The organism is Collinsella sp. LCP19S3_A7 (assembly GCF_052121995.1).
In the GTDB taxonomy this organism is placed as follows: domain Bacteria; phylum Actinomycetota; class Coriobacteriia; order Coriobacteriales; family Coriobacteriaceae; genus Collinsella.
The window spans coordinates 1-115343 of sequence record NZ_JBQKDE010000006.1 but is presented as its reverse complement, the minus strand read 5'-3'; the positions used below and the strand labels follow the sequence as shown (position 1 = coordinate 115343).

Genomic DNA, 115343 nt, shown 5'->3' with positions numbered 1-115343 from the left:
TTCAAGGGGGATATCTTCGGTCATGGACGTTCCTCTGTTACAGCAAATTAAGTTCAGTATTAGATTACTGTAACCTTTCCACGGCATTTCGAGAAACAAAGCGCCCGATACGCAAAGCTAAAGGTCTGCGAATCTTGTATTACGAACATCTGTGCGTGTCGAGTGCGCTAAACTCATCGGCAGTATGATTCGATGCAATAGGAGGCAAGGAGCTTCCATGTCTGATTCTTCTATCGTTATTCGCGGCGCTCGTGAGCACAACCTCCGTGATATCGATGTTTCCATTCCGCGTGACCAACTCGTGGTCATTACCGGTCTTTCTGGCTCGGGCAAGAGCTCGCTGGCATTTGACACTATCTATGCCGAGGGCCAGCGTCGATACGTCGAGAGCCTTTCGAGCTATGCGCGCCAGTTCTTGGGCCAGATGGACAAACCCGACTTGGATTCAATCGACGGCCTTTCGCCGGCGGTGTCGATCGACCAAAAGACGACGTCTAAAAACCCTCGCTCGACGGTTGGCACCGTAACCGAGATTTATGACTATCTGCGCCTGCTGTTCGCCCGTGTGGGCACCCCGCACTGTCCCGAATGCGGCCGCGTCATTGAGCGCCAGACGACCGACCAGGTTGCCGACAAGGTCTTGGCGGCGGGGGAGGGTCGCCGCGCGTTTGTGCTGGCACCGGTGGTGCGCGGGCGAAAAGGCGAGTACACCAAACTGTTTGAGGACCTTCGCGCCGAGGGCTTTAGCCGCGTGCGTGTCGACGGTGAAGTGCGCTCGCTCGACGATCCAATCGATCTGGACAAGAAGTTCAAGCACGATATCGAGGTCGTGGTCGATCGCATCGTGATCCGTGAGAACTCTCTGGGCCGTATCGCCGAGTCCGTTGAGCAGGCGACCGCGCTGGCTCACGGCAATGTAAATGTGTACATGCTGCCCGATCGTGATGCTCCCGAGGGGACCGAGGGCGAGCTGCTGGAGTATTCGTTGGCCTTGGCGTGCCCGGAGCATGGACACTCCATCGACGATCTTCAGCCGCGTGATTTTTCGTTTAACGCTCCCTATGGCGCATGTCCTGAGTGCGACGGCCTGGGCTTTAAGAAAACCGTTGATGCCGAGGCGCTGATCGAGGACCCCTCGAAGTCCATTGCCGACGGAGTCTTTGGTAGCCTGTTTGGCAATTCGAACTACTACCCGCAGATTTTTGCTGCGGTCTGTAAACACTTTAAGGTAAGCGCCGATACGCCGTGGGAGGACTTGCCCCCTCGCGTGCGTCGTGCATTCTTGGATGGCCTGGGCGATACGAAGATCTCGGTTGACTACCAAAAGCTCGACGGACGTCGTAGCCAGTGGGATACCAAGTTTTCGGGCGTTCGCAACATCCTGTACGAACGCTATACCGAGACGACGAACGAGAACACCAAGGCGCGCTTGGAGAAGTACATTCGCGAGGAACCGTGCTCGAGCTGCCACGGCGCTCGTTTGCGCCCTGAGATGCTCGCCGTCACCGTGGGCGGCAAGTCCATTTACGAGGTTTGTTGCCTGTCGTGCCGTGAGTCGCTCGAGTTTTTTGAGGGCCTGGAGCTCACCGAGCGCCAACAGTTTATCGGCGGGCGCATCGTCAAGGAAATCCTGGAGCGCTTGCGTTTTCTGGTCGATGTTGGACTCGACTATCTGACGCTCGATCGTGCCTCGGCGACGCTTTCTGGTGGCGAGGCGCAGCGTATTCGCCTGGCAACGCAGATCGGCGCGGGTCTCATGGGCGTGCTCTATATTCTAGACGAGCCATCGATCGGCCTTCATCAGCGCGATAACGAGCGCCTGATCAAGACCCTTGAGCGTCTGCGCGATATCGGCAATACCGTCATCGTCGTCGAACACGACGAGGACACGATCCGTGCCGCCGACTACGTGATCGACATGGGGCCCGGCGCCGGCGTCAACGGCGGACACGTAGTCGCGGTGGGAACGCCTGCCGATATCATGGCGTGTCCTGAGTCGATGACGGGCGCTTATCTGACCGGCAAACGAATGATCCGGGTGCCTGATGAACGGCGCAAGCCCGGTCGCGGCTGCCTTAAAATTACGGGCGCTCGAGCTAACAACCTCAAAAACGTTACTGCCAAGATCGAGTTTGGTACGCTTACGGTTGTTACCGGCGTGTCGGGATCGGGCAAGAGCTCCCTGGTTACCGACACCATTGCGCCTGCCCTTACGAATGCTATTCACCGTTCGACGCGCCCTGTGGGTCCGTATAAGAAAATCGAGGGCATCGAGTGTATCGATAAGGTTATCGATATCGACCAGTCGCCGATTGGCCGCACACCGCGTTCCAACCCTGCTACCTATATTGGCCTGTGGGATGATCTTCGCGCGCTGTTTGCGAGTACGCCGGAGTCGAAGGCGCGCGGCTACTCGCCGGGTCGTTTCTCCTTTAATGTGAGTGGCGGGCGCTGTGAGGCGTGCAAGGGCGACGGACAGATCAAGATCGAGATGCACTTCCTTCCCGATATCTACGTTCCCTGCGAAGTTTGCGGCGGTAAACGCTACAACCGTGAGACACTCGAGGTCACCTACCGTGGCAAGACCATCTCGGACGTGCTCGACATGAGCGTCACCGAGGCGCTGGCGTTCTTTGGGAATATCCCGCAGATTAAGCGCAAGCTTCAGACTTTGTATGACGTTGGCTTGGGCTATGTGAGTTTGGGGCAGCCTGCCACGACGCTTTCGGGCGGCGAGGCGCAGCGTGTGAAACTCGCCAAGGAGCTTCATCGACGCCAGACGGGCAAGACGTTCTATATTTTGGACGAGCCGACGACTGGCCTTCATTTTGAGGACGTCCGCCAGCTGCTCGATGTGCTGCAGCGCTTGGTCGATGCGGGCAACACGGTGCTGGTGATTGAACACAACCTTGATGTCATCAAGGTTGCCGACCGCCTGATCGATATGGGTCCCGAGGGCGGCAATGGCGGCGGAACCGTCGTGGTCTCGGGTACGCCGGAGCAGGTCGCGGCATGTTCGCAGAGTTACACGGGCAAGTTCTTGGCACCGCTGCTCAAGCGCGACCGCGAGCGTCAGGCACAACTCGACGCCCAGTAAAGAGACGCCGTCGTACGAGAAGCGCCACCGATTCCTTTCGATTCGGTGGCGCTTCTGTGTGTCGAGATGACGTATGCGGCTAAATTGGACATATACTTAGGCGTTACGTTCGAATGCGAGGGAAGGGACATGCCATGGCAAAGGCTGCAAAGACGCCGAAAACCAATGCGATGCGCGAGCTGGAAAACGCCGGCATCTCCTATATTCTCCATACGTATGAAGACGATGGCGATGAGTCGGTGGGTTTAGGCGTTGCAATTTTGGAACAACTTGGCGAGGAACCTGGCCAGGGGTTTAAGACCTTGGTTTGCGTGACGCCGTCCAACGAACACGTTGTGTGCTGTATTCCCGTTGCCGACGAGCTTGACCTAAAGGCCGCAGCGCGCGCCGCTGGTGAAAAGTCGCTGACCATGATGCATGTCAAGGACTTGCTTGCCGCGACGGGGTATGTCCGGGGCGGCTGCAGTCCAGTCGGCATGAAAAAACGCTTTCGGACGCTGATCGATGAGACATGCGTCCTTTGGGATACCATTTTTATCTCAGGCGGTAAGCGTGGCTATCAACTTGAGCTTGCCCCCGACGACTTAGTTGCATTTTGCGGGGCGACGGTTGCCCCGATCACGAGAGAGGACTGAGCGATGCCGCAGGAAGAATCGAAGCGCGGAGCTCACTTTGCAAAGGGTTCGGCTTCTCAGACGCCCGCGCCTGAGGCTTCTTCGGTCGATGACCAGATTCGAAACGCTTGGTCCGTTGCTGCAGATCCAGGGGAGACGGCTGTGTATTTGCGTGCCGCCGGTGCCGGTACGGTGCCTCCCCGTACAATTCTCTCTTCGGCTCGTCCCGATGAGACGGCGGTGTTTTTGGCCGCGGCTCAATCCCGTGCCGGACGGATGCCTGACGCCGGGGCGTCTCGTGCGCCGCGTCCCGATGAGACGGCGGTGTTTTTGATGGCGGCTCAGGGAAAGGGCGCACTGCAGGGTGTCCCAGCCGATCGTCCCGCGAGGCCTGCAACCGACGGTGATGGCGAGCGGTTGCTTTTGGATGACGAGTGGTCACCGCTCGGCTCGACCGATCCGGTCGAGGGCGTTGCTGTTGAGGACGATGATTGGGATCTATTGTCGTTTTCTGGTCGAACCGCTGCCGCCAGGGAAGTTGACACGGTGTTTGGTAATAATGCCGTAGCTAACGATGACGCTTCGTTTGACAACGATGTCACGCCTGTTGACGGAGCTTTTTCTGCCGATGATGCCGTTTTGGTCGACGACCCCTTCGCGATAATCGATGAGCCTGATATCGAGGTTGATTCTCGACAACACACTGAAGTCAGCCCCCAATCACAGGACGACGTAGATGATATGGGCTCGTCGGACTACTCTACGGTTGGCCGTTCTGCCGGCCTCATGACTGCACTGACCATTGTGTCGCGCGTCACCGGGTTTATCCGTACTTGGGCTATGGCTGCCGCCATCGGCATGTCGCTGCTCTCGTCTTCCTATCAGGTCGCCAACAACCTGCCCAATATGCTCTATGAGCTCGTGATGGGCGGTATGTTGGTTACCGCCTTTTTGCCGGTGTACATGGGCGTGCGTCGTGAGCAGGGTCGCGACGCCTCAAACGAATACGTAGGTAATCTGCTCGGCATCCTGCTTTTGCTGCTGGGCGGCATTTCGGTGTTGGGCACCGTGTTTGCTCCGGGCTTTATCTGGACGCAGTCGTTCCTTTCGGGCGATGGCGGAAGCATGGATACCGCTGCATTCATGTTCCGTTTCTTTGCCATTCAGATTTTGTTCTACGGCTTGGGCTCGGTGTTCTCGGGCGTTCTTAACGCGCATCGTGACTACTTTTGGTCGACGTTCGCCCCGGTACTCAACAATGTGATTGTCATTGCGAGTTTTATGGGCTTCGCTCCCGTATCTGCCTGCTTTGGTGAGCAGGCGGGCGTCGTTTTGATTTCGCTCGGCACGACGCTTGGCGTTTTTGTCCAGATGGCGTGCCAGATTCCCGCACTCGGTAAGCATGGTGTCCGGCCTCATATTCATATCGACTTTAAGGATCCTGCACTGCGACAGACGCTCGCGCTCGGCGTCCCGACGTTGCTCGCTACGGTATGCATGTTCGTGTCGACTTCCATTACCAACGCAGCCGCGCTGGTGGTGCAGCCCGAGACCGGTCCTTCTGTAATTGCCTATGCGCGCCTTTGGTACACACTGCCTTATGCCTTGATAGCCGCCTCGCTCTCGACGGCGCTTTATACCGAGCTTTCGCACGATGCCCAGGAGAAGGATTATGACAGCGTGCGCGCTGGTATCTCGCGCGGCGTGGCCCAGATGCTCTTCTTCCTGATTCCTTTCGCGCTATATCTCATTGTGTTTGCCCGTCCGCTCAACATGATTTATTGCGCCGGCAAGTTCGACGATTCGGGTGTGGCGCTTGTGTCCGAGTTTCTGGTTTATCTGGCGCTCTCCCTGCCGCTCTACGGCGTGGTCGTGTTGATGCAGAAGAGCTTCTCGGCGTTGCTCGACATGAAGCCCTATAGCCGCTATTGCCTATACTCTGCCATCGGCCAGGCTGGTTCGGTTCTGCTGTTTGGTGTGGTGCTGGGCTATGGCATGCCTGCCATTGCGATGTCGTATGTTGTCGACTATGTGATTCTGGTCGGCTGTTCGCTGTGGTGGCTGCGTCGTCGTCTGCAGGGTCTTCAGGTTAAATCTATTCTGCACGGCTGCTTCTATGGCCTTTTGCTCGGCGGCCTGGGTGCCGCAGCGGGTGCCGGCGTTTTGTGGGCGCTCGAGAGTTTTGTCGGAGCGCTTGGCGGATCGATTCTTATTACCTTGGGCTATGTTTGCATCGCGGGCATGGTTTCACTTGCCGTGACTTTTGGCCTTGCCGTCCTTCTAAAGATGCCTGAGGTCTCCGCGCTTCTTCGCCGCAGGTAGGCAGTCGTGGCAGGTCATGACAACATTCCAACGCTTGCCGAACAGGTTTCGCATGTGCCCATGCAGCCTGGCTGCTACCTTTGGAAAGATGCCAAGGGCGATGTCATTTACGTTGGCAAGGCTAAAAATCTGCGCTCGCGCATGCGTCAATATGTGACGCTGCAGGACGAGCGCCAAAAGATTCCACTGATGATGCAGCTGGTTGCAAGCTTTGACTATATCGTTGTCGAGAACGAGCACGAGGCGCTGGTGCTCGAGCGCAACCTGATCGGTCAATATCATCCGTACTTTAATGTCGACCTTAAGGACGATAAGAGCTATCCCTTTATCGCTATCACCAAGAGCGATCTGTTCCCAGCTATTAAATATACTCGTGAGCGTCATAAGCCGGGAACGCGTTATTTTGGTCCCTATACCGACAGCCGCGCGGCGCGCGAGACCATTGATACGCTGCGCAAGGTAATCCCGATCTGCTCGGCTTCTTGTGCGGAATGGCGTCGATGCCGCCGTATCGTCGAGTCCCACAAGGGCGAAGAAGATATCGTCAATATGATTTGCGCTCAAAACGGGCGTCCCTGCTTTGACTTCCATGTTGGCCGCGGTCCGGGGGCATGCGTCGGTGCGATCTCTCCAGCCGACTATGCTAAAAACGTTAAACGCGTCGAGCGATTTTTGTCGGGCCATCGTAAAGATGTCGTTGATGAGCTTACATCCGAGATGACGGACGCCGCCGAAGCGCTCGATTTTGAGCGGGCGGCGCGCGTCAAGCGTCGCTTGGAAGTTATTAGGGGCCTGGACGACCGACAGCAGGTCGTTTTTCCGTCGAGTGTCGATCTCGATGTGATTGGTTTCTATCGAGAAGAGACCATTTCGGCCGCCTGCGTGTTTGTTGTGCGCGAGGGGCGAACGGTTCGAACCTGTGAGTTCATTCTCGATAAGGGCCTGGATGTCGATGAAGAGGAGCTTCAGTCGGGCTTTCTCAAGCGCTATTACGACGAGACGGCTGATATTCCAGCCGAGGTGAACCTTTCCGTCGAGCTTGAGGATGCGGAGGCGCTAGGGGAATGGCTTTCGGACAAGCGCGAGCGTTCCTGTCATCTCCATAGGCCTCAGCGCGGCGAAAAACACCGGTTGCTCGATATGGCATCTAAAAATGCGCGTCATGCCCTCATGCGTTATATGATGCGCACGGGATACGCCGACGATCGCACCAATCGAGCGCTCCTGGAGCTTGAGAGCGCCTTGGCGCTACCTGCGCCGCCAATGCGAATCGAGTGCTTCGATATCTCTACGCTTCATGGCACCTTTACGGTCGCCTCGATGGTGGTGTTTACCAACGGCCACGCCGACAAGAGCCAGTACCGCCGCTTTAAAATCCAGGCCGAATTGGACGAGGCGAACGACTTCGTTTCGATGTCCGAGGTTTTGGGGCGTCGCTATGCTCCCGAGCGGATGACCGACGAACGTTTTGGCTCGCGCCCCGATTTGCTCGTTGTCGACGGCGGCAAGCCGCAATTGACGGCTGCAATTAAGCAACTTGAGGCCCTTGGGCTCGATATACCAGTTTGTGGTTTGGCAAAGGCCGATGAGGAGGTTTTCGTGCCTTGGGACGAGACTCCTGTCGTACTTCCGACCGGGTCTGCGTCGCTCTATCTCATCAAGCAGGTGCGCGACGAATCGCACCGTTTTGCCATCACGTTCCATCGCGAATTGCGCGATAAAGCCATGACGGTTTCGGTACTCGATGACGTTCCAGGCGTGGGACCCACTAGAAAACGTGCAATTATGCGCCATTTTGGCTCGATGAAGCGGTTGCGCGCGGCGAGTGAGCAAGAGATCGCGGAAGTTCGCGGCATACCTGCCGATGTTGCCAAGGCGGTCCACGAGGCGCTCGTTGCATGGAATGCCGAGCGCGCCGAGGCCGCGGCTGGCCATTCCGATAGCTAAACACGAGCATAAACAACTGATATACATGATTGCGCGATTTTCAACCATTTATTTCGCCATGATTGCCTGCTGGTTTCGGGTTTTATTAACGCTAAAACGTTTGACTAACCCAAGCGAAAACCCTGCTATCCTGCGGATTGACGAAGACTGATATCTCACCTCGCCGATACATACTGTCTGCTGTATCGTTTGTCAACGAATTCGGTGAACGGTAGTAAATACCGTTCAAGCGTATGTATGTATCGGTCGCCGAGCGCGGCACCTCAGTTGGGTTTGTCGGTAGGTAAGGTATATATCGTCCGCAAGTTGCGCGGGGGCAAGTTTAGGTGCCCCCGGGTAAGATTCTCTATTGATAGGAGAAGACATGGCCATCATCAATAAGGGTATGTCCAGGCGTTCGTTCCTTGGCCTCACCGGCAGCGTCGCTGCTGTCGCCGGCTTTGGTCTCACTGGCTGCGGTGGCAGCTCTAGCGACGAGGGTTCCGCTCCCGCCGATTCCGCCAACCGTGGCGGCGGCGTGATCACCGCCGGTTCCGCTTACGCTCCGTCCAGCTTCGACCCCGCCAGCACCGGCTCCGCCGTGGGCCTGGGCGCTAACTGGCACGTCGTCGAGGGCCTCTACGGCATCGATTACCACGACTACAGCACTTTCAACGAGCTCGCCACCGATGATCCCAAGTCCGTGGACGACACCACCTTCGAGGTCACCATCCGCAAGGGCGCCAAATTCTCCGATGGCACCGAGGTTACCGCTGACGACGTCGTCGCCTCCTACACCGCTTGCGCCGCTTCTGCCACCTACGCTCCGTTCTTCCAGCCTTTCGAGTCCATCGAGGCCAAGGACGCCAGCACCGTGACGGTCAAGACCAAGGTCCCCAACTTCTCCCTGCTCAAGGATCGTCTGGCCATCATTCGCGTTACTCCTGCCGCTCAGAGCGAGGAGGATCGCGCCAAGCAGCCGATCGGCTCCGGCCCCTGGATGTACGATTCTATCTCCGATACCGAGATCACCCTGGTTCCCAACCCCGAGTACAACGGTGAGTATGCTGCCGAGGATAAGAAGATCCAGTACAGCATCCTGACCGACCCCACCGCTCGCGTCACCGCTCAGCAGGAAGGCTCCACGCTCGTCATGGAGCTCGTTACCGCTGATGCCGTCGACCAGCTCGAGGGCGCCGGCTGCAAGATCGACAACGTCCAGGGCTTCGGCACCCGCTTCATCATGTTCAACGTCGCCAAGGAGCCTTGGAACGACGTCAAGGTCCGTCAGGCTGTCATGTATGCGCTCGACACCGAGAAGATGATCAGCAACACCTTCGCCGGCCTTGCTACCGCTGCCAGCTGCTACCTGCCCAAGAGCTTCACCAACTATCATGAGGCCTCCACGGTGTACAAGACCGACGCCAAGAAGGCCAAGAAGCTTATCGAGGAGTCCGGTATCACCCCGGGCGCCATTACCCTGCGCACCACCGATAACGAGCAGATCAAGGGTATGGCTGCCCAGGTCAAGAACGACCTCGACGCTCTCGGCTTCGATGTGACCATCCAGACCGATACTTCGCCGGCCACCTATGCTGCCATCGACGGCGGCGAGGCCTACGATATCCTCCTTGCCCCTGGCGATCCTTCCTGCTTCGGCGCAGACCCCGACCTGCTGCTCAACTGGTGGTACGGCGACAACGTCTGGATGCAGACCCGTTGCCCGTGGAAGGAGTCCGCTGAGTGGCAGAAGCTCCACGGCCTTATGGACGAGGCTCTTGCCGCCGAGGGCGACGAGCAGCAGAAGAAGTGGAACGAGTGCTTCGACATCATCGCCGACAACGCCGTTCTGTACCCCGTTGTCCACGTTAAGACCGTCTCCGCTTCCTGGAACGACCCGTCCACTGCGCCCAACGGCGAGGCCCTCGATGGCTTCAAGGGCATCGGCACGACGAGCATGTCCTTTAAGGGCGTCGCGACCGTCAAGGCGTAAGACTCGCTTGAGTCTATATGCAGGATGTCGGCCGTTGGGACCGTATCCTCATAGTTGAAACAAAGACCCGGGCGGCAACGATGTCGCTCGGGTCTTGTAATGAGTGTCCGTACTCATATACCAGTTGGTCCTACCGACAAAAGAAAGGGGAGAGAACGTGAACAACTTTCTACGTTTGATTGGAAGGCGTCTCGTGGCGCTGCCGATCATGGCATTGGGCGTCACCGTCCTGGTGTTCTTCCTTATGTCGTTCTCCAAGACCGACCCCGCCTACACGGCGTTGGGTGACGGTGCCTCGCCCGAGGCGGTTGCCGAGTACCATGAGAAGTATGGTCTGGACGACCCCTGGCCCGTGCGCTACGTGCGCTATATGGGCAATTTGATTCATGGCGACATGGGCACCTATGGTGCTGCTCGCAACTCCGTTGCCAAGCGCATCTCCACGGCCCTACCCGTCACGATGCAGCTGACCTTCATCGGTCTTGCCATCGGTGCGGTCGTATCGTTTTTGCTCGGCGTCATCGCGGCACTGTATCGCGATAAATGGCCGGACCAAGTGATCCGCGTCTTTTCCATCGCCGGCTTGGCAACCCCGTCGTTCTGGCTTGCCGTTCTGTTGATCCTGCTGTTCTCTTCCTACCTTAAGGTACTCCCGGCATCGGGTGCCCTGCCGCACTTCACCACGAATCCGGCTGGCTATCTGGGACGCATGATCATGCCCGCCATCGCCTTGGCATTTCCGCTGACGGGTCAGATGACTCGTATCGTGCGTACCGCCATGGTCGAGGAGCTCGACAAGGACTATGTCCGTATGGCTCGCGGCGCCGGCGTTCCCGAGAAGGTCGTCGTCGGCATCAACGTTCTTCGCAACGCGCTAATCACCCCGGTCACCACCCTCGGTCTTAAGATTGGCTATCTCATGGGCGGCGCCGTCGTCATCGAGGTCATCTTCAACCTCCCCGGCATGGGTACTGCGATCCTGCAGGGCGTTCAGGGCAACGAGGCGAACCTGGTTCAGGGCGTCGTCATCGTCGTTGCTCTTGCCTTCATCATCATCAACATCGTGGTTGACATGCTCTACCTGCTCATCAACCCGCGCATCAGGACGGTGTAGATTATGGTAAAGATTCGAGAGAAGCAAACCGAGCAGCTCGAGAAGGCTGCCTCCAAGGGGCTCAAGCTCGGTGGCTGGAAGAAGATGACGCTGTCTTCTAAGATTGCCGCCATCGTGCTGGTGCTGGTCGCCCTGACTGCGATTCTTGCCCCCCTGCTTGCCCCCTATAGCCCGGTCGAGATCTTTACGGCTCGCCAGGCTCCCGGCAACGGGTTTATCTTCGGAACCGACGACAAGGGCCGTGACATCCTTTCGCGTATGCTCTACGGTGGTCGTTACTCGCTGATCATCGGCTTTGGTGCTACCGCTATGGCTCTGGTCTGTGGCTCCGTTGTCGGTGCTCTTGCTGCGGTTTCGCGCAAGGCCGTCTCCGAGACGATTATGCGCATCCTGGACATCATCATGTCTGTCCCGGGTATCGCCCTCGCAGCCGTCTTCGTTTCCATCCTGGGCAACTCCGTGCCGTCGATTATCTTTGCGATCGGCTTTATGTACACCCCGCAGATCGCCCGTATCGTGCGTGCCAACATCGTATCCGAGTACGGTGAGGACTATGTCCGCGCGGTCATCGTCTCCGGCGCCAAGGCTCCGTGGATTCTGATCAAGCACGTTCTTCGTAACTGCATTGCCCCGATCATGGTCTTCACCGTTACCCTGGTCGCCGACGCAATCATCTTCGAGGCTTCGCTGACCTTTATCGGCGCTGGAATCCAGGAGCCCACTGCTACGTGGGGCAACATCCTCGCCGACGCCCGCGGTGGCGTGCTCGCCGGTCGTTGGTGGCAGGCGCTGTTCCCGGGTCTGGCCATCATGATCACCTGCCTGGCGCTCAACATCCTCTCCGAGGGCATTACCGACGCTATGGCCGCTGCTCCTTCCGCCGCCCTGGATCCGACCGATTCCTCCAAGCGCCGCGAGGCCGACCTGCTGGTCTCCGACCCCGTTCGCGCCTACAAGGAGCAGGCCCAGTCCCTGTCCGCCCGTCTTGGCGCCCTGCGCGATGTCGAGCTCAAGCGTAACGACCGCCATGTGCCCGATGAGTCCGTTGAGCCGATTCTTTCGGTCCGCGATTTCTGCATCCAGTTTGAGCACCACGGTGATATCAACGTGGTCGACCATGTCAACTTTGACGTCCGTCCCGGCCAGACCATGGGCCTGGTAGGCGAGTCCGGCTGCGGTAAGTCCATCACCACGCTGGCCATCATGGGCCTGACCGATGAGGACGAGCATCTTTCCGGCGAGGTCCTCTGGGAGGGTCGTGACCTGCTCAAGATGAGCAAGAAGGAGTGGTTCGGCCTGCGCGGTACCGATATCGCCATGGTCTATCAGGACGCCCTGTCCTCGCTCAACCCCTCTATGCTTATCTCCGCCCAGATGAAGCAGCTCACCAAGCGCGGCGGCACCCGCAGCGCCGAGGAGCTCCTGGAGCTCGTCGGCCTCGATCCCAAGCGCACGCTCGAGAGCTATCCGCACGAGCTTTCCGGTGGACAGCGTCAGCGCGTTCTGATCGCTATGGCCCTTACCCGCGACCCCAAGCTGGTCATCTGCGACGAGCCCACGACCGCTCTGGACGTTACCGTCCAAAAGCAGGTCATTAAGCTGCTCAACGATCTTCAGGCCAAGCTCGGCTTTGCCATGATCTTCGTTTCGCATGACCTGGCGTTGGTCGCCGAGGTCGCCCATAACATCACGGTTATGTACGCCGGTCAGGTTATCGAGCAGGCGCCCACCAAGGAGCTGCTCACCAACCCGATTCACGAGTACACCCGCGGTCTTCTGGGTTCCGTTCTGTCCATCGAGAGCGGTTCGGGCCGCCTGCACCAGGTGCCCGGCGCCGTCCCCAGCCCGCGCGATTTCCCCAAGGGCGATCGCTTCGCGCCCCGCTCAAGCCATCCGCACATCGGCCTGGACACCCGTCCGGTCTTCAAGCGCGTGCCCGGCACCGAGCACTTCTATTCCGAGCTCCCCGATGAGGTGCTCAAGGCAAATGGTTTGACCCCTCATGCGGAGGTGATGTAGATGAGCGAGACTGCGGTCAACGGCGTCGAGCCGATTATCTTCCTTGACGATGTCCACGTCACCTTTAGGACCCGTACCGGTTCGATCCTGCACCCCAATCTGGTTCATGCCGTCCAAGGCGTGACCATTAAGCTCATGCCCGGTCAGACGATCGGCATCGTCGGCGAGTCCGGTTGCGGCAAGTCCACCACTGCTAATGTCATGTGCGGCCTGCAGGCCCCCACGAGTGGCAAGGTCTACTTTAAGGGCAAGGACGTCACCAAGCGTACTGCCGAGGATCGTCGTCACATGGGCCGCGTCATCTCGGTCGTGTTCCAGAACCCCGCGACGGCACTCAACCCTCGCATGGTCGTTCGTGAGCAGCTGCTCGATCCCATGCGCGTCCACAACCTGGGTACCGAGGCCGAGCAGGAGAAGCGCGTTAAGGAACTCCTGGAGCTCACCGGTCTGCCCAGCTCTGCCGCCGAGGTTCTTCCCGGCCAGCTTTCGGGCGGTCAGCGCCAGCGCGTGGCAATTGCCCGTGCCCTGTCGTTGAACCCTGACGCCATCATCGCCGACGAGCCCACCTCGGCTCTGGACGTTTCGGTCCGCGCGCAGATCCTCAACCTGTTGACCGATCTTAAGAAGGAGCTCGGCCTGGCCATGGTGTTCATTAGCCATGACATCCAGACGGTCCGCTACATCTCTGACGACATCATCGTCATGAACGGCGGCAAGATCGTCGAGCAGGGCGAGGCCAAGCAGGTCTTCCAGAACCCGCAGGACCCCTACACCAAGATGCTGCTCGGTGCTGCGCCGTCGCTGCTGCACCCCAAGCTTGGCGAGTAGGTTCGCTTTCCCTCCTGTGCGCCCGGCTCCCTTGCCGGGCGCACCCTCGTTGCGATTTCGAAAGGTTGGGTTCACGAGCCATGCCAAGCGCTCAGGAGCTACAACAGCAATTTGGTGGTTATCGGGGCGCCATGCCTCGTCCATCAGATTTCGATCTCTTTTGGAACGACCGCATGGCCGAGGCTGACGCCGTCGAGATCGACTATTCGGTCGAGGCGGCATCGATTGCCGATGCCGCGACCTGCCAGTTTTTTGACCTCTGGTATACCGGCATGTGTGGCGCCCGCCTGCATGCCAAGTATCTCAAGCCGGTTTCGGACGAGTCCGTGCCGCTGGTGCTACAGTTCCACGGCTATCCGGGCGCAAGCCGCAGCTGGTTCGAGCAGGCGTCGTTTGCGGGTATGGGCATGGCACTTGTCGCCCTCGACTGCCCCGGTCAGGGTGGCCCCTCCGAGGATATTGGTGGATTTGAAGGCACAACGGTTGCCGGGCATATCGTTGCCGGTATCGACGGCGACCCGGCCAATCTCTACTACGTACGCTTGCATCAGGATATCCGCATTCTGTGCCGCATTGTTCGCGAGCTCGAGGGCATCGATCTTGCCCGTGTTTTTGTGAACGGTGCTTCGCAGGGCGGTGGCTTGGGCATTGCGACCTGCGCGCTTAACAGCGAGCTTATCAATCGTGCCGCCATCCTCTATCCTTTCCTGTCGGATTTCCGCCTGGTCTGGGATTTGGATGCCGACGACATTGCCTACGAGGGCCTGCGCTATTGGTCTCGCTGGTTTGACGAGGACTCGACTCGTATTGACGAAGCCTATGCCAAGCTGGCGTATTTCGATTCCAAGAACTTTGCCCCCATGGTCAAATGCCCCGTGCTGTTTGGCACGGGAACGGCTGATATCGTCTGTCCACCGGCGACGCAGTTTGCGGTCTACAACAACCTGACCTGCGAGAAGCGCCATGAGTTCTTTGAGGGTTTTGGCCACGAGGAGATTCAGGATTTTGACGATCTGATCATTCCGTTTTTCTGCAAGGAAGGGGAGGCTCATGTCTAAGTGCGAGAGCAATGTCAATGAGCTGATTGACCCCGAGCTTGCGGGGATCTCTGGGACGGTTTCGTCAAGGCTCTCCGATTTCCGTGATTGTCGCGGCGATGCCTTGGCGGATGTTTCCGAGTTGGAGGCAGCCGCTTCGGACCTTGAGGTTTGCGGACTGACTGTCACGGCGATTGATTTCGCCAATCCGTGCGCGTGCTACTCCGAGGTTTCCTTTGAACTTGCCGGGGAAGTCGTACACGGCCGTTTGATTGAGCCCTCAGGTTGCGCCCGGGCATCCGAGCTTGTGCCGCTATGCCTGATGTTTCACGACATCGACCGACCCGTACGTGGATGGCATCACATGACGAGGTTTGCCGCCATGGGATATGCCGTGCTTGCGCTGGACGACGATGTGATTGGGCTCAGCGAGCTGAAGCAGGGGGTTACCTCGCCCGTTTTTGTTGAACGCGTCCGCTGGGGCTGTGCAATGGCAAAGGTCGCGCGCAATCTTGACGGCATGGACCCCGACCGCATCTTTGCATGGGGCGAGGGCCTTGGCGGTGGAGTCGCGCTGGCGGTTTCTGCTCTGGACGAGCGGGGCCTTGCCTGCACGGCGGTTGCCAATCCGCTTCCCGGCGGCCTCGAAGCGCTGTCGTCTCGGGTGCGCGGATCGGTACTTATGGGTACATCGCTCATGGATGCCGTGAGCGATCCCAAGGGCCAGTTTGCCGTATTCAACGGTCTTGAGTGTGACCGGAGGCATATTATCTATGCCAAATATGCTCACGAACGCATCAATGCGTTCGAAAACGAAGTCGTCGACTTCTTTAACCAAGCGTTCTACCTGTGTTCTTTGGCCTAGACGGCCTGGACACTGCCAACAAGAGTGGGCGGCATAGGGCCACCCGCCAGACAACTAAGGAGATTCTTGTGGCAACTCAGAAATTCACCGGCGTTATTCCTCCCGTCGTTGTTCCCGATACCGAAGATCACCAGCTCGACGTTGCCTCCTTTGAGCGCAGCATCAACCGCATGATCGACGCCGGCGTCGATGGCCTGTTCTTCCTGGGCTCTTCGGGTGAGGTCGTTTTCTCCACCGACGAGCGTCGTCGACAGATCATCGCCGAGGCCGTTCGAATCGTCGACCACCGCGTTCCTGTTCTGGTCGGCATCATCGATACCGAGACCGAGCGCATGATTGAGCACGGTAAGGTTGCTCAGGAGCTGGGCGCCGATGCGCTCGTCGCCACCTGCCCGTTCTATGCCCTGCAGGGCATGACCGAGGTCGAGGAGCATTTCCGCATCCTGCACGAGGAGCTCGACCTGCCCATCTTTGCCTATGACATTCCCGTGTGCGTTCACACCAAGCTCCCCTGGAAGCTCCTTGCAAAGCTCGGCGCCGAGGGCGTCCTTGCTGGCGTCAAGGATTCCTCGGGTGACGACGTCTCGTTCCGCTACCTCGTTCAGGAGAACGAGAAGAACGGCCATCCGATGAGCATTCTCACCGGCCATGAGGTCGTCGTCGACGGTGCCTACCTTGGTGGCGCCGACGGCTCTGTCCCGGGTCTCGCCAACGTTGAGCCCGAGGGCTACGTGCGTCAGTGGAAGGCCGCTCAGGCTGGTGACTGGGCTACCGTCAAAGCCGAGCAGGATCGCCTCAATGAGATTTCGCACATCTGGGACGTCACCTCGGGCGTCCAGGGCTATGCCGGTGGCGTTGGCGCCTTCAAGACCGCTATGAACCTCATGGGCATTTTCGACAGCCCGACCATGCCGCGCCCGGTGAAGGCCATGACCGGCGAGAACGTCGAGGCGATTAGGAAGGTCCTCCAGGACAACGGTCTCCTGTAAAGCTTTCCCGGGCACCCGATCTTGGGGCTCAAGCGATCGAGCGTGACCCATTAGGTCAATGCCCGACCGCTTTCACCCCAACCCCGGGCACTCGGGAAGCCTTTAGCAAGCTGCGGCGATAACACCGCCTTTATTTCCTGTAGTTGTTTTTATCTCCTAAGGAGAGCGACATGGAGAACAAGTACATCTGCTCCGTTGATATCGGTGGCACCAAGATTGCGACCGCCATTATGGAATATCCGGCTGATGGCGGCGTGCCCCATCCCGTATTTGAGGCTGAGGTTCCCACCGAGGCCCAAGAGGGCGGTGAGGCCGTCTTCCAGCGTATCGAGGCGTCCATCAAGGCCGCTCTCGAGGCGAATCCCGATGTCGAGGTCCTTGGCGTCGGTATCGGTGCCGCTGGCGTCGTCGATCCCAAGACGGGCGCCATCGCGTATGCCAACGAGATCATGCCCGGCTGGTCCGGCGTTCAGTTGGGGCCGCGTCTGCGCGAGGACCTCGGTCTTCCCGTTGCCGTTGTAGGCGACGTGCAGGCTCATGCTCTGGGTGAGGCCCATTGGGGCGTCGGCAAGGGCAAGTTCTCCGTCTTGTGTCTGGGCATCGGTACGGGTATCGGAGGCGCATATGTTGAGAACGGCCGCGTGATGCAGGGCTTCCATGGTGCTGCCGGCCATATGGGCCACATCGAGTGCTCGGCTGCCGCCGGCATTCCCTGCGCCTGCGGGCGTTCCGGCCATCTGGAGTCGGTGGCTTCGGGTACGTCGATTGGGCGCATGTACGACGAGCGCTTCGGTCGCGTTGACCCCAGCCGTCCCTCGGTTGGCCGCGACGTGAACGACCTGTGCCGCGCGGGTGACGCAAAGGCGACCGAGGTCATCCACGATGCCGGCTTTGCATTGGGCGCTAGCTTGGGCTCGCTCGCCAACATTCTGGATCCAGAGGTCATCGTGCTTTCGGGTGGCGTAATTCACCAGGGACCCGATTGGCGTTCGCAGACGTGGAAGGATTCGGTACACGAGGGCTATGCCAGCCAGGCGCTCGATCCGCTTCAGGACACGCCGATCCTCATCGGTTCTCTGGAGGGCGACGCACCGCTTATCGGTGCCGCCGAGCATCTTCTTGCCTCGTTAAAGTAAACGTATCTGCTGTAGGAGCCTCCCGAGACGACACGCCTCGGGAGGCTGTTCTGAGAAAGGTTATAGCCTTATGACCGTCGATCCTTTAATTCAATCCCTGAAGGGTAAGCTCATCGTGAGCGTTCAGGCGTATATGGGCGAGCCGCTTCGTACGCCCGAGACCATGGCTCAAATGTCTCACGCTTGCGAACTCGGAGGCGCCGCCGCCATTCGTTGCCAGGGCCTTGCCGACATTGCTGCCATTAAGGGTCGTTGTGAGGTTCCTGTTATCGGCCTGTGGAAGGATGGACACGAGGGCGTTTACATCACGCCGACGCTGCGTCACGCCCGCGCCTGCGTTGCTGCCGGTGCTGACATCGTGGCGATTGACGCCACCGATCGTCCGCGCCCCGATGGCAAGTCGCTCGAGGACACTTTTCGTCCGCTGCACGAGGAGGGCGTGCTTCTGATGGCAGACTGCGCCACGATCGAGGATATCCGCCGCGCGGTCGACATGGGCTTCGATTTGGTTTCCACTACGCTTTCGCATGGCGTCGCCGCCATCGATTGCACCATGGCAGACGGCCCCGACCTGCCGCTTTTGCGCCAGGCAACCGAGGAGTTCCCCGGTCTTCCCATTATTTGCGAGGGTCGTGTGCATACGCCCGAGGAGGCTCGCGCCGCGATTGACGCCGGCGCCTGGGCCGTTGTCGTTGGCACTGCCATTACGCACCCCACAAGTATTACGAGTTGGTTCAAGGCTGCGCTTGAGGCGTAAGACGGGCCCCGTATCCGCTTGGGGCGGTATACTCAACTAAGGCAATTGATCGTGCGGGATCCGCTGGCCGGGTCCTGCGCTTTTTTAGGAGGCAGCACATGCAAAAGGGAGATGCCATGGATGCGGCGGAGCGCACGGAGCGCATTCCCGATATCGTCATCATCACCGGAATGTCCGGATCGGGCCGAACGCAAGCCATGCATGTGTTTGAGGACATGGGCTATTTTTGTATCGACAACCTGCCTCCGCGCCTGATTGCGCAGCTCGCAGAGCTTGTTGGCATCAATACGGGTGTGGGTAGACATCTTGCTGTTACCTGTGACCTTCGCAGCCAAGGTCTGTTTGATGAGCTGCTTGACGCCGTTGCCGCCTTGGAAGATCGCGAGATGAGCTGTGACATTGTGTTTCTCGATGCATCTGATGAGGTGCTGATTCGCCGCTACAGCGAAAACCGCCGCCGCCATCCCATTGCGAAGCCGGGGGAGACCACGGCCGACGCCATCCAGCGCGAGCGTTTACAACTCCAGGGCGTGCGCGACCGAGCCGATATGATCATCGATACGAGCCGCCTTCGTACCTCTGCTTTACGCAATAAGCTGCGTGCGGCTTTTTCAGAGCTGTCCGACCAGCAGCTCATGGACGTCCACGTCTTCTCATTTGGCTTTAAGCATGGTATGCCCGTCGAGGCAGACATCATGATCGATGTTCGCTTCCTGCCTAATCCATTCTACGACCCCGAGATGCGCACGTTGACCGGCCTCGATAAGAAGGTCTCCGACTTTGTCCTGGACCATCCCAAGACGCAGGAGTTCTGGAAGGTTTGGACGCAGTTGCTCGATACGGTCATGCCGGGTTATATCGCGGAGGGCAAGCCGCAGCTTTCCATTGCCATCGGCTGTACGGGCGGCCAGCACCGCAGCGTTGCCATTGCAGAGGCTACGGCCCGATACCTGGAAGGTGCTCAGTATCACGTGAGCATTTCTCACCGCGACTTGTCGCGTGCCAACACGAAAGCATAGGTTTGAATGTCGTTTACCGCCGAGGTGCGTGACGAGCTTGCGCGCTGCGAACCCGAATGTGAATATTGCGATCTGTCGACACTTGCCGCTCTTACACGTGTGAGTGGCACGCTTTCGCTGGCGGGCTCTGGTCGGTACCGTTTGACGGTTGCGACCGAGACGGGTGCCGTTGCACGCACGATGATTACGCTGACGCACCGCATCCTCAAGCTCAAAACGGAGTTTACCGTTCGCAAGTCGGTCTTGCATAAGGTGCGAAACTATCTCATCACCTTGCCCGACCAGCCCGACCTCGATAAGGCTTTGGTTCTGCTGGGCATTCTCGACCGCAGGGGAGGGCTCGTCGCCGGTGTGCCGCGCCATATCGTCGCCCGGCCCTGCTGCAGGCTCGCCTACATTCGCGGCGCTTTGATTGCCGGCGGCTTTGTGGCAGACCCGCGTGGCGATTTTCACCTGGAGATTGCGGTGCAGGGCGAACAATACGCCAAGGGGCTTTGCGACCTGTTGGAGCAGGTCGGGGTTCATGCACGCGTCAACGCCCGGCGAGGATCATATGCCGTGTACATCAAGAGCGCCGAGGAGATTGAGCATTTGCTCAAATTGATTGGTGCCAAGCGCAGCGTTGCCGAAATCGAGGAAGCCCGTGCGGTCAAGTTGGTGAAAAACGACGTAAATCGTCGCGTGAATGCTGAGCTGGCCAACCAGACGAGAAGCGCCGGCGCTGCCCAACATCAGCTCGCGCTTATCGAGGAGCTTGAGCGACGCGGCATGCGCGATGTGCTCCCGGATGCCTTGGCGGCCTTTTGTGACTTACGTGAGCGCTATCCCGATCTCTCACTGCGAGATTTGGGGGAGATGGCCGACCCTCCTTTGTCAAAGTCGGCCCTATATCACCGTGTTTTGCGTCTTGAAAAGCTCATTGAAGCGAACAGGTAGTTTAAAGCGGCAGTTTATATAGTACTTGAACTGCTGTTTTATGCTTTAAAACGTTTTAAAGCAAATTTGATTTTCAATTTCGAGCATTCTCGTGAAATTCAAGTCAAAAAAAAGGTATATTAGGCGAGTGGTTAGTTTGTGGGCCTCAACGGCGGGCGCTGTAGCTTGCGGGGGCCTTACGAAAGGAGACACAATGGCAGTAAAGGTTGCTATTAACGGCTTCGGTCGCATCGGTCGTCTGGCCTTCCGTCAGATGTTCGGTCATGAGGGCTCCGAGATCGTCGCTATCAACGACCTCACCTCTCCCGATATGCTCGCTTACCTGCTGAAGTACGACTCCACGCAGGGCAACTATGCTCGCGATCACGAGGTCGTCGCTGGCGAGGATTCCATCACCGTTGACGGCAAGGAGATCAAGATCTACAAGGAGGCCGACGCCAACAACCTGCCTTGGGGCGACCTCGACGTCGACGTCGTTCTCGAGTGCACTGGCTTCTACACCAGCAAGGCTAAGGCTCAGGCCCACATCAACGCTGGTGCCAAGAAGGTCGTCATCTCCGCTCCGGCCGGCAGCGATCTGCCCACCATCGTGTACAACGTCAACCATGAGACGCTGACCGCTGAGGACAACATCATCTCCGCTGCTTCCTGCACCACCAACTGCCTCGCCCCGATGGCCAAGGGTCTGAACGACTTCGCTCCCATCGTGTCCGGCATCATGACCACCATTCACGCCTGGACTGGCGACCAGATGCCGCTCGACGGCCCGCAGCGCAAGGGCAACAAGCGTCGTAGCCGCGCCTGCGCCGTCAACATCGTCCCCAACACCACCGGTGCTGCCAAGGCTATCGGCCTGGTTCTCCCCGAGCTCAACGGTAAGCTCATTGGTGCCGCCCAGCGCGTCCCGACGCCGACCGGCTCCCTCACCAACCTCTACGCTGTCGTTGACAAGAAGGTTACCGCCGACGAGGTCAACGCCGCTATGAAGGCCTACGCTGCCACCATCTCCGAGACCTTCGCTTACAACGAGGACGACATCGTCTCCACCGATATCATCGGCGAGACCCATGGCTCCATCTTCGACGCCACTCAGACCATGTGCTCTGACCTCGGCAACGGCCAGACCCTCGTTCAGGTTACCTCTTGGTACGACAACGAGAACTCCTACACCTCTCAGATGGTCCGCACCATCAAGTACTTCGAGAAGTTCGTTGCTTAATTTGGCTTTTAGCGAATAGCTCGTTGAGCGTCTAAAAAAGGGCGCGGCCTTATAGGGCTTACACCCTAAGGTCGCGCCCTTTTTATAAGAAATCGTCTGCCGTAATGGGAGGCAGACACGTACGAAAGGTAGAAGCAAACATGGCCTTTACCAAGAAGACCGTCCGCGACATCGATGTCGACGGCAAGCGCGTTCTCGTCCGCGTTGACTTCAACGTGCCTATCAAGGATGGCGTCGTTGGCGACACCACCCGTATCAAGGCTGCCCTGCCCACCATCAACTATCTCGTTGAGCACAATGCTCGCGTTATCCTCATGAGCCACCTTGGCCGTCCTGAGGGCACCGGCTTCCAGCCCGAGCTTTCCCTCGAGCCCGTCGCCAAGAAGCTCGCCGAGCTCTCTGGTCTCGATGTTGCTTTTGTCGCCGACACTTATGGCGAGAAGGCCGCCGAGGCCGTCGCCGCCGTCGAGCCGGGCAAGGTCCTCGTTCTCGAGAACGTCCGTTTTGACAAGCGTGAGAAGAAGAACGATCCCGAGATCGCCAAGACCCTCGCTTCCTATGGCGACGTCTTCGTCCTCGACGCCTTCGGCACCGCTCACCGCGCCCAGGGTTCCGTCGTGGGTCCCGCCGCTTACCTGCCCGCAGTCGCTGGCTTCCTTCTGGAGAAGGAGGTCGACACGCTGACCGGTATCTTCGCCGAGCCCGAGCGCCCCTTCGTCGCCATCGTCGGCGGTTCCAAGGTTTCCTCCAAGATCGGCGTTCTCGATCACCTCATCGACTCCGCCGACACCCTGATTATCGGTGGCGGCATGGCCTATACCTTCTTCCTGGCTCAGGGCATGACCGTCGGTCAGTCCCTCAAGGAAGAGGACTGGGTCGAGCGCGCTGGCGAGATGCTCAAGAAGGCCGAGGAGAAGGGCGTCAAGATCCTGCTCCCCATCGACAACCGTGTTGCCGACCACTTTGGCGAGGACGCTGTCCCCGAGGTTGTCGCTTCCGACGCTATCCCCGACGACCGTGAGGGCATGGACATCGGCCCCAAGACCGAGGAGCTCTACGCCGAGGCCGTCAAGGGCGCCAAGACCGTATTCTGGAATGGCCCCATGGGCGTCTTTGAGTTCGACAACTTCGCTCACGGCACCCAGGCTATCGCCGAGGCCGTCGCCGAGGCTGATTGCACCTCGATCATCGGTGGTGGCGATTCCGTCGCAGCCGTCAACAAGTTTAACCTGGCCGACAAGATGAGCTGGATCTCCACCGGCGGTGGCGCTTCCATGGAGCTCGTCGAGGGTAAGGCCCTGCCCGGAGTGGAGGCGCTTCTCGATGCCTAATCGCACCCTTCTTATCGCTGGTAACTGGAAGATGAACAACGACGTCGCCGAGGCTGCCAAGCTCGCCGACGAGCTGGCCCAGGCTCTGCCCGAGGTTCCGGCTGGCGTCGAGGTGCTCGTCTGCCCTCCGACCATCGACATTACTACGGTTCATGACCGCATTCAGGCTGCCCCCATCGCCCTCGGTGCACAGAACGTGTACTGGGAGGCCAAGGGTGCCTTCACCGGTGAGTCCTCTTGCGACATGCTCAAGTCCGCTGGCTGCACCTACTGCATCATCGGCCACTCCGAGCGTCGTGACTACTTCCACGAGACCGATGAGGACCAGAACAAGAAGGCTAAGGCTCTCGTTGCCGCCGGTCTTGTTCCCGTCTTCTGCTGCGGTGAGTCCCTTGAGGTTCGCGAGGCCGGCACCTATGTCGAGCATGTCGTGAACCAGGTCAAGGCTGGTCTCGAGGGTCTTGAGATCACCTGCCCCAAGCAGGTCGTCGTCGCCTACGAGCCCATCTGGGCCATCGGCACCGGCAAGACCGCTACCGCCGAGGACGCTCAGGAGGTCTGCGGCGCTATCCGTGAGACCCTCAAGGAGATGTTCGGCGAGGAGCTCGCCAACGGCATCCGCGTTCTTTATGGTGGCTCCGCCAAGCCCGCCAACATCGCCGAGCTTGTTGCCAAGCCCGACGTTGACGGCGCCCTCGTGGGCGGCGCTTCGCTCAAGGCTGCCGACTTCGCCTCTATGGTCGTCAAGGCAGGCGAGTAGGGCATATGGCACAGCGTCATCTTCCTGCACTCCTAATCATCATGGATGGCTGCGGCTTGGCTCCGGCCGACGGCGAGAACGCCGTCGCTGCCGCCAAGACGCCCTTCCTCGATAGCCTGTATGAGAAGTATCCTCACACCACGCTCGGTGCTTCGGGCGAGGACGTGGGCCTTCCCGACGGCCAGATGGGCAACTCCGAGGTGGGTCACCTCAACATCGGTGCCGGCCGCATCGTGTTTCAGGAGCTTTCGCGCATCAATAACGCCATCAAGGACGGCTCCATCGCCAAGAACGAGGTTTTCGTCAGGGCTATGGATGACGTCAAGGCCGAGGGCAAGACCCTGCACCTCATGGGCCTCATGAGCCCCGGCGGTGTTCATTCTCACATGAGCCATGTCGAGGCCCTGGTCAAGATGGCTGCCCAGTATGGCATCAAGACCGTTCGCGTTCACGCCTTTATGGATGGCCGCGACGTCGATCCGCAGTCCGGTGCCGGCTACATGAGCGAGTTCTGCGCCTTCCTGGCCAAGATCTCCGAGGAGACTGGTTGCGACGCTCGCGTTGCTACCGTCTCGGGCCGTTATTGGGCCATGGACCGCGACAACCGTTGGGAGCGCATCGAGCGCGCCTACGACGTCATGGTCAATGCGTCCGATGCCGATACCGACCCCGTTGCCGGTATCAAGGCCTACTACGAGAAGGATCCGCGCGGCGATGAGTTCGTTGAGCCGTTCGCTGCCCACAACGAGGGCATCCACGAGGGCGACGCGGCCATCTTCTTCAACTTCCGTCCCGACCGCGCTCGTCAGATGACCCGCGTGTTCACGGACAAGGAGTTCGACGGCTTTGAGCGCGAGCAGATCAAGCTCTCGCACTTTGTGACGATGACCGAATACGATCCGACGTTTGACGTCGAGGTCGCCTTCCCCAAGACGTTCCCCGAGAACGTTCTGGCCGACGTAATCGCAGCCAATGGCCTGAAGCAGCTGCACACCGCCGAGACCGAGAAGTACGCCCACGTGACGTTCTTCCTTAACGGCGGCATCGAGGAGCCCAAGGAGGGCGAGGAGCGCGTGCTCGTCGCTTCCCCCAAGGTTGCTACCTACGATTTGCAGCCCGAGATGAGCGCTCCCGAGGTTACCGAGAAGCTCGTCGCTGCCATCAACGAGGACCGCGCTGATTTCTACATCGTGAACTTCGCGAACTGCGACATGGTTGGTCACACCGGTGTCTTCGACGCGGCCGTTAAGGCCGTCGAGGCTGTTGACGATGCCCTGTCCAAGGTTGTCCCGGCGATTCTCGCTAAGGGCGGCTTTGCGCTGATTACCGCCGACCACGGCAACGCCGATCACATGTTTGACGTTGCTTCCGACGGTTCCAAGCATCCGTTTACGGCTCACACCACCAACCGCGTGCCGTTCATCATCGTTGATGAGAAGGCACAGCTCACCGGTATCGAGGACGGTCGACTTTCCGATATCGCCCCGACTATGCTCACCATGGCTGGTCTGGAGCCTTCCGCCGAGATGACGGGCCGCGTGCTCGCTACCGAGGCCTAAGAGAAAACGCCAAGCGTTTCTTTGCAAGGGGGTTGACCATATTCGGGCAACCCCCTTTTTTGGTATTTTTGCCATTTCTACCTCGTCCCCAAATGGCAGGTGGGGAGTGTCGGGGGTTGTGGTACAGTACTGGAGTTTGAATTGTTCTATTAAGGAGCTTCTCTATGGGTCCGTTTCAGATTCTGCTGTTTGTAGTTTGGGCTGTCTCTGCCGTGGCGCTGACGATTCTCGTCCTGATGCATTCCGGTAAGGGCACCGGCGTTTCGGATATGATCGCCAGCTCGCTGTATAACTCCAGCTCTGCCACGGGCGTTATGGAGCAGAACCTTGACCGCCTGACCGTCATCATGGCTGTCGTGTTTGCCGTGTGCGTCGTGCTGTGCATGTTCTTCTTCCCGCAGGGCATCGTGGGCTACTAAGCACGAGCCGCATAAAATAATTGAAAAGGGTTCCGCAAGTGCGGGACCCTTTTTGTTTACATATTTGTAACAGAGTCAGAATATCACCACATACTGCGCCCAACTAAAGAAATTCTCGACCGTTAACCGGAATTAGCCCCAAACCGTGCATAAAATGCGCTACTGTATTGAAAACGTTGGCCTGTTGTGCATAACCAGCCATAGCAACGGGCGGCGTTTCGATAGTTCGGATCGGATTGTCTCGACATATGTCCGACTGAACATTTCTTTGTCCTATCTCATAAGGAGGATGGCATGGCTGATTCTATGTTCCACCAGCCCGTTATGGGTCGTCGCGCCTTTGTCGGCGGTACCCTTGCTGCGAGCTCCATGGCTTTTCTTGCCGCATGCGGCAAGAAGGGCGGCGACGCTTCCGGTTCTGAGTCCGGTTCGACGCTGAACTTCTACATCAATAACCCGGTCTGCATCGACCCCTACAATGTCCAGGAGGACCAGGGCACTCAGGTCGAGTACCAGCTCTTTGACGCTCTGACCTCTTATGACGCCGAGAAGGGCGAGATCGTTCCGCTGGCTTGCGAGTCCTTCGAGGCCAACGACGACGCCACCGAGTTTACCTTCAAGATCAAGAAGGCCAAGTTCCACAACGGTGATGACGTTACCTCCAAGTCCTTTAAGCTCGGTTGGGAGCGTCTGGTCAGCACCAAGTCCGCTGTCGCTAAAGAGTATGGTCCTTCCGAGGTCTCCTATCACCTTTCCATGGTCGAGGGCTATGACGATCTGCTTGCCGGTAACACTACTGAGCTCAGCGGTGTTACCTGCCCTGACGATGAGACCCTCGTCGTCAAGCTGACTTCCGCTTACGCCGACTTCCCCTTCGTCGCCTCTCATCCGGCTCTGTCCCCGGTTCCCGAGTGCGCCGAGTCCGATGTCAAGAGCTTCTACCTTGCCCCGATCGGTAACGGCCCGTTCATGATGGACGGCAAGTGGGAGGATGGTCAGGAGATCAACCTCAAGAAGTTCGACGATTACTATGGCGACAAGGCCAAAATCGATGGCATCCACTTCCAGGTCATCAAGGACGTGGAGACCGCTTACAAGGAGTTCCAGGCCGGTAACCTTGACATCTGCGACGTTCCCGTTGCTCAGATCGACGCCGCCAAGAAGGATCGCGGCGAGTCCAAGGATGGCTACACCATGAGCGACGGCGAGCGCATGCTGCTCGGTGCCGAGCCTTCCACCTACTATCTGACTTGCAACACCACGGCCGAGCCGTTCAACAACGCCGATCTGCGCAGGGGCATCTCCCTGGCCATCAACCGCGAGGCCATCTGCAAGACCATCTTCAAGGGTACCCGCACCCCCGCTGACGGCATTGTTCCTCCGGGTATCGATGGCTACAAGGAGGGCGCATGGGAGTTCTGCGCCTATGACGTCGACAAGGCTAACGAGTACCTCGACAAGGTTGCTCCTGCCGACGCCAACGGTGACCGTGGCATTAACGTGACTCTGTCCTACAACCAGGACGGTGGCCACAAGGAGATCATGGAGTCCATCATCGGCGACCTCGCCAAGGTGGGCGTCAACGCCGTCTCCGATACCCCCGAGTGGTCTGCCCTGCTCGAACAGTATCAGAACCTCAACTATCAGTTCGGTCGTCTGGGCTGGATTGCCGACTACCCGATCATGGACAACTTCCTGTATCCGCTGTTCCACTCCGACTCCCTCGGTGGCGACAACCGTTCTGGTTACAACAACCCCGAGTTCGACGCCAAGGTCGACGAGGCCCGTACCACGATTGACGACGAAGAGCGCGTCGCTAAGATGCAGGAGGCCGACGCAATCGTCGCTGCTGACTGCCCGGTCATCCCGCTGATGTTCTACACGCACACCCTCGCTGGTTCCGACCGCATCAAGCACCTCTATGTTGATCCGCAGAAGCATGCTGATCTGGGTACCGCTGAGCTCGCATAAGATTTGCAGCTTTGGTGAGGGTCAAGTTTTTACGTAGACCTCATGGGAAACATACAGTTCCCCCTAACCTGGGGTAAACTGGCTGATGGTAATTTTGGGATGCCGGTCTGGCGATCGGCATCCCATTTAGGTTAATCCCTAGATAGGGGAGTGGTATGGGTAAGTACATCGTTAAACGTGTGCTTCAGTTCATCCCGGTATTTTTGGGCGTTACGCTGATTCTGTTCGCCCTCCAGAATATCGTGCCGGGAGACCCGATCAAGCTGATCGGTGGAGACAAGGCTCTGTCCCCCGAGGTGGAGCTTCAGCTTCGCGTCCGCTATCACCTGGTCCAATCGGACGAGGACGGCAACGCGATCCTTGACGAGAACGGCGACCCCGTTCAAACGTCGCTCGTGGACCGTTACTTCTATTACATGAACGGCCTGCTTCATGGCGATCTGGGTAATTCCTATCAGCGCAAGCTGCCGGTTACGGAAATCTTTGCCCAGAAGTATCCGTATACGGTCAAACTTGCCGCGTGCGCCATCGTACTCGAGGCAATCATGGGTATCGGTGCGGGTATCATTTCGGCGGTAAAGCGTTATTCCTTCTGGGATATTTTGGTAACGCTCACCACGTCGATCCTCGTTGCCGTCCCGGCCTTCTGGCTCGGTATGTTGCTGCAGCTGTTCTTTGGCGTCATTCTCAAGGACGCCACGGGTGGTGCATTCTCCATGCCGATCTCGGGTGCCGGTGGTTCCAGTTCTCAGTATCAGGATTGGATGCACTATGTGCTTCCGACCATTACGCTGGCTTCGGTTTCGACCGCTTATGCCGCCCGCATTATGCGCTCGCAGCTGCTTGACGTCATGAGCCAGGATTACATCCGTACGGCAAAGGCCAAGGGTCTCTCCAATCGCGCGATCATCATCAAGCATGCGCTTAAGAATGCACTCATCCCCGTCGTTACCTATATTGGTGTCGACTTTGGTGCCATGCTTTCGGGCGCCATCCTGACCGAGACGGTTTTTAACTGGCCCGGTATCGGCTATGAGGTCTATCGCGCCATTAGCATGCGTGACTGGCCCATCGTTATGGGCGGCGTTACGCTCATCGTCGTCGTCGTCATGGTGATCAACCTGCTCGTCGACATTAGCTATGCATTCCTCGACCCGCGCATCCGCCTTGGCGGTCCGTCGGATAAGGCCTAAGGGAGGTACGTCTCATGCAGGAAACTGATTCTCAGTCTCAGGAGCAGGCTACCGCCACCATGGCCGCATCTGCTCCCGCCAAGTCTCGCACGCTGTGGGGCGACGCTTTTAAGCGTCTTCGTAAGAACAAGCTCGCCGTTATCGGTGTCTGCTGGATCATTATCGTCGTTGTGGTTGCCTTGACCGCAGATCTGTGGGCTAAGCCCTGGCTCGGTTCGCCGACGGCTTCCGATTCGACCACCATGGCCGAGACGTCGCTGCTGGCTCCGTGTGCAGAGCACCCGTTTGGCACCGACTCCCTTGGCCGTGACATTCTCGTCCGCGTTATCTACGGTGCACGCGTTTCGCTGTCCGTCGGCATTATGGCCACTGCGATCTCCACGGTGATTGGTCTGGTCATGGGCGCTCTGGCCGGTTTCTACGGCGGCATCTGGGATACGATCATCATGCGCTGTGCGGACATCTTCCTTGCATTCCCGTACGTGCTGTTCGTTGTCGCCATGATCGCCGTTATCGGCCGTGGTCTTCAGAACGTCTTTATCGCCATCGGTATTCTTGGCTGGCCTTCGATTGCGCGCGTCTTCCGATCCGCGATCTTGACGGTCAAGGAAAACGACTATGTTGACGCTGCGCGCGCGATGGGTGCATCTGATGCTCGTATCGTCGTGCGTCACATCTTCCCGAACTCCGTTGCCTCCATCGTGGTCTACGCGACTATGAACATTGGTGGCGCCATTCTGACCGAGTCCGCTCTGTCCTTCCTCGGCATGGGCGTTATTCCGCCTACGCCTTCGTGGGGCTCCATGATTCAGGACGGCCAGCAGTATCTTCTGACTGCTCCCTGGATGATGATCATGCCCGGTCTGGCAATTCTCTCGACGGTGCTCGCCTTCACCCTGCTGGGTGACGGTCTGCGCGACGCCCTCGACGTCAAGATGAAGGACGCATAAGGATGAAGAAGAACAAGAACTATGTGGACCTGAAGGACCAGCCGGTTCCCGAGGGCCAGCATCTGCTCGAGGTTGATGACCTTAAGATGTATTTCCACACCGAGGATGGCGTCGTTCGCGCTGTCGATGGTGTGTCCTACACGCTCGATCGTGGCGAGACCCTGGGTGTCGTCGGTGAGTCCGGCTCCGGTAAGTCCGTGACCGCCATGACCATCATGGGTCTTATCTCGATGCCTCCGGGAAAGATTGAGGGCGGTGACGTTCGCTATCGCGGTCGTTCTATCCTCGAGATGACCGAGGAAGAGATGCAGCACATTCGTGGCAACGATATCGCGATGATCTTCCAGGATCCTATGACTTCCTTGAACCCGGTCTATAAGATCGGCAAGCAGGTGGGTGAGGGCCTTCGTCTGCACCGTGGCTACTCCAAGCAGGAGGCGCTCAAGCGCGCCACCGAGCTTTTGGACCTCGTTGGCATTCCCGAGCCCGAGAAACGCGTCAATGAGTATCCGCACCAGTTTTCTGGTGGTATGCGTCAGCGCGTCATGATTGCCATGGCCCTTGCCTGCGATCCCGATATTCTGATTGCCGACGAGCCCACGACTGCCCTGGACGTTACCATTCAGGCTCAGATTATTGAGCTTATGCAGGAAATGCAGGAGAAGAACGGTAACGCCATCATCATGATTACCCATGACCTGGGTGTTGTCGCCGATATGGCCGACAAGATCATGGTTATGTACGCCGGCCGTCCCGTCGAGTTCGGTACTGCTGAGGAAATCTTCTACGAGAGCCGTCACCCCTATACCTGGGGCCTGATTCGCTCCATCCCGGAGCAGGCCATCGATGAGAAGAAGCCGCTTACGCCGATTCACGGCAACCCGCCTTCGCTCATGAACCTGCCCGAGGGTTGCGTGTTCTCGCCTCGTTGCCCCTATGCGACCGATAAGTGCCGCAAGCAGCGCCCCGAGCGTTTTGTCACCGAGTCCGGCCACTATTCTGCGTGCCATTATTCCGGTGACCCCGAGTTCCTCAAGAACGCCCCTGAGACGTCCCGCACGCGTAAGGATTCCAAGAAGGGAGGCGAGGCGTAAATGGCAGACAATAACGAGCGCACTCCGCTACTGAAGGTCGAGCACCTCTCTAAGGAGTTCCCCGCAGAGTCCGGCATGTTCGCCAAGCGTTTTTCCAAGCGCGTCGTCTCTGCTGTAAACGACATCTCTTTTGAGATTTATCCTGGTGAGACCTTTGGTCTGGTTGGTGAGTCTGGTTGCGGTAAGTCCACTACGGGTCGCACCATCATGCGCCTGACCAAGCCGACCGCCGGTAAGGTGTTCTTCCAGGGTAAAGATGTTGCCGAAATGAGCAAGCATGAGATCAAGGATATGCGTCGCGAGATGCAGTTTATCTTCCAGGATCCTTATGCCTCGCTGAATCCTCGCATGACCATCGGCGAGATCGTCTCCGAACCCATGACCATTCACGGCGTGGGAACCAAGGAGGAGCGCATTGAGCGCGTCCGCGAGCTTCTCGACGTTGTCGGACTGAACCCCGAGCACATCAACCGCTATCCTCATGAGTTCTCGGGTGGCCAGCGTCAGCGTGTCGGCATTGCCCGCGCTTTTGCGCTGAAGCCCAAGCTGATTATCTGTGACGAACCGGTATCCGCTCTGGATGTGTCCATTCAGGCCCAGGTTCTGAACCTGCTTAAGGAACTGCAGGACAAGTTTGGTACGGCGTATCTGTTTATCGCTCACGACCTGTCCGTCGTTCAGCACATCTCCGATCGCGTTGCCGTTATGTATCTGGGTAAGGTGGTCGAGGTCTCTGACTGGAAGACGCTCTATAGCGAGCCTCACCACCCGTATACGCAGTCGCTGCTGTCTGCCGTGCCGGTTCCCGATCCGGATATCCAAAAGTCCCGTAAGCGCATCATCCTCGCCGGCGATCCGCCGTCACCGCTGGATCCGCCGACTGGCTGCCGTTTCCACACGCGCTGCCCGATCGCGCAGGGCATCTGCTCCGAGAAGCTTCCCGAGTTTAGGGAAGTTGCTCCGGGCCACTGCTGCGCCTGCCACTTCGCCGAGCCGTTCCCGATCAAGGAATCGCACATCGACCTGTAGTCGGTTGTTTTCGTCCGGGCCTGCCCTGGTGTTGCTTTTCAGAACGTCCTCGGACATGTCGGAAGCCCCGCTGCGCGCTACGCGCTGCGGGGCTTCCTCCGTCCTGCGGAATGTTCTGAAAAGCAACACCAGGGCAGGCCCTGCGGCAACTCGGCAGGTGGAATGCGGTTCCCTGATCGCTCACTTAATCTAATGGGAAAGATAGCGAGGCCGGAGCTTTAGCTCCGGCCTCCCCATAAAAGGGCTCGGCAAAGCCGAGCCACCAAATTTATATCAGCCCCCAGAACATGTTTGAGAACTGTGCATGAAGCATGTGCCCCTAGGGCAGGAATGAGGTTGCCTTCCAACGCATTCCGCAGGGGGCGGCATTATTTTGTAGCGCGAAGCGCAGATCAAAATAATGCCGCATGCCCGAGGACGCGTTGGAAGGCAACCTCATTCCTGCCCGAACAGGTCAGTCTACCTGCGCATTTTCAAATTCGTAAACTTTTTTGAAAAAAGTGCTTGCACAGCTCTCGAATCATAGGTTATTATCTTCCTCGTTGAAAGCGCGGGTCCAACAAAACGAACTGCGAATCAACAACATAGCATGTCGGAGTGGCGGAATTGGCAGACGCGCTAGCTTGAGGTGCTAGTGACCGCTTTTTGGTCATGCGGGTTCAAGTCCCGCCTCCGACACCATCGCATTTGAGAAGCCTCTTCGGAGGCTTTTTTGTTACCGATAGACGGTGAGGTTCACGATGGAAACGCTTGAGCGCAATGAGTGGGTTGACGTTGCCCAATTGGTCGATATTACGAGCGATGCTGTCATTATCTGCGAGCTCGACGGAACCATTTTGCATGTAAACAATCGCTTGCTCGACTTGATCTGCGAGGAACGTTCCGATGTGATCAACGGGGACGTTAAAGATCTCTTGTACTCGTCAGCATTTGAACGCGCGACAGAACATCGTCTTCCTTTTGAGACCAATGGTACCGAGAGCGAGTTGATGCTTAAGCTCAGTGACGGCTCCTTTATTCCCGTCCTAGTTTGTGCCGGCTCGGTTACGCCGCCTCGTATCTTTGGCCGCCGTGCGCCGCGTGTCCTCGTGGCGCTCCATAGTATCGAAGAGCAGTATTCGCATGACCGTCAGCTCAAGCGTGCGCTTTCGGAGCTCAGAGTGGCGAATAAGCGCCTCTCGGGCACGTTGTCGGTCATTATGAGCACGATGGGCTCCGATGAGCTGCCTAGTTTGTTGGATACCGTTTTGAACCAGCTTGTAGGAACCCTCGATGCCTCGGGTGCTGCCATCTATTTTTCTGAGAGCGGCGGTTTTAAGCTTCGCGGTGTTTCCAAGGAGCTGTATGACAGCTACCTGCCCGAGTTTATGCCGTATGGTGCGGGTATCCCGACGTATGTGCTCCGTGAGTCTCGTGCCTGCCGCCTGTCGATTCAGCAGGACCTCGAGGGCGATAGGGTTGCCTCGGGTATGTTTATGGACCTGGACAATCGTTCTAAGCACCTGCTACGCGTGCAAGATATGCCTCCATACCGCAGCGAGATATGTCTTCCCGTGTTTTATGGCACTCAGGTGCTCGGTGTGTTGGAGGTCGGTTGGAAACGTCCGCAGGCGCCGCTTGCCTATGATGTCAACGTGCTCGAGGTCATTTGCGATTATCTCTCCATCCAACTAGTCGGCATGGCATCGAGTCTACGTTCACGTCGCACGGCAGAGCTTGGCCGTTCTCTCAACGTGCTGCGCGATGAGTTGTTTGCCTATCTCGATGATCCTATTGCCGCCTCGCGTGCGGTATCGACCGAAATCTGCGCTGTGCTCAGTTGTCATTTCTGCCCCGTGGAGTATGATGCGGGCCTCGAAACCTATGTCATCGATTTTGAAGGCGGCAGTCGTGTGGCATTGCCGGGCGATCCGGAGTCACTCTTCTTTTCTGTCACGACGCCGGCGGCGCGCCTGGGGGCAATTTCCGATGGATTTGAGACATCGGTGCTGGGTGGGACGAGCGCCGACGACCTCAAGCACGTGCGCCTTACGCGCGTGGACGAATCCACGACTATGGGCGCATGGTTGAGAGCCCACGACCTGCCGTGTCAGGGACTTTATGTCGATTCCGGTATCGAGGCGGGGCGCTGCCGCTCGGAGGCGGATGGTACGCGAAGCAACGATGCAATCGTGCCCGCTGATATCGCCAAGGGACCGACGAGGCGCGTTTTGCTGCTCCGTGATGGCAGCCAGGAGCCAATCGACGACCTTGAATACGACTACATGGTGCATTTGGCACACGACTTTGAGCTGATCTATGAGGGCGAGTCTCAAAAGCGTGAAGAGCGTCATATCGCTCAGACGCTTCAGATTGGCATGAGAAATTCGCTAGGCGACGTTCCGGGCATCGCAACCGATTCGGTATACCTGTCGGCAACGAATTCGGCGTTGGTTGGTGGTGACTTCTATACGCTTGTCCGTCTTCCCGACGATTGCGCCGTTATGATATTGGGCGATGTCTCCGGCAAAGGAATTGAGGCGGCGTCGATGTCGGCACTCGTCAAGACGGCGTTGACGGCTTATGCCTGGGAGGGTGCGGGACCCGCTCGCATGGCCCGCTCGCTCAATAGCATGCTCATGGGCTTTTCGAGGGTCGAGACGTTTGTGACGGCGTTTATCGCCAAGATTGATCTTAAAGCGGGCCGCGCTACCTATTGCTCTGCGGGACATCCTCCCACTATGGTCATTAGGCCGTCGTCGACGCCGCATGGCGGAGGAGAGACCTGCGGGGGAGAAGTGGAGCTCCTTGGGTGCCAATCGGGCGTGATCGGTGCCTTTGAGAGCATGGTGTACGAGACGGGCGTGTTTACGTTCGATCCTGGTGACATGCTGTTTATGTATACCGACGGAACGATCGAAGCACGCGACCGCTCGGGTGCTTTCTTTGGCGAGCAACGCCTGCGCGACCTTCTGCTCTCTGTTTCGGGTGAGGGCGTATCGGGCATCTGCGGTAAGGTCTTGGGCGAGCTTGACCGCTTTACCGACTCGGCGCTGGACGATGACATTGCATTGGTGTCCCTTGAGTTTTTACGGGGTCGATCGTAGGTCGCGACGTTGGGCATACAGAATCCTAACGGTTGCAGAAAAGTGTGCATCGAGCGAGCTCTTTTGGGGAACCATGGTCGCATGAATGAGTGGAATGACATAGCGGTTTTGACGCCACCGGGCGATATCGATATCGCCTCGGTGCCCGAGCTGCGCCGACGGTTGGATAATTTAATCGACCGGGGCGTGCGCCGTGTTGTCATCAATTGCCAGACCGTGGCTTTTATCGACTCGACGGGTTTGGCGTTTTTGCTTACGCGTGCCAGAGAGCTTATGAGACGAGAAGGGCTGCTTTCGCTTGTTAACGCCTCCGATGAGGTCGTTCGCTTTTTGGAGATTGCCCGACTTGTCGACATCCTTCATGTTGCGGGTCCGGTGCGGGAGTCGATTCCCGCCATTCCGGTGGGGGAGTTGCCGCGATGGAGCAAGAGCGTCAAGGTGCAGCGAGGCATCGAGAATCTCCCGTATTATCGGCACCGTGTGGCCGAGCTTCTCGAATCGCTTCCCCTGAGGCGTGATGAGCGCTATGACGTCGCATTAGCGTTGGGGGAGGCATTGGGTAACGCATATGACCATGCGGGCGGTGTTGGCTGCATCCTGACGATTCAGGCCTATGGGGACCGTGTTGTGCTTGAGGTGCTTGATCGAGGTTCTGGCTATTCTATCGATGGGGCGAGCGAACCGATGGCATCCGAGGAACGCGGACGCGGTATCAAGCTTATGCGCATGCTCGTCGATAATGTGGAGGTTGCCCGTCGCACGGATGGTGCCGGCACACGCGTTCGGATGGTGAAGCTGTTTAGCTCGGCATTGGAATCGTGCGCTTAGCGCCTTGGGTTGACATGATTTTCCTGCGTGAACTTGCTTTGGGCAACTTTTTTGAAAAAAGTACTTGCGTCTTTTGGATAACTCGCGTAAATTAATAACCCGCAAGCGGACATGGCTCAGTTGGTAGAGCACAACCTTGCCAAGGTTGGGGTCGCGGGTTCGAGCCCCGTTGTCCGCTCCATTGCATTTCCGGACCGTTCTTAACGGTCCTTATTCGGCGAAGTGGCCAAGTGGTAAGGCAGAGGCCTGCAAAGCCTTTACCCCCGGTTCGAATCCGGGCTTCGCCTCCAGGCAACATCCGGGCGCTCCGGCGCCCGTTTTGTTTTACATATGCGGACATGGCTCAGTTGGTAGAGCACAACCTTGCCAAGGTTGGGGTCGCGGGTTCGAGCCCCGTTGTCCGCTCCAAGCACAACAGCCCGACTACCACGGTAGCCGGGCTTTTTCGTACCCATTGCAGAGGCTCGAACCCGAGAGGGAGCGAGCGTCTTGGGGCGTGGCCGTGGCGTTGTTTGCCGAGAATATCAGCTTTGGGCGTATCATCGCGGGCATTACCCAGCAGATGGACTATCTTGAGCGGCTGGGCATCGAGGCCATCTGGCTGAGTCCGTTTTACCCATCGCCTCTTGTCGATGGTGGCTATGATGTGGCGGACTACTGCGATGTCGACCCACGTCTCGGCTCGCTTGACGACTTCGATGACATGGTCGCTGCGGCTCACGCGCGCGGCATCAAGGTCATCGTCGACATCGTGCCCAATCATTCATCCAACCAGCACCCCTGGTTCAAAGCCGCTCTTGCCGCCGGCCCCGGATCGCCCGAGCGCGCCCGTTATATCTTCCGCGATGGTCGCGGCGAACATGGCGAGCTGCCTCCCACCAATCGGAATGCCAACTTTGGCGGCCCCGCCTGGACGCGTGTTGCGGACGGTCAGTGGTATCTGCATATGTTTACGCCCGAGCAGCCGGACTTTGACTGGTCATGCCCCGAGGTTCATGCGTTCTTTTGCGACGTCCTGACGTTGAGGTGGCTGATGTCTTCGTGAGGTTCGCGAGGGCGTCGCAAAACTTTTCAAAAAAAGTTCTTGCATAGGATGCGGGCATCACGTAAGATTAATCCCCGTAAGCGGACATGGCTCAGTTGGTAGAGCACAACCTTGCCAAGGTTGGGGTCGCGGGTTCGAGCCCCGTTGTCCGCTCCATTTGGGCGTTTAGCTCAGGGGGAGAGCGCTTCCCTGACACGGAAGAGGTCACAAGTTCAAATCTTGTAACGCCCACCAAATGTTCGCAGTCCAGAGGCTTTGCTTCTGGACTGTTTTGTTATAAACACACATAATATGCCGTCAAATTATCGACCTCGGTCGCTTTTTCACGTTGCATTTGCTGCCCAGCATAATTTGTCGTTATTGGCCTCTTGGTCTCGTGGGAGATGATTATTTTGATCATAACCGTGCACGTCGCCCGCGTTTCCATGGTTGACCCCCGCGCAATCTTTTATGGTGATCGGTTTTGGCGAGATTGCCTTCCAGGGAGGATTCGGAACGATTGAAGGCCGTACGTTCTTCGCGCGCTGGGCGGGCCTTGTCACAAAGGGGTGGGCTTTTGTGGTTATCGCCGGCGTGCTGCTCGATCCCTTTACAGCGGCTCTCGGCCGCATGATAGCTCGCGAAGAGAACTAATAGCCCCTCGCCTATCGAATGCCGGCGGACGGGGTGCCGGGGCTGTAGTCTTCCGAGCGTTTGCAGCCCCGTCGCTCCGTCCGCCGGCATTCGACCGCAACATGTTGGTCAAGCATAATCTTTTGGATTCTTTTCGCGTGAGCGGCTTGGTTTTGGTAGGATTTGTCGGCGGCTTGACTAGGGGGTTTTATAACTGCCTTGCAGGTAGCCGCGTTGGTAACGTTTTACCGACTTGCCGAGAAACCCTCATAATTAATGTGTCTGTAAAATGACCAATTGCTTTGACCTGCTGAAACACTATATGTTGTGTTTGACCTAAAAAAAGAATACAGGATATAGAGGCGTCTTTGTCGTATGATAGATGGCGGACAGAGAACGAAGACCTTGTTCGTCCCATTTGGACACGCCTTTGAGCCGCTTGATCGGCCGCGAGGATTGTCCGCATGAGGACCTATGGTTTATCGAGAACACAGATTGCGCGACGGCGCCGCAAGACAGGGACAAGCCCTGCCAGGCATCGTTTGGCTCTGAAGCGCAATGGGATTACGACGCGAAAGAGGCAAGAGGATGAAGATCATCAAGCGCAGCGGCACCGAGGTTGCCTTTGACATCGATAAGATCGTCAATGCGATTCGCGCCGCCAACTTGGAGGTCGAGGAGGGCTCTCGTCTTACCGACCGCCAGGTGATCTACGCGGCGCAAAACGTCGCCGAGGCATGTGAGAAGGCCGGCCATACCGTATCGGTCGAGGAGATCCAGGATCTGGTCGAGGACGAGATCATGCGTCTCGACTGCTACGAGGTCGCTCGCCGCTACATCATCTATCGTTATGTTCAGAGCCTGAAGCGCCAAAAGAACACGACCGACGACAAGATCCTGTCGCTGATCGAGTGCAATAACGAAGAGGTTAAGCAGGAGAACTCCAATAAGAATCCGACCGTCAATTCCGTTCAGCGCGACTATATGGCCGGCGAGATTTCCAAGGACCTGACCCAACGCGTGCTGCTGCCCCAGGAGATCGTGGATGCCCATAATGAGGGCCTGATCCATTTCCACGATTCGGATTACTTTGCCCAGCACATGCACAACTGCGATCTGGTGAACCTGGAGGACATGCTCCAGAACGGCACCGTTATCTCGGGCACGCTGATCGAGAAGCCGCACAGCTTCTCGACCGCCTGCAACATCGCGACGCAGATTATCGCCCAGGTTGCTTCCTCCCAGTACGGCGGTCAGTCTATTTCGCTGACTCATCTCGCCCCGTTCGTTGAGGTGAGCCGTCAAAAGATTCGCGGCGAGGTCGCTCGCGAGCTTGAGGAGCTCGGTGTTTCGGCATCTGCCGAGAAGGTTCGCGAGGTCGTTGAGGAACGCCTGCGCGATGAGATTCGTCGCGGCGTCCAGACGATTCAGTATCAGGTCGTGACCCTTATGACCACGAATGGCCAGGCGCCGTTCGTGACGGTCTTTATGTATCTCAATGAGGCCCGTACGCCCCAGGAGAAGCACGACCTTGCCATGATTGTGGAGGAGACGCTTCGTCAACGCTATGAGGGCGTTAAGAACGAAGCCGGCGTGTGGATCACCCCGGCGTTCCCCAAGCTCATCTACGTGCTCGAGGACGATAACATCCGCGAGGATTCGCCGTACTTCTATCTGACCAAGCTCGCCGCCAAGTGCACCGCCAAGCGCATGGTGCCCGACTACATCTCCGAGAAGAAGATGCGCGAGCTCAAGCTGTCTAAGGGCGAGACCGCCGGCAACGGCGACTGCTATACCTGCATGGGTTGCCGCAGTTTCCTGACGCCCGACCGTTCGGGCAACGGCTTTAACAATGTCGCCAACGCTCTGAACTATGACCCGACCAAGCCTAAGTACTATGGTCGCTTTAACCAGGGTGTTGTGACCATCAACTTGCCCGATGTTGCGCTGAGCTCGCATCAGGACATGGACAAGTTCTGGAAGATCTTCGATGAGCGCCTTGAGCTGTGCCACCGTGCCCTGCTGTGCCGTCATGAGCGCCTGATGGGCACGCTTTCGGATGCTGCGCCGATTCTTTGGCAGTACGGTGCCTTGGCGCGCCTTAAGAAGGGCGAGACGATCGACAAGCTGCTCGTGGGCGGTTATTCCACCATTAGCCTGGGTTACGCCGGTCTGTATGAGTGCGTCAAGTACATGACGGGCCACAGCCACACCGAGAAGGAGGGCACGCCGTTTGCCATGGCCGTCATGCAGCACATGAACGACAAGTGCGCCGAGTGGAAGGCCGAAAGCGATATCGACTTCTCGCTGTACGGCACCCCGCTTGAGTCGACGACCTACAAGTTCGCCAAATGCCTGCAGCGCCGTTTCGGCATTATCCCGGGCGTGACGGACAAGGGCTACATTACTAACAGCTATCACGTCCACGTGTCCGAGGAGATCGATGCCTTCGACAAGCTTAAGTTTGAGGGCATGTTCCAGCAGCTTTCGCCGGGCGGTGCTATCTCCTACGTTGAGGTTCCCAACATGCAGGACAACCTCAAGGCGGTCATTCGCGTAATGCAGTACATCTACGACAACATCATGTACGCCGAGCTCAACACCAAGAGCGATTACTGCCAGGTGTGCGGCTATGACGGCGAGATTCGCATTGTCGAGGACGATGGCAAACTGGTGTGGGAGTGCCCCAATTGCGGCAATCGTGACCAGGAGAAGATGAATGTCGCCCGTCGCACGTGCGGCTACATCGGTACCCAGTTCTGGAACCAGGGTCGAACCGAGGAGATCCGCGACCGCGTGCTGCATCTCTAATAACCACCCCAGGCTGCCCCGTAGCGAGGCCCCGGACCTTTACTCGCTATTTCGGACAGTCCTGGCTCACGACGGAGGCGCCACTGGCGCCTCCTGTTCGTGCGGAACTCATGTCGAGCAAAGGTCCGGGGCCTCGCTACGGGGCAGCCAAGTTGATGTAGCTGAGATGCAGTATGCGGTCTGCTCACTCCTCGAAGTTCTTAGCGGTAATAATTCGAGCTGCAGCTGCGATTTACTTGCGATGGCGGTTGAGCCACAACCCAGTTTTTATTGGGCCTCGAACCCCATACTCGATGTTCGCTTCGTTCACCGAGTGTCGCTCGCGAGGGGTCTGGAGCATATCGTCCCGCCCGCAGTTTCGCAGGCCGAAGGCCGAGAATGTTTGAGGACGGGATGATATGCTCCAGACCCCCAGGAAGGTTACCTATGAACTACGCGAACATTAAGTATTTCGACATTGCTGATGGAGAAGGCGTTCGTACTTCTCTGTTTGTGAGTGGGTGCCGTCGTGGGTGCAAGAATTGTTTTAACTCCGTCGCGTGGGACTTTGCCGCGGGTGAACCGTTCGATCGTGCCGTCGAGGACAAAATCATCGATAGTCTTGATCATCCCTTTATTGATGGCCTGACGATTCTGGGCGGGGAGCCTATGGAACCCGAGAACCAGGCGGGGCTCGTTGATTTTATCGAACGCGTGCGTGCGACCTATCCTGTGGAGTCTGGGAAGACCATTTGGTGCTTTACCGGTGACGTGCTCGAGGAACTAATGCCGGGCGGCCGTCACCATACCGACGTGACGGACCGTATCCTTGCTTGTCTCGACATGCTGGTAGACGGTCCGTTCGTTCAAGATCTGTACGATATCTCGTTGCGCTTTAGGGGTTCGAGCAATCAGCGCGTGATCGACATGAACGCCACGCGCGCTCGTGCTGCGCGCGAGGGCGTTGCGCTTTGCGACGCTGTGGAGCTTTGGCGGGACGATCCGGTCTATTCGACCCATACTATGTAGCTGGAAGAGGTTGCGTGCCAGCGTGGTACCATAGCGCGAACGCGAAATCGAAAAAAGTGAGGCCCAGATGGTCGATCAGGAAAAAGTCGAGACTGCTATTAAGCTGCTGCTTGAAGGTATAGGCGAGGACCCAACTCGTGAGGGCCTACTGGAGACCCCGGCACGCGTCGCCCGTATGTATGGCGAGATTGCCGGCGGTATGGGCCGGGGTGCCGAGGAGCACCTGTCCAAAACCTTTGCCGTCGCTTCGAACGATTTGGTTATCGAGCGCGATATTACGTTTTACTCGCTGTGCGAGCACCATCTGCTGCCGTTTTATGGCAAGGCTGCGATCGGCTATATCCCTAACGGTCGCGTGGCGGGTCTGTCTAAGCTTGCTCGCACGGTTGAGGTCTATGCCCGTCGTCTGCAGCTGCAGGAGCAGCTGTGCGCGCAGGTTGCCGATGCCCTCATGGAATATCTTGCTCCCCAAGGGGCGATCGTGCTGATGGAAGCCGAGCATATGTGCATGACCATGCGCGGCGTGCAAAAGCCCGGTACCAAGACCGTAACACTTGCTCGTCGCGGTGTCTTTGAGACCGATCCCGCGCTCGAGGAGCGATTCTTTAGGATGCTGGGCCGCTAACCATGAGAGTCGTCAACGACTTTACATCGAAGACCGATGAGGGGACGCCGCGTCGCGGCTTTATGGCTTCGGGCCTGACTCCCTTTGGCGCCATGCCTCGCATTGATTACATTTGTGCCAACGGGCTGTTCCGGCGGCACCTGGGCAACATTGCACAGTTGGAATCGGGGCGCATCTTTTGCCGCCACGGTATTGACCATCTGCTGGATGTCGCGCGCATTATGTGGATTAAGAATCTTGAGGAACAGCTCGAATTTGACCGCGAGGTCATCTACGCCACGGCACTTCTTCACGATATCGGCAAAGATGAACAGTATGAATCGGGTATATCCCATGATGTTGCAAGCGAGCGCGTCGCTGATGCGATTCTTGGCGGCATGCCCGATGACGTGGCATTTGATCCGGCCGATGCCGCGGCCATTAAGACGGCCATTTTAGGCCATAGAAAGCTGCGCGTGAACAGCCAACCGCTTGAGCGTCTGCTCTATGCAGCCGACAAAGCGTCGCGCGCCTGCTTTGCATGCCCCGCGCGCAATGCCTGCAACTGGAGCGATGATAAAAAGAACCTGTCGATTCGCGTGTAGTTGGTTTGCGCGGTCGGGGTTCTAAACGAAGGAGACGATCGCGATGGGTAACAAGAAACTGCCCGAGAATGCAACCAAGACTGAAGGCGCCGAGCTCGCCCGCCGTGGAAGGGGCGAAATATCCACCGCAACGGCGGTGCCCCACGTGAGCTATGACGATCTGTGCCATGCCGATCGCATCACCGTTGAAGGTCTTGAGGTCTTTGCCAACCACGGCGTGTATCCCGAGGAGAACGCCCTGGGTCAGAAGTTCATCGTGTCCTTGGTGCTCTATGCCGACCTGCGTGCAGCAGGGGAGCACGATAACCTGGATGCCTCGATTGACTACGGCTCGGTGTGCCACGATGTCGATGGCTATCTGCGCGAGCATACGTTTAAGCTCATCGAGGCCGCAGCCGAGGGCGTGGCCCAGATGCTGCTACGTCGTTACCCTCTGCTGCTCGGCGTGCGTGTTAAGCTCGATAAGCCTTGGGCGCCCGTCGGTCTTCCCCTGGCAAGCTGCGGTGTCGAGATCGAGCGCGTGCGCTAACCGGTTCTAATACGTCTCTATGGGTGGCTGCTTGAGCCGCTGCGACAGAGCTCTATTGTTGGGGCAGTACGTGTCGAGCAGGGCGTGAAACCGCTGATTGTGGCTTGGCTCGAGCAAGTGGACGAGCTCGTGGGCGACAACCATGTCAAGGCACTCGACGGGGTAGGCGGCAAGCTCGCGTGCGATGCGAATGGCGCCGGTTTTGGGCGTACACGAGCCCCAGCGCGTCTTCATGCTGCGCACGGAAACGCGGGAAGCGGCGATACCCATTGCGATTTCGTATGTGCGCACCATATCGCGCAGCGCCGTGGTGACCTCGGATGTATAGAGCTGGTCGATGCGGGCTTGGAGCTCATCGGGCGTTAGGCTGTCGAGGATTGCGTGCCGCTTGGCCTGTGGGTGTTCGTCTGGCTGGTCGGTACCCATAAAACTTGCGAAGGTGGCCTGTTTGGGTCGCGGTGCGGGTGATGCAAAGTTGTGATCGAGCGTATCTTGTACCGTGATGGGCTTGCCCCAAAGCGCAATGATGGACGAGGGGCTGAGCGGCTCTCGATCCGTCGCCTGACGTTGCTCGCGCTGGGCAAGTCGGCTGATAATCCAGGCGCTGTTGCGCTTCACAAATGCTTCGATACGCTCGCGGCTGGCACCGAGCGGCGCACTGGCGTGGACCTCACCGCTCGATGTGACGCGTAGGTTGAAGTTCTTGACACGCTTTTTGGTAACGACGACGGGGATGGGCATCCCATCCGGCCGGGATACGGAAATCGTAAACTGCTGCGTCAAAAGCGGTCCTTCAGATTGGGGACGGGCCGGCATGTCGACCGTTCGGCATGCCGGCCCGCTCAAGGGATGTGAAATTAATAACGCTCAAAGAAGGCAAGCGCGTTGTCGCTGCAGAGCTTTTGCATCACGGTCTTGCCAAAATGCTTGGAGAGCATGTTCTGGAACTCGGGCATCTTGCTGGCATCGGAGAGGAAAGCGGGCACCGTGGCGCCGTCCCAGTCGCCGCCGAGCGCGATGACGTCCTCGCCGCCCAGGTCGAGCCAGTGCTCGATATGTGCCGCCAGCTGATCGAAGGTGACGTCTGCGGCGGTCCTGTCGGTTGCGTCGTTGGAAAGGAACTCGCTGCAGTAGTTGAGGCCGACGATGCCACCCATGTCGCGAATGGTGCGGAACTGGTCGTCGGTAAGGTTGCGTTTGGCGCCGCAAACCGCACGGGAGTTGGAGTGGCTGGCGACGAAGGGACGCGTGGCGCGGGCGGCGACCTCGTCAAAGCACTCATCGTTGAGATGGGAGACGTCAAGCACCATGCCGGCGTGCTCCATCTGCGTAAGTGCCTCGATGCCGGCGGCGGTGAGGCCGGCGTGGGTATCGTGTCCGCTCGCGAGCGGCCCCTGTGCGTTCCAGCTGAGTGACGACATGAGTACGCCCAAGCTCTTGAGCACCTCGATCAGTGCGGGGTCCTCGGCAAAGAACGTGGCGTTTTCGATGGTGTGGATGCAGGCGACCTTGCCGTCCTTGAGCGCAGGGCGAATGTCAGCGGCGCTGCGTACGTTGACCATGCGGTCGTGGTTGAGCATGGCCTGGCCGCTCATATGCGCCATGATCTGCGCCTGGAAGCGCGCGGCGTGGGCGGTGGGAATCTCGTCGGGGACAAACGTGGCGAAGCACTGTGCCCACGGCGTGTTGCCGATCTTTGCGAGCGAGATGGCGCAGGCGTTGCCCTCGATGAGGTCGAAATCTTGCGGATGCGTCTCGTCGCCGGGGAAATAACCGTCGGTTCCGGCGGTAAAGCGCAGGTCGAGATCGAGCGTGGCCCAGCCGATGCGGTCGGCGGTGTCGCAGTGCAAGTCAAATACGGGATATGCCATGGTTCCTCCGGTTGCAGCGTTTCTTTGCAAACTGTCTTCGAATTGTATGACTAGGGTATAGTTAGCGCCATACGTTCATGGCGGCCCGCGTTGTGTGCCGCCCTTATTACGGAGGTTTCCATGTCCAACCAGGGCAAGAAGGTCAAGACTCATTATCGCGGCACGCTCGACGATGGCACGCAGTTCGATAGCTCCTACGATCGCGGCGAGCCGCTGGAGTTCACCTGCGGTGCCGGTCAGATGATCAAGGGCTTCGATGCCGCTGTTGTCGACATGCAGGTGGGCGAGAAGAAGACCGTGCACATTCCTGCTGCCGATGCCTACGGCGAGCACAATCCCGAGATGGTTATCACCTTCCCGGCCGAGCAGGTTCCCAACATCGAGCAGATCGAGAAGGGCATGAAGCTCTTCCTGTCCACGCCGAGCGGCATGCCTGTCCCTGCCGTTGTCATCGATGTGACGCCCGAGGCCGTGACGCTCGATGCTAACCACGAGCTGGCCGGCAAGGATCTCAACTTTGATATCGAGCTCGTCGAGGTCGAGGATTAGAGTATGCCTGAACGCTTGGTTTCGACGACATGCTTGGGAAATCTCAACGATCCGTCCTATGAACTCCTGCTTCGTCGGGAGCTGGGTGGCATCTTTGAAGTTGACGAGCTGCTGCTCGATTGGGACCAGGCTGATGTATGCGCGTTTGCGGGCGTGACGGAGCTGGGGCGCACGGTCGATGTTCGGCTAGATGCTGCCGACGGCAGTCGTCTTGCCGACGGCGACGTGCTCGCCATCGACCGTTCGGGCATGGTGCCCGTGGCGGTTGTCGTACGCCTGCGCAGCGCCGAGGTCTATTTGGTCGAAGTCGACCGCATGGATCCGATTGCGCTCGCGCATGCGTGCTGGGAGATCGGCAACATGCATGCGCCGCTTTTCCGAGGCGATTCGGACGAGCATACCGTGCGCATGTATACGCCGGTGCAGCCTGTTTTGGGCCGCATGCTCCGGGGCGTCGAGGGCGTTATGCTCTCGGTGGTTACCCGTGAACTCGATACGGACCGGCGCTTTGCGTCGAGTGCGGCGTATGCCGTTGTGAGCATGGCTCCCGACTTTACGATCGTAAAAAAGGCGCGCGGTTAACGTGCGTATGAGCAAGACGGACTTTGAGAGGCAGCTATTCAAAGTCCGTCTTGCTGTTGATGAGGTGCTGTGGGGGAAAGCATATGGGTCTTGAGGGAATCAAGCTGATTGCATGCGATTTGGACGGCACGTTGCTGCATCCGGGGGAGTGCGAGCCGCGTTCCGAGGCCTTTGAGCTTATCGATGAGCTGCATCGTCGTGGCATCGTGTTTATGCCGGCGAGCGGCCGTCAATATGCGAGCTTGCGCTATCTGTTTGCCCCGGTGGCCGATGAGCTCGCCTATGTATGCGAAAACGGAGCCCTCGTGATGAGCGAGGGGCGTGCCGTTGTCAAGCGTTCCATGGAGCGTAACCTTGCTATGGATATCGCGAATGCCGTGGTTGCGTATCCCCATGCCGACGTGACCCTTTCCTGCGAGGGGCACCTCTACACCATAAGCGGCAACGATGCATTCGTCGACCATTTGCGCTACGAGGTCCATTGCGATGTGGCGGTGGTCGACCGCCCCGAGGACATCGACGAGGACGTCATTAAGATCGCGTTTCAAACGCCCGAGACAGAGCAGCCGGCGGCGCTGGAGTATTTCGTCCGTCGCTTTGGCGACCGGGTCGATGTGATGACGTCGGGAACCGAATGGACCGACTTTATCGGCTTTGATTCGGGCAAGGGGTCCGCGCTTGCCGATTATGGTCGTGCGCTGGGGATCTCACCTAACGAAATGATGGCGTTTGGCGATAATGAAAACGACCGCGACATGCTCAACGTGGTGGGCCATCCCTATCTGATGGAGAGCTGCAATCCCAGCATGCGCGGTATCAACGACCGCGTCCGTTACGTGCGCACGGTCGAAGAAGAGCTGCGTCGCCTACTTGCTGAGTAGACATTTGGGACATGCCTGGAAATCTTCCTTTTGCCGCAATCGGTGAAAAGTTGATTTTAAGGCATGCCCCAAAATCTACCTACAGTTGGGGCAGAGGCCCTCGAAGATGGTGTAGTGCGAGCTGACGCTCCATCCGATTTGTTCGGATGCCCTGGCGTCGAGCTGGGTATTGAAGGGGAGCGGCACATCGATGACGCGGCCACACGAGGTGCAGATGATATGCGCATGCGGTTCGATGGCACGATCGAAGCGGCTGCCGCCCGGCGTTTTAATCGAGAGAATCTCCCCGGCATCGGCCAAGAGATTGAGGTTGCGGTAGACCGTACCGCGGCTGATTTTGTCATCCTGCGCGCGCACAGCGTTGTAGATCTCTTCGGCGGTGGGATGGTTGTAGCTTTGGCGCACGGCATCAAGAACTAGCTTTCGCTGCCTAGTATTCCTTCTTTGCACCGCCATGCGCCTCGCCTCTTTTCTATTAACGGACGTAGGTAAATGATACCGTATTTAGCACACAATACTAATAATGAGGAGTGAAACCGTCTTCATTGGCAAGTGGGGCTCGGACCTGGGCGTCTACGAGGCGAAAACGCGTTCCCATGCGCTCGTAGGAGGCATGAAGCGCCTCGAGATGAGATAGGATGTTTGCTGGAGCTCCCTGTATCTCCATCTCGACTGAGCCGTCTTCCATGTTACGCACCCAGCCGGTGAGTGCGCGTGCCTGCGCGAGGTTGGTGTTGGTAAAGCGAAAACCAACGCCTTGGACCTGTCCCTCCCAGCGCAGGAAATAGCGCAGGAGAGTGTCTTGAGTGGCCTCGTCGCTTGCGAGCACAGTAAGCCTGCGGCGCAGCTCGAGCTCGACGCCAGAGGGCTTTTGGGGCTCGCGGCTGCCGCCGGCGACGCCCGAGAAAAGCTTGTCGAAAATACCCATCGCTAGGCCTGCTTGACAGAATCGGCGGGGAAGGTAATGCCGGTCTGTTGGCGCACGGCATCCATGATGCGCAGCGAGACAAGCGTGACATCGCGATAGTGGCCAAGCTCGTGACGTCCCGCCGGGGTCTCCCAAATCTCTTCCTTGACGCTATCGATGCCGCCGATGGCGGTGATAAAGTCTGCGAGTTCGTATTCCATGGTGTTGCTCGATTTGGGCAGGTCGAGCACGCGGCCGTTGTCGCTCTGTTCGCGCGGCGCCTCGGTCGCCGAGCCGCGTACGACATCGCCGCGATAGTCGATGCGGACGTTGCGGGGCGTGGACAGATGGTCAATCTGGATAGTGCCACGCTCGCCTTCGATCTGCGAGGGCAGTAGGTCATTCGTAATTTTGGAGTGCGCGAGCTCGACGGAGATACGGCCACCGCCGTAGCTGGCGAGGATGGAACCGCAGCCATCGATGGGGCCATGGGTGAGCTCTTGCGTGGTGGGGTCGAGCAGAGTAGCCATGCTCGTAAGGCCGGAGGGCATGCCGAAGATCTCGACCATGGGCTCGACGGTGTAGACGCCAATATCCATGAGGGAGCCCGAGGCCATGTGGCAGTCGAAGATGTTGGTGGCGCGTCCCGCGAGAACCTCGTTGTAGCGTGAAGAATACTTGCCAAAGCGCAGTGAGGCGCGACGAATGGGCGCAATCTCGCCCAGGGCGTCCTCGATGGCGTGGAAAGCGGGGTCATGGAGCGGGCGCATGGCCTCGAGGGCTACGACGCCCGCCGCCTCGGCGGCGCGGAAGACTTCCAGCGCCTGCGCCTCGGTGGCGCAGAAGGGCTTCTCGACGATGACGTGCTTGCCGCTGGCGATGCAGGCAAGGGCCTGCTCGTAGTGAAGTGCGTTTGGGCTGCCGATATAGACGGCGTCGACGTCGGCGGCTGCTGCAAGCTCATCAAGTGAAGTAAAGTTTCGTTCGCCGCCGTGCTCGGCAGTAAAGGCGGCGCCGCGCTCGGCGTTGCGCGAGAGCGTGCCTACGAATACAGCCTGGTCGTTGGCATTGACGACCTGGATAAAGTCGTCGGTGATCATGGATGTGCCGATGGTCGCGATGCGCAGCATACGTCCCCCTTGCGTTGTTTTGGTCTACAGGATGAGTGTAGCGCGTGGGGATATAAAGCTGCGCGAAAACGCTATTACAGGTCGCTCTCGTTAAAGCCGGTGTCGATATCGAGGTTGACTCCATCGGCCGCAGTGGTGGCGAGCTCGTCGCAGCGCTCGTTGAGCTCGTGGCCGGCATGCCCCTTAACCCAGATGAACTCCACCTTATGCTTGCTCTTTGCGGCAAGCAGACGCTCCCACAGGTCGCGGTTCTTAACGGGCTGCTTGTTGGCAGTTTTCCACCCGCGCTTTTTCCAACCGTCGATCCAGCGCTTGTTAAAGGCGTTGACGACGTACTGCGAGTCGGAGTGGACCTCGACCTCGCAGGGACGGTTGAGTGCCTCGAGCGCCACGATGACCGCCATGAGCTCCATGCGGTTGTTGGTGGTCTTGGCGTAGCCACGCGAAAGCTCGGAGGTGAAGGTCTTGCCGGCGGGGTTGGTGTATTTGAGCACGGCGCCGTAGCCACCGCGTCCCGGATTGGATCGAGCCGAGCCGTCGGTATAGATGATGACCTTCACAGACTTCCTTTCGTCGAGTTCCTCTCTTGCGGCTGTCTATTGTATCGCCGGTCCATCCTGTTTTATGCGAGGCGCGCCGCTCCACAAGGATGGTGGAGACGTTGTCGCCAAGAAAGATGGGCGACCTGAATTGTCAAGAGCTAGAGGGCTTTTAAATCTGCCATTTCTATCCCGTCCCCAAATGGTTGGTTTTCGTGGATGATGCGATCGAGTTCGTCGAGGTATTGCCGCAGCAGGGGAGAGGGCTTGCGCTCATCGTGCATGATGTAGCCCACGCGCATCGTTGGAGCGTCTGCCAACGGGATCGATGCCATGCCCCATTGCATTTCATTGGAGAGGACACCGGTCGACAAAGTGTAACCGTTCGACGTGATGAGCAGATTGGTGAGCGTGCCACGGTCGGAAACGCGGATGTTGCGGTCGCAGGGGATATAGCTAAACGGCTCCTCGGCGTAATAGAAGGAGTTTGAGGTCCCCTGCTCAAAGCTGTAGCGCGTATAGGGCGTAAGGTCGGCAAGCGATAGCTGGGGGCGGCGTGCGAGCGGATGGCGCTCGCTAACGAAGACGTGGACCGTTGCATCGAAGAGGGGATGGAAGCTTGCGCGGGCGTCGGCGAAGGCCTTCTGCAGGACGCGGGCGTTAAAGTCATCCAGATACAGAATGCCGATATCGCTGCGAAATGCGCGGACGTCGTCGATGATCTGTGACGTGGTGGTCTCGCGCATGATGAACTCAAACTTACTGTCGCGGCAGCGCTCGACGACGTTGACAAAGGCTTCGACCGAAAAAGCGTAGTGCTGGGCCGAGACGGCAAGGCGTGCCTGGGGTGTGCCGCCGTCCTCGTAGCGGGCCTCGAGCATATCGGCCTGCTCTACGACCTGGCGCGCATAGCCTAAAAGCTCGGTGCCGTCGTTGGTGAGTGTGACGCCGCGGCTGGAGCGCGTAAAGATTTCCAGACGGAGCTCCTGCTCTAGGCTTTTGACGGCGTTGGAGATATTGGATTGCGCGGTATAGAGGCGCTGAGCTGCGGCGTTAATTGAGCCGGATTCTGCCACGGCGATAAGAAAACGAAGCTGCTGGAGGGTCATCGGCACCCGTCCTTTCGATAGCTATCTAAAAAACCGATAACAGGTTAGCGCTTTTAAGTGATTGACCGCGCGAAACAATGCTCGTACTATTCAAAACACACAAAGGCGGTAGGTAATTAAGCCGACCACGAGAACGGGATGTCAAAAGGAGGACCGCATATGAACTGCTTACTAAGACGAATGCCGGGCTCCTGCTTGCGCCCGTCGGCGTGATCAGGAGACGGCGACTTACTTCTCTTACTCTTATTACTTTTGTTCGATCAAGGAGATCATCATGAGCCAGTTTATCAACAACCCCGAGCACACCTTTGGTTTCGACACCCTGCAGCTGCACGTTGGCCAGGAGAGCGCCGACCCCGCATCCGATTCCCGCGCCGTGCCTATCTACCAGACCACGAGCTATGTGTTCCGCAACTCCCAGCACGCCGCTGACCGCTTTGGCCTTGCCGACGCCGGTAATATCTACGGTCGTCTGACCAACTCCACCCAGGGCGTCTTTGAGGACCGCATTGCCGCGCTCGAGGGCGGCGTTGCCGGCCTCGCCGTCGCCTCTGGCGCCGCCGCCATCACCTATACCCTGCAGGCCCTCGCTCAGGCCGGCGACCATGTGGTGGCCCAAAAGACCATCTACGGTGGTTCCTACAACCTGCTGGAGCACACGCTCTCCCAGTTTGGTGTCGAGACCACCTTCGTCGATGCCCACAACCTGGACGAGGTCGAGGGCGCCATCAGGGACAACACCACGGTCATTTACCTCGAGACGCTCGGTAACCCCAACTCCGATATCCCCAACATCGACGCTATCTCCGAGGTCGCTAAGAAGCATGGTCTTCCGGTTGTTGTCGATAACACCTTCGGCACCCCGTATCTGTTCCGTCCGCTGGAGCACGGCGCCAACATCGTCGTTCACTCTGCAACTAAGTTTATTGGCGGCCACGGCACCTCGTTGGGCGGCGTGATTATCGATGGCGGCAACTTTGACTGGAAGGCGAGCGGCAAGTATGCGCAGATCGCCGAGCCCAATCCCTCCTACCATGGCGTCTCGTTTACCGAGGCCGCCGGCCCCGCTGCCTTCGCGACCTATGTCCGTGCTATCTTGCTGCGTGACGAGGGCGCCTGCATTAGCCCGTTTAACGCCTGGGTCCTGCTCCAGGGCACCGAGACCCTGTCGCTGCGCGTTGACCGCCATGTCGAGAACACCAAGAAGGTCGTTGAGTTCCTGATCGGTGACGGCCATGTTGCCAAGGTGAACCACCCGAGCCTGCCCGAGCACCCCGACCATGAGCTGTACCAGAAGTATTTCCCCCGTGGCGGCGCCTCGATCTTCACCTTTGAGATCAAGGGCGGCCAGGAGGCTGCTTGGAAGTTCATCGACCACCTGCAGGTGTTCTCGCTGCTCGCCAACGTAGCCGACGTCAAGTCGCTCGTCGTGCACCCGGCTACCACCACGCACTCCCAGCTCTCTTCCGAGGAGCTTGCCGAGCAGAACATTACGCCCTCTACAATCCGTCTTTCCATTGGTACCGAGAACGCCGAGGACATCATTTGGGATCTGAAGCAGGCCTTTGCCGCGCTGGACGAGTAGGGCGACTTGTGCAAGGGCCCCTTGCGACTCGATAGGTATAACTGCATAAAATGCCTGCTTAAGGCGCCTGCGCGAACAATGGTTGCGCAGGCGCTTTTTTGCATAGGAAGGGCGCTATTACAGGGTTTTTGGCATGCTTTATGCATGCGAGTTGTGGAAAACTCCTGTTGAGAGGATGTGAGTTTTACGCAAATGACGTGCACCTTTTGAGAAAAACCGCAGGTCGCGATTTACTCGGGGTACTATGCAGCGCGATCGAATCACACGCAGCTTAAACGCAGCAAAAACTCACTACGGAGGTTTCCAGCTACATGAGGATCGATTCACGAAAACCGAAGGCCGCCGCCCTTTCTGCCACGCTTGCCGTGGCGCTTTTAGTGGGTGCCGGCGTAACCGATGCCCACGCGGCAACACTGTCCGACGCGGTCGGATCAACGCCGTCCGAGGCGACCCTGATGCAGCCCGTCGACTATCGTGGCGACGGCTTTGGCTCCATGCAGGAGTGGAACGCCTCGATGGGGGCCAAGCGCGATTCCCTAGAGGTCCGCGCGCAGATCATCATGAACATGTACGGTGACTATGCCACCGATGACGAGCGCGCTGTACTGCAGGGTTGTATCGACGGTGCGGGCAGTCTTTTGACGATGGAGGAGGTCGACGCGAAGTCGGCCGAGCTCGACGAGCTTCGCTCCACGCTCGAGGATGCTAAGCGCGAGGCGCTCGAGGCTGCGGCCGTCGAGGCAGAAGCTGCCGAGGCCGTTCAGGCTTCGTATTACAACGCCGGCTCCGGCTCGTCTTACGCGTCTGCTGCGTATTACGCGAACGGCTCGGGCCTGACGCGCTCGAGCGGCGTCAATAACTACAACGGTCGTCGCGAGACCTATTACAGCAGCAACGTGCTGTATCACCACCGCACGGGTGAGTGGACGCTGGATTCCGAGGGCTTTTGGCGTGATTCCGACGGCTACTACGTGGTGGCTGCGAGCGATAAGTCCCAGGGCTCGACCTTTACGGGCTCTAAGGGCGAGTGCAAGGTCTACGATTCGGGTTGCGCAGCCGGAACTACCGATTACTACACCGGTTGGTAATCTGTCGGCATCGATTGCACATGATGGACGGGCGTCTTTACTGAGCTTTCGGGCAATGTAAAGTCGCCCGTTTTTATATGCATTTGGGTTAACAGAGCCCTTACCGTGGCACTACGTTGGGCATATGGGCGCGGGGCACACTAAGTCATGAGAAACAAGGTCTTTCTCGTGGAGGAAGTGATCCCATGAACGCTCGAGATGTCGCTATTGCCGTCGTTGCCCTTTTGATCGGATGTCTTGGTCCGACGGCGGCGTTAGTTGCCGGCTTGCAGTCCACTACGGGTGCTGCTCCTGTGGTTGTGAGCGCCTTGATTGCAGCGGCGCTGCTGGGAAGCGCCGGCGTGGTGCTTTGCCGCGATGACGAGGACGAGGTCTCGGAGTCGCAAAACGAGCCTCAGTTTTAGCCTCGGCCTAAATGCGACAGGCCTTCGCGAGCGATGGGATCCTCGCGAAGGCCTGTCTGCTTGCATTGCGCGCGTCGCCGTGCGGGCGAGGCTACCAGCTGCTTTCTATTTCGCGAATCCTCTGGTAGAGCCAATCGTTTTGCGGCACTTGGATATCGTGTTTGGCCGCCAGGCGGCAAATGGTGCCCGCGAACTCCTCGACTTCGGTTTTACGTTGTGCGATGCGGTCCTGCGCCATCGAGGGCATGCCGGCGGGATCGATTCCCTCGATGAGGTACACCATCTGCGTCAGGTCTGCCTCGGTAAGCCCAACGCCCTCGGCGTTGGCGACCGCAAGTGTCTCGCGCATGGCGGAAACAAAGCAGCGACGCTGCTCGGAGTCCTGTTCCGTGGCGCTCCCGTACGTGCCGCCGTAGGCCATGCAGGTCTGGTTGATGCCATCGTTGAGCATGAGTTTGGCCCACATGCGGTGCGCAATGTCGCTCTCGACGGTATGGGCGATGCCGCAGCGCGTGTAGAGCTCATCGATGGCGGTGACGGTTGCGGGCTCGGTGCCTGCTGCCGCGCCAAAGCGAATCTCGCCCGCATTGGTAAAGGTGAGCGCGCCGTTAAGGAATACGGCGTCCATGCCCTGGCAGATGCCCAGGACGGTGTGCTTCCAGCCAAAGCGCTCGGCTATTTTTTGCTCGCTCGTAATGCCGTTGCACAGCGAGGCGATGAGCGTGTTGGGTCCCACGACGCGCTCCATAGTCTTGAGTGCTTGGTTGAGCCCCGTCGTCTTGACCGTGAGAATGACCAGATCGGCGGGCGTTGCCTCGCTGGCGCGGACGGACTTGAGCGCGCAGGGCTTTCCGTTGACGGTGAGCGCATCGCCCACGTGGCGCTCGAAACGCGTGTCATCCATGACGTATTCGACGGCATCGTTGCCGAGGGTCTTGGCAATCATGCTGCCGTAGAGCAGGCCGACGCCGCCCTTGCCGATAAAGGCGACCTTGTTGATCTGCATGTGAATCATCTCCCCATATAAAAGGCGCCCGCATATGGGGCGCCTGATGGATTGTATGCCGCTGGGGCATGTGGCGTACACCGGAGGCTGAATTTAGAAGAACAAATGCATGGGAACTTATGCCGCGGGGCAGATGGCAAAAACGCGCGCGGGATATCCAACGCCATCGCGCACCTTGGGGAAGGTGCAGAAGATGACGGCGCCTGTGGCGGGAAGCTCGTCCAGATGGTCCATGACCTCGATCTGGTAACGGTCGACCGAGAGGATGTATTGCTCGCCGGGGTAGGGGTAGGCGTCCTCGCGTGTGGTCACGGATGCGGGGTCGGTGTCTGCCGGCTCGTGGCCGATAGCGCCGATGTTGCGCTCTTCTACAAGCCATTTGATGGCGTCGAGGTCCCAGCCGGGGTAGTGGGGCTGGCCGTCCTCGTCCTTGTTTTCGAGGTCGGCGAGCTTGGACCAGTCGGAGCGGAAGGCGACGAAAGCGTCCTCGGGAATGCGACCGTGCTCGTCCTCCCAAGCTTTGAGGTCATCGATAGTCAGGATAAAGTCGGGGTTTGCGGCGCACTCCTCGTGCTTATCGATCACGCAGAGCGGATGCATAAACTCGACGGGCTCGATCTCGCCGAGGGAGCGGCCGTCAACATGAAAGTGGCGCGGCGCATCGACGTGGGTGCCGTACTGCGAGGCGACCGAATACTGGAAGCAACGCATGGGCGCGAGCATATCCTCGGGCGTGCCGGGCAGGTAGTCGAAGAGCTTGGTGGACTCAAATGGCTTAAAGCCAAACCAGTGCGGGGTGTCGCACGAGAGCGTGTGGGTGAGGTCGATCCAGCGGTAATCGGTGCTTTTGAGCTGGGTGGCGAGGTTCCAAAGGTCGAGCGTGGGCATGGCTGGCTCCTTTCACCGGACTTTTTGCTGATGTTAAAGCGGTGTCGTGACGGCTCGATTTCTGCTGCGTTACGATACGTTCTCGATTGCGATTCCGATGTGTTTCGGTGGCGTGACGGGTTTGTTTCGCCGCGTCAGAGCTTCGATGGGGGAGGAGGGGCCGTGCAGTATCGCGTTGACCCCAAAAGCGGTAACCGTATCTCGGCGTTGGGGCTGGGGTGCATGAGGTTTCCCGGTGCGCCGGGACGCCCCGATGCGAAGACAGCCGATGCTATCGTTTCCCGCGCCGTGGAGCAGGGGATAAATTACCTGGATACGGCTTATCTTTATCCCGGCAACGAGGCTTGCGTAGGCGCTTCGCTTGAGCGCTTGGGCCTGCGCGACCAGGTTTTGCTCGCGACCAAGCTGCCGCACGCCTCGTGCAAGTGCGCGGAGGATTTCGACCGTTTCTTTGATGAGCAGCTGCGCCGCCTGCGGACTGACCATATCGACTACTACCTCATGCACAACATCACCTCGCCCGCCCAGTGGGAACGTGTGGTGGCGTTGGGCATCGAGGACTGGATCGCGTGTCAAAAGGCGGCGGGGCGCATTCGCCAGATTGGTTTTTCGTATCACGGCAGCGCGGCGGATTTCCTGACGATGCTTGACGCATATGACTGGGATTTTTGCCAGATACAGTACAACTATGCCGGCGAGCGTTACCAAGCGGGAACGGCGGGGCTCATGGCCGCCGCCGAGCGAGGCCTCGCGGTGTTTGTGATGGAGCCGCTTTTGGGCGGACGCCTGGCAGGCAAGCTGCCCCCGCGGGCCCGCGCTGTGCTCGATAGCGCCCGTGACCCGCATTTGCGCACCCCTGCCGCCTGGGGGCTTTCGTGGGTGTGGAATCATCCTCAGGTGACGATGCTGCTTTCGGGTATGACCGATACCGCGCAGGTGGATGAGAACGCGGCGTTGGCCGATCGGGCCCTGCCGGATTCGATGACAGCTACTCAGCTCGATGCCATCGCGCACGTGCTGACGGAGTTTGAAAAATCGAATCGCGTGCCCTGCACGGGATGCGGCTATTGCATGCCGTGTCCTAAAGGCATCAATATTCCTGGGTGTTTTGCCGCCTACAACGCAAGCTATGCGCACAGCTGGTTTACGGGTCTATCGCAGTATTTTACGGCGAGTGCGGTGCGCACAAGCGAGCCCAAGTTGGTGAGCAATTGCGTCAAGTGCGGCAAATGCGCACGCCACTGCCCGCAGCACATCGATATTCCCGAGCGTCTCGACGATGTGCGCCGACGTTTCCAGCCTGGCCCCGTGACGGCGGCGCTTAAGGCCTTCGGCAAAACGCGCTCCTCATGACCCTTTTATAACTTGCGGTGGAATAGTTCCTGTTTGCGGCAGAATAAGGCATCAACAGGAACTATTTTACCGTAACTGATGAGGGGGAGCTGGGGATGCTGACGATTGGGTGTCACCTATCCACGACGAAGGGCTATCGGGCGATGGGGGAGACGGCGCTATCCATTGGCGCCAATACCTTTGCATTCTTTACGCGCAACCCGCGCGGCGGCAAGGCGAAAGACCTTGACATGGATGACGTGGCGGCCCTGCGCGAGCTTATGGAACAAAACGATTTTGGTCCCCTCGTGGCCCATGCTCCGTATACCTATAACCCCTGCTCGGCCAAAGAGCGGGCGCGTGAGTTTGCCCTGGAGGCCATGGCTGAGGACCTGCAGCGTATGGAAGCGCTGCCCGGTAACTACTACAATTTCCATCCCGGTGCGCATGTGGGACAGGGCTCCGACGCCGGCATTCAGATGATCGTCGACACCCTGTGCCAGGTGATGTTTGAGGGCCAGCAGACGACGGTGCTGCTCGAGACCATGGCCGGCAAGGGCACCGAGGTGGGCCGCAGCTTTGAGGAACTGGCGATCATCATCGAGGACGTTGCTGACAGGCGCCCCGAGCTGTCGGCCAAGCTGGGCGTTTGCCTGGACACCTGCCATGTAAATGACGCCGGCTATGATATCGTCCAAGATCTTGACGGTGTGCTCGACGAGTTCGATCGTGTGGTGGGTATCGAGCGCTTGCGCGCTGTGCATATCAATGATTCCAAGAATCCCCGCGGTGCCCATAAGGACCGGCATGAATGCATCGGCAAGGGTTACCTCGGCAGCGAGGAACTTGGCGGTGGAATGCAGGTTATGCAGAATATTGTATCGAATAGCTGCCTGCGATCACTGCCATTCATTTTGGAAACGCCGAACGAACTTGCAGGTTATGCGGCTGAAATTAAACTATTAAGGTCATTGCAGCAGTAATGACTGTCATAAAGTGGAGTGTTCCATTCACGTTATGGGTTTGTTTCAATCAGTTTTCTAATTGCAGATTCTCTCACGCGGGTGCATAATAGCCCTCAGTTTTTGCAGGCCCCTGAATCACATGGGGCCATTGGAAGGAGACTGATTATGAAGCTGAAGAAGCTTGGCGCATTTGCCGCCACGGGCGCCATGGCGCTCGCCCTCGCACTGACGGGCTGCGGCTCGTCCAACGCCACCTCTGGTTCTGATGCCGGTTCCAGCAGCTCTGACGACGCTAAGGTCGAGAAGGTCGACGGCTCCAAGGAGTACGCGCTCGTCAAGGACGGTACGCTGACCGTCGGCACCTCTGCCGAGTACGCTCCGTTTGAGTACAAGGATGACAACGGCGATTATCAGGGCTTTGACCTTGAGCTCATCAAGGCTATCGGCGACAAGCTGGGCCTGGATGTCGAGTACGTCAACAACGACTTCGACACGCTCGTCCCCGGCGTCGCTTCGGGCACCAAGTATGACGTCTCCATTGCGGCTATCACCGACACGCCCGAGCGTGAGAAGGAAGTCGCTTTCTCCGATTCCTACTACATGGACGATCAGGCTATCGTGACCAAGGTCGATAACACCGACATCACGGCCGACAATTACAGCGAGAAGCTCAACAACGCCGACGCTACCATTATCGTCCAGTCTGGCTCGACCGCCGAGGCCTTTGCTCAGGAGAACTTCCCCAAGGCCAAGATCATCCCCTACAAGGACGCTACCGAGTGCTTCAGCGCCCTGCAGTCCGACAAGGGCGATGCCGTAGTCACCAACCGCTCCGTTGCCAGCCAGCTGACCGCCGAGCAGTTCAACACCTGCCACACGGTTAAGCAGATCAGCACCGGCGAGGAGTACGCCATTGCCATCAACCAGGGCAATACCAAGCTCAAGGACGACATCAACCAGGCCATCAAGGACCTGACCGACGACGGTACCGTTGACGCCCTCATGGCTAAGTACAACATTAAGTAAACAGATACTTGATTGCGTGTGGGCCCTTTCCGTTTAGCGGAGAGGGCCTTTGCGCTTCTCTCGACGGAGAGTGTTTCCGTCTCTATTTGCCGGCAACTTCTACGATAGGAGCCACCTTGTCTCGACTGAACAAAGGGGCCGCTGGGCAGCGTTCTTCACTACCCGCCTTGCTCCAAAAGCTAGCCTGCGTCATGGCCGTGGCGCTCGCGCTGGTGTGCGTGGGGGCATCTGCGCCCTCGACTGCCCAAGCGCTTGAGACCGCAAAGATTACCGCCCGACCCAACACCGGTTCGGGCAGCGATGTGGTCGGCGGCACCGAGACACGTATTACCTGGGAAGTTCAGGCCGACGCCGACGAGGAGCTGAGCGGTCTTTCGCTGACGTTTGTCGACGGCACGACGTTTGGTACCGATGACACGCGATTGACGATGCTCTCGGGCGAGGACCTCATGGATCGCACACCCATGAAGCCCACGTGCACGGCTGATGGCCAGACGCTCAAGATCGACTTTGGCGAGACGGCGCCTGCCGGCGGCTTTTTCCGTGTCGAGGTGTACGGTGTGACCTTCCCCGTCGAAGGCGGCGACGAGGCCTTTAGCGGCACCTATACGCTCGCCGACGGTTCGACCAAGAAGATTTCCAAGATTCCTTCCGTCGAGATTAAGGGCGTGACGGCCTTCGATAACTTCCAGGCCGATCTTAAGGAACAGCCGTGGGTCGAGGCTTGGAATTCCAATATGTTCCTGCGCCTGTTCTTGAACCCGGTCATTTTGGTCCAGAGCCTGCCGGTCGTATTTAAGGGCTTCCTTATGTCGCTCTCGATCGTGCTTGTGGCGTTTCCGCTGGCAATCCCCTTTGGCTTTGCCTTGTCGCTCATGCGCATCTCCAAGTCGCGCATCCTGCGCTGTCTTGCCGGCATCTACGTGAATATCATCCGTGGTACGCCGGCGTTCCTGCAGATCTATATCGCGTTCTTTGGCCTGCCACTTGCCGGCGTCAAGGTGGACGACTACGTCTTGGGCGTTATCGTCATGGCCATGAACTCGTCTGCGTACCTGTGCGAGATCTTCCGTGCCGGTATTCAGTCGATCCCCAAGGGCCAAAACGAGGCTGCCCGCTCGCTGGGCATGAATGCCTTCCAGACGTTGCTCTACGTTATGATTCCGCAGACGTTCCGCAATGTCCTGCCTACGCTGACCAGCGAGTTTATCCTGCTTTACAAGGATACGTCGCTGCTCGCCGCCGTGGGCGTGGTCGAGATCGTCATGAATGCCCGCACCATCGTGGCGACGACGGGCTCCATCACGCCGTATGTGGTTGCCGCCCTGTTCTATCTGGTCATTACCCTGCCGCTTGCGCGCTTGGTGAGCGGTCTTGAGGCGAGACTTCTGGGGACGGCCGAAACCAAAAAGAAGCGTCCCACCAAGAGCGCCGGACAGGTTGTCGCGACACCCGCCGATCATATTGCAGGTCTGTAAGGAGGTTCTATTATGAGCGAAACCAATAACTCGAACGAGGTCGTCGTCAGCATCAAGAATCTCCAGAAGGCCTTTGGCGATAACGTGGTCCTGCGCGACATCGATCTGGATGTGCACAAGGGCGAGGTCGTCGTGGTCCTGGGCCCCTCGGGCTCGGGTAAGTCGACGATGCTTCGCTGCATTAACCGTCTTGAGGAGCCCACGAGCGGCTCGATTGTCGTCGAGGGCGTGGATGTGTGCGCCAAGGGCGTCGACCTCAATAAGGTGCGTACGCACTTGGGCATGGTGTTTCAGCAGTTCAATCTGTTCCCGCACCTGTCGGTCAAAAAGAACGTCATGCTTGCGCAACAAAAGGTGCTCAAGCGCAGCAAGGAAGAGGCCGAGAAGATTGCCGTCGAGGAGCTGACCAAGGTCGGTCTGGCCGAGCGCATCGATTTTATGCCGAGCCAGCTTTCGGGCGGTCAACAGCAGCGCGTGGCCATCGCCCGCGCCCTGTCGATGAATCCGCACGTGATGCTCTTTGACGAGGCTACGTCGGCGCTTGACCCCGAGCTCGTCCGCGACGTTCTGGGTGTCATGCGCGATCTTGCGCGTGACGGCATGACGATGATCGTGGTAACGCACGAGATGGGCTTTGCCCGCGACGTCGCCGACCGCGTCGTCTTTATGGACGGCGGCGTTATCGTGGAGGAGGGTACGCCGAGCGAGGTCTTCGACCATCCTAAGAGCGAACGCACCAAGGCGTTTTTGGGCAACATCTCGTAGCTGCTTTATGTGGCTGACATAGCAGAAAACGGGGCTGGATCTGGATCCAGCCCCGTTTTTGTTGGGATGCGAATGTGTTTTGGTGCAGAGCCGCGTATGGGCGGAGCTTATCGCCGTTAGGCGAGCTCGGCTCCAAGGGCGCGACAGGCGGCCTCTGCCTCGGCGCCGGGGGCGTCGTAACAGATGACGGAATCGACGATGTTGATGCCGGCCTCGTCGGCGTCCGCCTTCCAGTTGTCCATCCATTCGCCCTCGGCCCAAGAATAGGGGCCAAAGAGGACGACCTTCTTGTCGCCGAGGGTCTCCTTGACTTCGTCCCACATCGGCTGAAACTCATCGTACTCGAGCTCCTCGGAGCCCATGGCGGGGCGGCCGAAGGCGATGGCGTCATAGCCGGCGGCTTATTTTTTGGATTCCGGCGTATTGTCGCATCGACGCATGGCACATGCTGTTGCGGCGATGGGGCGGGCAGAAAGAAGGTCAAGAGGGCCGCGGTCGCGGACACCGATGTGTCTCACTACCCCTATAGCGATGAGCTGCTTATTGGCGGTATGAGCTGCGGCGGCTGCGCGCAAAATGTGACGAACGCCCTCAACGCTCTCGATGGCATTTGGGCCACGGTGACGTATACAGACCACACGGCGTGCATCCGTTCTAAAAACCCGATCGATCGTGAGGTGCTTGAGGCTGCCGTGAGGGATGCGGGCTATTACGTCATAAAGCCGTAGGGCCGGGCGTGCGCTTGCGCCTAGGCTCGGCCGCGCAGCTCGATGTCTTGGATATCGTCGAAGCCGATGGCGATGTCTCGGAGTTTGAGCAGCTTGAACGCGGGGAGCACTTCGTCGAGAATGCCGGTGCGGCTACGATAGCCGTATGTATCGTAATAAGTGACGCGCACCAAGTCGCCGCGTTTGAGGCCCTCGAGCTTTTTTGAAAGTTCGAGGGCTTTTTCTTCCGTGAGTTCGCATTTGGGCTCAACAGAGATCTCTTGTTTGCGCACGAGCTCATAGTATCCCGTGAGGGCGGCAAAGGGCATAAACTGCGCGGCGCGGTTGGCGCGAACGGCACCGTTAGCGGTGAGCCTGGGGTCGGCGGCGCGACGCCTTCCATCGGGGTCCGCCAGGCGTTCAAAAGGCGTCGGTGGCCGCATCGGCTGTTGTTGGGACTTAGGCACGATGTCCTCCTACCTGATCGTTGCGTTCGCGTGCGGTGGCGCCGGCGGTAAAGCTTAATCCCTTGACCAGGGCGTTCTTGCCGTACTTGCCCTTCACGGCCAGAACGGCGCGGGCCAGGTCGCGCTCGCGTTCATCGGCCTTAACATCGCTAAACAGATCGATGGTGGCAAATTCCTCGGGCATGAGGTTGCCAAAGCCCAAATTGATGCGCTTGACCGGTCGTTTGGGATCGACGGTCTGCGCCCAGAGCTCATCGAAATAGCCCATGATCTTCTTAAACGAATTGGTGCGCTCGGGCAGCTTGCGCGAAGCGTTAGAGTGCGCAAAGAGCGCGGCATAGCCGCCACGCGGTTTGCCGCCATGCTCTCCCACAAAGATGCCGTCGATTGCCTGTGCCTCGCGCACCAGACGGCGTCGTTCGTCATCGCGCTGGACGGGCTTGGGTGCACGGGGTGCGAGCTCGGGGCCGGCGGTTGCGGCGGGTTCGATGCTCGACGTGCTCGAACGCAAATGTCCGCATCCGTCTACATATTGCGCTGTGCCGCTGGCGTCGAGGCGGCGTATGTCGGCGCGCTCGCTCGCGTAGCCCACAAAGAGCGAGATGCTGTCGCAGACCACGTGCTTATCGACCAAGTCCAGTACGGCGTTGTCGACCATCTCGCGCAAGACGGTGTAGGCCTGCTCGTAGGCATAACCCTTCGAGAGCACTTGTCCTGTGGTGGTTGAAGTTGCCTGCGGGCGATAGGCCTGAATATCGGCGATAGTTGTCGGCTCGCGCCCAAAGGCGTGGTCGATGAGATACTCGGCATTGACGCCGAGTTCGTCGTAAAGCAGGTTTTCGTCGAGCGCGGCGACACCCATCAGATCGTATGCCCCGTACTTTTCGAGGCGAGCTGCCACGCCGGGGCCGATACCCCAGATATCGGTGATGGGGCGATGGGGCCAAATCTCCTTGCGAAAGGTCTCGTCGTCGAGTATACCGATGCGGCTGGGTACGTGCTTAGCGGTAATGTCGAGCGCCACCTTGGCCTGGAATAGGTTGGGGCCGATGCCGACTGTCGCCGTGATGCCGGTGCGCGCGAGGACCTCATCGCGCAGCATGCAGGCAAAGCTTTTGGCATTGGTATGGTAGAGCTCTAGATAGGGTGTCACGTCGATAAAGCACTCGTCAATTGAGTAGACGTGAACGTCTTGCGGACTGACGTATTCCAGGTAGATACCGTAGATCTGCGCCGACACCTCCATGTAGTGCTGCATGCGCGGTACGGCCTTGATGTAGTCGATGCCGTCGGGAATCTCAAACAGGCGACAGCGGTTGTGTATCCCGAGGTCTTTCATGGCCTGGGTAATGGCGAGGCAGATGGTCGTACGCCCGCGTGATTCGTCGGCAACGACCAGGTGGGTGGTGAGCGGATCGAGCCCGCGGTCGACGCACTCGACGCTGGCGTAAAACGTCTTGAGGTCGATGCAGATATAGGTGTGACGCCCGTGCCCCACGCGTCCTCCCATCAAACACATGTTCTTATCGAATGCATGTTCGATAATACCCGCTCGTCCGGACATCGTCAAAACCTGCCAAAAAGGGACAGGTTTATTTTGGTAGGTAAAACGCTTGACCGACCAAAACAAACCTGTCCCTTTTTGGCAGGTATGGTCGGGCGGTTGTATCGGGTTTTAACGCAGCTCTAAAGAGCGCGAAACAGCCCGGAAAACCTCGCTTCGTAGCATGAGCCTAACGATCGATACCACCATAAAGCACGGAAGGGTTGTGGGGATAATGGTCAACTATGGGTTTGGTATGCCGACGCGCCTTGTTGCGGATGGAGACGTGGCTCGCTGGTGTGGACGATTGGTCGCTCACTACGGCGGCACCAAGGCACTGGTGGTGCTGGGTGGCGACAAACATACGCGCGATGAGCTTGTCTCGGCGGCGCTCGGCTCGCTTGACCGAGCTCTGCTCGAGCGCGTGCTTTTTCGTTGCGGCTCGGTTGAGGGCGACGGGGGAGACGAGCTGATCGACGAAGCTGTGGCCCTGGCGACCGACGAAGGCGTGGACTTTGTCCTGGCGATCGGCGATGCCGATACTGCTGGCTTTGCGCGCGAACTCGCGCGTCGCATGGCGGAGCTCGATGCCGGCGAAGACGGTTTTGTGCCTTATGGCTGTATTGTCTCGGAGGGCAAGGTGCCTGCCGTCGTGGGGGCCGGCGAGGTTCCCGTTTTTGCCATCATCGCGCCCGAACTGCTGGAGGGCATTGGGTCTCCTCTGCGCGAGCTGCTCGGCAGCGTGTGCGCCACGGCGTAGGAGGGCGTTATGCCGTATGTTCAGCTTGCTGTTGCTATAGCTTGCGAAAGTTCGTTTGGGCCATGAAGGAAAGGCGCCATCTTATGACAGGGTCGCCGCCGCTTTGACATTTGATGTATGGCGATTCATGCTTGTTTGCCGCCTGGAGCCCACGGTATGGCGCGCCTTGCGCGCGCAGGCGAATGGCGGCATGCCGTTTTACCGGGGACGAAGCGGGCTGAGTTTGAGGCTAACGTTGCAGAAATCTATAGATTGCACAACAGATGTTCCCATCAAGAGCGTTTGGTTCTGGAGGAACTTCGTAATGAGACGGCGATGCTTGATAGATATTCCACAAGTCTCTGTTGGGTCGCTGAGAGGGTCGATCCTTCTGCCGCTGGCTGGATAGCTTCGAATTCCCGCGTCGATGACGTGCGGATGCGACGTCCCGACTGATTCGTTTTCCGATAAAGTCCTGTTTTTATTTTCGCCTCGGATAATTGCTCGCGTCTAGGCAGATGCTAATGGCGAGAATGCCGCTAGCAGAATTGATCAACATTTTCTACAACCTCAGTGCTATTTTAGATCACACAAATTGAGAGCTTTATTGTGTAAGGGGAGCAGATTGTCCAGCCGGCCAGTATCGTGTGCTATCGATTTTGTTAAAAGCAATAGCCACCTACGTATTGGTCTTGTTGATGCCGATTTAATCGATCATGGCACGCGCCATCCAAACCTGGTTCTTCTTAAACTGAGTGGATATTTCAAGGCGAGGGGTCATAGCGTCGAGCTGATCGAGGCGTTTGAAGCAGTCCCAGATTACGATATCGTTTTCATCTCTTGCGTTTTCACATTTACGAACATACCGGAAGGCTTATTGGCCCTTCCAAACGTTGTCTATGGCGGTACGGGTTTTTATGAAGACGGCGGAGAAAACCTACCGGATGAGGTGGAGCATTTTCATCCCGATTACAGCCTGTATCAGTCGTTTGTCGAAAAGCAGCTTGCTTCCGGCAGGAGGCGTAGCCAATATGCTGACTACCTTGATTACTCGATTGGTTTTACTACGAGAGGTTGTTTTAGAAAGTGCAGCTTCTGCGTAAACCAAAAGTACGATCACGCCTTTAAGCACTCGCCTGTTTCTGAGTTCCTAGACGAAGACAGGCCCTACATTTATCTCTGGGATGATAATTTCTTTGCGTTTCCCGGTTGGCGAGAGATCTTGGATGAACTTCGTGAGACGGGCAAGCCGTTTCAGTTTCGCCAAGGTCTTGACGTGCGTCTTATGACCGATGCGAAGGCAAAAGCTCTTTCCGGCTGCCGTTATCACGGGGATTATATTTTCGCCTTCGACCACATCGAAGACCGTGAGCTCATAGAAAGAAAGCTGCGCATTTGGCGAACTTGGTCAGATAAGGGTACCCGTCTGTATGTTTTGAGCGGCTATGATTCTCAGGACGCGCAAGATATTGCCAATGTGTTCGAACGCATCTCGATTCTAATGAAATACGGCTGCCTACCGTATATCATGCGGTATGAAAAATACAAAGAGTCTCCTTTACGAGGCTTATATGTCACCATTGCCCGATGGTGCAACCAACCGCAGTTCTTCAAAAAGAAATCGTTTCGAGAATTCTGCGAGGCAAACCAAGCGCTCCACAAAACGAAGGGGACGCTTTGCTCCGCTTATGCGGCAATGACTTCATTTGAACAAGAGTATCCAGAAATCGCAAAACGCTATTTTGATTTGAAATTTGAGGAAAGAAATATGCTTCGCTGGTATGGAAGGCAGTTTATTGGTACCCCTTCTAAGGACGTTGACGATATCCAGCGAAATGCATGGGCACGGTTTGCCACTGGGGAGTCAAGTACTGAAGAAGTTCTAGCAGCTTATTATGCCAAAAACCTTGATATTGTTTGGTTGGCAAGTGCTGGCGAAATGAGTTCCGGGGGGGGGCTTTCGAAGGAGCTGTTCTCGCTGCTGCGTGAAGCGAGCCTCAGGCAAGTGTTCCATGCCGTTTGTAGTCTGCAACCGTGCGAGTTGATTACGGCTGCCAATATTCCACAGTTTAGCAACCTAGAGGCCCTCGATGCTGCTGTGCGTATTCTCACGCTGATTGGCGAGCCCCTCACGTTTGAGAAGCTCGGCATTTACCTGACTGGCGATAGAGGCAAAAAGGCTACGGCAAACATCAAATATGGTGAGAACCATGGAAAGCTAGCAACGCTTCTCGACCTCGCTGATGTAAAAGGCGAACGGAGGGGGATCGAGATCGTGGCGTCTCCGTTTTCCGACCTGTACTGCGCTCTTCCGGATGATGAAAAGCAGAATATGCTTGCAAAGCTGTGCTTCCGCATCCCGGTTATTAGAGAGCTGCTATGTGATGCGGCGAAGGCCGATGATGGGGAACCGGTTTATATCGAGGATTATCTAAGACCATTGTCGGATTCGACGAAAAAGCGGCGAGCTCCCAACGTTGCGGGCCTCCTTCGCTTGATTGACGGTCAGTGCGGTACTGAAGACCGGGCACTATCTGTTGCCATTTCGCGGATCGGCAGGCGCTGATGGGTCTGAAGGAGTTGCATATCGGAACATCTTATGAGACGCTTGGGGATGTGGACCCCGTATCCGACTTCTATATACCGGCACTTTCACAGGCTGTTGAATATGACCGAAGTGTAGGGTTTTTCTCGTCTGCAAGTCTTGCTCTTGCGGCTAGGGGCGTCGCGGGGTTAATTCGTAACGGCGGGACCATGCGCCTGATTGTTAGCCCAAATCTAAACGAGCGTGATATCGATGCGATTAAGCTGGCTGCCAACAATCCGGATGAGGTAATTGAAGGCATAGCAAGCGAACTTCTCGGGAATATTGACGCTCTTGCCGATGAAATCGAGCGTGACCATGTCAAGGCGCTCGGTTGGATGCTTGCAAAAGGGCTTCTGGAAATGAAGATCGCCGTGATCGTTGATGAAGACGGCAATGTACAGGCTGGCCAGCTCTATCATCAAAAAATCGGCCTTATTGAGGATTGTGACGGCGATGCGCTCTCATTTAGCGGCTCGGTAAACGAGACGGCGTCGGGATGGCTGCTTAACTGCGAAGAGTTCAAGGTGTTCAAAAGCTGGGAGCCGGGACAACTCGATTTTTATCAATCTGATCGGGCAAAATTTGAATCACTTTGGAATGGTGAACATAAGAGCGTAAAGACGTTCGTCCCAACGCATTCGTTTTGCGAGAAGCTCGTTTCTGCTGGCGCCAATTTTGAACTCGAGCATAGTGTTATTGCCAATTATCGTCGAACTCGCAAACAAACGCGGATCTCTCTCTTTCCTTACCAAAAAGAGGCGCTTGAAGCATGGCTTGCCAATGACGGTAGGTTGTTATTCGAGATGGCAACGGGGACCGGTAAAACGCGCACCGCCCTTGCTTGTGTTGGGGAGCTTCTTGCTCGAGAGAAGAAGTTTGTCTGCATCGTTGCTACGCCGCAGAGTACATTGTCGCGTCAATGGGAAAAGGAGACCGCCGCTTTAGGGCTGCAGTTCGACAAATCTGTATTTGCCGATTCATCTGCCGGACCGAGCGCTCGTTGGCTTAAGGAAATCTCTTCGGCGATTTCCAGGATACGCATAGGGCGATCGTCGAGCTTGATTATCTATACCACCCACAAGAGCGCATGCAGCAAGAAGCTGCTAGATATTATCAACAAGCTCCCTGATTCGGTGGCTACATGCATCGTCGGCGACGAGGTCCATGGAATGGGCTCGCCGAAGCAGCGTGCCGGGCTTTTGGAGAGGTATCGGTATCGAATTGGCCTGTCTGCTACGCCGTCCCGTTGGTTTGATGAGGATGGAACCGAGCTCATTCGCAGATACTTTGGTGACAGGTCTTTTGTGTTTACGATTGCTCAGGCTCAAAACACTATTAATCCGATAACAGGTGATACGTTCCTCTGTCCCTATGAGTATCATCTTGTGTTTTCTAGCTTGAACGACGAAGAGCTAGATAAATACTGTGCTTTGACGAAGAGGATTGTGGCGGCTAAGAATAGCCCACTGCCAGATGCGGAAGAGCATGTCGAAAAGCTTCTTCGCGATAGGGCAGAAATCAAAAAAGATGCCGCCTCGAAGATAGTCCACTTTGAAGACTTGATTGATTCGGTTGATTTGACCGGAGCAATCGTTTTCACTTCGCCCCACAGAATCTCGGAAGTGTGTTTGATGCTCGGTTCGCATGAGATTGCGGCGCATCGTTTTACCGAAGAAGAGGGAACGGCGAAGCGGGTGGAGTATGGCGGTCTGAGCGAGCGTGAGTATCTTTTGGACGCATTCAGGCAGGGCGACATTCAAACGCTCGTGGCAATCAAATGCCTTGACGAGGGCATCGACATTCCTGAAGCGAAAACGGCCGTTTTGCTGTCGAGCAGCACGAATCCGCGCGAGTACGTCCAAAGGGTGGGCAGGGTGATTCGCCGACACCCCGGAAAGAAGATTGCCCATATCTACGATTTCGTAATTGAGCCGGATTGGAAACGAATCAAAGAGATGGGCGGCATTGAACTCGAGAAAAAGCTGTTCAAGCAAGAGATGGTTCGCATCGAAGACATGCGCGCGAATGCAGTGAACAGCACTGATTTGTTATTTGAGGTACAGGACCGTTTGAGGAGGGCAAATGGCTATTAATCGGCAAGTACTCGAAAGCGTCAAAAAGGAATGCACGGGCGATCAAGCCATGCTCCATTTCCTGCTTGAGCTTATTTCGTACGAAATGGAAGGAAACGGCAGCTATCGAAAGCGGTACGAGCAGGAGTTGGATTCTGCAGTAAGGAAGAACGATGAGATTCAAGCAGATTGAGATTCACAACTATCGTCAGTATCGTGATCTGACACTTGAGTTTCGTCCGGGCGATCACGATCTGCAGTTAATCGTTGCCGATAACGGCGTTGGCAAGACAAATTTGCTCAATGCATTTACTTGGTGTTTATACGGTGATGAGCCTCATCTTGGCAACAGCAAGTATGACGCCGGAGAGCCCAAGCTAAACAAAGAGGTTATTGCCGAATGCGTTCAGAATAGCGTTTGGGTAGAAAACGTTAGTGTTATTGTGACCGTTGAGTTGGGAGATACTAAAAATTCAACTGTAAAGATCAAGCGTTCTGTCCCCTTCCGCTTGTTGCAGAAAAACGGGCTGGAATTTATTGAGAAAAAGGCCGAAGAGCAGTTTACGGTGACAGTGACGAATGGGATTGATGGTCAGGCTCTTTCGCTTAAGAATGAAGGGGCAACGGCATACATCAATCGCTATCTCCCCGAATCAATTCGAGAGTATTTCTTTTTTGATGGCGAGCAGCTCAACACCTATTTTCAGGAGACAAAGGGCGACCGCATCAAAGAGGCGGTGTATTCAATTTCGCAGATTGATGTGCTGTCGAGAACGATTGATCATCTAAAGACGACCGTCTCCGGAAAGAAAAGGGATGCGTCTGCGATTTCAAGTAGCACTGCGCAGATCTACAAGAAACTCGATGAGCTTAAGCAGACTCGTGATGGGGATATTGACCGGATAGAGCGCAACCAGTCCAGTTTGTTTGAGGCGAAGCGTCGATTATCGGATATCGATGGGCAGCTGCGTGGCGTTGAGGACGTGCGTGGTATTGAAAACGAGCGGGAGGCAGCCCTAGAACTCGAAAAAAGCTATCTCGAGCACTATAAGCGGGATCAGGCCAAATACTATGAGTTTGTTCGCAAGATGATGGTGGATTTTAACCTTTATCCCGTTGCGAAAAAGACTCTCGATGTCATTGAAAGGATGGAGCGAGAAGGGCATTTGCCACCCTCGATTGATCCCGAGAAGCTTCAAAAGGCCCTCAGCATGGGCACATGCACGTTATGTGGCCATTCTCTTAATGAGGATGAGCGGGCACATATCGAAGCAATGCTCAATCAGTTTAAAGTGAGTAGTGAGACATCGAACATTCTTTCGTCAATGCGAAGCGAACTTAAAAGAATTGTCGATTCCGTTAAACGGTACCCAGCCGAACGAAAACAGGTCCTTCAATCACTCAAAAAAGACGAGCAGGGTCTCGAGCAGATCGGCCTTCGGCTCAATGACATTAATGCACGCATTACAAAGTTTGCGGAGTCTTCGGATGATTTGAAGCGCCTATTTGAAGAGAGGGAACAGCTTGATGCTGAAATCGCTTCACTGAATCAGGGTATCGGCGCGTTCCAAAGCAAAAAGGACGAGATGGACGGCATGATCTCGGTCTGGGAGAAAAAGCTAAATGCGGGGCTTGAGAAGGACAAGAAGACAGAAGCGGCGAATCGGGCTATTTCATTTGGCAACCGAGCGCTCAGCGTATTAAAGGCTGCCGAAAAGGCGATTGTTGATGACGTGAGAAAGCGAATGGAGTCGCGTACAGAGGCTCTGTTTAAGGGGCTTGTCTGGAAGAATTCCAAGTGCGATCGGATTGAGCTGACAGAGCGTTATCAGCTATCGCTTTACGATAGGCAGGGTTATTCGTGCGCGGGAACATGTTCCGCGGCGGAGAGATCGCTGCTCGCACTCTCCTTTACGCTCGCCATGCACGAAGTCTCGGGGTTTGATTCCCCGTTGTTCATTGACACGCCCATTGCGCGTGCTTCTGGTGAAAACAGGGAAAACTTCGCAAAAACGCTGGTCGAAGTAAGCAAGAACAAGCAACTTATCTTAGCGTTTACGCCGGATGAGTATTCCGAGGCGATTTCGCGTGAGTTTGAACCAGCCATCGCGACGTATACGCGCTTGCGTTTGGATGAGCAAGAGTCGGAAGTCATGAAGGAGGTCGAGTATCGTGGCTAATGAGAGCACGCCTTTCGCTACTATTCTCAATACGACTGATGAGGCATTTGAGGGCATCGTAAAGACCATGAGTTCATTCCCTCTGTTTGACGGAATGACAAATGAGGACAAGATGCTGTTTGCTTTGGCTTTGGGTTATCACGAGGGCCTCAAGCCTGAACTAAAGAGGCCGAGAAACTTAACTAGGGCGGAATATTTATCCGACAAATTCAAGGCAGTTGCCAATGCAATTAATCTCGCAGATGCCGGATTTGAAAACACGGAAGTCGTTCGAGACAGGAAGGCCGCGTCTTCTCTTGTAGAGCGCTATGCCAACGGTGGATTTCAATTGCTCGAAGGAGAGGTAACTGAGCTTTCTGATGCAGAGGCGGTTGCCGACGATTATGTTGCACGTATGGATGAGATGTACGAGGAGTATACGGGGGAGAAGATCGACTGATGTAGCGGACTCGTGACCTTGCGTTTTAAAGTGTTCGGCAAGGTGGGATGTTCATTCCGATAGTGGTTCAAGCCGACTTGTCGTGTTGGGCTTGACACGCGTGTGGGCTCAAAGTCAGAATGCGCAAATGGATGCAGCCGGATGGTCTTGTTTTGAGAACCATCCGGCTGCATCCTTTTCGTTCTATGGGCGATCTGACAACCTATGGGCTTTGGCCCCGATCGTTTTGGCGGACCCGCGCGGTAAAATCTCGTGCTCCATTGTTTCCCTTTGAATGGTAATCGACCGGAAACTGCTCGTTAACAGGGCAAATCTCAGGACAGGCGCTGTTGGTAACCGATGAACGAGAGGGGTTTGGTGTTGCCATGTCCAGGATTGTCGAACATCCCATTTTGGGTGCTCCCAGCAAGGGGAGTCGAGTCGTTTTTACCTATGACGGTGTTGAGATGGAAGGATACGAGGGCGAACCGATTGCCATGGCGTTCAAGGCCGCAGGCGTCGAGGTCCATCGCTTTGCCGCCAAGCGTCACGAGCCGCGCGGCATCTTTTGCGCTATAGGTCGGTGCACCGACTGCGTCATGGTCGTGGACGGCAAGCCCAACGTACGTACGTGCATGACGCCGCTCGTCGCCGGTATGGACGTGCGCACGCAAGACAGCGTCGCCTCGTTCGATTTGGATGACCCGCGTGCCAAGGCTTTGGTTGCCGAGGCGGCTGCAAGCCCTGCTGCCGTAAAGGAGACTGAGTAGCATGGAGCGTCATGATCTGGTCGTGGTCGGCGCCGGTCCCAGCGGCCTTTCCGCTGCCATCGAGGCTGCCAAGCGCGGGCTCGACGTCGTCGTGTTTGACGAAAACGCTCGTCCCGGCGGTCAGCTGTTCAGACAGATTCACAAGTTCGTGGTGATTCCGGCGGTGCTCATGTATTACCTGGATGTCGAGGTTGCCGCGGTGCCGCACTTGGCACAGCTAGCGCGCCGCGTGTGGGGCGTTGACGAGGCGGGCGATATGGCCGTCGCCCGTATCTTCAGCATGATGCTCGCCTAATACCTGCCAGGAAGGGACAGGTTTATTTTGGTAGGTAAAGCGTTTGACCTGCCAAAATAAACCTGTCCCTTTTTGGTCGGTCGCCGTTTGGGGGCGGATTGGCAACGCTCGCTGATTACGGTCTTGACCTGCGCTAGAATAGGGGCATCTGATTATCCGGGTGCATGGAGGTTTGCGCCCGTATGTTGAGGAGGACTTTATGGCAACTGTTGCCGCACCTATCGACGCTACGTCGACCGCCGCTTGGAAGGCGCTCGAGGCTCATCAGGAGAAGCTTGAGGCCGAAGGTATCGACCTCAAGGCCTGGTTCGCCGCCGATGCCGAGCGCGTGAACAAGCTGAGCTTTGACGCCGGTGACCTGCACTTCGACCTGTCCAAGAACCTGGTGACCGATGAGACCGTCAAGCTGCTGTGCGATCTTGCCCGCGAGGTGAAGCTCGAGGAGCGCCGCGACGCCATGTTCTCCGGCGAGCACATCAACACCACCGAGGACCGCGCCGTCCTGCACACCGCGCTGCGCCGTCCGGCAAGCGAGAAGGGCCAGCTCATCGTCGACGGCCAGGACGTCGTCGCCGACGTGCACGAGGTCCTCGACCGCATGTACGCCTTTGCCGAGCGCGTGCGCTCCGGTGAGTGGAAGGGCGTTACCGGCAAGAAGATCGAGCATCTGGTGTCCATCGGCATCGGTGGCTCCGATCTGGGCCCGGTCATGGCCTACGAGGCCCTGCGTCCCTACGCCGACGCCGGTATCGACTGCCGCTATATCTCCAACATCGACCCCAACGACCAAGCCGAGAAGCTCAAGGGCCTGGATCCCGAGACCACGCTCGTGATTATCGTCTCCAAGACCTTCACCACGCTCGAGACCCTCACCAACGCTCGCGAGGTCAAGACCTGGATGCTCGAGCAGCTCAAGGCTCAGGGTGCCATCGACGGCTCCGATGAGCAGAACGCCGAGGCCGTGGCCAAGCACTTCGTTGCCGTTTCCACCGCACTCGACAAGGTCGAGGCCTTTGGCATCGACCCCGCTAACGCCTTTGGTTTCTGGAACTGGGTCGGCGGCCGCTATTCCGTCGACTCCGCCGTGGGTCTGTCGCTGATCGTCGTGCTCGGTCCCGAGCGCTTCCAGCAGTTCCTCGAGGGTTTCCACGCCATCGACGAGTACTTCTGCAATACCCCGCTCGAGAACAACGCCGTCGCGCTGATGGGCCTGCTCAACGTCTGGTACGTCAACTTCTTCGGTTCCAAGAGCCACGCCGTGCTGCCGTACTGCCAGTACCTGCACCGCTTCCCGGCCTATCTGCAGCAGCTCACCATGGAGTCCAACGGCAAGCACGTCCGCTGGGACGGCAGCGCCGTGACCTCCGACACCGGTGAGATCTTCTGGGGCGAGCCCGGCACCAACGGTCAGCACGCCTTCTACCAGCTGCTGCACCAGGGCACCGTGGTGGTCCCGGCCGATTTCATCGCCTTCGCCAACACTGCCAACCCCGCAACCGACAGCGGCCAGGATGTTCACGAGCTGTTCCTGGGCAACTTCCTGGCCCAGACCAAGGCACTCGCCTTTGGTAAGACGGCCGATGAGGTGCGCGCCGAGGGCACGCCCGAGCAGATCGTCCCGGCCCGCTGCTTTGAGGGCAACCGTCCGACGACCTCGATCTTCGGCGACACGCTGACCCCGTTCGCACTCGGCGAGCTCATCGCCCTGTACGAGCACATCACGTTTGTCGAGGGCACGGTCTGGGGCATCGACTCCTACGACCAGTGGGGCGTCGAGCTGGGCAAGCAGCTTGCCAAGCAGATTACCCCGGCCTTCCACGACGACGCCGCCAAGGCCGAGCAGGACGCTTCGACCCAGGCGCTCATCGAGTTCTACCGCGCTCACCGTAAGTAGTCTTTACGGCCGAGTTGGCTTATGACTGAAAGGGGCCCGTATCTGTTGGGATGCGGGCCCCTTTGCTATTTGAGTGGGCATGAGGGCGTATTGAGGGGAATGTCTTGCAGTCGGCATCCGCGTGCGGTGCCATTCGCTGTCCGTAAATATACGTCTACAGCTAATTTCATACCACTTGCCGGAATGCGGACACTGTCCTTGCATGTTGGGCGTAGATTGAACGTGGTTTTTCGCGTGAAACCACGAATCGGTTGTCAACCCTGAACAAGGAGGCCCAGCATGACGCTTGCCAAACCGATCAATAAATACATCGACTATATCGATGCCCCCGAGGACACGTTTGAGCAGTATGTCGAGAAGGCGCTAAAGTACAACTTTCGCTGCGTATTTGCGAACCTGCAGGAGTACGAGACGGGTCGCGCCATGCTCGAGGGCTCTGACATCATCCTTGCCGGCGCTATCGACTTTCCCCAGGGCACTATGACGCTTGAGGAGAAGCTTGCGAGGTTTGAGGAATACGCTGCGTGTGGCTTTACCGAGATTGACTACGCTTTGAATCAGGGGTCGATCGAGAACCGCGATTTTGATGCCATCGAGCGCGAGATGACTGCCGTTGCTGATTTTTGTCGCGCGCATGGCATCACTGACAAGGTAATCGTTGAGATGTGCAAGCTGGACGGCGACGACGCCGCCAAGCGCCGTGTATGCGAGATCGCGCTGGAGGCCAAGCCGGGATTCCTTAAGACATCGACCGGCAGAAGCTTTGGCGGTGCTAAGCTCGAGGACGTGCGGCTGATGCACGAGGTGCTCGGCGATGCCGTGGCAATCAAGGCGGCGGGCGGTATCCATAATTACGAAGAGGCTTGCGCATTCATCGAGGCCGGCGCCAGCGCGTTAGGTGCATCGGCGGGCATCGCGATCGTCGAGGGCGCACCGACGGATGAGCGTCGCTAGCAGACGTATTTGACCTGAGCGATAAAGCTTCACGACCACACGCCGTTCATGTTCGGGACAATATGACTTTTTACCCGTTGCAGACAGAGCCGCAGTAGGTGTTCTGTATGATGACTCAGGCAAAGTTGTTCAATGACAGGGAGGCTTATATGGCAATCAAAGCCATCGCAATGGATATCGACGGTACGCTCACCAACGACCAAAAGGTCATCAGCCCGCGTACGCGCGAGAAGCTGCTCGCGGCGCAGGAGTCGGGCATTAAGCTCATTTTGGCTTCGGGCCGTCCCGCATGGGGGCTGCACGCCTTGGCGCAGGAGCTCGACCTTCAAAACCATGACGGTCTGCTGGTGGCCTTTAATGGCGCGCATGTGGTCGACGCTCAGACCGATGAGGTCCTTTTTGACCAGGCCATGCCGGCTGACGAACTGCACCGTCTGATTGATCATCTGCGCAATTTCGACGTGATCCCTATGATTTCGCTCGGTCGCGATCTGCATGTCGAGGATTCGTACCGCTGCATGATTACGCTGCCGGATGGCTCGCAGAAAAACATCGTCAAATACGAGCGCGATGCCTGCGATCTTAAGATTCGCGAGGTGGAGAGCCTGCATGAGGTCGTGGACACTTATCCCGTGGACAAGCTGCTCACTGCGGGCGACCCGGCCTATCTGCAAGCGCATCACGAGGAGATGTATGCGCCCTTTACCCAGACGCTTTCGGGTATGTTTACGGCCGACTGGTACTTTGAGTTTACGGCGCCCGGTATCGACAAGGCCCGCGCGCTCGAGGGTGCCCTGCCCAAGCTCGGCATCGATGCCAGCGAGGTCGTCTCGTTTGGCGACGGCCAGAACGACAAGTCCATGATTGAGTGGGCCGGCACCGGTGTTGCCATGGGCAACGCGGTTGACGAGGTTAAGGCCGTGGCCCAGATGGTGACTGCCAATAACAACGAAGACGGCATTGCGGTGGCGCTGGATAAGCTGCTGGGTTAGAATCGCCGATTAATGCATGGTTCGGGCGCCTGCTTACAGGCGCCCTTTTGTTAGGGAGGGTGCCGTGTCCGCATTTCCGTTCGACGCCGTTATCTTTGACATGGACGGCGTCATTGTCGATACCGAGTATTACTACCTGGGCGAGACTGCCGCGTTTGCCAAGGAGCTTGGGCTTAACCTGACTCAAGAGGAGTTGAATGGGCAGGTCGGGACCTCACATCAGTTCTTCCTGCATATGCTGGTCGATTGGTTTGAGCGCGCCGGTAAGGGGCATTTATCTGGCGAGGAAGCGTTGGCCCGTTGGGACGAGTGGGCGTATAAGCGTCCGCGCGACTATCAGGCTTTGATTAACCCAGGCGCCGTGGATACGATTCGAGAGCTGCCGCGCCGCGGCGTTCGCGTGGCGCTTGCCAGCTCGTCTCCCATGGATAGCATCGAGGAAGTGCTCAATGCGTGCGGGCTGTCGGATGCCTTTGAGTATGTGGTGAGCGGCGAGCAGTTTAAGGAGAGCAAGCCCGAGCCCGACATCTACCTGCATGCGCTGGACCTGCTGGGACTGCCCGCGAATCGCTGCTGCTGCGTTGAGGATTCGGTGCCTGGTATCACTGCCGGCAAGCGAGCCGGCCTGACGGTCATTGCCAAGCGCGAGGAACGCTTCGGCTTTAGCCAAGATGCCGCGGACAAGATTATCGACCAGCTGCCGGAGCTGCTCACGCTTTCTTAGGAGCGCGTTAGTTGCGCGTTTTTCGGGTCAGATGAGTAAAAACCCGACATTTTGGTGCGGCAGCAAGCATACTTAATGCTAATGCGGGCTTAAGGACTTGCTGAATGCCCTTGGGCCCGCTTTAGACTTAATTGTGCTGGGAGAGGGTATATGCCACCGACTGAAGGGCTAACTGACGGTAAAGCAGCGATACCGCTGTACCAACAGGTTATCGATATCATTAAAAACGAAATTAACTCCGGTGCCTACAAGGCGGGCGCGCGGATACCCAACGAATTCGAATTGGCTGAGAATTATAAAGTTGGCCGCGTTACCGTGCGACGCGCTATTGAGGAGCTCGTCCAGCAGGGCTATCTAACGAAGCGACAGGGGAAAGGCACGTTTGTCAATGCCCCCAAGCTTAAGCGCAAGATTCGCCAGAAGGATGACGTCCAGAGTTTTTCGGACGCATGCCGCGTTAACGGAATGGAGGCGGGGGCGCGCGTCATTTCGAGAAAGATACTGCCGGCGGATTCCACCGAAGCGCAGTTCTTTGGTGTTCCCGTTGGAACTGATTTGATTTGCGTTGAGCGTGTGCGTACTGCCGATGGGGTCCCCGTCATGCTCGAGAACAACATATACGTTTACGAGGACAACGCTTATCTATCAACGGCACCTCTATCTAACCAATCCATTTTTGAGCTCGTGCGCAACCGGACGGGCCGCACGCCCGCGTTTACCGACCCGTGCACGCTCGAGATCGCGTGCGCATCGCCCGAGGTCGCTCGGCTGTTGGCAGTTCCCGTTGGCGAACCCTTGTTTTATATGGAAGCCTTCTTTTTCGATGAGCAGCGGCGGCCGTTTATCATCGGTCGTCAGCGGATCGTTGGGTCTCGCTACGTTTTTGACATCTAGGATATTGCGAATGGAGACGCCCGGTGGATCATCTCACCGGGCGTCTCCATACCGTTCACGGCGCGAACGCAACCATTCAACCGTGTCGCGACAATCAGTTTGAAATAATCTTGATGACGAGAAAAGCTGCTGGTAATCTATAGAACGTCATAGAACGTTTGCTTTGTGCAAGCGTTGAGGCGAGATGCGATGCATTCTCGAGTTCTTTGGAGGTATCTATGTCAGATACGAAGGCGAAGAAGACAAACAGACGTTTTAAGTTCAAATTACCGCATGTCTATACGATCATGTTCTTGCTGATCGTTGTCTTTGCGGTCCTGACTTGGATCGTTCCCTCTGGTCAGTATCAGCGCAAGACGATTTCGACAGCGGCGGGCGAGCGTGAAGTCGCCGTTGCTGGAACCTATGAACAGGTCGATAAGAACTACACCGATTCCGAGACCGGCGAGACCATCAATCTGGGCCAGGATATCTTCGCGGTCCTGCAAGCACCCACTAAGGGCATCCAGGAGGCTGCCGACGTTGTTGCGTTCGTCTTATTGATTGGCGGATCGTTCGCAGTCATTACCAAGACCAACGCTTTGAATGCCGGCATGAGCCGTGTGATTAAAAAGCTCAAGAACAAGGACATCCTCATCATTCCCATCACGATGACGTTGCTGTCCATTTGCGGCACTACGTTTGGTATGTCTGAGGAAGCCCTGCCGTTCTATGCCATCTTCATTCCCATCATGATGGGTATCGGTTATGACTCGATGACGGCATTCATCATCTGCTTTCTTGGTCCTAACCTGGGATATTGTGCCTCGACCATCGACCCGTTTAATGTTTTGATCGCCCAAGGCATCATTGGTATCGAGGGCAATCCGCAACTGTGGCTGCGCGCCGTTTCTTGGGTCATCTTCACTGCCGTCGGTATCGCATGGGCCATGCGCTACGCCATGCGCGTCAAGAAAAACCCCGAGTCGTCTATTACGTACGAGGACGATAAGCTCAAGCGTATCGAGTTTTCCGTGACCGATGCCTCCATCGAGGAAGAGTTCACTATCCGTCAGAAGCTCGTGCTTATCGATTTTGCTTGCGGTATGGGCATTATCGTCTGGGGTCTTGTTACCCAGGGTTGGTACATGAATGAGATTTCCGCCGTGTTCCTTGGCATGGGCTTGCTTGCCGGTATCCTGGGCGGTCTTGACCAGCAGACGATTGCTGAGGAGTTCGTTAAAGGTCTCGCCGACTTTGCGTACGCTGCCATCGTTATCGGTATCGCTCGCGGTATTCTGGTCATCGCCGAGGGCGGCATGATCATCGACACCATTCTCCAGGCGCTCGCTACTGCGCTCGCCGGTGCACCCGCCGCCGTCTACACCACGTTTATGTATATCGTCCTTGGCCTGCTCTCTTTGCTGGTTCCCTCGAGTTCTGGCCTGGCGGCGCTTACCATGCCCGTTATGGGCCCTCTGACCGAACTCATGGCCCTCAATCCCGAGGCGGCCGTCACCGCGCTCCAGTTTGCCAACCAGACCATCAACACCATTAGCCCCGTGGCGGGCATGACGGTCGCCGGCCTTGCCGTGGCTAAGATTTCGTTTGGCCAATGGTGGAAGACCATTTGGAAGTTCTTCATTTTCATGGTCGTCTTTGGTCTGATCGTAACGGCAATCTCTGGCATGCTTCCGGTGTAGGTGGTTGTGATGTCTGATCGTTTGACGGTCCTGATGTCTGAGAGCGTCTTTACCGGTACGGGGGACCTGCCGTTTGAAGGTTTCGTAGCGGTCCGTGGCAATCGAATTGAGGCCGTTGGCACCAAGTGTGAGGTAGCTTCGTATTTGACCCAGGCGGACGAGGTAGTTGACCTTGGCGACCGCACCGTCATGCCTGGCCTGATCGATGTGCATACCTTCTATACAGGCTGGGCGCTGCGGACGTTGGGGCCTGATCTGTCCGGCATCGCTGATGCCAAAGAGGCCGTGTCGCTCTTGCGTGCATGGAAAGAAGATCATCCGGATTGCGTGGCGGCTTTTGGCCACAACCTACCCGAAACGTTGGCATCGGATGCCGAGAACGCAAATACGGCAGCTGTGTTTGACGATTGTTTTGGCGATATCCCCGTCGTCTGCTTTACACCGGGCGCGGAGACCTGTGTTCTCAATGCTGCCGCCAGCGCGCGATACGGCTTCACACCCCAGGCGTGCTATGCCGAGAAGATCTGGCGCATGATGAGCGATTTCCTCGCGCTGCCCGAGGTACGTGCGGGGTATTCGGACTACATGAGCATGCTTAACGAGCGCGGCGTTACCGCCATCAAGGAGATGGCGTTTGATGACTACTACGGCTTTGCCGACGAAATGGCTCGCCGTGAGGAATCTGGTGAGCTGACGGTTCGCGTCTCTATGATGTCGCAGCCGGTGGGTGCCGGTGCAAATCTGGCATATGCCCGCGAGGCGCGAGAGCGCTTCCGGGGACCGTTCGTTCGCTTTTCCGGCTTCAACCGTATGACCGATCGCGGCGTATGGGCGGGGCTTGCCGAGATGATTGACCCCTATGAGGACACGGCCGATGCGGGCGCTGCAGGCAAGACGGTCGTCGAGGAGCCAGAGTGGGAGCTGATTGAGAACGAGCTGCGTGCAATTGATGCTGACGGCTTCCGATATTCCTTGCATTGCCAGGGCGATGGCGCCGTTCGTCGCACCGTGGCGCTCTATGCCTCGCTGCCTCGAGACGAGCATGGACGGATGCTTCGCCGCCATGCGATTACCGATCTCGAGAACTCTGATCCGACCGATCTTGTCGAGTTTGGCAAGTTAGGTGGAATTTGCGAGGTCTATCCGCAGATTCTGACGCTGGACCGGCGCGAGGATTGCCTGTCGATGATGCGTCGACAAATTGGCGAGACGCGACTTTTGCACAGCTGGAATCGCCGCGGTATGGAAGATTCCGGATGCACAGTGTGCTGCGGCACGGATTTGCCGCTGTTGATTCCGAGCTTGGGCGAGTCAATCTACAGTGCGTGCGGCGGATACTTCGACGACGGACTGCCCGTGAATGAGGTCAACGCGCTGACGCTTGTCGAGCTCTTGCGCGCTTGGACTGCCGGGGGCGCGTACGACCTGATGCGCGAAGACGAGCTGGGTACGCTCGAGGTTGGCAAGCTTGCCGATATCTGCGTGCTCGATCGGGATGTGTTCGACCTTGATTATCGCGACGCACGCGATCTTGCGGTTGATATGACGATGTCGGACGGACGAATCGTGTTCGATCGAAATAAGGAGGCATAAGATGTCTGAATCCAAACCGACTCTGCGCCGCGAACAGATTGCGGGCATGAATATCCACTACATCATGTGGTCGCTCGATTACTTCCTTGATGTGCAGCAGCGCTTGGGCTTTGAGTCCATTGAGCTGTGGTGTGCAGAGCCGCATGTGACGCTCGACCACACGGGCTACTTTGAGGCTGAGGTCCTGGCGAAAAAGGCTGCAGACCGCGGGCTTAGGTATCGTACTCTGTGCCCCGAGAATGTTATCTATCCTTGGCAGTACTGCGCACGCAAACCGCTGCACGAACAGCGCAGCCTGGCGTACTTTAAGCACGGCATTGAGCTTGCCGAGGTACTTGGGTGCGACCGTATGTCCGTCAACTCGGGCTGGGGCGACTGGGACGAGGACCGCGAGGAAGCCTGGAAGCGCAGTCGCGAGCACTTGTCCATTCTAGCGGAGTATGCCGGCGAGCACGGTCTGGTGCTTACGATGGAAAGCCTGCGTCCCGAGGAGAGCAACCTTGTGACGACGGTTTCCGATGCGAAGCGCATGATTGATGAGGTCGCGAGCCCGTACTTACAGCCCATGGTTGATACAACTGCGATGGGCGTTGCAGGCGAGACGCTCGAGGACTGGTTTGCCGCCTTTGGTGATGGTGTAATTCACGAGATGCACTTTATCGACGGTGACCCGTATGGCCATCTGGTGTGGGGCGATGGCAAGCACGATATGGACGCCTTCGTCGCCACGCTCAATGCCCATGGTTTCGACGGCATGCTGGGCCAGGAAATCACGGACGGTCGTTACTACGATGACCCGGCGGCGGCAGATGCCAAGAACATGGCCGCATTCGAGAAATATCTGATTGACTAAAACAACTATCGGCCACGCAACCAACGTCATTGGTTGCGGGCCAAACAAGAAAGGAACTGGATATGAACGCACACGATCTGATTAAAGAGGCAATTGCCGAGAAGGGCAAGTTCGACAGCGTCTACTGGATTGCTTGCGGTGGCTCCATGATCGATTTGATCCCGGCTCATGAGCTTCTGCAGCGCGAGGCAACCGCCTTCACTTCGTATATCTATACGGCTCGCGAGTTCGATATCATGCGTCCGCGTCGTCTGGGCGAGAAGTCCCTGGTCATCGCTTGTAGCCACAGTGGCAACACCCCGGAGGTCGTCGAGGGCTGCGAGATTGCCCTTGCTGCTGGCGCTACGGTGATCGCCCAGACTGACAACGCTGGGTCTAAGATCGACACCGGTAAATGGACCACGTGGGTCTACCCGTGGGGCGAGGGCGTGCCGCAGGCCGAGGTTCCCGCTGGCATTTCGCTGTCGCTTGCGGCAGAGCTGCTCGATCAGCAGGAGGGCTACGCCGATCTTGCCGATATGTATGCCGGTATTGCCGAGATGGATAAGATCCTTCCCCCGGCACGCGAGAAGGTAAATGCCGAGCTGGGTGATCGCTTTGCCAAGCTTTGCCAGGAGCACGAATTCTTCTATATTCTGGGCAGCGGTCCCAACTTTAGCCAGACCTACGGTTTCGCTATCTGCTCTCTTATGGAGATGCAGTGGCAGCACTGCAGCTACATCCACTCTGCCGAGTACTTCCATGGCCCCTTCGAGGCTACTCAGGATGGCGTTTTTTACTTCCTGCAGATGGGCTCCAGCGAGTGCCGTGCTATGGACGAGCGCGCCCTGGCGTTCCTTAAGACGCATACCGATACGCTGATGGTGCTCGATGCCAAGGAGTACGGTATGGAAGCCGTACCGGCGAGCGTTCGTGCCTATCTGGACCCGGTGCTGTTCTACGCCATGAACTGTGAGCTGCGTGCCGCACGCGGCAAGGTGTTTGACCATGATCCCGATTTCCGTCGCTACATGGGCGTTGTCGAGTACTAGAAGGGACAAAGGCCATGGCATTTAACGTTAACGCGCTCGGATTTGGCGATAACGTCGTCGATCGCTACGAGCATATCCACACCATGTATCCTGGCGGCAATGCGGTGAACTTCGCCGTTTATGCCAAGAAATGCGGTGCCGCACGCTCCGCATACATGGGCATTTTTGGCAATGATGCCGCTGCCGAGCATGTCATTGCAAGCCTCGAGGATGAGGGTATCGAGCTTGACAAGTGCGAGCAGATGATTGGCGAGAACGGAGCGGCTCGTGTGACCGTCGTCGACGGTGACCGTGTCTTCCTCGGCTCCAACGAGGGCGGTATCCGTGGCGATGCGCGCTATGTCCTCGATCGCTTTGACCTTTCGTACATGAAGCAGTTCGATGTGGTTCATTCGGGCAACTATTGCTTTACCGAGCGCGAGCTGCCCAAGCTGAAGGCTGCGGGCGTCACGGTCTCTTTTGACTTTTCGGACGACTCTACCGACGAGTACTACGAGCAGATTGCGCCCTACGTTGATTTTGCTTTCTTTAGTGCGGCGGATGCTGCGAGTGAGGACGAGATTCGCGAGCGTTTGGCATGGGTGAAGGGCCTGGGTCCGCGTTTTGTGTCGGCTACGGCGGGCGCCGAGGGCTGCATTGCTTACGACGGCGAGCGTTATTACCGCCAGCTGGCTAAACCGGTAACGGACATGAAGGACACCATGGGGGCGGGCGACTCGTTCCTCACCTCGTTTTTGATGTGCTATCTCGATTCCGCCAAGCGTGGTGAGGATGGCGCCGAGGCCATCGAGCGCGCGCTCGACTTTGCTGCCGGGTTTGCCTCGACCGTGTGCGGCATGGAAGGTTCTTGGGGCCACGGAGCACCAATCGTCGAATAGCTTAAGAAAGCGTACGACGGTCTGGCTATGAGGCCTTGGACAGCCGACGCAAAACAATAAGCGAAACGCGAAAAGGGGGCTTGCCATGTGGTGGGCCCCCTTTTGAACATTGGAGAAGACCATGGATATTAAAGCGTGCGCAGCTGGTTTTTGCTGTGCGGACGTCTATCAAAACATCGGCGTATTCTATCCGACCGGTAATGGCATTGACTGGGGTATCCATCTTGCACGAATGGGCGTTTCGGTATCCGCCGTGTCGGTTGTCGGCAAGGACGAGTACGGAGACAAGATGAGAGAGGCGCTGGCCGCTGAGGGGTTCGATATCTCACATCTGCGGGTGGAGGATGGCGACACCTCGGTGATGCTCATGGCGCTGAAAGACGGCGTCGATCGCGTACATCTCGAGGCAATCGATGGCGTAATGGAGACATATCGACCGAATGAAGACGACCGGGCGTTTATTCTAGAGCATGACATCATTCATACTGACCTGTTTGGCAATTGTTTGGACCTCTTGCCCGAATGGCATGATGCGGGCAAGACGGTGGTAATGGACTTCTCGGTGTTCAGCCAGGATTCCGAATATGCCTGCGAGAATCATTTCCCCTACGTTGACTACGCATTTATGTCGTTTGAAGAGGACACTCCGGAGCTGCGAGACTGGGTACGCCACGTGCAGGAATTGGGACCGCGCGTTGCGGTTGCCACGCTTGGCGAGAAGGGAAGCATTGCCTATGACGGTGAGCGCTTCTATGAGTGCGGGATCGTACCGGCGGAGAAGGTCGTTAACACCGTGGGCGCCGGCGACTCGTATATTGCCGGGTTTACCAAGGGCGTGATCGATGGCCTTGATATTCCGGCGTGTATGAAGGCGGGCGCCGAGCTGTCGTCCCGAGTGATTGGTTCGTTTGAGCCGTACTAGGGTCAAATGCCTGGAAAGGAGTACGAAGTGGTTATCGACATGTTGGTTCAGCCCATGCTCTACGGCGAGATCTGTACGCCGGGTGATGAGCCTGATGGATTCGGTTTTTGGTCACGAGAATTTGGTATGGGGCATATGGGTCCCATGGATTGGGACGAGCTTCAAGTTGAGATGGATGTCTGCGATGTGCAGAAGAGCTTGCTCATGCCGCTCGATGTTACCACGGCATGCGGAGGGCACTTTGGCACCAATGACCAGATTGCCATGCTGGTTGCCGCACATCCCGATCGTCTGTGGGGATTTGCGAGCGTAGATCCGCGGGTGAGCAGTGCCGCAGGCGAATTGGAGCGCGCCTTTACCGAGCTGGGGGCAAAGGGGCTTTGCCTGCATCCGGCAAAGCAAGGTTTTGACCCCGATGATGCTGTGGCTGAGCCGCTTTACGAGCTGTGCGGGCGCTATAACAAGCCGGTGGTTTTCCATGCCGGTATGTCTTGGGAGCCGGGCGCAGAGCTCTCGCGCAGTAACCCGCTTGCATTTGAGCACACAATCGCAACGCATCCAAATGTGCGTTTTAGTTTGACCCACTTTGGCTGGCCCTGGGTGCGCGAGACCGTGGCGATGCTGCTCAAGTATCCCAACTGCTACACGGACACCTCTATCACTTACATCGATTCGCCCGAGGAGATGATGCAGCGTCTTTTCACGGTCGATATGGGGCCGCTGTGGTATGAGCGCGCGCTATCGCATCAAGTGATGTTCGCCAGCAATACGCCGCGTTTCCGTGCGTTCAAACTCAAGCGGGCGCTCGATACTGTGTCCATGCGCGATGATGCGCGAGAAAGGCTCTACTGGGGTAATGCCCTGCGTTTTCTTGAAGGGGATGAGTGAACATGGTGACGCTCGAGACATTGAGCTATCTATCGACTGCTCCGGACCAGTTCATCGATATTACCGAGGACGTGCACGCTGCCATCGAACGCAGCTCGGTGACGAATGGCTTGGCAGCAATTATTTTGTCGCATACGACCTGTGGAATCGTGGTAAACGAGGGACTGCCCTGCGTGGAGACGGATCTTATGGAGACGCTTGATCGCATCGCCCCGCTCGATGCCCCCTATGCGCATGCACACTTCCTGCCGAGCTATGGAGCCACCGGCAACAACTCCTGCGGGCATATCAAGAGCATGATTTGTGGAAACAGTTGCTTCTTTCCCGTCCAAGATGGCCACATCGTGTGTGGAGGTGCCCAGAACATCTATCTTGCGGAGTTTGACGGTCCGCAGAAGCGAAAGGTGTACGTCGAGGTGCTGGGGGAGTAACGTTCCTGCAATAACCCTATGAAGGAGCATGTTATGTCGTTTCTAACCTCGATGTTCAAGACCGAAAAGCCGGTTATCGGAATGCTGCACCTGCGTCCTCTGCCGGGCGATCCACTGTATTACCCGGGCGGAAGCGTGTCGCAGGTCGTGGAAGCCGCCAAGCGCGATCTCGAGGCGTTGCAGCAGGGCGGTGTCGATGGCATTTTGATTACCAATGAGCTCTCGATGCCCTACGAGCAGCACGTTTCTCCCTCAACCCTTGCATCGATGGGCTATATAATCGGGGCTCTATCCCATGATCTGTCGACTCCTTGGGGAGCTGAGGCTATTTACGATGGTGATGCCACAATCGAGCTGTGCGCTGCCGTAGATGCGCAGTTCACGCGCTGCAATTTTTGCGGTGCCTGGGCCGGTGATCTCGGGCTGATAAACCGAGATTTCGCTCACACCATGCGTCGCAAGGCGGCATTGCGCTTGGACGACCTCAAGCTTTTTCACTTCATTACGAGCGAGGGGGAGGTTTATCTCAACGACCGCACGACTTCGGACATTGCCGATTCACTTCTCTTTAATTGCCTACCGGATGCGATGGTCATCGGCGGCTCGGCTGCCGGTCGTGGCGCTTCGGGTGAGCTTGCCGATGAGGTCCGCGAGCGTGTTGGCCGAGTACCTGTGGTATGTGGCACCGGTTGTCGCGAAAATACCGTGACTGACGTATTTGCTCACTACGATGGTGCGTTTGTCGGCACGTGCTTAAAGCGCGATGGAAAGCTGGATGCCCCGGTTGATGTTGAGCGGGTGGTTCGTTTTATGGCTGCCGCTCGTACGGCGCGAGGGGAGTAGGCGCTCATGGCGTTCTATCTGGGTATTGATATTGGGACAAGCGCCTCTAAAGGCGTTTTAATCGATGATCGATGCAACATCGTTTGCCAAGCCTCTTGTGGACACGAGACGGACAACCCGCGTGACGGATGGTACCAGCATGATGCGGAGGCAGTTTGGTGGGGTGATTTTTGTCGCTTGTCGCGCGAGGTGGTGGTGCGATCGGGGGTTAACGCGGCGCAGATCGGATGCGTGGGCCTTTCCGCATTGGGTTGCGACTGCGTGCCGGTCGATACCGAGTGCAACGCGCTGGCGCCCGCGATTTTGTATGGAGTCGATGCACGTTCGAAGCCGCAGATTGACGAAATTCTTTCCGAATATGGGTCAGACCGCGCACGCGAGCTTTTCGGGCACGATCCCTGTTCGTCAGATATTGCTCCCAAGATCTTGTGGTTTAAGGAGAATATGCCCGAGATGCATGAACGTGCCGCGAAGTTCCTGACGGCGTCATCGTTTCTGTGCGCGAAGTTGACGGGGCGTTTTACGGTGGACCGTTATTTGGCGGAGGATTTTCTTCCCCTATACGACCGCTACACTTGGAAGGTTGATGCTCGGGAATGTGCTCGTTTCTGCCGGCCTGACCAGATGGCGGAGGTAATGTCGGCTACCGATATTGCCGGGGTGATTACGCAGCGCGCGGCTGAGGCGACGGGGCTCGCGGCAGGGACACCTGTCTTAGTGGGAACGGGCGACTCTGGTGCCGAGGCCATTTCGACGGGTGTATTCCGTCCTGGCGATATGATGGTTCAGTTGGGGAGCACGGCGTATTTCATCTACCTAGCTGATCATATGGTCGATGATGCCCGCCTGTGGCCAGGGACGTTTATCATTCCCGGAACTTACGGGATCTGCGCGGGGACCAATACGGCGGGTGCACTCACATCGTGGTTGCGCCAAGAGCTGTATCGCGACGCCGTAGAGGCCGAGGGCCACGGTGGCCCCGATGCATATTCGGTTATGGCGCATGATGCCGCCGGTGTGGCGCCGGGTGCCGATGGGCTCCTGTGTCTGCCGTACTTTGCGGGGGAGCGTACTCCGCTCAACGATCCCGAGGCGCGTGGCGTCTTCTTTGGCCTGACCGGAAGGCATACGCGAGCCCATATGGTTCGTGCCGCCTTGGAAGGCGTCGCGTATACCGTTGCATCCCATGTCGACATTATCGAGCGAGAGCATGGACTGCCAATTGGGCGCATTATGCTTGTCGGAGGTGGAACCAAGAATCCAGTTTGGATGCAAGCTATCGCCGACGTATGCGGGCGCGAGGTCTCGGTTGCCAAGGTTACGGTGGGTGCATGCTTCGGTGATGCCATCATGGCAGCTCTCGCAGGTGGTGCCTATGCATCATGGGATGAACTCGCCCGAGTCCTTGGCGTTGCGCAAACAATCGAGCCCGATATGGCTGCCCACGAGTTATATGCGTCGCGCCGTCATATCTTTGACGAATTGTATGCACGCAACCGTGATCTCATGCACGAATTGATGTAACGCTGCCGAATTGTACTGCCTTCCAAAATAGGGACTGCGTTGTGCGATTCGCATGCCCCTTGGCATTTTTGCCCACAGGGGTTAGCGAAGGCCAAAAATAGAGTGCGCATTTGCTAAAACTGCCGATTCGATGCGCTTTGCGTCACAATTTTTGAGCGAGGCGATGCGCATCGAGGTCCTTGTGAGCGATTTGATGAGCGACTGCGCGCTTGTTTCTGTGTTTGCTTCGGCTGGCGCATCGGTCTCGAGCAGTAGACGATCGAGTGGAATCTGTCGTGCGTATTCGCGTCCTCGTTTAGACGCGAGCATGCGTCCGTTGACGGAAAAATAACAGCCCACATTACGCGCGCGGACGAGTTCGTCCGAAGTACCGCTAAACCAGTGGAAGATGATAGCGGGGGAGTCAGAGTTTGGGATGAGTAATCCATGCGATTCGAGGACGTCCAGTACGGTTCCTGCCGAACGAACGGCGTGAATTGATATCACGCGCCCGGCAAGAGGATACTGCACGAGCGTATCGCAGAGCCGGTTAAGTGCCTGTATTTGTAGCGGTTCGCTTCCGGCGAAGCGCGCGGAAAAGTCGAGTCCCACCTCGCCGATATAGCGCTCTTGGGCAGCAACTTTGCAAAGCAGATTGACTTCGGCAGGACCGCAGCGGCCGTCGGCGAGCCACCAGGGATGGAGGCCAACGCCCGCGATAATGTTTGGGTAACGGCTGGCCCACTTTTTTGCCGCTGCGAAGTCGCGTGGGTCGACCCCGCAATCAAAGACCCCCAGCCCTATAGCCGCAGTTTCGTCGGCAACAGCATTCGGGTAAGCCATCAAATCAAGATGGCAGTGTGCATCAATTAACCGGGGCTCCATCTCGGCGCGCTCCGCTAGTCCAGGCGCTGGCCATCGGCGCGCACGCGCTCGGTGCCGCGCCCACTGATCTGGCGGATAACCTCGCCGGCAATCATCTGACCCATGATGGGCGGCATAAAGCTGGCGGTTCCCAGCTCGGTACGCTCGTGGATGTTGGAAGGGTCGCGGGGCTGTGTCTTAACCGATTCCTCGCAGCTAAACAATACATGTAGACTCTTGATTCCGCGCTTCTTACATTCTTTGCGCATAATGCGGCTCATGGGGTCACGTACCGTATCGAAGATGTCGGCAAAGCGGAGGCACTCGGGATGGAGCTTGTTGGCCCCGCCCATGGAGCTAACCAAACGAATGTCGTGGTCCTGAGCATATTTGGCAATGGTGAGTTTGGCCGAGATGGTGTCGATGGCGTCGACGACGTAGTCGAGCTTGCCGCCCGTCTGCTCAAAAACGCTCGCAAAGAACTCGTCGATGTTGTCGCTCAACAGGTATTCGGTGCGCTTGATAACGGTGGCGGCGGGATTGATATCGCGAATCATGGCTTCCGTCACGTCTACCTTGCGCTTGCCGACGGTGCTGTGGAAGGCGATGGCCTGGCGATTGATATTGCTGGGCGCGATGACGTCCTTATCCAGAATGACGAAATGACCGATGCCGCCGCGGGCGAGTGCCTCGCAGCAATTGGAGCCCACACCTCCGCAGCCGAGCACCAGCACCGTAGCATCGGCGAGCTTATCGAGTGCCTCGCGGCCCATGATAATCTCGAGCTTGGTGTCGCGTGTCTCGATGGCGGCTGCGGCAGCGGTTTCGGTCATAAATATCCTCCGATGGGGAAGCAGGTCGTGTTTTAGCTATCGCCATTATAGGTATTATTGCGATTCCATTTGAGCCCTTGGAGCTTGTTGAAATGGGATCGGGATTCGCATAAGATTGAAGCAGATGGCACCCGTTGCCGCGGGTTGGCCAACTCCCAAACACGTTTGTAGCGTGAGAAGTGGCCGTCTTCGCATTACGCGGGGGCGGCTATTTCATTCGACCTCCAATGTGGATGCCGAGCTCCACAGCCGCGATTACAAGCAATAACAACGTCAGGACATCGTCAATACTCATAGTCCATCTCCTTCTCGGGTAGAGGGAGCTGGCCCATCTGCTTCAACTTCCATTGTAGCTAAATACGAACGAATGTTCTATAGATGCTGCTGTATTAGATAATTAGACAAACATCTAAATATCGAGTATAGTGTGCGCGTCGAACGAAATAATGAGAGGAGGTCCTATGCCGGGAGAGGGTTTTAAAGCGCTGGCCGATCCTACACGGCGGCGTATTTTGGAACTACTGCGCGAGGGCGACCGCACGGCCGGGGAGCTTGCCGAGCATTTCGATATCAGCAAGCCGTCGTTGAGCCATCATTTGGCGACGCTCAAAAACGCCGGGTTGGTGACCGATGAACGTCATGGCCAAAATATCGTTTACAGCTTAAACACCACCGTCATGCAGGACTTAATCGGTTGGTTTATGGGCTTTACAAACACTGAAGGTGATAAGGATGAATAACGAAAACAAGGGCATTCACCCCACGGGGGTATCGCCACGCGTGTGGATCGCGCTGGTCGCTCTGTGCGTCGCCAATATCGTAGCGCACCTTATGGTGATGCCGAGCTTGCCTGCGCAGATTCCCACGCACTGGAGCGCGAACGGCGCCGTCGACGGTTGGGGTCCCAGCTGGATGGCCTCCGCGCTCGGCGTGCTGCCCCTGGTGCTTCTCGCAATGTTCTGCGTGGTGCCGCGCATCGATCCCAAAGGCGAGGCATATCGAACCTCGGGCAAGTTCTATCAGGGCTTCGTAATCGCCTTCACCCTGTTCATTTGTGGTATAAGCTGGCTGGGAGAGCTTACGGTCTGGGGCGTGGTGCCGGCGGTCGGTTCGGTCAACGTGCTGATTTCCGGTGCTGTCGGTTTGCTGTTCATTGGCGTAGGCAACTACTTGCCGCGTGTGAAGCAGAACTATACGCTCGGTATCAAGACGCCCTGGGCGCTTGCCGATCCCGAGAACTGGCGCCGTACGCAGCGTTTTGGCGGTGCCTGCTTTATGGTGCTGGGTGTTGGTCTGATTGTGATGGGCATTGCGGGTAGCGTGCTTTCGAGTGAAGTTGTCGCCGCGGTGATTGCGGTTCTGGCGTTTGGTTCGGTCGGATTCGTCTACGTCTACTCGTATCTGCTGTGGCGCAAATCGCAGCGAGCCGCTCGTTAAGGTTGCGGAAAACTAGCGTACGCAGTTCATAGTATGTTCCGGGGGACTTTTCCCAGGTAGTATTAGGGGGTATGGGCAACCGTGCCCCTTTTTCGTTACGTTTCAGAGCTGGTTTTCTCATCTCGTTTCCACTAAAGCGAAACAAGAATAGGGAAACAGCAGGTAGAAAGGATAAAACAGGCAAATGGCAGAGTTTATCTACCAGATGTATCAGGCTCGCAAGGCTCATGGCGACAAGGTGATCCTTGACGACGTGACCCTGAGCTTCTATCCCGGTGCCAAGATCGGCGTCGTGGGCCCTAACGGTATGGGCAAGTCGACCCTGCTCAAGATCATGGCCGGCATCGAGGAAGTCTCCAACGGCGATGCCAGACTTACCCCCGGCTACACCGTGGGTATCCTGCAGCAGGAGCCGCCGCTCGACGACGACAAGACCGTCATCGAGAACGTGCGCATGGCATTTGGCGACATGATCGCCAAGGTCGATCGCTTCAATAAGATCGGCGAGGAGATGTGCGACCCGGACTGTGACATGGATGCCCTCATGGCCGAAATGGGCAAGCTCCAGGACGAAATCGATGCCGCCGATGGCTGGGATATCGATTCCAAGCTCGGCCAGGCTATGGATGCCCTGCAGCTGCCCGATTCCGACATGCCGGTCAACGTGCTTTCCGGCGGAGAGCGCCGTCGCGTGGCCCTGTGCAAGCTGCTGCTCGAAGCTCCCGACCTGCTGCTGCTCGATGAGCCCACCAACCACCTGGACGCCGAGTCGATCCTGTGGCTCGAGCACTTCCTGCACAACTACCAGGGCGCGGTGCTTGCCGTCACACACGATCGCTACTTCCTGGATAACGTTGCCGAGTGGATCTGCGAGGTCGACCGTGGTCACCTCTATCCCTACAAGGGCAACTACTCCACGTATCTGGAGACCAAAGCCGCCCGTATCGAGGCTCAGGGTAACCGCGACGCCAAGCTCGCTAAGCGCATGGAGGCCGAGCTCGAGTGGGTACGCTCCAGCCCCAAGGCCCGTCAGGCCAAGAACAAGGCCCGTCTGGCTCGCTATGAGGAGATGGAGGCCGAGGCCCGCGCAAGCCAGAAGCTCGACTGGACCGACATCCGCATCCCTGTGGGCCCGCGTTTGGGCAACAAGGTGCTCGAGGCCCATCACCTGCACAAGGAGTTCGACGGTCGCGTGCTCATCGACGACCTATCGTTCACCCTGCCGCGCAACGGCATCGTGGGCGTCATCGGTCCCAACGGTGTGGGCAAGACCACGCTGTTCAAGACCATCGTGGGCCTGGAGCCGCTGACTTCGGGCGAGCTCGAGGTGGGCGAGACCGTCAAGATCTCCTATGTCGATCAGAACCGCTCCGGCATCGACCCCGATAAGAACCTGTGGGAGGTCGTCTCGGACGGCCTGGACCACATGATGGTCGGCGAGACCGAGGTCCCCAGCCGCGCGTACGTGGCGAGCTTTGGCTTTAAGGGCCAGGACCAGCAGAAGCGCGCTGGCGTACTTTCCGGTGGCGAGCGCAACCGTCTGAACTTGGCGCTTACGCTCAAGCAGGGCGGCAACCTGCTGCTCCTCGACGAGCCCACGAACGACCTCGACGTCGAGACGCTGTCCTCGCTCGAGGCGGCACTGCTCGAGTTCCCGGGCTGCTCGGTGGTCATTAGCCACGACCGTATGTTCCTGGACCGCGTCGCCACGCACATTCTGGCGTGGGAGGGCACCGACGAGAATCCGGGCAACTGGTATTGGTTCGAGGGCAACTTCGAGGCCTATCAGGCCAATCGTATCGAGCGCCTGGGCGAGGACGCAGCCCAGCCGCATCGTATTCACCGCAAGCTGACGCGCGATTAGTCGAGCTCAGGTGACCTAACGAGAAAGGGACGATAACCTTGAGGGTTATCGTCCCTTTTTTACTTGGTAGAAGGCTCGACTTTGTCGATGGTCCAGGTGGCTCCGAGACCGCCGGTGGTGTTGCGGCGGATGCGCACGGTGACTTCGTGGCGCTCGCCGGCCTGCGTGTAGCGCAGGGGGAAGCTTGCGCGGTTTCGCGCGGCCTCGATGGTACCGCGCTCGCGGGCGATCCAGTAGTACTCGCCGACGATGCCGAGCGTGTCGGCGCCGTAGGGGAGATAGGTCGACAGCTGGTGTAGCAATGGGCCGGGACAGAAGACCTCGGTTGTGAAATCGACGGGGAAGTCCTCGGGGATGGTCGGTGCTGCGGGTGTGGTGACAGGTACCGCAACGGGGACCGGAGCCGGTGCAGGTGCGGGAATCTGGTCACAGGCAGATGCGGATGCGGACTCGATGGCAGGCTCAGGCGCTGTTTCCGGCTTAACTGCGAAATCCGTCGGTTCCACGGAGACGGACGTGTCTGCGGTCTCGGTTTTGGTATCGGTTCGCGGGGCATCCTCTGCCTCGACAGATGGCTTTGCCTCGATGGGCGTGGAGGCCATGGTGGTGATGCCGGCGTTTGCGTTCTCGGGGTCATAGACGACCGTGAGCGAGATGGCGGGCTGCGGCGTCTCGGGCTCTGGCGTCGACTCGGTAGCGTCTTGATCGTCGGGCTCGTCGGACTGATCGTCCTCGGGCTCGTCGCCAAAGACATCGCTGTTTTGGAACGCAGACGTCTCGGGTTGGTTGGCGGCTTCTTCGGTTGTCGACTTGGGAGCCTCCTCGAGCTCCGCAGTGGCTTCCTGCTCTGATATGACTTCGGGATCGGTCGTGGCGGCGATTTCGGTTTCGGCTCCTGCTGTTACCTCAATAGCGACTTCGATCTCTGTCTCGGGCTCGGGCTCTGGCTCCGGAGCGACTTCGGCCACGGGCTCTGGCTCGGGACGCTTAACGTGCTTGGGACGCACGGCCTTGAGGTCCTTCTCGCCGCGCTTTTTCTTCTTGTAGGACTGCTTGGCTCCCTTGGCAGCCTTGGGCTTGTCCTCGCCCTTGGCAAGGGCGGCATCCCAGGCCTCGTTGGCGATGACGGTGGCATACAGACGGCCGCCCTTAAAGACGGTAAGCTTAATGCAGTCGTCGAGCTCCTCGAGCAGCTCGCGCGTGGACTCAAAGCCCAGGTCATAAGCGGCCATGTCGCCAGCGGCGAGTGCCTCCTCGACCTGCGTCATAAACGTTTGCTTACCGCACCCAATCGCGTCGCGCAGCAGGCGATACAGATAGATGTGGTTGCCCAGCGATAGTGCGGGCTTAACTATTGTCTTGCTCATGGCAAATCTCCTCTATACACACCAAAGCATCTTACCATCGCATGGGGCTTGCCATCTCGTCGCCCATGGCAAAAGGGCGCGACCGTTTGCCGGTTCGCGCCCGTTATGCAGGTCGGTTATCTATGAGAGGCAAACGTGCTTAGTTGCCCGATGCCGTGCCTTGGCTCGAGCTGTCAGATGCCGTGCCAGATGCGGTGCCGCTCGAGCTGCTATTGTTGCCGCTGTCGGTTGTGTCCGTTCCCGACGTGTTGCCGCTCGTCTGGTCGCCCGTGCTCGGTTGAGAGCCGTCGGTCGTTTGGCTTGAGTCAGTCGTGCCGGATTGCGTGCCGCTGTTGTTCACAGAGGAATCGGCGCCCTGCGACTGATCGGGGGCGTTCGAGGACGAATCGGTGGATGCGGAGTCGCCCTGCGAGTCGTCCTGCTGGCTTTGCGATTGATCTGAGCTATCCGCGTCGTGCTCGGTCGTGCGCGACGATAGGATTGGCTCGGGGCGCTCGCCCAGACCCTCACCGGCGGTGGTGATAAGGATGGCGCCAGCGCAGGCGATGACCGCGACGATGGCGATGGCGATCGAGAAGACGATGACCTTCTTTTGCGTCTGGCTGCGCTCTGCCGCCGCCTTGGCACGCAGACTGTTGGGGGCGACGCGCGCCGTGGTCGCGCGCCCCGCAACCTGGCGCATCTCCTGCGTAGTCGCGGCGCCGCCCAGGTGCTCCTCGGCATTAAGGTCAACGGGCTCATAGGCGCCGGCAGGGTAGTCGACGGCGGCGTGCGTACCTTTGAGGGCGTTGGCGCTGGCAGAGATAAAGTGGCGGTAGACCTGCGAGGACACAACGGTGATGACCGAGCTCACGGCGGCACCGATCACCGATCCGGCGATGCCGATCTTGGAAGCAAGTGCGACGCTCGTGGCGGCAGCTGCGGCGCCGGCGATGATTTGGGGAATGGAAATGTCGTCGAACAGGCCCTTTTTGGGCGCGATGGCCATGGTCTGTCCGATGGAATGGTTTTCGTGAACGCCGTTGTTGAGTGCGGCCGGTGTCATGACGCGCGTGCGCGGCGCGTCGGTGTACTTGGTTGTCATACGGGGCCCTCCCGGTGTAAATCTGCTTCGTTTCGTGTAGCCATCAGGGTACCCACCAGATGTGAATCGTACGTGACATTTAACAGATACCATCAACTCATCAATAGCTCACCAAATTGGTGGGATGGGGTTACACCCGGCGGTTGAACTACAATAGGGCTTGCTAATTGTTGTGAATGGCGTCTACGCACGGGAGCATTCTTATGAATCTTCACCTTTCTCAGTCTGATGGCTTTTTGCGTGTGGCGGCGGCCTCGCCGCGGATTCGCGTGGCCGATGTCGAGGGCAATGCCGAGGTTGCGCTGGCGGCTGTTCGCGAGGCGGTCGAGCGCGGTGTTCGTGCTCTGGTGCTGCCCGAGCTTAATCTGTGCGGCTATACCGCGGCTGATCTGTTCCATAACCGCACATTACTGCATACCTGCGAGACTGCACTGGCACATATTCTCGATGAAACCCGCGAGCTGCCGATTGTCTTTACCATCGGTCTTCCCGTTGCGGTGGCCGAGAATATCTACAACTGTGCCGCCGTGTGCTGCGCGGGCGAGCTTTTGGGCCTCACGGCCAAGAAGTATCTGCCCAACTATGGCGAGTTCTATGAGCGCCGTTGGTTTGCTCCGGCGCCCGCCGATCCTGTTTGGGTTGAGTTTGCCGGTCAGGGTCCGGTTCCGCTGGGTTCGGGGCTTGTCTACCGCTGCTGTGATGAGGGCGCCGAGGATTTGGTACTCGGTATTGAGGTCTGCGAGGACCTGTGGGTGCCGGCGCCCCCTTCGACCGAGATGGCGCTTGCCGGTGCGACGGTGATCCTCAATCCGTCGGCCTCGGACGAGATTATCGGTAAGGCAGACTATCGCCGCAGCCTCATCTCCAATCAGAGTGCGCGCCTGTACTGTGCCTATGCCTATGCAGACGCGAGCGAGGGCGAGTCCACGACCGACATGGTCTTTGCAGGCGAGAACCTCGTCTACGAAAACGGTTCGAAGCTCGCCGCCACGAAGCTCCTCACCTGCGATATGGCGGTGGCCGACGTTGACCTCGACCGTCTGGTTGCCGAGCGCCGTCGTTCGACCACGTGGACGCGCGCGGATGATGCGCCGGAGGCCACGATTGTTGAGTTTTCGTTTGAGGGCATGCTGGCCGAAGAACCTGTCCTGCGTGATGCGCTTGACATCGACCGTGTCTTCCCCCGCGCGCCCTTTGTGCCGGCCGACCATGGTGACCTGGCCGGGCGCTGCGAGACGATCCTCAATCTGCAGACTGCCGGCCTCAAGACTCGCCTTGCCCATACGGGTACCAAGGCTGCAGTCATCGGTCTTTCGGGCGGCCTGGATTCCACGCTGGCACTGCTTGTGACCGTGCGTGCCTTCGATGCATTGGGGCTGCCGCGCACGGGTATCACGGCGGTTTCCATGCCCGGCTTTGGCACGACACATCGCACCAAGTCGAATGCCGAGTCGCTCGCTCGCGACCTGGGTGTGAGCTTCCGCGAGGTTTCGATCCACACGGCCGTGGAGCAGCACTTCAAGGACATTGAGCACGACCCGGCAGTTCAGGACGTGACCTACGAGAACAGCCAGGCCCGCGAGCGTACGCAGATTCTGATGGATCTGGCTAACCAGGCTGGCGGTTTTGTCATCGGCACGGGCGACCTGTCAGAGCTGGCGCTCGGCTGGGCTACCTATAACGGCGACCACATGAGCATGTACGCCGTCAACGCGAGCGTGCCCAAGACGCTTGTGCGCCATCTAGTACGTTATGCCGCTGATGTCTTTGGCGGGCGTATTGCCGAGGTCTTGCTCGATATCCTCGATACGCCGGTGTCCCCCGAGCTTCTGCCGCCCACGGGCGACGGTGAGATTGCTCAGAAGACCGAGGATTTGGTGGGCCCGTACGAGCTGCACGATTACTTCCTCTATTACCTGCTGCGTTTTGGCTTTGAGCCGGGCAAGATCTACCGTATGGCGCTCAAGAGCTTTGAGGGTGTCTATGACGCCAAGACCGTCCACACGTGGTTGCGTACGTTCTATCGTCGCTTCTTTGCCCAGCAGTTTAAGCGCAGCTGTCTGCCCGATGGTCCCAAGGTGGGCTCGGTGACGCTCAGCCCGCGCGGCGATTGGCGTATGCCGAGTGACGCCAGCTCGCGTCTGTGGCTTGCGCGGATCGACGCGCTCAATCCAATTGACTAAGGTTGGCTAAATTGAACCAATACGGGGGTTGCAAGCGTTACACTTTTGCAATCTGATGGCCCGTATCGCGCGGCGCTCTTGTCGGAGCGCCGTATTTTTTATATCGAAAGGTGGCACCATGCAGGCATCGCAGCGTCTCGACCGCTTTGGCGCGGAGGTCTTCGCCTCGCTCAACAACAAACTTCTTGCGCTGAAGGCTCAGGGCAAGACCATTTACAACATGAGCGTGGGCACGCCCGACTTTAAGCCGTACGACCACGTGGTCGAGGCGCTCACGCAGGCCGCCCAAAATCCCGAGATGTGGAAGTATTCCCTGCGCGACCTGCCCGAGCTTAAGCAGGCCGTGTGCGATTACTATGAGCGTCGCTTTGGCGTTTCGGGCATTACGCCGTCCATGGTGCAGTCGTGCAACGGCACGCAGGAGGGCGTGGGTCATTTGGGCCTGGCCCTGCTCGATCCGGGTGACACCATTCTGGTTCCCGATCCGTGCTATCCGGTCTTTGAGGCGGGCGCCAAGATCGCCGATGCCAAGCTCGAGTACTATCCGCTGGTGGCGGAGCACAATTACCTGCCCTATGTGGCGGGCATCGATCCCGAGGTGGCCGATCGTGCCAAGTACATGATCGTGTCGTTGCCCGCCAACCCGGTGGGCTCGGTGGGCACGCCCGAGGTCTACGAGGAGATCATTGCCTTCGCCCGCGAGCACGACCTGCTGATCGTCCATGACAACGCGTACTCCGACATCGTGTTTGACGGCGAGCCCGGCGGCAGCTTCTTGCAGTATCCCGGCGCGCTCGAGGTGGGCGTGGAATTCTTCTCGCTTTCCAAGTCGTTTAACGTCACCGGTGCGCGCATCGGCTTTTTGGTCGGCCGTGAGGATGTGGTCTCTGCCTTTGCCAAGCTGCGCAGCCAGATCGACTTTGGCATGTTCTTCCCGATTCAGAAGGCCGCCATCGCCTGCCTCAATGGTCCGCGCGATGAGGTCGAGGCGCAACGTCTGAAGTACCAGGAGCGCCGCGATGCCCTGTGCGACGGTCTTGAGGACCTGGGCTGGGAGCGTCCCAACGCGCATGGCTCTATGTTTGTGTGGGCCAAGCTTCCCGGTGGTCGCACCGATTCCATGGCGTTTTGCGAGGAGCTTATGGAGAAGGCCGGCGTTGTGGTGACGCCGGGCGCGAGCTTTGGCCCTTCGGGCGAGGGGCACGTGCGCATGGCGCTGGTCCTGCCGCCCGATCAGATTGCTTTGGCTGTCGAGGCCATTCGCGAGGCGGGCCTGTATTAGAAGACTATTTGGGCTCGTCAATAGCTCGAAACCGATTTCGTGCAGTTATTTTACGAATCCTGCAAACAATTTCGGTAAACGGTCGATTTTTGGCTGCGTATAGGAGCATAATCAAAGTCCCGATTGGATGTATTGGGATTACGGCAAGCCGTTCGGGTCGTTCCCGGGCGGCTTGTTTGTGGAGAGAGATGGGAGTTTCTAATGGTTAACGAGAAGAAGGTCGCTATTGTCGGCTGCGGTTTCGTCGGTTCGTCTTCGGCGTTCGCGCTGATGCAGAGTGGTCTGTTCTCCGAGATGGTTCTCATCGACGTGGACAAGAACCGCGCCGAGGGCGAGGCCCTGGATATTGCGCACGGCATGACGTTTGCCGAGCCGATGAAGATCTACGCCGGCGATTATTCTGATGTCGCCGACGCCGCCATGATCGTCGTCACCGCTGGCGCTGCTCAGAAGCCCGGTGAGACCCGCCTGGACCTGGTCAACAAGAACGTCAGCATCTTTAAGTCCATTATTCCCGAGATTAAGAAGTCTGGCTTCGACGGCATTCTGCTCATCGTCTCCAACCCGGTCGACGTTCTGACCTTCGCCGCCATCAAGATGTCCGGTCTGCCCGAGGGCCATGTCATCGGCTCCGGCACCGTGCTCGACACCGGCCGTTTGCAGCAAATGCTCGGCGCTCACGTCGAGGTTGACCCGCGCGATGTCCAGGCCTACGTCATGGGCGAGCATGGTGACTCCGAGTTTGTCGCCTGGTCCAGCGCTCAGGTTGCCGGCGTGCCGCTGAACACCTTCTGCGAGCTTCACGGCCACCTGGAGCATGAGGCTGCCGAGAAGCGCATTGCCGAGGACGTCAAGAACTCCGCCTACACCATCATCGAGAAGAAGCACGCCACCTACTACGGTGTCGCTATGGCGGTAAAGCGCATCTGCACTGCCGTCATGCGTGACGAGCAGACCGTTCTGCCCGTCTCCTCGCTCATGGTGGGCGAGTACGGCCTGTCCGATCTTGCCATCTCCATGCCGACCGTCGTTGGCCGCGACGGCGTTGTCTGCCGCGTCCCCGTGCCGCTGAACGATGACGAGCAGCATGAGCTCACCTCCTCCGCAAAGGCCCTCAAGGACATTATCGACAGCGTCGACTTTTCCTGCTAAATTCGGCTCGTATAAGCAACAGGCTACAATGAAGGCGCCCGGATCCATGTGACCCGGGCGCCTTTTTCTGCATTGGGGACAGGTTTGTTTGCACCAATCTTCGATGCGCCTGGGGCGGACTCGACCGCTATACTGGTTCGTGCCAAAAGCGATCTAGAACGGAATGCCGTATATGAAAATCAATCACGCGATTCTGCATATCCTGGACTTTGACTCTGCCGTCAACGTCATGAGCCAGCGCGAGCTGGATATCGAAAGCCGTACCGTGCGCAGCTTTGTGACCACGCATCTGCGCCGCGCACGTACCTCGGCCGACAATAAGCGCGCCACGTTTGCGGAGAACTCTGCGTTTGGCGGCGAGCTCAAGGGCTATTTCTTTGGTGAGCGTGAGTTCGTGGACTTGTCTCAGCAGATTGCGGAGTTCATCTCTTCCGAACTCACCAAGGCCGAGAAAGCCGAGTCCACTGACGTGCTTGTGGCGGACTTTGACGATGATGAAGATGCCCGCTGGTTTGCCGTGATGCTGCTGGGCTCCAAGCAGGCATTCATGCACGAGGTGGGTCGCGAAGAGGGCGAGGTTCGTAACGACATCGCGCGCCACTACGCCATTTTGCCAAACCCCTCGCAAAAGGTGCCGAGCTATGCCATCGTGCGTGCAAGCACCATGGAGATCGGCTATGTGGACAAGAAGCGCAAGATTGCCGGCGAGGACCGCATGCTCATTCCCGACGGCCTGCTGCAGTGCGACACGGGGGTTTCGGGTAAGGAGGTCATCGACACGGTGACGCGCGTGGTCGAGGAAGTCGCCGAGGAGCACGGCGCCAACACGGCCGTAGCGCTCGCCAAGGTCAAAGCCGCCGTTGCCGAGAAGGTTGAAGACGACGAGGAGCTGCCGCCTTGGGATATCGTCGATGAGGTCTTTGAGGACGAGCCGGTCATCAAGGAGAGCGTGCGTGCGGCGCTGACCGAGGAGAAGGTGCCCGAGCGCGTGCCCGTGGAGCGCAAGCAAGTCGAGCGCGCGGCCGTACGCAATCACAAGATTCGTACCGACACGGGCATCGAGATCAGCTTCCCGGCCGAGATGGGTTCGAACTCCGAGTACATCGAGTTCGTCAACGAGCCCAACGGCCTGATCTCCATCGAGCTCAAAAACATCGGTAGCATCGAGAATCGATAAAAGATAGTGGGCTGAAGGAATTGCCCTTCAGCCCACTATCTTTTTCTCTATTTCATCTATTTCTCTTGCTGTGGGATGGGTGGCGGAGTTGTTGACCTGGCGAACAAATCCGCCAACTCTTGAATGCTTCCCGCGGATTGCCAGTCGGCCATACCTTGCTTCCACACCAACGTCGAAGCGTTCAATGAGCCTGCGGTGCTCATTTGCTGAAGTGCCTGAATGGGAAAAGGCCCGGTGGTTTTGTCGCCATTGGCAACAAAGTAGCTATTTCGGGGTAGAGGCGGCGGAGCTTGAACGCCGGTTCCCAGCAGGCTGTTCATGTTGCCTGCAATATTCTGCCCCAGGGCACCCCCGATGGCTATCCCTGCTGTGATTCCAGCCATATTCAATCCTGAATCTGGGGCTATGCCCCCAGCTTGGCCGCTTCGACCAAGAGCCTCTGCGCCCGCAACACCGACAGCAGTTTGCGCCTCAATTTGATAAGCGGCCATATTGGAGGATTGAGTCTGCTTGTGAATGCCGTACTGAGATTCCTCACGTTCAATGCGGAGTTGCTCTGCCAGGTTCTGCATTTTTATTTGCTGGGCATCATGAATGGTTTTTATATCAGCCTCTGCCTTCGCCCTGGCGGTTGCAGCTGTGATATCGCGGGTGACGGCCATTAGCTGTTTGAATTCCTCGCTGTCCTTATCGATATCAATTGCAGCGATATCGACGCTGGACAGTTCAACCCCGAATAGCTCATTGAGTTTCTCTGAGAGCGCCTCGATTGCTAGCCGGGAGATGTCATCCGTCTTGTTCCCAAGCTGTTGAACGGGGAGTTGTTGCGTTGTGGCCACGTTCGCCACGATGCCTTTGATCTTGCGTGCAACATGGTCTTTGATTTGACTCTGGAGGTCTGTGGTATCGAATTCATCGAGACGATGCAATTTGATGAAGCGCCGGTAATCGGCTATGCAATACGTGATGGTTCCTCGTACGGCGACCGGAATCCCAAACTCTGGATATCGAGAATCGAAGACGTCGAAGTACCTGACTGCAAATTTAGATTGCAGCACTTTTGCAAGGTTGATGAAATAGACTTCGGCTTGGAAAGGTGTCCCACCGCCGTATGCTTGCGCGACGAGGTTGGCTATGATCGGCAGGTTCGATGTTTCAAGGGTCTTGTCAAATGGGCCTTCGATATATTCCTGAATGAGTTTGCCGCCTCTTTGCCGGCAGACAAAAACGGCAACGGATCCCTCTCTTACGCGGAGCGACGATCCCCATCGAATCGCGTTTTCGCGACGTGCGTCATTATCGGGGCGCCATTTCCAAATCAAATAATCCTTTTGATCGCATCTGATTTGGTCCATCATTCCTGCGCTTATTATTTTTGACGACATGTTGACCTCCGAGTTCGTTGCTAGCGGCTACAAATGCGGCGGATGCGTTGGTGAATTAGTCTGCTCCGCAGGCGCGTAGGGCAAATAGGACAGCCAATAAGCCCATGAAGAGTGCAATCGAAATAATGAGGGGAATCGACGTTATGATTGCAGCGGTTTTTTTGCGATCTTCAAGTTCCTTTTCCTTACTTTCCTTCATCAGCTTGAACTGCTCAAAGTCCCTGGTATTTCCGAATAGACGTTTGGCTTTTGTATATGCTTGGTCAAACTGTGACTTCCACGCTTTGGAAATAAGTCGCTCTGATTCGCTGATTTTCGATGCATCGTGAACATCTGTATAGGGATCGATGTTCGAATTGGCGATAGAAAGGAATTCAATAAGATCCTCTTTTTCAGAGGGGATGGGAAATGACTTGATTGCACTTGCGATCTTCTTGTCAGTGGGGCTTATGTCTGTCGACGCGGTTTTTTCCTTCTTAGGACGCTTCTCTTCAATCGAACTGATGGTTTGATAGAGCCGTCCTATGGCTCCTTCGGAAGCTTCTTTGAGTTTGTAGCCGCATGACGGACACGTGTTCTCATAGGGCGAGAGCAACTCACCGCATGCTGGGCATTTGAGTGGTCCTTTATGCTTCTCCTCTGCTTCCTGTTTATTTTCATCAGACTTGCCCCGTAGCTGATTTGGCTCAGAGGGCTGCTTGGCACCGTACGGAGCGGATTTTGGGGTTTCATTGGGTAAGCCCTCGTCATCGCTGGGAGCTTTGCGCAGCCAATCCGGTACGGCCGCGCCGCAGTGACCGCAATAGATATCGCCATCGACTAGTTTATTTCCGCAGGTTATGCAATAGCGCATTGTCAGATTCCGTATCAGTAGGTGTTTGATTTAAAACAGGAAGAACATCCTGCGAAGCATGGACCAGATGACCAGGGCTATGATAACGGCTGCGATTTTTCCCTTGGTGTTAAGGGTTTTCCATTTCTTGAATCCCAATGCAGCCAGGTTTGCGAGTTCTCGACAGGTCGAATTCACCGCCGTGGACAGTTCGTCGGAATCAGGAGACTGGTTTATCTCGACATTGCGGACCGCATTTGGTTTAGCTGTCTGTATTTTTTCGTCGGTGACTTTGTTGGTTTGCGACTGTTGACTGGAGTCGAGGTGCACAGACTTTGTCTCAACGGCCTCTGGGGCATTAGCCTTATCCGAGTTCGGTTGGATTGGAGAGGGCGCTGCTTTGCCGCATTTTGTGCAGAAGGAAAGTCCTTCGCGCATTTCGGCTCCGCAGTAATAGCAGTACTTCATCTTCTAGGCCTAACTCTAATAAGGTAGATATAATGCGAAAGCAAACAAAAGGGCGATCTCTCTATGGGACTTCTTGTCGAACAGCACGACGATGGTCTTGTCGTCCTTTGGCTTGACAGCTGCGACAAGGATTCCATCCCGGTAAATCTCAGTTTTCGTTGGCTTTTTACACCCGAAAGGCTTGCTGCTCCTAGCGATGTATGGCCCGGCTACATGTTGTTGTTCGCCCGAAACGAAGCCAAGTGGGTTAAAGCTCTCCTCAAATCTATAGCTTTCATCTTGAGTGAACCTTGGCTTGGGCGTAACAAGGCGTTCAAGCAGAGATTTGGGGCGCTCCGGCGCTTCTTTTCGCTCCCTTTCACGAATGTCCTCATGAGAGATGCGCATTTGGGTCGAACTGTCATAGCTGCCCAAGTCGTCAGGATCAAATATGTTTCCATCTATAGCTTTATGCATAAATGTAAGTGTTGCTTGGGGATATCCACTTTCAGTTAAAAACGAGTAGACGGACTCATCTTCGTTTCGTTTTCCTGTGACGTGATATACGAGGCCTTTGGTTGAATTTATTACTTTGTAAGAGCGAGTTTTATTAAACGCGTCAAACGAAGACAGATCGGTTTTGCCTTTAATGAACAGCTTGGTGTCGTCCTTAGTCTTGTTCTTTTTGGGTTTGGACGATTTCGGTTGTTCAGGTTGGACCGGCGCGATTGGTATAGGGCCTCCGCAATAGCTGCAATATGATTCAGGACCATGGAGTGGCTTGCCACAATGAGGACAGAAGGGCATCGGTAACCTCGCTAAAAGAAATCAGGCGGCTTAACGGTGCCGTTAAGCTACGCTAACTCATTTAGTGTAGCTCATTGCTCTCTCTTTGATTTGTATATTTGCAATTGCTGGGGGGATCGGTGAATAGTGATGCGTCCGACAGAGAGTTCAATAAATCAAAATTAATCAAATTCTAATTTGGAAATAAATACAGAAAATATTTTGAAGAATACTTTGAAATATAATCCAGATTATTTTTTGGAGGTCAAAATGTCCCCACTTGTTCTGGAAAAACCGGTGTTTACAAAAGACCAGGTTGTTTCTGCTACCGAAGCAAGCAAGTCCTTATCCACCATTCGTAAACGCGCAAAACGCGCGCCTCAGTTCATTGCTGATCATAATGATATCGATACCGTGATTATCGACTATGCTGCCTATGAGGAAATGTACGGCGCGCTGCAGTATCTGCGTGAACTTGAGATAAATCGCATCGCTGCGGATCGAGCCAAGCATGGTCCGCATGAGTTTGTTCCGTTTGAGGACGCCTTAACTGCCGAGGAGCTCGCGGAGCTTGAGTCGATGGATCCGGACGCGATTCCCGACGAGGACCTTTTCGAATGAGCGGGCATTTTGTTGTCGGCTTTTTGAATCGAGACGTCGAGAAGGAATATCAAAAACTAGATGGATCCCAGCGCAGGCTCGTCCGTATTGCCGTCGCAAAATTAAAGACGCGCGCTGATGAAATCGGAACGCCGCTTCACGGCGAGCTCGCCGGCTGCAAAAAGATTAAATGGCGGAATGCGGGACTCAAAATGGTTTTCCGAATCCGAGAGGACGGAATGGTTGAGATTGCCGAGATTGTAGCAATAGGGCGGCGCGATCGTTCCGAGGTCTATAAGACGGCCGTAGGGCGCCTGTCAAAGCAACCCGCCATGGTTGAATACGACGGAATCCTGAGATAGGGAAGGCCGAAGCTCCGATGGTGCTTCGGCCTTTGTTGTTTTCGGCTTGGTTGCCGACATCGCGTCGTAGGTTGAGCATAAGTCAGCGAAAACGACCCAGAGCGAGCAAGGTGACGTGAAAGAGGAGGGAAGCGTACTTTTGTACGCGACCGACGATTGAACGTCAGATTGCCGCTTAGGGGCGTTTGCAGCGTCGACCGGTCCGTCGTTCGTTAGAACGACGGAACCAAAGGTGGAGCGTCGAGCCGTTACGCGGTTTGGTAAAACCGCGTAACCCTACAGCTGGCGCAGGCCCTCTTCGAGACCGGTCTTGCTGTCGGTCTTCTCGTCGCGCATCTTGATGACGCGGGCAGGGACACCGGCCACGACGGCGCCGGCGGGGACGTCCTCGACGCACACGGCGCCGGCGGCAACGACAGCACCCTTGCCCACGCGCACGCCTTCCAGGACCACAGCATTGGCGCCGATCATAACGTCGTCCTCGATGATGACGGGCGTGGCGCTGGCGGGCTCCACGACGCCTGCCAGCACGGTGCCGGCGCCAATGTGGCAGTTCTTGCCCACGGTGGCGCGACCGCCCAGCACGGCGCCCATATCGATCATGGAGCCTTCGCCAATGACGGCGCCGATGTTGATGATGGCGCCCATCATGATGACGGCACGGTCGCCGATCTCGACGCGGTCGCGGATGATCGCACCCGGCTCGATGCGGGCGTTGATGCCCTTGAGGTCGAGCATGGGCACGGCGGAGTTGCGGCAGTCGTTCTCCACATCGTAGTAGTCGATGGAATCGACGTTGGCGTCGAGGATTGCCTTGAGCTCATCCCAGTCGCCAAATACAGTCTTGCCACGGCGGCCGCCATAGACATGCGCACTGCCCCACTGGACCTTCATGCCCGGCTTTTCGCGCACGTACAGCTTGACGGGCGTCTTCTTGGGCGCGGTGGCGATATAGTTGATAATCTCCTGTGCATCCATTTCGGCTGCGTTGCTCATTTGCTGTCTCTCCTTTGGGTGGATCCGGTTGATATCTGGTTAGGCAAACATGACCTGGTCGAAGGTATAGAAGCCGTGCTCGCGGGTGACGAGTTTCTGCGCGGCTGCCAAGGCACCGTTGACAAAGATCTGACGACTCGTGGCGCGATGCGCGAGCGTGACCTCCTCGTCCTGGCCAAAGAAACTCACTTCGTGCACGCCGGCGACAGTGCCACCGCGCAGCGAGTGCATGCCGATCTCCTTGGGGTCGCGCGCTCCGCACATGCCCTCGCGGCCATAGACGGGGTGGTAGCCTGCCTCGGGCTCGGCTTCGACGACGGCGTCGAGCAGCAACTTGGCAGTGCCGCTGGGGGCGTCGACCTTTTGGTTGTGGTGCGTCTCGACGATTTCGCAGTCAAAGCCGGGCAGCTCTCGCGTGGCCTGTGCCACCAGATGACGCAGGGCTGCGATACCGATGGAGTAATTGCCGGAGTGCATGACGCGGGTGCTCTGACCCAGCTCGCGCAGACGATCCATCTGCTCGGGCGTATAGCCTGTGGTGCCCGAGACCAACGCCGTGCCCGTGCGCTCGACATAGGCGACGACGGCGTCGAAGGTCGCAACGTTCGAGAAGTCGATGATGACGTCGGCTGCCGGAGCGTTCTCGAGCTCTGACAAGTCGAAGCCGATCTGGGCGACGATGTCAAAAACGGGCTCTCCGTCAGCGTCGACAATACCCTCGGCGGTAGTGCGGATGAGCGAGCCCATGCGGCCCGTTCCCATAATGACGGTCTTAATCAAGCAGACCAGCTCCCTTCAGAGCATCGGTAAGTGCGGATCGCGTGTCGTCTGCCATGGGACACAGCGGCATGCGGTAGTTTGCCTCGATCATACCCATCTGGGCGAGCGCTTCCTTGACGGGGATGGGGTTGACCTCGCTAAAGAGGGCATTGATGAGCGGCTGGCCGGCAATCTGGATATCGCGGGCACGTGCCACGTCACCGTCCAGATAGGCGCGGCACATGTCATGTACGAGCTGCGGCTGCACGTCGGCCCACACGCTGATGGTGCCCGAAGCACCCAGACTCATGAGCGGCACGGTGAGCGCGTCCTCGCCCGAGTACATGCGGAAGTCGTCGGACAGCAGGTGGGCGATCTTGGCAGCGTAGGCGACGTTGCCCGAGGCTTCCTTAATACCCATGATGTTGGGGTGCGCGGCCAAGCGCTCCACGTTGCGCTCGCTGATGCCGCAGCCACAGCGGCCGGGGATGTTGTACAGGATGCAGGGGATGTCTACGGCATCGGCGACGGTCTTAAAGTGCTGGTAGATACCCTCTTCGTTGGATTTGTTGTAGTAGGGGGTAATGAGCAGCAGGCCGTCGGCTCCCAAGCCCTGGTAAGTGAGCGACTTGGTGAGCATGGTCTGCGTGGAGTTGGAGCCCGAGCCGGCGATGACGGGGACGCGTCCTGCAACTTGCTTGACCACCGCGGCGACAACGGAGTTGTCCTCGTCGTCGGTCATCGTGGCGCTCTCGCCGGTGGTGCCCAGGGCGAGGATGGCGTCGGTGCCATTTTGCAGGTGGAAATCGATAAGGCGCTCGAGCGCATCAAAGTCGACACTGCCGTCCTTTTTAAACGGCGTAACCAGGGCGACGATTGAGCCCTCGAGATTGCGGATGTCCATGTTCTTCTCCTTCGCTTCGGCGATCTGGATGCGCTTGTTCCATTGGGCGGCGACTGCCAGGCGCTCGTCTTGGGCGCGGTGGCGGGCACTTTCGGCGCGCGACTTGGCCAACAGTTCTCGGCCGCACGGCAGCACGTCGAGCGTGGCAAAGTAATCGCCCGGGCGCTCGGCGCGGCGGATGAGGTCGGCCGCGCCATCGGGGCGCAGCAGGACCTCGGCGGAGCGCAGCCGTCCGTTGTAGTTGTAGCCCATGGAGTAGCCATGCGCACCGGTATCGTGGATTACAAGCAGGTCGCCCATGTCGATATGCGGTAGCTCGCGATCGATGGCGAACTTGTCGTTGTTCTCGCACAGATTGCCCGTGATGTCATAGGTGTTCGTGACGGGCGCTGTGCCCTTGTCGGCGCCGCCCGGCTGACCCATCACCGTAATGTGGTGGTAGGCACCATACATGGCGGGGCGGATCAAATCGACGGCGCTTGCATCGACACCGATATAGTCCTTGTAGATCTGCTTCTCGTGGATAGCCTTGGTGACCAGGCAGCCGTAGGGGCCCATCATAAAGCGGCCCATCTCGGTGTAGATTGCCACATCGCCCATGCCTGCGGGGACCAGGATCTCGTCGTATGCCGCGTGCACTCCCTCGCCGATGGCGTGAATGTCGTTGGCCTGCTGCTCGGGCAGGTAGGGGATGCCGACGCCGCCGGATAGATTGATGAAGGCGACGTGTGCGCCGGTCTCGCGCTCCAGGCGCACGGCAAGCTCAAAGAGGATGCGCGCGAGCTTGGGGTAGTAGTCGTTGGTGACGGTGTTGCTGGCAAGGAAGGCGTGGATGCCAAAGTCCTCGGCACCCTTGGTCTTGAGCATACGGAAGGCCTCGAAGAGTTGCTCGGTGGTCATGCCGTATTTGGAGTCGCCGGGGTTGTCCATGATGCCGTTGGAGAGCTGGAACAGGCCGCCCGGATTAAAGCGGCAGCTGACCGTCTTGGGGATGGGCCCCGCAACACGCTCAAAGAACTCGATGTGGCTGATGTCGTCAAAGTTGACGATGGCACCCAGCTTGTCGGCGAGCTCAAAGTCCGCAGCCGGCGTGTCGTTGGACGAGAACATGATGTCGTGTCCCGTGATACCCAGCGAGCGGGCGATCATGAGCTCGGTATAGCTCGAGCAATCGCAGCCGCAGCCGTATTCGTTGAGAATGGAGATGAGTGCCGGGTTGGGGTTGGCCTTGACGGCAAAGTATTCCTTAAAGCCCGGGTTCCACGCAAAGGCGTCGCGCACCTCTTGCATGTTGCGGCGGATGCCCGCCTCGTCGTATAGATGAAACGGCGTGGGGAACTGCTCGACGATATGCTCGAGCGTCTTCTTGTCCACAAACGGCTGCTTGGCCGCATATGCCTCGTTGGGGGTCAATGCCATGTCCCGTAAACCTCGCTATCCAGACGGCGCCATCTGCGCATCGAATCCGCATAGCGTGGACCCAATGTCCGGATAGCGCTCCCGCATTGCTGCAGACAGTCCTGTGGGTGTTTCCCACAGGCCCACCAGGTTGTTCGTGCCCGAAAAACCCAGTTCGGCGGGTTTCGCCTCCCCACGGGGTCAAAGCCTGCCGGCTCACCCGCGGCTCTTCGTGCCCGCGCCTCTATCAAGTGGTAAAGACCCTATCACGTTGCACTTTACCAAACAAGAGTATTCGTATATAACGTTTAAAAAATGCAGGGATATGCTGGAAACATGTGCGCCGCAATCCTGTATCACAATAAGTTGCAACAGATGTGCCTCACGAAGGGATCCTCTATGACCGAGCTCCAAGAACTCCGTCGCTATCGCCGCGATCTCCATCGCATTCCGGAGCTCGATTTCGATCTTCCGCAAACCATTGCCTATATCGAGGGCGTGCTGGCACCGCTCACCTGCGAAGTGACCCATCCGTGCCCCAGTTGCGTCTGCGCTTTCTTCGACGCCGGCGTTGATGCCGCGCATGCCACGGCGATTCGCGCCGATATGGATGCGCTGCCCATTGAGGAGGCGACAGGGGCGGCCTTTGCCTCGACCCATCCCGGCAAGATGCACGCTTGCGGACATGACGGTCACATGGCCATGGCACTTGCCGCCGCGACGTATGTCGACCGTACGATTCGCGAGCAGCCGGGCGCCATGAGGCGCAACGTGCTCTTTGTGTTCCAGCCGGCCGAGGAAACGACCGGTGGTGCCAAGACGGTATGCGAGAGCGGCGTGTTCGAGCGCTATGGGGTCGACCGCATTTTTGGCTTCCATGTGTGGCCCGATCTGCCTGCCGGCACGTTGGCGAGCTGTTCCGGTCCGCTGCTGGCGCGTTCGAGCGAGACGCATATCTATATTCACGGCACGAGCATCCATATTGCTAAGACCTATGGCGTGCCGGTCGAGGAGTCGCACGATGCCGCGTTGGCGGCAGCGAAGTTTTTGGTTGCCGAGCGCGAGCTGATGGACGAGCTGGGCGGCGACGAGCCCTGTATCGGCAAGTTTGGTCTGCTGCAGGCCGGTACGGTTTGCAACGCGGTGGCGGGGGAGGCCCATGTGGCCGGAAGCCTGCGTGTGTTTACGGACGGCATGTTCGACCGGGCGCGCGAGGGCGTGCGCCGCGTGCTTGATGAGGCATGCGCTGCAACGGGCTGCACGTACGATCTCGACTTTGCCGAGGGCTATCCGCCGGTCGACAACGACCCCGAGTTGTTTGCCAGCGTCGCGCCTGCCTTGCCCGGCCTGCAGCTTGTGGAGGAGCCGCTGTTAATTGCCGAGGACTTTGCGTTCTATCAGCGCCATCTGCCGGGCGTGTTCTTCTTGCTGGGCACGGGCGTGCCAGAGGCGCAAGAAAACCCGATCGACGCAGACGGCTGCCCAGCTTATGCGATGAGCGCTCTTCACACTGATACCATGCTCTTTGACGAGGAAATTTTGCTCAAGGGCCTCGATGTCTACAAACGATTGCTTTTGCTTGGTTAATCGGCGCGGGCGCATGTTCTAGAAAATACGAACAAATGTACGGTATAATAGAGATGTATGTCTGTAGAAACGTTTGACGTTATTAACGTAAGGCGATACTATGATTGCATCGTACAAAGATGAGGATACCGAACGTTTTGCAATGGGTGTGCGGGTCAGGAGGTTCGTGCCCTTTGAGCGGGTCGCATTGAGGAAGATTCGTCAACTGCAGGTTTGTGCTTCACTTGATGACCTTCGCGTTCCTCCGGGCAATCGTCTTGAAGCGTTGAAGGGCGATCGCGCCGGCCAATATAGTATCCGTGTTAATGAGCGCTATCGGGTCTGCTTTGAGTGGAGACAGGGGATGGCTTGGAATGTCGAAATCGTCGATTATCACAAGTGATGAGACCGCGCCCGATTTGCTGTCACCGGTGACTCCTGGTGAACTTCTCAAAGAGGAATTTCTTGTTCCTATGGGCATTTCTCAATATCGTCTTGCTAAGGAGACCGGGATTCCGGCACAGCGTATTGGGCAGATTATTTTGGGGAGGCGTCGTGTTACGGCTGACACCGATCTTCGCCTTTGCCGCTACTTTGGCCTAACGGATGGTTATTGGCTGCGCGCCCAGATAGCGTTTGACCTCGAGGCGGAAAAGAGGCGCATCGAGCCGGAACTGGATAAGATCGTTCCTGTTCAGCAGGCTATCGCATTGTAGTGTTCAAAGATGTTGAGGTTGGAATGACGATGGGGCGACGCCGACAGTCTGCCGTTTATAGTCCCGGTGGGTGTGGATGCGGCTTGTTGTTGCTTCCGGTTATTGCTGTGAGCATTGGCGTTATGTTTGCGCTTGCCGGGTTGGCGGCAGCGGCACTCGTGTTGCTGATCGTGGCCATTGGCGTGACGATTTGGCTCTGCCGCAATCGTGAGCAACGCCGTGCCGACGGTAAAACCAATGTCGGCGGGGTCGTCTTCCTGATTATTGCGTACCCGCTGAGTGTCAGCTACCTGGTGCTCTTTGTCCTGTTGATGATCAGTGCCTTTACCGGGGAATCCGTAACGGTGGGTTGATCACTACTGGCAGACGGTCGCGCAAAGTGCGTTTGCTCGGCGTTTGGATAACTGCATTGGCCGTTTACCGCAACCTTAGCTCTCAGCTAATGACGTAGGGAGGCAGCGGACTCGAAAAGGCGAATAAATGCGCAGGTAGAGCGTATCGTTTCTTTTGACTTCCTCTCAGCGGGTTGCTGCCTGGTAAGAATCCGGTACGAATCGTTCTTCGGGTTGCTCTGAGGCGCCTTCGGGGGCGTTTTCTACGCGCTCACGAGGTGAGCTTACGAGGGTTAGTCGGCGCCCGCCGTTGATGACGCGGGGCTCGACTTGGACGATCGGAGTGACGGCGGGGGCGGCCTCGACGGGTTCGGAGAAGAGGTCGCTCACGACGTCTGCCGCCGCGCGCTTGGCCTCCATGTTCACGTGGGTGTAGATCTCCATCGTGATCTCGCTCGAGGCGTGGCCGGCCAGCTCCTGCATCACCTTGGGGTGCACGTCCCTCAGGGCGAGAGTGGAGAGGTAGGAGTGGCGAAGCTCGTGGAACGCCCAGCCATTGAGGCCGAGCGTCTCGCGGTCGCGCAGCCACCATGCCTCGAGCACGTTTGGGCTGAGCCTGCCCATGGTCGTGCTGAGAACGACCGGGGTGCTCTCGCTCTGCTCCAGGCGTTTTCCGGGCTTCTCGCCGTTCTTCTTCGCCGGCCTCTCCTGCTCCGCCGCGTACTCGTCAATGCGGGCCTTCTGCGCCTCCTTGTGCATGACGAGGGCGTCTCAGACGGAGTCGGGCATGGGGAGGCGCCGCACGCCGGCCTTCGTCTTGGGGTCCTTGAGGTTCCCGAAGCAGCCGTAGGACTTGCGGATCGATATGACCCGGCTCTCGAGGTCGACGTCGCGCCACGAGAGGCCGCAGACCTCCCCGCGACGCATCCCGGTGCTGACCGCGAGGAAGTACGCGATGCCGGCCTCCCAGGTGAAGGGTGGACGCCTCCACGGGCACTCCGTCGGTAACCGTGACGCTCGGCGGCACGCCGGGGGCGCGCACGTTCGCCTTCGCCTTCTCCGGCCTCAAGGGAGAGACCGGAGAGCAGGGGCCGCAGGGAGCGCCCGGACAGGACGGCGAGGACGGGGCGCCGGGCGCGACGCCCGACCTCTCGGTCTACGCGACGAAGCAGTACGTCGACCAGGCAATCGCCGCCCTGGACGACCTGAGCGAGGTGGAGTTCTGATGGCCGTGGGGACGATCCAGAGGTCGGTGCTGTTAGCGCTAATCTAAAATTGACCACTTTCGCAAACGCATCTCGCCGAATGCGCTAACGCGCTTTCGCCGACCCCGCTAACGCACTTTCACCAACTGCGCTAACGGAACTATGCTCCGATCGGGTATCCGACCCGGGAGGAGCGGGATATGGAGCGAAACGTAATGGGAGAGCTGAACGTCTACAGGGGGTCCGGCGCGAAGCCGAACTTCAGCGAGATCGCGAGGAGGCACGGCATGGACCGGCACACGGTCGCCAAGTACTGGCGGGAGGGCGAGTCCGCCGCCGACGGGAGGTCCGCGAGGGGCAGCGCCTTCGACCCGCTCGAGGAGGTGATCCGCGCGAAGGCCCAGCTGCCCGGGATGACCAAGATGGCCGTGTACGCGTTCCTGCGCGAGGGCCGCGGGGAGGGGCTGCCCGGGTACGGCGCCTTCACCGCCTGGTGCCGGGCCCGCGACGTGCCCTTCGGGGGCGCGGGCGGCCGCGAGCCG

The 115343-nt window shown here is 57.7% G+C and carries 109 protein-coding genes, 6 tRNA genes, 1 pseudogene and 1 riboswitch (1 of these 117 running past the window's edge); of the genes and pseudogenes, 90 read left to right on the top strand and 26 right to left on the bottom strand.

Annotated elements, in window-relative coordinates:
• Positions 1–24 carry the 5' portion of a hypothetical protein gene (locus ACTQV3_RS04590; RefSeq protein WP_441549784.1) on the bottom strand. The gene continues 1230 nt to the left of window position 1, outside the view, so the window shows 24 of its 1254 coding nt (coding positions 1–24); it begins with the start codon at positions 22–24; the stop codon falls past the left edge of the window.
• A 193-nt stretch (positions 25–217) separates the two neighbouring features.
• Here ACTQV3_RS04590 and uvrA point away from each other — a divergent pair, with 193 nt between their 5' ends.
• The 40 genes from uvrA (at position 218) to folB (ending at position 43305) form a co-directional block, all read left to right on the top strand.
• Entirely contained in the window at positions 218–3097 is a 2880-nt protein-coding gene (gene uvrA / locus ACTQV3_RS04585) for an excinuclease ABC subunit UvrA (protein ID WP_441068945.1), read from the top strand.
• A 134-nt stretch (positions 3098–3231) separates the two neighbouring features.
• On the top strand, positions 3232–3732 hold the full coding sequence (gene ybaK, locus ACTQV3_RS04580; RefSeq protein ID WP_427718664.1) for a Cys-tRNA(Pro) deacylase: 501 nt from the start codon (positions 3232–3234) through the stop codon (positions 3730–3732).
• A 3-nt stretch (positions 3733–3735) separates the two neighbouring features.
• The gene (gene murJ / locus ACTQV3_RS04575; protein WP_441068947.1) at positions 3736–6033 is read left to right on the top strand and encodes a murein biosynthesis integral membrane protein MurJ; all 2298 of its coding nucleotides are present in this window, start codon (positions 3736–3738) and stop codon (positions 6031–6033) included.
• A gap of 60 nt (positions 6034–6093) precedes the next feature.
• Complete coding sequence (gene uvrC / locus ACTQV3_RS04570) at positions 6094–7980, top strand: excinuclease ABC subunit UvrC (RefSeq protein ID WP_154517564.1); 1887 nt, start codon at positions 6094–6096, stop codon at positions 7978–7980.
• Positions 7981–8344: 364 nt separating this feature from the next.
• Positions 8345–9952 (top strand): ABC transporter substrate-binding protein, encoded by a 1608-nt coding sequence (locus ACTQV3_RS04565; RefSeq protein ID WP_427718660.1) that lies wholly within the window; start codon positions 8345–8347, stop codon positions 9950–9952.
• Between the two features lie 157 nt (positions 9953–10109).
• Positions 10110–11066 (top strand): ABC transporter permease, encoded by a 957-nt coding sequence (locus tag ACTQV3_RS04560; protein ID WP_370450641.1) that lies wholly within the window; start codon positions 10110–10112, stop codon positions 11064–11066.
• A gap of 3 nt (positions 11067–11069) precedes the next feature.
• Positions 11070–13085: a dipeptide/oligopeptide/nickel ABC transporter permease/ATP-binding protein gene (locus tag ACTQV3_RS04555; RefSeq protein WP_154517511.1), complete on the top strand. Its 2016-nt coding sequence runs from the start codon at positions 11070–11072 to the stop codon at positions 13083–13085.
• A complete protein-coding gene (locus tag ACTQV3_RS04550; protein ID WP_154517508.1) occupies positions 13086–13913 on the top strand; it encodes an ABC transporter ATP-binding protein in 828 nt (275 codons plus the stop codon). It begins immediately after the preceding gene.
• 80 nt (positions 13914–13993) lie between these two features.
• Complete coding sequence (locus ACTQV3_RS04545) at positions 13994–14971, top strand: acetylxylan esterase (protein WP_427728772.1); 978 nt, start codon at positions 13994–13996, stop codon at positions 14969–14971.
• Positions 14964–15815, top strand: a complete 852-nt coding sequence (locus ACTQV3_RS04540) for an acetylxylan esterase (protein WP_441068949.1) — start codon at positions 14964–14966, stop codon at positions 15813–15815. Before ACTQV3_RS04545 ends, ACTQV3_RS04540 begins: the two co-directional genes overlap by 8 nt.
• Before the next feature lie 68 nt (positions 15816–15883).
• Complete coding sequence (locus ACTQV3_RS04535; protein ID WP_427718650.1) at positions 15884–16804, top strand: dihydrodipicolinate synthase family protein; 921 nt, start codon at positions 15884–15886, stop codon at positions 16802–16804.
• 170 nt (positions 16805–16974) lie between these two features.
• A complete protein-coding gene (locus ACTQV3_RS04530; protein ID WP_427728775.1) occupies positions 16975–17940 on the top strand; it encodes an ROK family protein in 966 nt (321 codons plus the stop codon).
• A 70-nt stretch (positions 17941–18010) separates the two neighbouring features.
• Complete coding sequence (locus ACTQV3_RS04525) at positions 18011–18697, top strand: N-acetylmannosamine-6-phosphate 2-epimerase (protein ID WP_441068951.1); 687 nt, start codon at positions 18011–18013, stop codon at positions 18695–18697.
• Between the two features lie 98 nt (positions 18698–18795).
• Positions 18796–19716 (top strand): RNase adapter RapZ, encoded by a 921-nt coding sequence (gene rapZ, locus ACTQV3_RS04520; RefSeq protein ID WP_441055286.1) that lies wholly within the window; start codon positions 18796–18798, stop codon positions 19714–19716.
• A gap of 6 nt (positions 19717–19722) precedes the next feature.
• A complete protein-coding gene (whiA, locus tag ACTQV3_RS04515; protein ID WP_154517461.1) occupies positions 19723–20652 on the top strand; it encodes a DNA-binding protein WhiA in 930 nt (309 codons plus the stop codon).
• A 193-nt stretch (positions 20653–20845) separates the two neighbouring features.
• Positions 20846–21871, top strand: coding sequence for a type I glyceraldehyde-3-phosphate dehydrogenase (gap, locus tag ACTQV3_RS04510; RefSeq protein ID WP_154517458.1), 1026 nt, complete (start codon positions 20846–20848; stop codon positions 21869–21871).
• 140 nt (positions 21872–22011) lie between these two features.
• Complete coding sequence (locus tag ACTQV3_RS04505) at positions 22012–23202, top strand: phosphoglycerate kinase (RefSeq protein WP_304212190.1); 1191 nt, start codon at positions 22012–22014, stop codon at positions 23200–23202.
• Entirely contained in the window at positions 23195–23962 is a 768-nt protein-coding gene (tpiA, locus tag ACTQV3_RS04500; RefSeq protein WP_154517452.1) for a triose-phosphate isomerase, read from the top strand. The genes ACTQV3_RS04505 and tpiA overlap by 8 nt, the downstream gene beginning before the upstream one ends.
• Positions 23963–23967: 5 nt before the next feature.
• Positions 23968–25521: a 2,3-bisphosphoglycerate-independent phosphoglycerate mutase gene (gene gpmI / locus ACTQV3_RS04495; protein WP_441068953.1), complete on the top strand. Its 1554-nt coding sequence runs from the start codon at positions 23968–23970 to the stop codon at positions 25519–25521.
• A 164-nt stretch (positions 25522–25685) separates the two neighbouring features.
• Positions 25686–25940 (top strand): preprotein translocase subunit SecG, encoded by a 255-nt coding sequence (gene secG / locus ACTQV3_RS04490; RefSeq protein WP_006236144.1) that lies wholly within the window; start codon positions 25686–25688, stop codon positions 25938–25940.
• A 294-nt stretch (positions 25941–26234) separates the two neighbouring features.
• Entirely contained in the window at positions 26235–27911 is a 1677-nt protein-coding gene (locus tag ACTQV3_RS04485; protein ID WP_441068955.1) for a peptide ABC transporter substrate-binding protein, read from the top strand.
• A 155-nt stretch (positions 27912–28066) separates the two neighbouring features.
• A complete protein-coding gene (locus ACTQV3_RS04480) occupies positions 28067–29104 on the top strand; it encodes an ABC transporter permease (protein ID WP_441068957.1) in 1038 nt (345 codons plus the stop codon).
• A 59-nt stretch (positions 29105–29163) separates the two neighbouring features.
• Positions 29164–30054 carry an ABC transporter permease gene (locus ACTQV3_RS04475; RefSeq protein WP_370450642.1) on the top strand — a complete coding sequence of 297 codons (891 nt, stop codon included), beginning with the start codon at positions 29164–29166 and terminating at the stop codon, positions 30052–30054.
• Positions 30055–30056: 2 nt separating this feature from the next.
• On the top strand, positions 30057–31148 hold the full coding sequence (locus tag ACTQV3_RS04470) for an ABC transporter ATP-binding protein (protein WP_154517437.1): 1092 nt from the start codon (positions 30057–30059) through the stop codon (positions 31146–31148).
• Positions 31149–32177, top strand: coding sequence for an ABC transporter ATP-binding protein (locus ACTQV3_RS04465; RefSeq protein ID WP_154517434.1), 1029 nt, complete (start codon positions 31149–31151; stop codon positions 32175–32177).
• Between the two features lie 591 nt (positions 32178–32768).
• Positions 32769–32858, top strand: a tRNA-Leu gene (locus ACTQV3_RS04460).
• Between the two features lie 59 nt (positions 32859–32917).
• On the top strand, positions 32918–35263 hold the full coding sequence (locus ACTQV3_RS04455; RefSeq protein ID WP_441068469.1) for a SpoIIE family protein phosphatase: 2346 nt from the start codon (positions 32918–32920) through the stop codon (positions 35261–35263).
• A gap of 81 nt (positions 35264–35344) precedes the next feature.
• The gene (locus ACTQV3_RS04450) at positions 35345–36091 is read left to right on the top strand and encodes an anti-sigma factor antagonist (RefSeq protein ID WP_441068471.1); all 747 of its coding nucleotides are present in this window, start codon (positions 35345–35347) and stop codon (positions 36089–36091) included.
• Between the two features lie 105 nt (positions 36092–36196).
• Positions 36197–36272: transfer RNA gene (locus tag ACTQV3_RS04445), tRNA-Gly, on the top strand.
• Positions 36273–36307: 35 nt separating this feature from the next.
• A tRNA-Cys gene (locus ACTQV3_RS04440) sits at positions 36308–36381 on the top strand.
• Between the two features lie 42 nt (positions 36382–36423).
• A tRNA-Gly gene (locus tag ACTQV3_RS04435) sits at positions 36424–36499 on the top strand.
• A 94-nt stretch (positions 36500–36593) separates the two neighbouring features.
• Complete coding sequence (locus ACTQV3_RS04430; RefSeq protein WP_441068473.1) at positions 36594–37136, top strand: alpha-amylase family glycosyl hydrolase; 543 nt, start codon at positions 36594–36596, stop codon at positions 37134–37136.
• An 80-nt stretch (positions 37137–37216) separates the two neighbouring features.
• Positions 37217–37292, top strand: a tRNA-Gly gene (locus ACTQV3_RS04425).
• Between the two features lie 3 nt (positions 37293–37295).
• Positions 37296–37370, top strand: a tRNA-Val gene (locus ACTQV3_RS04420).
• A 216-nt stretch (positions 37371–37586) separates the two neighbouring features.
• Positions 37587–37769 (top strand): hypothetical protein, encoded by a 183-nt coding sequence (locus ACTQV3_RS04415; protein WP_154517425.1) that lies wholly within the window; start codon positions 37587–37589, stop codon positions 37767–37769.
• A 567-nt stretch (positions 37770–38336) separates the two neighbouring features.
• Positions 38337–40559, top strand: coding sequence for an anaerobic ribonucleoside-triphosphate reductase (nrdD, locus tag ACTQV3_RS04410; RefSeq protein WP_427718616.1), 2223 nt, complete (start codon positions 38337–38339; stop codon positions 40557–40559).
• 426 nt (positions 40560–40985) lie between these two features.
• Positions 40986–41567, top strand: coding sequence for an anaerobic ribonucleoside-triphosphate reductase activating protein (gene nrdG / locus ACTQV3_RS04405; protein ID WP_154517419.1), 582 nt, complete (start codon positions 40986–40988; stop codon positions 41565–41567).
• Positions 41568–41634: 67 nt separating this feature from the next.
• Entirely contained in the window at positions 41635–42192 is a 558-nt protein-coding gene (gene folE, locus ACTQV3_RS04400; protein ID WP_441068475.1) for a GTP cyclohydrolase I FolE, read from the top strand.
• 2 nt (positions 42193–42194) lie between these two features.
• Positions 42195–42776 carry an HD domain-containing protein gene (locus ACTQV3_RS04395; RefSeq protein ID WP_195838586.1) on the top strand — a complete coding sequence of 194 codons (582 nt, stop codon included), beginning with the start codon at positions 42195–42197 and terminating at the stop codon, positions 42774–42776.
• A 43-nt stretch (positions 42777–42819) separates the two neighbouring features.
• Positions 42820–43305, top strand: a complete 486-nt coding sequence (gene folB, locus ACTQV3_RS04390) for a dihydroneopterin aldolase (RefSeq protein ID WP_441068477.1) — start codon at positions 42820–42822, stop codon at positions 43303–43305.
• A gap of 6 nt (positions 43306–43311) precedes the next feature.
• Here the strand turns inward: folB and ACTQV3_RS04385 are convergent, their stop codons facing one another.
• Complete coding sequence (locus tag ACTQV3_RS04385; RefSeq protein ID WP_441549785.1) at positions 43312–44088, bottom strand: M48 family metallopeptidase; 777 nt, start codon at positions 44086–44088, stop codon at positions 43312–43314.
• Between the two features lie 74 nt (positions 44089–44162).
• Positions 44163–45176, bottom strand: coding sequence for a dipeptidase (locus ACTQV3_RS04380; RefSeq protein WP_441068481.1), 1014 nt, complete (start codon positions 45174–45176; stop codon positions 44163–44165).
• 120 nt (positions 45177–45296) lie between these two features.
• Between ACTQV3_RS04380 and ACTQV3_RS04375 the strand changes: the two genes are divergently transcribed.
• From ACTQV3_RS04375 to ACTQV3_RS04365, 3 genes are all read left to right on the top strand, one after another.
• Complete coding sequence (locus tag ACTQV3_RS04375) at positions 45297–45725, top strand: FKBP-type peptidyl-prolyl cis-trans isomerase (RefSeq protein WP_117640821.1); 429 nt, start codon at positions 45297–45299, stop codon at positions 45723–45725.
• 3 nt (positions 45726–45728) lie between these two features.
• On the top strand, positions 45729–46307 hold the full coding sequence (locus ACTQV3_RS04370; RefSeq protein ID WP_427794841.1) for an urease accessory protein UreE: 579 nt from the start codon (positions 45729–45731) through the stop codon (positions 46305–46307).
• 83 nt (positions 46308–46390) lie between these two features.
• A complete protein-coding gene (locus tag ACTQV3_RS04365) occupies positions 46391–47188 on the top strand; it encodes an HAD-IIB family hydrolase (protein WP_427718600.1) in 798 nt (265 codons plus the stop codon).
• Positions 47189–47263: 75 nt separating this feature from the next.
• Here the strand turns inward: ACTQV3_RS04365 and ACTQV3_RS04360 are convergent, their stop codons facing one another.
• The 5 genes from ACTQV3_RS04360 to ACTQV3_RS04340 form a co-directional block, all read right to left on the bottom strand.
• Positions 47264–47644: a Fur family transcriptional regulator gene (locus ACTQV3_RS04360; protein ID WP_154517406.1), complete on the bottom strand. Its 381-nt coding sequence runs from the start codon at positions 47642–47644 to the stop codon at positions 47264–47266.
• A gap of 61 nt (positions 47645–47705) precedes the next feature.
• Complete coding sequence (locus ACTQV3_RS04355; RefSeq protein ID WP_441068483.1) at positions 47706–48116, bottom strand: acylphosphatase; 411 nt, start codon at positions 48114–48116, stop codon at positions 47706–47708.
• Positions 48117–48118: 2 nt separating this feature from the next.
• Complete coding sequence (locus ACTQV3_RS04350) at positions 48119–49225, bottom strand: Gfo/Idh/MocA family protein (RefSeq protein ID WP_441068485.1); 1107 nt, start codon at positions 49223–49225, stop codon at positions 48119–48121.
• A gap of 74 nt (positions 49226–49299) precedes the next feature.
• A complete protein-coding gene (gene rnhA, locus ACTQV3_RS04345) occupies positions 49300–49785 on the bottom strand; it encodes a ribonuclease HI (RefSeq protein WP_441068487.1) in 486 nt (161 codons plus the stop codon).
• 140 nt (positions 49786–49925) lie between these two features.
• Positions 49926–50873 carry a LysR family transcriptional regulator gene (locus tag ACTQV3_RS04340; RefSeq protein ID WP_427747969.1) on the bottom strand — a complete coding sequence of 316 codons (948 nt, stop codon included), beginning with the start codon at positions 50871–50873 and terminating at the stop codon, positions 49926–49928.
• 274 nt (positions 50874–51147) lie between these two features.
• Here ACTQV3_RS04340 and ACTQV3_RS04335 point away from each other — a divergent pair, with 274 nt between their 5' ends.
• The 3 genes from ACTQV3_RS04335 (at position 51148) to ACTQV3_RS04325 (ending at position 53950) form a co-directional block, all read left to right on the top strand.
• Positions 51148–52458, top strand: a complete 1311-nt coding sequence (locus ACTQV3_RS04335) for an O-acetylhomoserine aminocarboxypropyltransferase/cysteine synthase family protein (RefSeq protein ID WP_441056953.1) — start codon at positions 51148–51150, stop codon at positions 52456–52458.
• A gap of 311 nt (positions 52459–52769) precedes the next feature.
• Positions 52770–53546, top strand: a complete 777-nt coding sequence (locus ACTQV3_RS04330) for a hypothetical protein (RefSeq protein ID WP_427747967.1) — start codon at positions 52770–52772, stop codon at positions 53544–53546.
• Between the two features lie 185 nt (positions 53547–53731).
• Complete coding sequence (locus ACTQV3_RS04325) at positions 53732–53950, top strand: hypothetical protein (protein WP_441068489.1); 219 nt, start codon at positions 53732–53734, stop codon at positions 53948–53950.
• Positions 53951–54041: 91 nt separating this feature from the next.
• Here the strand turns inward: ACTQV3_RS04325 and ACTQV3_RS04320 are convergent, their stop codons facing one another.
• Both ACTQV3_RS04320 and ACTQV3_RS04315 read right to left on the bottom strand, forming a co-directional pair.
• Positions 54042–54956, bottom strand: a complete 915-nt coding sequence (locus ACTQV3_RS04320; protein ID WP_441068491.1) for a ketopantoate reductase family protein — start codon at positions 54954–54956, stop codon at positions 54042–54044.
• Between the two features lie 117 nt (positions 54957–55073).
• Positions 55074–55844 carry a cyclase family protein gene (locus tag ACTQV3_RS04315; protein ID WP_441031657.1) on the bottom strand — a complete coding sequence of 257 codons (771 nt, stop codon included), beginning with the start codon at positions 55842–55844 and terminating at the stop codon, positions 55074–55076.
• Positions 55845–56006: 162 nt separating this feature from the next.
• Between ACTQV3_RS04315 and ACTQV3_RS04310 the strand changes: the two genes are divergently transcribed.
• The 5 genes from ACTQV3_RS04310 to ACTQV3_RS04290 all read left to right on the top strand — a co-directional run bounded on the left by ACTQV3_RS04310 (position 56007) and on the right by ACTQV3_RS04290 (position 61410).
• Positions 56007–57197, top strand: a complete 1191-nt coding sequence (locus ACTQV3_RS04310; protein ID WP_441068493.1) for an aldo/keto reductase — start codon at positions 56007–56009, stop codon at positions 57195–57197.
• A 95-nt stretch (positions 57198–57292) separates the two neighbouring features.
• The gene (locus ACTQV3_RS04305; RefSeq protein WP_441054457.1) at positions 57293–58159 is read left to right on the top strand and encodes a deoxyribonuclease IV; all 867 of its coding nucleotides are present in this window, start codon (positions 57293–57295) and stop codon (positions 58157–58159) included.
• A gap of 147 nt (positions 58160–58306) precedes the next feature.
• A complete protein-coding gene (locus ACTQV3_RS04300; protein ID WP_441041007.1) occupies positions 58307–59167 on the top strand; it encodes an ABC transporter substrate-binding protein in 861 nt (286 codons plus the stop codon).
• A gap of 116 nt (positions 59168–59283) precedes the next feature.
• Positions 59284–60645, top strand: a complete 1362-nt coding sequence (locus ACTQV3_RS04295; protein ID WP_441068495.1) for an ABC transporter permease subunit — start codon at positions 59284–59286, stop codon at positions 60643–60645.
• 12 nt (positions 60646–60657) lie between these two features.
• A complete protein-coding gene (locus ACTQV3_RS04290) occupies positions 60658–61410 on the top strand; it encodes an amino acid ABC transporter ATP-binding protein (RefSeq protein ID WP_022094423.1) in 753 nt (250 codons plus the stop codon).
• A 116-nt stretch (positions 61411–61526) separates the two neighbouring features.
• On the opposite strand, the gene ACTQV3_RS04285 is transcribed toward ACTQV3_RS04290, so the two are convergent.
• The gene (locus ACTQV3_RS04285; protein ID WP_441068497.1) at positions 61527–61772 is read right to left on the bottom strand and encodes a hypothetical protein; all 246 of its coding nucleotides are present in this window, start codon (positions 61770–61772) and stop codon (positions 61527–61529) included.
• A 147-nt stretch (positions 61773–61919) separates the two neighbouring features.
• Here ACTQV3_RS04285 and ACTQV3_RS04280 point away from each other — a divergent pair, with 147 nt between their 5' ends.
• Complete coding sequence (locus ACTQV3_RS04280; protein ID WP_427747961.1) at positions 61920–62138, top strand: heavy-metal-associated domain-containing protein; 219 nt, start codon at positions 61920–61922, stop codon at positions 62136–62138.
• 20 nt (positions 62139–62158) lie between these two features.
• Here the strand turns inward: ACTQV3_RS04280 and ACTQV3_RS04275 are convergent, their stop codons facing one another.
• Positions 62159–62584 carry a hypothetical protein gene (locus ACTQV3_RS04275; protein ID WP_441068499.1) on the bottom strand — a complete coding sequence of 142 codons (426 nt, stop codon included), beginning with the start codon at positions 62582–62584 and terminating at the stop codon, positions 62159–62161.
• Positions 62577–64148 (bottom strand): Y-family DNA polymerase, encoded by a 1572-nt coding sequence (locus tag ACTQV3_RS04270; RefSeq protein ID WP_441568609.1) that lies wholly within the window; start codon positions 64146–64148, stop codon positions 62577–62579. The genes ACTQV3_RS04275 and ACTQV3_RS04270 overlap by 8 nt, the downstream gene beginning before the upstream one ends.
• 235 nt (positions 64149–64383) lie before the next feature.
• Between ACTQV3_RS04270 and ACTQV3_RS04265 the strand changes: the two genes are divergently transcribed.
• From ACTQV3_RS04265 to ACTQV3_RS04155, 23 genes are all read left to right on the top strand, one after another.
• Positions 64384–64887, top strand: a complete 504-nt coding sequence (locus ACTQV3_RS04265; RefSeq protein ID WP_441068501.1) for an iron-containing alcohol dehydrogenase — start codon at positions 64384–64386, stop codon at positions 64885–64887.
• A gap of 604 nt (positions 64888–65491) precedes the next feature.
• Entirely contained in the window at positions 65492–67432 is a 1941-nt protein-coding gene (locus ACTQV3_RS04260) for a hypothetical protein (RefSeq protein ID WP_427727802.1), read from the top strand.
• Complete coding sequence (locus tag ACTQV3_RS04255; protein WP_441068507.1) at positions 67432–69546, top strand: DEAD/DEAH box helicase family protein; 2115 nt, start codon at positions 67432–67434, stop codon at positions 69544–69546. Before ACTQV3_RS04260 ends, ACTQV3_RS04255 begins: the two co-directional genes overlap by 1 nt.
• Positions 69536–69718 (top strand): hypothetical protein, encoded by a 183-nt coding sequence (locus ACTQV3_RS04250; RefSeq protein ID WP_441068509.1) that lies wholly within the window; start codon positions 69536–69538, stop codon positions 69716–69718. The genes ACTQV3_RS04255 and ACTQV3_RS04250 overlap by 11 nt, the downstream gene beginning before the upstream one ends.
• Complete coding sequence (locus tag ACTQV3_RS04245) at positions 69699–71705, top strand: AAA family ATPase (RefSeq protein ID WP_441068511.1); 2007 nt, start codon at positions 69699–69701, stop codon at positions 71703–71705. Before ACTQV3_RS04250 ends, ACTQV3_RS04245 begins: the two co-directional genes overlap by 20 nt.
• On the top strand, positions 71698–72144 hold the full coding sequence (locus ACTQV3_RS04240) for a hypothetical protein (protein WP_441056979.1): 447 nt from the start codon (positions 71698–71700) through the stop codon (positions 72142–72144). Before ACTQV3_RS04245 ends, ACTQV3_RS04240 begins: the two co-directional genes overlap by 8 nt.
• 365 nt (positions 72145–72509) lie before the next feature.
• Complete coding sequence (locus ACTQV3_RS04235) at positions 72510–72893, top strand: (2Fe-2S)-binding protein (RefSeq protein ID WP_441068513.1); 384 nt, start codon at positions 72510–72512, stop codon at positions 72891–72893.
• Position 72894: 1 nt separating this feature from the next.
• A complete protein-coding gene (locus ACTQV3_RS04230; protein ID WP_441068515.1) occupies positions 72895–73188 on the top strand; it encodes an FAD-dependent oxidoreductase in 294 nt (97 codons plus the stop codon).
• A gap of 199 nt (positions 73189–73387) precedes the next feature.
• On the top strand, positions 73388–75082 hold the full coding sequence (pgi, locus tag ACTQV3_RS04225) for a glucose-6-phosphate isomerase (protein WP_117817172.1): 1695 nt from the start codon (positions 73388–73390) through the stop codon (positions 75080–75082).
• 279 nt (positions 75083–75361) lie between these two features.
• Positions 75362–76036, top strand: a complete 675-nt coding sequence (deoC, locus tag ACTQV3_RS04220) for a deoxyribose-phosphate aldolase (protein ID WP_441068517.1) — start codon at positions 75362–75364, stop codon at positions 76034–76036.
• Between the two features lie 149 nt (positions 76037–76185).
• Complete coding sequence (locus ACTQV3_RS04215; RefSeq protein WP_441015803.1) at positions 76186–77028, top strand: Cof-type HAD-IIB family hydrolase; 843 nt, start codon at positions 76186–76188, stop codon at positions 77026–77028.
• A 64-nt stretch (positions 77029–77092) separates the two neighbouring features.
• Complete coding sequence (locus tag ACTQV3_RS04210) at positions 77093–77752, top strand: HAD family hydrolase (protein WP_441068519.1); 660 nt, start codon at positions 77093–77095, stop codon at positions 77750–77752.
• Positions 77753–77902: 150 nt separating this feature from the next.
• Entirely contained in the window at positions 77903–78646 is a 744-nt protein-coding gene (locus ACTQV3_RS04205) for a GntR family transcriptional regulator (RefSeq protein WP_427718539.1), read from the top strand.
• A gap of 218 nt (positions 78647–78864) precedes the next feature.
• Positions 78865–80328, top strand: coding sequence for a YfcC family protein (locus ACTQV3_RS04200; RefSeq protein ID WP_441068521.1), 1464 nt, complete (start codon positions 78865–78867; stop codon positions 80326–80328).
• Between the two features lie 9 nt (positions 80329–80337).
• On the top strand, positions 80338–81921 hold the full coding sequence (locus ACTQV3_RS04195; RefSeq protein WP_427718533.1) for an amidohydrolase: 1584 nt from the start codon (positions 80338–80340) through the stop codon (positions 81919–81921).
• Between the two features lies 1 nt (position 81922).
• Positions 81923–82774: a sugar phosphate isomerase/epimerase family protein gene (locus tag ACTQV3_RS04190; RefSeq protein WP_427718532.1), complete on the top strand. Its 852-nt coding sequence runs from the start codon at positions 81923–81925 to the stop codon at positions 82772–82774.
• Between the two features lie 62 nt (positions 82775–82836).
• Positions 82837–83805, top strand: coding sequence for an SIS domain-containing protein (locus tag ACTQV3_RS04185; protein WP_427718530.1), 969 nt, complete (start codon positions 82837–82839; stop codon positions 83803–83805).
• 14 nt (positions 83806–83819) lie between these two features.
• A complete protein-coding gene (locus ACTQV3_RS04180; RefSeq protein WP_035138847.1) occupies positions 83820–84683 on the top strand; it encodes a PfkB family carbohydrate kinase in 864 nt (287 codons plus the stop codon).
• Positions 84684–84804: 121 nt separating this feature from the next.
• Positions 84805–85605, top strand: a complete 801-nt coding sequence (gene frlD, locus ACTQV3_RS04175) for a fructoselysine 6-kinase (protein ID WP_441040989.1) — start codon at positions 84805–84807, stop codon at positions 85603–85605.
• Positions 85606–85659: 54 nt separating this feature from the next.
• A complete protein-coding gene (locus ACTQV3_RS04170) occupies positions 85660–86493 on the top strand; it encodes an amidohydrolase family protein (protein WP_427793885.1) in 834 nt (277 codons plus the stop codon).
• Between the two features lie 2 nt (positions 86494–86495).
• On the top strand, positions 86496–86924 hold the full coding sequence (locus tag ACTQV3_RS04165) for a secondary thiamine-phosphate synthase enzyme YjbQ (protein ID WP_117735290.1): 429 nt from the start codon (positions 86496–86498) through the stop codon (positions 86922–86924).
• A 33-nt stretch (positions 86925–86957) separates the two neighbouring features.
• A complete protein-coding gene (locus tag ACTQV3_RS04160; protein WP_441040987.1) occupies positions 86958–87767 on the top strand; it encodes a BtpA/SgcQ family protein in 810 nt (269 codons plus the stop codon).
• 6 nt (positions 87768–87773) lie between these two features.
• Positions 87774–89291: an FGGY-family carbohydrate kinase gene (locus ACTQV3_RS04155; RefSeq protein WP_441068524.1), complete on the top strand. Its 1518-nt coding sequence runs from the start codon at positions 87774–87776 to the stop codon at positions 89289–89291.
• Positions 89292–89372: 81 nt separating this feature from the next.
• On the opposite strand, the gene ACTQV3_RS04150 is transcribed toward ACTQV3_RS04155, so the two are convergent.
• Together ACTQV3_RS04150 and ACTQV3_RS04145 are read right to left on the bottom strand one after the other, a co-directional pair.
• Positions 89373–90155 carry a TatD family hydrolase gene (locus ACTQV3_RS04150; protein ID WP_441068526.1) on the bottom strand — a complete coding sequence of 261 codons (783 nt, stop codon included), beginning with the start codon at positions 90153–90155 and terminating at the stop codon, positions 89373–89375.
• A 14-nt stretch (positions 90156–90169) separates the two neighbouring features.
• Complete coding sequence (locus tag ACTQV3_RS04145; protein WP_441068528.1) at positions 90170–90967, bottom strand: tRNA threonylcarbamoyladenosine dehydratase; 798 nt, start codon at positions 90965–90967, stop codon at positions 90170–90172.
• A 461-nt stretch (positions 90968–91428) separates the two neighbouring features.
• Here ACTQV3_RS04145 and ACTQV3_RS04140 point away from each other — a divergent pair, with 461 nt between their 5' ends.
• The 3 genes from ACTQV3_RS04140 (at position 91429) to ettA (ending at position 94268) form a co-directional block, all read left to right on the top strand.
• A complete protein-coding gene (locus ACTQV3_RS04140) occupies positions 91429–91707 on the top strand; it encodes an autorepressor SdpR family transcription factor (protein ID WP_154517353.1) in 279 nt (92 codons plus the stop codon).
• Complete coding sequence (locus ACTQV3_RS04135; RefSeq protein ID WP_441535843.1) at positions 91700–92404, top strand: SdpI family protein; 705 nt, start codon at positions 91700–91702, stop codon at positions 92402–92404. The genes ACTQV3_RS04140 and ACTQV3_RS04135 overlap by 8 nt, the downstream gene beginning before the upstream one ends.
• 184 nt (positions 92405–92588) lie before the next feature.
• Positions 92589–94268 (top strand): energy-dependent translational throttle protein EttA, encoded by a 1680-nt coding sequence (gene ettA, locus ACTQV3_RS04130; protein WP_055251458.1) that lies wholly within the window; start codon positions 92589–92591, stop codon positions 94266–94268.
• Between the two features lie 59 nt (positions 94269–94327).
• Here ettA and ACTQV3_RS04125 read toward each other — a convergent pair whose 3' ends face one another.
• Both ACTQV3_RS04125 and ACTQV3_RS04120 read right to left on the bottom strand, forming a co-directional pair.
• Positions 94328–95635, bottom strand: coding sequence for a hypothetical protein (locus ACTQV3_RS04125; RefSeq protein WP_441535842.1), 1308 nt, complete (start codon positions 95633–95635; stop codon positions 94328–94330).
• A 139-nt stretch (positions 95636–95774) separates the two neighbouring features.
• Complete coding sequence (locus tag ACTQV3_RS04120) at positions 95775–96719, bottom strand: hypothetical protein (RefSeq protein ID WP_441535841.1); 945 nt, start codon at positions 96717–96719, stop codon at positions 95775–95777.
• A gap of 203 nt (positions 96720–96922) precedes the next feature.
• Here ACTQV3_RS04120 and ACTQV3_RS04115 point away from each other — a divergent pair, with 203 nt between their 5' ends.
• The 4 genes from ACTQV3_RS04115 (at position 96923) to ACTQV3_RS04100 (ending at position 102513) form a co-directional block, all read left to right on the top strand.
• A complete protein-coding gene (locus tag ACTQV3_RS04115; protein ID WP_441535840.1) occupies positions 96923–98902 on the top strand; it encodes an NAD(+) synthase in 1980 nt (659 codons plus the stop codon).
• 118 nt (positions 98903–99020) lie between these two features.
• Positions 99021–100184: a pyridoxal phosphate-dependent aminotransferase gene (locus ACTQV3_RS04110; protein ID WP_154517336.1), complete on the top strand. Its 1164-nt coding sequence runs from the start codon at positions 99021–99023 to the stop codon at positions 100182–100184.
• A 201-nt stretch (positions 100185–100385) separates the two neighbouring features.
• Positions 100386–101336, top strand: coding sequence for an L-lactate dehydrogenase (locus ACTQV3_RS04105; protein WP_441535839.1), 951 nt, complete (start codon positions 100386–100388; stop codon positions 101334–101336).
• A 172-nt stretch (positions 101337–101508) separates the two neighbouring features.
• Positions 101509–102513 carry a nucleoid-associated protein gene (locus tag ACTQV3_RS04100; protein ID WP_118377194.1) on the top strand — a complete coding sequence of 335 codons (1005 nt, stop codon included), beginning with the start codon at positions 101509–101511 and terminating at the stop codon, positions 102511–102513.
• A gap of 56 nt (positions 102514–102569) precedes the next feature.
• On the opposite strand, the gene ACTQV3_RS04095 is transcribed toward ACTQV3_RS04100, so the two are convergent.
• The 4 genes from ACTQV3_RS04095 to ACTQV3_RS04080 are packed head-to-tail and all read right to left on the bottom strand — an operon-like array spanning position 102570 to position 105984.
• Entirely contained in the window at positions 102570–103898 is a 1329-nt protein-coding gene (locus ACTQV3_RS04095; protein WP_441535838.1) for an SPFH domain-containing protein, read from the bottom strand.
• 55 nt (positions 103899–103953) lie between these two features.
• A complete protein-coding gene (locus tag ACTQV3_RS04090) occupies positions 103954–104751 on the bottom strand; it encodes a zinc ribbon domain-containing protein (RefSeq protein ID WP_441535837.1) in 798 nt (265 codons plus the stop codon).
• A gap of 30 nt (positions 104752–104781) precedes the next feature.
• Positions 104782–105168: a hypothetical protein gene (locus ACTQV3_RS04085; protein ID WP_441535836.1), complete on the bottom strand. Its 387-nt coding sequence runs from the start codon at positions 105166–105168 to the stop codon at positions 104782–104784.
• Positions 105169–105213: 45 nt separating this feature from the next.
• Positions 105214–105984, bottom strand: coding sequence for a hypothetical protein (locus ACTQV3_RS04080; RefSeq protein ID WP_441535835.1), 771 nt, complete (start codon positions 105982–105984; stop codon positions 105214–105216).
• 201 nt (positions 105985–106185) lie between these two features.
• Here ACTQV3_RS04080 and ACTQV3_RS04075 point away from each other — a divergent pair, with 201 nt between their 5' ends.
• A complete protein-coding gene (locus ACTQV3_RS04075; RefSeq protein WP_441549998.1) occupies positions 106186–106584 on the top strand; it encodes a hypothetical protein in 399 nt (132 codons plus the stop codon).
• Positions 106581–106925: a type II toxin-antitoxin system RelE family toxin gene (locus tag ACTQV3_RS04070; protein WP_441535833.1), complete on the top strand. Its 345-nt coding sequence runs from the start codon at positions 106581–106583 to the stop codon at positions 106923–106925. The genes ACTQV3_RS04075 and ACTQV3_RS04070 overlap by 4 nt, the downstream gene beginning before the upstream one ends.
• A 276-nt stretch (positions 106926–107201) precedes the next feature.
• Here ACTQV3_RS04070 and dapD read toward each other — a convergent pair whose 3' ends face one another.
• From dapD to dapA, 3 genes are read right to left on the bottom strand one after another with little or no spacing between them, the layout of a single operon-like run.
• Entirely contained in the window at positions 107202–107921 is a 720-nt protein-coding gene (gene dapD / locus ACTQV3_RS04065; RefSeq protein ID WP_441040967.1) for a 2,3,4,5-tetrahydropyridine-2,6-dicarboxylate N-acetyltransferase, read from the bottom strand.
• Between the two features lie 39 nt (positions 107922–107960).
• The gene (gene dapB, locus ACTQV3_RS04060; protein WP_441535832.1) at positions 107961–108701 is read right to left on the bottom strand and encodes a 4-hydroxy-tetrahydrodipicolinate reductase; all 741 of its coding nucleotides are present in this window, start codon (positions 108699–108701) and stop codon (positions 107961–107963) included.
• Entirely contained in the window at positions 108694–111003 is a 2310-nt protein-coding gene (dapA, locus tag ACTQV3_RS04055; RefSeq protein WP_441535831.1) for a 4-hydroxy-tetrahydrodipicolinate synthase, read from the bottom strand. Before dapA ends, dapB begins: the two co-directional genes overlap by 8 nt.
• 65 nt (positions 111004–111068) lie before the next feature.
• A riboswitch (Lysine riboswitch) is annotated at positions 111069–111237 on the bottom strand.
• Between the two features lie 144 nt (positions 111238–111381).
• On the opposite strand from dapA, the gene ACTQV3_RS04050 reads away from it, so the two are divergent.
• From ACTQV3_RS04050 to ACTQV3_RS04035, 4 genes are all read left to right on the top strand, one after another.
• Complete coding sequence (locus ACTQV3_RS04050) at positions 111382–112569, top strand: N-acetyldiaminopimelate deacetylase (RefSeq protein ID WP_441535830.1); 1188 nt, start codon at positions 111382–111384, stop codon at positions 112567–112569.
• A gap of 100 nt (positions 112570–112669) precedes the next feature.
• Positions 112670–112951 (top strand): type II toxin-antitoxin system RelE/ParE family toxin, encoded by a 282-nt coding sequence (locus ACTQV3_RS04045; protein WP_427747940.1) that lies wholly within the window; start codon positions 112670–112672, stop codon positions 112949–112951.
• Positions 112923–113264 (top strand): HigA family addiction module antitoxin, encoded by a 342-nt coding sequence (locus ACTQV3_RS04040; RefSeq protein ID WP_427727846.1) that lies wholly within the window; start codon positions 112923–112925, stop codon positions 113262–113264. Before ACTQV3_RS04045 ends, ACTQV3_RS04040 begins: the two co-directional genes overlap by 29 nt.
• 83 nt (positions 113265–113347) lie before the next feature.
• On the top strand, positions 113348–113617 hold the full coding sequence (locus ACTQV3_RS04035) for a hypothetical protein (RefSeq protein ID WP_441549786.1): 270 nt from the start codon (positions 113348–113350) through the stop codon (positions 113615–113617).
• 165 nt (positions 113618–113782) lie between these two features.
• Here ACTQV3_RS04035 and ACTQV3_RS04030 read toward each other — a convergent pair whose 3' ends face one another.
• Together ACTQV3_RS04030 and ACTQV3_RS04025 are read right to left on the bottom strand one after the other, a co-directional pair.
• Positions 113783–114355 (bottom strand): tyrosine-type recombinase/integrase, encoded by a 573-nt coding sequence (locus ACTQV3_RS04030; protein WP_441535828.1) that lies wholly within the window; start codon positions 114353–114355, stop codon positions 113783–113785.
• A 12-nt stretch (positions 114356–114367) separates the two neighbouring features.
• Complete coding sequence (locus ACTQV3_RS04025) at positions 114368–114553, bottom strand: tyrosine-type recombinase/integrase (protein ID WP_441535847.1); 186 nt, start codon at positions 114551–114553, stop codon at positions 114368–114370.
• Between the two features lie 20 nt (positions 114554–114573).
• On the opposite strand from ACTQV3_RS04025, the gene ACTQV3_RS04020 reads away from it, so the two are divergent.
• Positions 114574–114822 carry a hypothetical protein gene (locus ACTQV3_RS04020; RefSeq protein WP_441549787.1) on the top strand — a complete coding sequence of 83 codons (249 nt, stop codon included), beginning with the start codon at positions 114574–114576 and terminating at the stop codon, positions 114820–114822.
• Positions 114823–115001: 179 nt separating this feature from the next.
• Positions 115002–115343, top strand: a pseudogene (locus tag ACTQV3_RS04015) (IS21 family transposase); the annotation flags it as partial.

Coding starts and splice junctions, on each gene's coding strand:
- ACTQV3_RS04090 (WP_441535837.1), bottom strand. CDS start 104,751: ATGCGCTATTGCATAACCTGCGGAAATAAACTAGTCGATGGCGATATC.
- ACTQV3_RS04080 (WP_441535835.1), bottom strand. CDS start 105,984: ATGCCCTTCTGTCCTCATTGTGGCAAGCCACTCCATGGTCCTGAATCA.
- ACTQV3_RS04505 (WP_304212190.1), top strand. CDS start 22,012: ATGGCCTTTACCAAGAAGACCGTCCGCGACATCGATGTCGACGGCAAG.
- ACTQV3_RS04475 (WP_370450642.1), top strand. CDS start 29,164: ATGGCCGCATCTGCTCCCGCCAAGTCTCGCACGCTGTGGGGCGACGCT.
- ACTQV3_RS04375 (WP_117640821.1), top strand. CDS start 45,297: ATGTCCAACCAGGGCAAGAAGGTCAAGACTCATTATCGCGGCACGCTC.
- ACTQV3_RS04115 (WP_441535840.1), top strand. CDS start 96,923: ATGAATCTTCACCTTTCTCAGTCTGATGGCTTTTTGCGTGTGGCGGCG.
- ACTQV3_RS04565 (WP_427718660.1), top strand. CDS start 8,345: ATGGCCATCATCAATAAGGGTATGTCCAGGCGTTCGTTCCTTGGCCTC.
- ACTQV3_RS04100 (WP_118377194.1), top strand. CDS start 101,509: ATGAAAATCAATCACGCGATTCTGCATATCCTGGACTTTGACTCTGCC.
- ACTQV3_RS04150 (WP_441068526.1), bottom strand. CDS start 90,155: ATGGAGCCCCGGTTAATTGATGCACACTGCCATCTTGATTTGATGGCT.
- ACTQV3_RS04105 (WP_441535839.1), top strand. CDS start 100,386: ATGGTTAACGAGAAGAAGGTCGCTATTGTCGGCTGCGGTTTCGTCGGT.
- ACTQV3_RS04045 (WP_427747940.1), top strand. CDS start 112,670: ATGATTGCATCGTACAAAGATGAGGATACCGAACGTTTTGCAATGGGT.
- nrdG (WP_154517419.1), top strand. CDS start 40,986: ATGAACTACGCGAACATTAAGTATTTCGACATTGCTGATGGAGAAGGC.
- ACTQV3_RS04160 (WP_441040987.1), top strand. CDS start 86,958: ATGTCGTTTCTAACCTCGATGTTCAAGACCGAAAAGCCGGTTATCGGA.
- ACTQV3_RS04365 (WP_427718600.1), top strand. CDS start 46,391: ATGGGTCTTGAGGGAATCAAGCTGATTGCATGCGATTTGGACGGCACG.
- nrdD (WP_427718616.1), top strand. CDS start 38,337: ATGAAGATCATCAAGCGCAGCGGCACCGAGGTTGCCTTTGACATCGAT.
- ACTQV3_RS04370 (WP_427794841.1), top strand. CDS start 45,729: ATGCCTGAACGCTTGGTTTCGACGACATGCTTGGGAAATCTCAACGAT.
- ACTQV3_RS04235 (WP_441068513.1), top strand. CDS start 72,510: ATGTCCAGGATTGTCGAACATCCCATTTTGGGTGCTCCCAGCAAGGGG.
- ACTQV3_RS04380 (WP_441068481.1), bottom strand. CDS start 45,176: ATGGCATATCCCGTATTTGACTTGCACTGCGACACCGCCGACCGCATC.
- ACTQV3_RS04545 (WP_427728772.1), top strand. CDS start 13,994: ATGCCAAGCGCTCAGGAGCTACAACAGCAATTTGGTGGTTATCGGGGC.
- ACTQV3_RS04355 (WP_441068483.1), bottom strand. CDS start 48,116: ATGGGTATTTTCGACAAGCTTTTCTCGGGCGTCGCCGGCGGCAGCCGC.
- ACTQV3_RS04470 (WP_154517437.1), top strand. CDS start 30,057: ATGAAGAAGAACAAGAACTATGTGGACCTGAAGGACCAGCCGGTTCCC.
- ACTQV3_RS04330 (WP_427747967.1), top strand. CDS start 52,770: ATGAGGATCGATTCACGAAAACCGAAGGCCGCCGCCCTTTCTGCCACG.
- ACTQV3_RS04360 (WP_154517406.1), bottom strand. CDS start 47,644: ATGGCGGTGCAAAGAAGGAATACTAGGCAGCGAAAGCTAGTTCTTGAT.
- ACTQV3_RS04030 (WP_441535828.1), bottom strand. CDS start 114,355: ATGCACAAGGAGGCGCAGAAGGCCCGCATTGACGAGTACGCGGCGGAG.
- uvrC (WP_154517564.1), top strand. CDS start 6,094: ATGCAGCCTGGCTGCTACCTTTGGAAAGATGCCAAGGGCGATGTCATT.
- murJ (WP_441068947.1), top strand. CDS start 3,736: ATGCCGCAGGAAGAATCGAAGCGCGGAGCTCACTTTGCAAAGGGTTCG.
- ACTQV3_RS04350 (WP_441068485.1), bottom strand. CDS start 49,225: ATGCTGCGCATCGCGACCATCGGCACATCCATGATCACCGACGACTTT.
- ACTQV3_RS04320 (WP_441068491.1), bottom strand. CDS start 54,956: ATGCAGATCAACAAGGTCGCCTTTATCGGCAAGGGCGGCGTCGGCCTG.
- ACTQV3_RS04245 (WP_441068511.1), top strand. CDS start 69,699: ATGAGATTCAAGCAGATTGAGATTCACAACTATCGTCAGTATCGTGAT.
- ACTQV3_RS04155 (WP_441068524.1), top strand. CDS start 87,774: ATGGCGTTCTATCTGGGTATTGATATTGGGACAAGCGCCTCTAAAGGC.
- folB (WP_441068477.1), top strand. CDS start 42,820: ATGGGTAACAAGAAACTGCCCGAGAATGCAACCAAGACTGAAGGCGCC.
- ACTQV3_RS04085 (WP_441535836.1), bottom strand. CDS start 105,168: ATGCGCGAAGGACTTTCCTTCTGCACAAAATGCGGCAAAGCAGCGCCC.
- ACTQV3_RS04450 (WP_441068471.1), top strand. CDS start 35,345: ATGAATGAGTGGAATGACATAGCGGTTTTGACGCCACCGGGCGATATC.
- ACTQV3_RS04215 (WP_441015803.1), top strand. CDS start 76,186: ATGGCAATCAAAGCCATCGCAATGGATATCGACGGTACGCTCACCAAC.
- ACTQV3_RS04070 (WP_441535833.1), top strand. CDS start 106,581: ATGAGCGGGCATTTTGTTGTCGGCTTTTTGAATCGAGACGTCGAGAAG.
- ACTQV3_RS04550 (WP_154517508.1), top strand. CDS start 13,086: ATGAGCGAGACTGCGGTCAACGGCGTCGAGCCGATTATCTTCCTTGAC.
- ACTQV3_RS04465 (WP_154517434.1), top strand. CDS start 31,149: ATGGCAGACAATAACGAGCGCACTCCGCTACTGAAGGTCGAGCACCTC.
- ACTQV3_RS04415 (WP_154517425.1), top strand. CDS start 37,587: ATGGTGATCGGTTTTGGCGAGATTGCCTTCCAGGGAGGATTCGGAACG.
- ACTQV3_RS04395 (WP_195838586.1), top strand. CDS start 42,195: ATGAGAGTCGTCAACGACTTTACATCGAAGACCGATGAGGGGACGCCG.
- ACTQV3_RS04050 (WP_441535830.1), top strand. CDS start 111,382: ATGACCGAGCTCCAAGAACTCCGTCGCTATCGCCGCGATCTCCATCGC.
- ACTQV3_RS04300 (WP_441041007.1), top strand. CDS start 58,307: ATGAAGCTGAAGAAGCTTGGCGCATTTGCCGCCACGGGCGCCATGGCG.
- deoC (WP_441068517.1), top strand. CDS start 75,362: ATGACGCTTGCCAAACCGATCAATAAATACATCGACTATATCGATGCC.
- ACTQV3_RS04555 (WP_154517511.1), top strand. CDS start 11,070: ATGGTAAAGATTCGAGAGAAGCAAACCGAGCAGCTCGAGAAGGCTGCC.
- ACTQV3_RS04285 (WP_441068497.1), bottom strand. CDS start 61,772: ATGGGCTCCGAGGAGCTCGAGTACGATGAGTTTCAGCCGATGTGGGAC.
- ACTQV3_RS04250 (WP_441068509.1), top strand. CDS start 69,536: ATGGCTATTAATCGGCAAGTACTCGAAAGCGTCAAAAAGGAATGCACG.
- ACTQV3_RS04265 (WP_441068501.1), top strand. CDS start 64,384: ATGCCGACGCGCCTTGTTGCGGATGGAGACGTGGCTCGCTGGTGTGGA.
- ACTQV3_RS04340 (WP_427747969.1), bottom strand. CDS start 50,873: ATGACCCTCCAGCAGCTTCGTTTTCTTATCGCCGTGGCAGAATCCGGC.
- ACTQV3_RS04095 (WP_441535838.1), bottom strand. CDS start 103,898: ATGTCGTCAAAAATAATAAGCGCAGGAATGATGGACCAAATCAGATGC.
- ACTQV3_RS04125 (WP_441535842.1), bottom strand. CDS start 95,635: ATGAGCAAGACAATAGTTAAGCCCGCACTATCGCTGGGCAACCACATC.
- pgi (WP_117817172.1), top strand. CDS start 73,388: ATGGCAACTGTTGCCGCACCTATCGACGCTACGTCGACCGCCGCTTGG.
- tpiA (WP_154517452.1), top strand. CDS start 23,195: ATGCCTAATCGCACCCTTCTTATCGCTGGTAACTGGAAGATGAACAAC.
- ACTQV3_RS04315 (WP_441031657.1), bottom strand. CDS start 55,844: ATGCCCACGCTCGACCTTTGGAACCTCGCCACCCAGCTCAAAAGCACC.
- ACTQV3_RS04040 (WP_427727846.1), top strand. CDS start 112,923: ATGTCGAAATCGTCGATTATCACAAGTGATGAGACCGCGCCCGATTTG.
- dapA (WP_441535831.1), bottom strand. CDS start 111,003: ATGGCATTGACCCCCAACGAGGCATATGCGGCCAAGCAGCCGTTTGTG.
- ACTQV3_RS04120 (WP_441535841.1), bottom strand. CDS start 96,719: ATGACAACCAAGTACACCGACGCGCCGCGCACGCGCGTCATGACACCG.
- ACTQV3_RS04190 (WP_427718532.1), top strand. CDS start 81,923: ATGTCTGAATCCAAACCGACTCTGCGCCGCGAACAGATTGCGGGCATG.
- ACTQV3_RS04540 (WP_441068949.1), top strand. CDS start 14,964: ATGTCTAAGTGCGAGAGCAATGTCAATGAGCTGATTGACCCCGAGCTT.
- ACTQV3_RS04290 (WP_022094423.1), top strand. CDS start 60,658: ATGAGCGAAACCAATAACTCGAACGAGGTCGTCGTCAGCATCAAGAAT.
- ACTQV3_RS04325 (WP_441068489.1), top strand. CDS start 53,732: ATGAACGCTCGAGATGTCGCTATTGCCGTCGTTGCCCTTTTGATCGGA.
- ACTQV3_RS04525 (WP_441068951.1), top strand. CDS start 18,011: ATGACCGTCGATCCTTTAATTCAATCCCTGAAGGGTAAGCTCATCGTG.
- gpmI (WP_441068953.1), top strand. CDS start 23,968: ATGGCACAGCGTCATCTTCCTGCACTCCTAATCATCATGGATGGCTGC.
- ACTQV3_RS04485 (WP_441068955.1), top strand. CDS start 26,235: ATGGCTGATTCTATGTTCCACCAGCCCGTTATGGGTCGTCGCGCCTTT.
- ettA (WP_055251458.1), top strand. CDS start 92,589: ATGGCAGAGTTTATCTACCAGATGTATCAGGCTCGCAAGGCTCATGGC.
- ACTQV3_RS04455 (WP_441068469.1), top strand. CDS start 32,918: ATGGAAACGCTTGAGCGCAATGAGTGGGTTGACGTTGCCCAATTGGTC.
- ACTQV3_RS04530 (WP_427728775.1), top strand. CDS start 16,975: ATGGAGAACAAGTACATCTGCTCCGTTGATATCGGTGGCACCAAGATT.
- ACTQV3_RS04165 (WP_117735290.1), top strand. CDS start 86,496: ATGGTGACGCTCGAGACATTGAGCTATCTATCGACTGCTCCGGACCAG.
- ACTQV3_RS04195 (WP_427718533.1), top strand. CDS start 80,338: ATGTCTGATCGTTTGACGGTCCTGATGTCTGAGAGCGTCTTTACCGGT.
- ACTQV3_RS04335 (WP_441056953.1), top strand. CDS start 51,148: ATGAGCCAGTTTATCAACAACCCCGAGCACACCTTTGGTTTCGACACC.
- ACTQV3_RS04185 (WP_427718530.1), top strand. CDS start 82,837: ATGAACGCACACGATCTGATTAAAGAGGCAATTGCCGAGAAGGGCAAG.
- whiA (WP_154517461.1), top strand. CDS start 19,723: ATGTCGTTTACCGCCGAGGTGCGTGACGAGCTTGCGCGCTGCGAACCC.
- ACTQV3_RS04140 (WP_154517353.1), top strand. CDS start 91,429: ATGCCGGGAGAGGGTTTTAAAGCGCTGGCCGATCCTACACGGCGGCGT.
- ACTQV3_RS04145 (WP_441068528.1), bottom strand. CDS start 90,967: ATGACCGAAACCGCTGCCGCAGCCGCCATCGAGACACGCGACACCAAG.
- ACTQV3_RS04255 (WP_441068507.1), top strand. CDS start 67,432: ATGGGTCTGAAGGAGTTGCATATCGGAACATCTTATGAGACGCTTGGG.
- folE (WP_441068475.1), top strand. CDS start 41,635: ATGGTCGATCAGGAAAAAGTCGAGACTGCTATTAAGCTGCTGCTTGAA.
- ACTQV3_RS04205 (WP_427718539.1), top strand. CDS start 77,903: ATGCCACCGACTGAAGGGCTAACTGACGGTAAAGCAGCGATACCGCTG.
- ACTQV3_RS04180 (WP_035138847.1), top strand. CDS start 83,820: ATGGCATTTAACGTTAACGCGCTCGGATTTGGCGATAACGTCGTCGAT.
- frlD (WP_441040989.1), top strand. CDS start 84,805: ATGGATATTAAAGCGTGCGCAGCTGGTTTTTGCTGTGCGGACGTCTAT.
- ACTQV3_RS04170 (WP_427793885.1), top strand. CDS start 85,660: ATGCTCTACGGCGAGATCTGTACGCCGGGTGATGAGCCTGATGGATTC.
- gap (WP_154517458.1), top strand. CDS start 20,846: ATGGCAGTAAAGGTTGCTATTAACGGCTTCGGTCGCATCGGTCGTCTG.
- ACTQV3_RS04110 (WP_154517336.1), top strand. CDS start 99,021: ATGCAGGCATCGCAGCGTCTCGACCGCTTTGGCGCGGAGGTCTTCGCC.
- ACTQV3_RS04480 (WP_441068957.1), top strand. CDS start 28,067: ATGGGTAAGTACATCGTTAAACGTGTGCTTCAGTTCATCCCGGTATTT.
- ACTQV3_RS04270 (WP_441568609.1), bottom strand. CDS start 64,148: ATGTCCGGACGAGCGGGTATTATCGAACATGCATTCGATAAGAACATG.
- dapD (WP_441040967.1), bottom strand. CDS start 107,921: ATGAGCAACGCAGCCGAAATGGATGCACAGGAGATTATCAACTATATC.
- ACTQV3_RS04305 (WP_441054457.1), top strand. CDS start 57,293: ATGCTGACGATTGGGTGTCACCTATCCACGACGAAGGGCTATCGGGCG.
- ybaK (WP_427718664.1), top strand. CDS start 3,232: ATGGCAAAGGCTGCAAAGACGCCGAAAACCAATGCGATGCGCGAGCTG.
- ACTQV3_RS04135 (WP_441535843.1), top strand. CDS start 91,700: ATGAATAACGAAAACAAGGGCATTCACCCCACGGGGGTATCGCCACGC.
- ACTQV3_RS04200 (WP_441068521.1), top strand. CDS start 78,865: ATGTCAGATACGAAGGCGAAGAAGACAAACAGACGTTTTAAGTTCAAA.
- uvrA (WP_441068945.1), top strand. CDS start 218: ATGTCTGATTCTTCTATCGTTATTCGCGGCGCTCGTGAGCACAACCTC.
- secG (WP_006236144.1), top strand. CDS start 25,686: ATGGGTCCGTTTCAGATTCTGCTGTTTGTAGTTTGGGCTGTCTCTGCC.
- rapZ (WP_441055286.1), top strand. CDS start 18,796: ATGCAAAAGGGAGATGCCATGGATGCGGCGGAGCGCACGGAGCGCATT.
- ACTQV3_RS04230 (WP_441068515.1), top strand. CDS start 72,895: ATGGAGCGTCATGATCTGGTCGTGGTCGGCGCCGGTCCCAGCGGCCTT.